The sequence below is a fragment of the Streptomyces sp. NPDC107471 genome (assembly GCF_055582845.1).
The window spans coordinates 917315-1027878 of the sequence record NZ_JBVJPC010000001.1; the positions used below are offsets into that span (position 1 = coordinate 917315).

At 71.0% G+C, this 110564-nt stretch carries 107 protein-coding genes, 3 tRNA genes and 1 riboswitch; of the genes, 38 read left to right on the plus strand and 72 right to left on the minus strand.

From position 1 onward, the window contains the following. The first annotated feature begins 12 nt into the window (after positions 1 to 12). Positions 13 to 1002 (plus strand): BtrH N-terminal domain-containing protein, encoded by a 990-nt coding sequence (locus ACZ66S_RS04060; protein WP_469899487.1) that lies wholly within the window; start codon positions 13 to 15, stop codon positions 1000 to 1002. A gap of 68 nt (positions 1003 to 1070) precedes the next feature. Here ACZ66S_RS04060 and ACZ66S_RS04065 read toward each other — a convergent pair whose 3' ends face one another. After that, the gene (locus ACZ66S_RS04065) at positions 1071 to 1679 is read right to left on the minus strand and encodes a dihydrofolate reductase family protein (protein ID WP_469899488.1); all 609 of its coding nucleotides are present in this window, start codon (positions 1677 to 1679) and stop codon (positions 1071 to 1073) included. A gap of 281 nt (positions 1680 to 1960) precedes the next feature. On the opposite strand from ACZ66S_RS04065, the gene ACZ66S_RS04070 reads away from it, so the two are divergent. Next, entirely contained in the window at positions 1961 to 2263 is a 303-nt protein-coding gene (locus tag ACZ66S_RS04070) for a zinc-ribbon domain-containing protein (RefSeq protein ID WP_469899489.1), read from the plus strand. A gap of 4 nt (positions 2264 to 2267) precedes the next feature. Here ACZ66S_RS04070 and ACZ66S_RS04075 read toward each other — a convergent pair whose 3' ends face one another. Then, positions 2268 to 3065 (minus strand): SAM-dependent methyltransferase, encoded by a 798-nt coding sequence (locus ACZ66S_RS04075; protein ID WP_469899490.1) that lies wholly within the window; start codon positions 3063 to 3065, stop codon positions 2268 to 2270. A gap of 310 nt (positions 3066 to 3375) precedes the next feature. Here ACZ66S_RS04075 and ACZ66S_RS04080 point away from each other — a divergent pair, with 310 nt between their 5' ends. Next, positions 3376 to 3792 carry an SsgA family sporulation/cell division regulator gene (locus ACZ66S_RS04080; protein WP_469899491.1) on the plus strand — a complete coding sequence of 139 codons (417 nt, stop codon included), beginning with the start codon at positions 3376 to 3378 and terminating at the stop codon, positions 3790 to 3792. A 54-nt stretch (positions 3793 to 3846) separates the two neighbouring features. Here ACZ66S_RS04080 and ACZ66S_RS04085 read toward each other — a convergent pair whose 3' ends face one another. After that, a complete protein-coding gene (locus ACZ66S_RS04085) occupies positions 3847 to 4392 on the minus strand; it encodes an HAD domain-containing protein (RefSeq protein ID WP_469899493.1) in 546 nt (181 codons plus the stop codon). A gap of 240 nt (positions 4393 to 4632) precedes the next feature. Here ACZ66S_RS04085 and ACZ66S_RS04090 point away from each other — a divergent pair, with 240 nt between their 5' ends. Then, the gene (locus ACZ66S_RS04090) at positions 4633 to 5013 is read left to right on the plus strand and encodes a hypothetical protein (RefSeq protein WP_469899494.1); all 381 of its coding nucleotides are present in this window, start codon (positions 4633 to 4635) and stop codon (positions 5011 to 5013) included. A gap of 16 nt (positions 5014 to 5029) precedes the next feature. On the opposite strand, the gene ACZ66S_RS04095 is transcribed toward ACZ66S_RS04090, so the two are convergent. Then, positions 5030 to 5464, minus strand: a complete 435-nt coding sequence (locus tag ACZ66S_RS04095; protein WP_469899495.1) for a DUF2267 domain-containing protein — start codon at positions 5462 to 5464, stop codon at positions 5030 to 5032. Between the two features lie 115 nt (positions 5465 to 5579). Further along, positions 5580 to 6005, minus strand: a complete 426-nt coding sequence (locus ACZ66S_RS04100) for an Hsp20/alpha crystallin family protein (RefSeq protein WP_469899680.1) — start codon at positions 6003 to 6005, stop codon at positions 5580 to 5582. Positions 6006 to 6182: 177 nt separating this feature from the next. Here ACZ66S_RS04100 and ACZ66S_RS04105 point away from each other — a divergent pair, with 177 nt between their 5' ends. Continuing rightward, positions 6183 to 6485 (plus strand): hypothetical protein, encoded by a 303-nt coding sequence (locus tag ACZ66S_RS04105; protein ID WP_469899496.1) that lies wholly within the window; start codon positions 6183 to 6185, stop codon positions 6483 to 6485. A 19-nt stretch (positions 6486 to 6504) separates the two neighbouring features. On the opposite strand, the gene ACZ66S_RS04110 is transcribed toward ACZ66S_RS04105, so the two are convergent. From ACZ66S_RS04110 to ACZ66S_RS04120, 3 genes are all read right to left on the minus strand, one after another. Next, positions 6505 to 6876: a VOC family protein gene (locus ACZ66S_RS04110; RefSeq protein ID WP_469899498.1), complete on the minus strand. Its 372-nt coding sequence runs from the start codon at positions 6874 to 6876 to the stop codon at positions 6505 to 6507. Between the two features lie 667 nt (positions 6877 to 7543). Beyond that, on the minus strand, positions 7544 to 9004 hold the full coding sequence (locus ACZ66S_RS04115) for an MFS transporter (protein WP_469899499.1): 1461 nt from the start codon (positions 9002 to 9004) through the stop codon (positions 7544 to 7546). 64 nt (positions 9005 to 9068) lie between these two features. Next, the gene (locus tag ACZ66S_RS04120) at positions 9069 to 10445 is read right to left on the minus strand and encodes a DUF445 domain-containing protein (RefSeq protein ID WP_469899500.1); all 1377 of its coding nucleotides are present in this window, start codon (positions 10443 to 10445) and stop codon (positions 9069 to 9071) included. Between the two features lie 196 nt (positions 10446 to 10641). On the opposite strand from ACZ66S_RS04120, the gene ACZ66S_RS04125 reads away from it, so the two are divergent. After that, a complete protein-coding gene (locus ACZ66S_RS04125) occupies positions 10642 to 11970 on the plus strand; it encodes an SGNH/GDSL hydrolase family protein (protein WP_469899501.1) in 1329 nt (442 codons plus the stop codon). Between the two features lie 157 nt (positions 11971 to 12127). Here the strand turns inward: ACZ66S_RS04125 and ACZ66S_RS04130 are convergent, their stop codons facing one another. From ACZ66S_RS04130 to ACZ66S_RS04145, 4 genes are read right to left on the minus strand one after another with little or no spacing between them, the layout of a single operon-like run. Continuing rightward, positions 12128 to 12850, minus strand: coding sequence for a DUF1707 SHOCT-like domain-containing protein (locus ACZ66S_RS04130; protein ID WP_469899502.1), 723 nt, complete (start codon positions 12848 to 12850; stop codon positions 12128 to 12130). A gap of 33 nt (positions 12851 to 12883) precedes the next feature. Then, positions 12884 to 13903: an ABC transporter ATP-binding protein gene (locus ACZ66S_RS04135; RefSeq protein WP_469899682.1), complete on the minus strand. Its 1020-nt coding sequence runs from the start codon at positions 13901 to 13903 to the stop codon at positions 12884 to 12886. Between the two features lie 14 nt (positions 13904 to 13917). After that, a complete protein-coding gene (locus tag ACZ66S_RS04140; protein WP_469899503.1) occupies positions 13918 to 14739 on the minus strand; it encodes an ABC transporter permease in 822 nt (273 codons plus the stop codon). Then, positions 14732 to 15532, minus strand: a complete 801-nt coding sequence (locus ACZ66S_RS04145) for an ABC transporter permease (protein ID WP_469899504.1) — start codon at positions 15530 to 15532, stop codon at positions 14732 to 14734. Before ACZ66S_RS04145 ends, ACZ66S_RS04140 begins: the two co-directional genes overlap by 8 nt. 203 nt (positions 15533 to 15735) lie before the next feature. On the opposite strand from ACZ66S_RS04145, the gene ACZ66S_RS04150 reads away from it, so the two are divergent. Continuing rightward, complete coding sequence (locus ACZ66S_RS04150; RefSeq protein WP_469899505.1) at positions 15736 to 18147, plus strand: transglycosylase domain-containing protein; 2412 nt, start codon at positions 15736 to 15738, stop codon at positions 18145 to 18147. 7 nt (positions 18148 to 18154) lie between these two features. Here ACZ66S_RS04150 and sugE read toward each other — a convergent pair whose 3' ends face one another. The 3 genes from sugE to ACZ66S_RS04165 form a co-directional block, all read right to left on the minus strand. Further along, positions 18155 to 18475, minus strand: a complete 321-nt coding sequence (gene sugE, locus ACZ66S_RS04155) for a quaternary ammonium compound efflux SMR transporter SugE (protein ID WP_353754266.1) — start codon at positions 18473 to 18475, stop codon at positions 18155 to 18157. 32 nt (positions 18476 to 18507) lie between these two features. Then, positions 18508 to 18568: riboswitch (guanidine-III (ykkC-III) riboswitch) on the minus strand. A gap of 56 nt (positions 18569 to 18624) precedes the next feature. Further along, a complete protein-coding gene (locus ACZ66S_RS04160) occupies positions 18625 to 18975 on the minus strand; it encodes a GroES family chaperonin (protein WP_123761009.1) in 351 nt (116 codons plus the stop codon). A gap of 44 nt (positions 18976 to 19019) precedes the next feature. Then, positions 19020 to 19349 carry a DUF3618 domain-containing protein gene (locus tag ACZ66S_RS04165; protein ID WP_053848582.1) on the minus strand — a complete coding sequence of 110 codons (330 nt, stop codon included), beginning with the start codon at positions 19347 to 19349 and terminating at the stop codon, positions 19020 to 19022. A 93-nt stretch (positions 19350 to 19442) separates the two neighbouring features. Between ACZ66S_RS04165 and bcp the strand changes: the two genes are divergently transcribed. The 4 genes from bcp to ACZ66S_RS04185 all read left to right on the plus strand — a co-directional run bounded on the left by bcp (position 19443) and on the right by ACZ66S_RS04185 (position 21450). Further along, positions 19443 to 19910 (plus strand): thioredoxin-dependent thiol peroxidase, encoded by a 468-nt coding sequence (gene bcp / locus ACZ66S_RS04170; RefSeq protein ID WP_037710615.1) that lies wholly within the window; start codon positions 19443 to 19445, stop codon positions 19908 to 19910. A 135-nt stretch (positions 19911 to 20045) separates the two neighbouring features. Continuing rightward, positions 20046 to 20696 (plus strand): HNH endonuclease, encoded by a 651-nt coding sequence (locus tag ACZ66S_RS04175; protein WP_469899508.1) that lies wholly within the window; start codon positions 20046 to 20048, stop codon positions 20694 to 20696. Next, positions 20693 to 21367: an HNH endonuclease gene (locus ACZ66S_RS04180; protein ID WP_469899509.1), complete on the plus strand. Its 675-nt coding sequence runs from the start codon at positions 20693 to 20695 to the stop codon at positions 21365 to 21367. The genes ACZ66S_RS04175 and ACZ66S_RS04180 overlap by 4 nt, the downstream gene beginning before the upstream one ends. Beyond that, positions 21367 to 21450, plus strand: a tRNA-Leu gene (locus ACZ66S_RS04185). The genes ACZ66S_RS04180 and ACZ66S_RS04185 overlap by 1 nt, the downstream gene beginning before the upstream one ends. A gap of 54 nt (positions 21451 to 21504) precedes the next feature. Here ACZ66S_RS04185 and rdgB read toward each other — a convergent pair. From rdgB to ACZ66S_RS04205, 4 genes are all read right to left on the minus strand, one after another. Further along, positions 21505 to 22107: an RdgB/HAM1 family non-canonical purine NTP pyrophosphatase gene (rdgB, locus tag ACZ66S_RS04190; protein WP_469899510.1), complete on the minus strand. Its 603-nt coding sequence runs from the start codon at positions 22105 to 22107 to the stop codon at positions 21505 to 21507. Positions 22108 to 22118: 11 nt separating this feature from the next. Further along, positions 22119 to 22523 (minus strand): hypothetical protein, encoded by a 405-nt coding sequence (locus tag ACZ66S_RS04195; protein ID WP_469899511.1) that lies wholly within the window; start codon positions 22521 to 22523, stop codon positions 22119 to 22121. Between the two features lie 147 nt (positions 22524 to 22670). Continuing rightward, on the minus strand, positions 22671 to 23408 hold the full coding sequence (rph, locus tag ACZ66S_RS04200) for a ribonuclease PH (protein ID WP_469899513.1): 738 nt from the start codon (positions 23406 to 23408) through the stop codon (positions 22671 to 22673). A gap of 47 nt (positions 23409 to 23455) precedes the next feature. Next, positions 23456 to 23689, minus strand: coding sequence for a PTS sugar transporter subunit IIB (locus ACZ66S_RS04205; RefSeq protein WP_469899514.1), 234 nt, complete (start codon positions 23687 to 23689; stop codon positions 23456 to 23458). A 126-nt stretch (positions 23690 to 23815) separates the two neighbouring features. Between ACZ66S_RS04205 and ACZ66S_RS04210 the strand changes: the two genes are divergently transcribed. Continuing rightward, positions 23816 to 25108: a PTS transporter subunit EIIC gene (locus ACZ66S_RS04210; RefSeq protein ID WP_469899516.1), complete on the plus strand. Its 1293-nt coding sequence runs from the start codon at positions 23816 to 23818 to the stop codon at positions 25106 to 25108. Positions 25109 to 25212: 104 nt separating this feature from the next. Then, the gene (locus tag ACZ66S_RS04215) at positions 25213 to 26463 is read left to right on the plus strand and encodes a PTS transporter subunit EIIC (protein ID WP_469899517.1); all 1251 of its coding nucleotides are present in this window, start codon (positions 25213 to 25215) and stop codon (positions 26461 to 26463) included. Between the two features lie 71 nt (positions 26464 to 26534). On the opposite strand, the gene ACZ66S_RS04220 is transcribed toward ACZ66S_RS04215, so the two are convergent. Further along, the gene (locus ACZ66S_RS04220; protein ID WP_469899518.1) at positions 26535 to 27287 is read right to left on the minus strand and encodes an MBL fold metallo-hydrolase; all 753 of its coding nucleotides are present in this window, start codon (positions 27285 to 27287) and stop codon (positions 26535 to 26537) included. Between the two features lie 234 nt (positions 27288 to 27521). On the opposite strand from ACZ66S_RS04220, the gene ACZ66S_RS04225 reads away from it, so the two are divergent. Beyond that, positions 27522 to 27974, plus strand: coding sequence for a type II toxin-antitoxin system PemK/MazF family toxin (locus ACZ66S_RS04225; RefSeq protein ID WP_469899519.1), 453 nt, complete (start codon positions 27522 to 27524; stop codon positions 27972 to 27974). A 98-nt stretch (positions 27975 to 28072) separates the two neighbouring features. Here ACZ66S_RS04225 and ACZ66S_RS04230 read toward each other — a convergent pair whose 3' ends face one another. The 7 genes from ACZ66S_RS04230 to clpS form a co-directional block, all read right to left on the minus strand. After that, positions 28073 to 29023, minus strand: a complete 951-nt coding sequence (locus ACZ66S_RS04230) for a PLP-dependent cysteine synthase family protein (protein WP_469899520.1) — start codon at positions 29021 to 29023, stop codon at positions 28073 to 28075. Positions 29024 to 29029: 6 nt separating this feature from the next. Further along, positions 29030 to 29308, minus strand: a complete 279-nt coding sequence (locus ACZ66S_RS04235) for a MoaD/ThiS family protein (protein ID WP_007382355.1) — start codon at positions 29306 to 29308, stop codon at positions 29030 to 29032. Between the two features lie 116 nt (positions 29309 to 29424). After that, positions 29425 to 29520: a putative leader peptide gene (locus tag ACZ66S_RS04240; protein WP_020121180.1), complete on the minus strand. Its 96-nt coding sequence runs from the start codon at positions 29518 to 29520 to the stop codon at positions 29425 to 29427. Positions 29521 to 29664: 144 nt separating this feature from the next. Next, the gene (locus ACZ66S_RS04245) at positions 29665 to 30087 is read right to left on the minus strand and encodes a M67 family metallopeptidase (protein WP_390110313.1); all 423 of its coding nucleotides are present in this window, start codon (positions 30085 to 30087) and stop codon (positions 29665 to 29667) included. 69 nt (positions 30088 to 30156) lie between these two features. Beyond that, complete coding sequence (locus ACZ66S_RS04250) at positions 30157 to 31602, minus strand: amino acid permease (protein WP_469899521.1); 1446 nt, start codon at positions 31600 to 31602, stop codon at positions 30157 to 30159. A 322-nt stretch (positions 31603 to 31924) separates the two neighbouring features. Then, positions 31925 to 32527 (minus strand): DUF2017 domain-containing protein, encoded by a 603-nt coding sequence (locus tag ACZ66S_RS04255; RefSeq protein WP_469899523.1) that lies wholly within the window; start codon positions 32525 to 32527, stop codon positions 31925 to 31927. A 41-nt stretch (positions 32528 to 32568) separates the two neighbouring features. Beyond that, entirely contained in the window at positions 32569 to 32886 is a 318-nt protein-coding gene (gene clpS / locus ACZ66S_RS04260; RefSeq protein ID WP_037710635.1) for an ATP-dependent Clp protease adapter ClpS, read from the minus strand. A 58-nt stretch (positions 32887 to 32944) separates the two neighbouring features. On the opposite strand from clpS, the gene ACZ66S_RS04265 reads away from it, so the two are divergent. Both ACZ66S_RS04265 and ACZ66S_RS04270 read left to right on the plus strand, forming a co-directional pair. Then, on the plus strand, positions 32945 to 34291 hold the full coding sequence (locus ACZ66S_RS04265; RefSeq protein WP_469899524.1) for a nicotinate phosphoribosyltransferase: 1347 nt from the start codon (positions 32945 to 32947) through the stop codon (positions 34289 to 34291). 97 nt (positions 34292 to 34388) lie between these two features. Then, complete coding sequence (locus ACZ66S_RS04270) at positions 34389 to 34976, plus strand: isochorismatase family protein (RefSeq protein ID WP_469899525.1); 588 nt, start codon at positions 34389 to 34391, stop codon at positions 34974 to 34976. Positions 34977 to 34984: 8 nt separating this feature from the next. Here the strand turns inward: ACZ66S_RS04270 and ACZ66S_RS04275 are convergent, their stop codons facing one another. Both ACZ66S_RS04275 and ACZ66S_RS04280 read right to left on the minus strand, forming a co-directional pair. Continuing rightward, positions 34985 to 35329, minus strand: a complete 345-nt coding sequence (locus ACZ66S_RS04275) for a hypothetical protein (RefSeq protein ID WP_469899526.1) — start codon at positions 35327 to 35329, stop codon at positions 34985 to 34987. A gap of 113 nt (positions 35330 to 35442) precedes the next feature. Then, a complete protein-coding gene (locus tag ACZ66S_RS04280; RefSeq protein WP_469899527.1) occupies positions 35443 to 37803 on the minus strand; it encodes an immune inhibitor A domain-containing protein in 2361 nt (786 codons plus the stop codon). Positions 37804 to 38139: 336 nt separating this feature from the next. On the opposite strand from ACZ66S_RS04280, the gene ACZ66S_RS04285 reads away from it, so the two are divergent. Further along, on the plus strand, positions 38140 to 38403 hold the full coding sequence (locus ACZ66S_RS04285; protein ID WP_469899529.1) for a hypothetical protein: 264 nt from the start codon (positions 38140 to 38142) through the stop codon (positions 38401 to 38403). Between the two features lie 729 nt (positions 38404 to 39132). On the opposite strand, the gene ACZ66S_RS04290 is transcribed toward ACZ66S_RS04285, so the two are convergent. Both ACZ66S_RS04290 and ACZ66S_RS04295 read right to left on the minus strand, forming a co-directional pair. Further along, positions 39133 to 39762, minus strand: a complete 630-nt coding sequence (locus tag ACZ66S_RS04290; RefSeq protein ID WP_469899531.1) for an RDD family protein — start codon at positions 39760 to 39762, stop codon at positions 39133 to 39135. An 89-nt stretch (positions 39763 to 39851) separates the two neighbouring features. Next, complete coding sequence (locus tag ACZ66S_RS04295) at positions 39852 to 41468, minus strand: RDD family protein (protein ID WP_469899532.1); 1617 nt, start codon at positions 41466 to 41468, stop codon at positions 39852 to 39854. A gap of 285 nt (positions 41469 to 41753) precedes the next feature. Between ACZ66S_RS04295 and ACZ66S_RS04300 the strand changes: the two genes are divergently transcribed. Beyond that, the gene (locus tag ACZ66S_RS04300; protein WP_469899533.1) at positions 41754 to 42230 is read left to right on the plus strand and encodes an SsgA family sporulation/cell division regulator; all 477 of its coding nucleotides are present in this window, start codon (positions 41754 to 41756) and stop codon (positions 42228 to 42230) included. A gap of 16 nt (positions 42231 to 42246) precedes the next feature. On the opposite strand, the gene ACZ66S_RS04305 is transcribed toward ACZ66S_RS04300, so the two are convergent. Next, positions 42247 to 43653 (minus strand): FAD-binding oxidoreductase, encoded by a 1407-nt coding sequence (locus ACZ66S_RS04305; RefSeq protein ID WP_469899534.1) that lies wholly within the window; start codon positions 43651 to 43653, stop codon positions 42247 to 42249. Between the two features lie 92 nt (positions 43654 to 43745). Here ACZ66S_RS04305 and ACZ66S_RS04310 point away from each other — a divergent pair, with 92 nt between their 5' ends. After that, positions 43746 to 45188 (plus strand): tetratricopeptide repeat protein, encoded by a 1443-nt coding sequence (locus tag ACZ66S_RS04310; RefSeq protein WP_469899535.1) that lies wholly within the window; start codon positions 43746 to 43748, stop codon positions 45186 to 45188. On the opposite strand, the gene nthA is transcribed toward ACZ66S_RS04310, so the two are convergent. From nthA to hppD, 5 genes are read right to left on the minus strand one after another with little or no spacing between them, the layout of a single operon-like run. Further along, positions 45166 to 45750, minus strand: a complete 585-nt coding sequence (gene nthA, locus ACZ66S_RS04315) for a nitrile hydratase subunit alpha (RefSeq protein ID WP_469899536.1) — start codon at positions 45748 to 45750, stop codon at positions 45166 to 45168. The genes ACZ66S_RS04310 and nthA overlap by 23 nt on opposite strands. Next, positions 45740 to 46039 carry an SH3-like domain-containing protein gene (locus tag ACZ66S_RS04320; RefSeq protein ID WP_469899537.1) on the minus strand — a complete coding sequence of 100 codons (300 nt, stop codon included), beginning with the start codon at positions 46037 to 46039 and terminating at the stop codon, positions 45740 to 45742. Before ACZ66S_RS04320 ends, nthA begins: the two co-directional genes overlap by 11 nt. Further along, on the minus strand, positions 46032 to 46313 hold the full coding sequence (locus ACZ66S_RS04325) for a hypothetical protein (protein ID WP_469899538.1): 282 nt from the start codon (positions 46311 to 46313) through the stop codon (positions 46032 to 46034). Before ACZ66S_RS04325 ends, ACZ66S_RS04320 begins: the two co-directional genes overlap by 8 nt. A gap of 9 nt (positions 46314 to 46322) precedes the next feature. Next, complete coding sequence (locus ACZ66S_RS04330; protein ID WP_469899540.1) at positions 46323 to 47186, minus strand: phage baseplate protein; 864 nt, start codon at positions 47184 to 47186, stop codon at positions 46323 to 46325. Between the two features lie 23 nt (positions 47187 to 47209). Beyond that, positions 47210 to 48355, minus strand: coding sequence for a 4-hydroxyphenylpyruvate dioxygenase (hppD, locus tag ACZ66S_RS04335; RefSeq protein ID WP_469899541.1), 1146 nt, complete (start codon positions 48353 to 48355; stop codon positions 47210 to 47212). A 126-nt stretch (positions 48356 to 48481) separates the two neighbouring features. Between hppD and ACZ66S_RS04340 the strand changes: the two genes are divergently transcribed. The 7 genes from ACZ66S_RS04340 (at position 48482) to ACZ66S_RS04370 (ending at position 53988) form a co-directional block, all read left to right on the plus strand. Continuing rightward, the gene (locus ACZ66S_RS04340) at positions 48482 to 48964 is read left to right on the plus strand and encodes an Lrp/AsnC family transcriptional regulator (RefSeq protein WP_469899542.1); all 483 of its coding nucleotides are present in this window, start codon (positions 48482 to 48484) and stop codon (positions 48962 to 48964) included. A gap of 23 nt (positions 48965 to 48987) precedes the next feature. Then, entirely contained in the window at positions 48988 to 49635 is a 648-nt protein-coding gene (locus ACZ66S_RS04345) for an ABC transporter permease (protein ID WP_469899543.1), read from the plus strand. Next, on the plus strand, positions 49628 to 50872 hold the full coding sequence (locus tag ACZ66S_RS04350; protein WP_469899545.1) for a betaine/proline/choline family ABC transporter ATP-binding protein: 1245 nt from the start codon (positions 49628 to 49630) through the stop codon (positions 50870 to 50872). Before ACZ66S_RS04345 ends, ACZ66S_RS04350 begins: the two co-directional genes overlap by 8 nt. Further along, the gene (locus ACZ66S_RS04355; RefSeq protein WP_469899546.1) at positions 50869 to 51684 is read left to right on the plus strand and encodes an ABC transporter permease; all 816 of its coding nucleotides are present in this window, start codon (positions 50869 to 50871) and stop codon (positions 51682 to 51684) included. The genes ACZ66S_RS04350 and ACZ66S_RS04355 overlap by 4 nt, the downstream gene beginning before the upstream one ends. Before the next feature lie 583 nt (positions 51685 to 52267). After that, positions 52268 to 53149 (plus strand): glycine betaine ABC transporter substrate-binding protein, encoded by an 882-nt coding sequence (locus tag ACZ66S_RS04360; protein WP_469899683.1) that lies wholly within the window; start codon positions 52268 to 52270, stop codon positions 53147 to 53149. A 72-nt stretch (positions 53150 to 53221) separates the two neighbouring features. Continuing rightward, complete coding sequence (locus tag ACZ66S_RS04365) at positions 53222 to 53794, plus strand: ArsR/SmtB family transcription factor (RefSeq protein ID WP_469899547.1); 573 nt, start codon at positions 53222 to 53224, stop codon at positions 53792 to 53794. A gap of 11 nt (positions 53795 to 53805) precedes the next feature. Next, positions 53806 to 53988 (plus strand): hypothetical protein, encoded by a 183-nt coding sequence (locus ACZ66S_RS04370; protein ID WP_469899548.1) that lies wholly within the window; start codon positions 53806 to 53808, stop codon positions 53986 to 53988. Here the strand turns inward: ACZ66S_RS04370 and ACZ66S_RS04375 are convergent. Genes ACZ66S_RS04375 through ACZ66S_RS04385 form a run of 3 tightly spaced genes read right to left on the minus strand, consistent with a single transcriptional unit; the run spans position 53985 to position 56686 of the window. Further along, positions 53985 to 54776, minus strand: coding sequence for a S16 family serine protease (locus ACZ66S_RS04375; protein WP_469899550.1), 792 nt, complete (start codon positions 54774 to 54776; stop codon positions 53985 to 53987). The two genes, ACZ66S_RS04370 and ACZ66S_RS04375, sit on opposite strands and share 4 nt — an antisense overlap. 42 nt (positions 54777 to 54818) lie before the next feature. Continuing rightward, a complete protein-coding gene (gene menC, locus ACZ66S_RS04380; RefSeq protein ID WP_469899551.1) occupies positions 54819 to 55928 on the minus strand; it encodes an o-succinylbenzoate synthase in 1110 nt (369 codons plus the stop codon). Further along, the gene (locus ACZ66S_RS04385; RefSeq protein WP_469899552.1) at positions 55925 to 56686 is read right to left on the minus strand and encodes a chorismate synthase; all 762 of its coding nucleotides are present in this window, start codon (positions 56684 to 56686) and stop codon (positions 55925 to 55927) included. The genes menC and ACZ66S_RS04385 overlap by 4 nt, the downstream gene beginning before the upstream one ends. A 100-nt stretch (positions 56687 to 56786) precedes the next feature. Between ACZ66S_RS04385 and ACZ66S_RS04390 the strand changes: the two genes are divergently transcribed. Further along, a complete protein-coding gene (locus ACZ66S_RS04390) occupies positions 56787 to 58352 on the plus strand; it encodes a PucR family transcriptional regulator (protein WP_469899553.1) in 1566 nt (521 codons plus the stop codon). A 124-nt stretch (positions 58353 to 58476) separates the two neighbouring features. Here the strand turns inward: ACZ66S_RS04390 and ACZ66S_RS04395 are convergent, their stop codons facing one another. From ACZ66S_RS04395 to ACZ66S_RS04415, 5 genes are all read right to left on the minus strand, one after another. Continuing rightward, positions 58477 to 59118 (minus strand): IclR family transcriptional regulator, encoded by a 642-nt coding sequence (locus ACZ66S_RS04395; protein ID WP_031041623.1) that lies wholly within the window; start codon positions 59116 to 59118, stop codon positions 58477 to 58479. 303 nt (positions 59119 to 59421) lie between these two features. Beyond that, complete coding sequence (locus ACZ66S_RS04400; RefSeq protein WP_469899554.1) at positions 59422 to 61212, minus strand: DEAD/DEAH box helicase; 1791 nt, start codon at positions 61210 to 61212, stop codon at positions 59422 to 59424. Positions 61213 to 61344: 132 nt separating this feature from the next. Then, entirely contained in the window at positions 61345 to 61713 is a 369-nt protein-coding gene (locus ACZ66S_RS04405) for a type II toxin-antitoxin system death-on-curing family toxin (RefSeq protein WP_469899555.1), read from the minus strand. Then, entirely contained in the window at positions 61713 to 61910 is a 198-nt protein-coding gene (locus ACZ66S_RS04410) for a hypothetical protein (protein ID WP_123761049.1), read from the minus strand. The genes ACZ66S_RS04405 and ACZ66S_RS04410 overlap by 1 nt, the downstream gene beginning before the upstream one ends. 12 nt (positions 61911 to 61922) lie before the next feature. Continuing rightward, positions 61923 to 63395, minus strand: a complete 1473-nt coding sequence (locus ACZ66S_RS04415; protein WP_469899557.1) for an MFS transporter — start codon at positions 63393 to 63395, stop codon at positions 61923 to 61925. Between the two features lie 190 nt (positions 63396 to 63585). On the opposite strand from ACZ66S_RS04415, the gene ACZ66S_RS04420 reads away from it, so the two are divergent. The 3 genes from ACZ66S_RS04420 to ACZ66S_RS04430 all read left to right on the plus strand — a co-directional run bounded on the left by ACZ66S_RS04420 (position 63586) and on the right by ACZ66S_RS04430 (position 64472). Further along, positions 63586 to 63684 (plus strand) — tRNA-OTHER (locus tag ACZ66S_RS04420). 24 nt (positions 63685 to 63708) lie between these two features. After that, positions 63709 to 63780: transfer RNA gene (locus tag ACZ66S_RS04425), tRNA-Cys, on the plus strand. Between the two features lie 104 nt (positions 63781 to 63884). Then, positions 63885 to 64472: a heme-binding beta-barrel domain-containing protein gene (locus ACZ66S_RS04430; RefSeq protein ID WP_469899558.1), complete on the plus strand. Its 588-nt coding sequence runs from the start codon at positions 63885 to 63887 to the stop codon at positions 64470 to 64472. On the opposite strand, the gene ACZ66S_RS04435 is transcribed toward ACZ66S_RS04430, so the two are convergent. The 12 genes from ACZ66S_RS04435 to ACZ66S_RS04490 all read right to left on the minus strand — a co-directional run bounded on the left by ACZ66S_RS04435 (position 64427) and on the right by ACZ66S_RS04490 (position 77262). Beyond that, positions 64427 to 65584, minus strand: a complete 1158-nt coding sequence (locus ACZ66S_RS04435; RefSeq protein WP_469899559.1) for an SUKH-4 family immunity protein — start codon at positions 65582 to 65584, stop codon at positions 64427 to 64429. The genes ACZ66S_RS04430 and ACZ66S_RS04435 overlap by 46 nt on opposite strands. Positions 65585 to 65716: 132 nt before the next feature. Then, on the minus strand, positions 65717 to 66040 hold the full coding sequence (locus ACZ66S_RS04440) for a hypothetical protein (RefSeq protein WP_469899560.1): 324 nt from the start codon (positions 66038 to 66040) through the stop codon (positions 65717 to 65719). A 31-nt stretch (positions 66041 to 66071) separates the two neighbouring features. Then, on the minus strand, positions 66072 to 66200 hold the full coding sequence (locus tag ACZ66S_RS04445; protein WP_260470535.1) for a hypothetical protein: 129 nt from the start codon (positions 66198 to 66200) through the stop codon (positions 66072 to 66074). Then, positions 66197 to 68509: a xanthine dehydrogenase family protein molybdopterin-binding subunit gene (locus tag ACZ66S_RS04450; protein ID WP_469899561.1), complete on the minus strand. Its 2313-nt coding sequence runs from the start codon at positions 68507 to 68509 to the stop codon at positions 66197 to 66199. Before ACZ66S_RS04450 ends, ACZ66S_RS04445 begins: the two co-directional genes overlap by 4 nt. Continuing rightward, the gene (locus ACZ66S_RS04455) at positions 68506 to 70323 is read right to left on the minus strand and encodes a (2Fe-2S)-binding protein (RefSeq protein WP_469899562.1); all 1818 of its coding nucleotides are present in this window, start codon (positions 70321 to 70323) and stop codon (positions 68506 to 68508) included. Before ACZ66S_RS04455 ends, ACZ66S_RS04450 begins: the two co-directional genes overlap by 4 nt. After that, complete coding sequence (locus ACZ66S_RS04460; protein ID WP_181412249.1) at positions 70320 to 71213, minus strand: FAD binding domain-containing protein; 894 nt, start codon at positions 71211 to 71213, stop codon at positions 70320 to 70322. The genes ACZ66S_RS04455 and ACZ66S_RS04460 overlap by 4 nt, the downstream gene beginning before the upstream one ends. Before the next feature lie 245 nt (positions 71214 to 71458). Beyond that, positions 71459 to 73090 carry a beta-N-acetylhexosaminidase gene (locus ACZ66S_RS04465; protein ID WP_469899563.1) on the minus strand — a complete coding sequence of 544 codons (1632 nt, stop codon included), beginning with the start codon at positions 73088 to 73090 and terminating at the stop codon, positions 71459 to 71461. Position 73091: 1 nt separating this feature from the next. Next, the gene (locus ACZ66S_RS04470) at positions 73092 to 73940 is read right to left on the minus strand and encodes a carbohydrate ABC transporter permease (RefSeq protein WP_469899564.1); all 849 of its coding nucleotides are present in this window, start codon (positions 73938 to 73940) and stop codon (positions 73092 to 73094) included. A gap of 62 nt (positions 73941 to 74002) precedes the next feature. After that, the gene (locus tag ACZ66S_RS04475; protein WP_469899565.1) at positions 74003 to 74893 is read right to left on the minus strand and encodes a carbohydrate ABC transporter permease; all 891 of its coding nucleotides are present in this window, start codon (positions 74891 to 74893) and stop codon (positions 74003 to 74005) included. Then, on the minus strand, positions 74890 to 76194 hold the full coding sequence (locus ACZ66S_RS04480) for an extracellular solute-binding protein (RefSeq protein WP_469899566.1): 1305 nt from the start codon (positions 76192 to 76194) through the stop codon (positions 74890 to 74892). The genes ACZ66S_RS04475 and ACZ66S_RS04480 overlap by 4 nt, the downstream gene beginning before the upstream one ends. Before the next feature lie 184 nt (positions 76195 to 76378). Further along, positions 76379 to 76660 (minus strand): DUF3039 domain-containing protein, encoded by a 282-nt coding sequence (locus tag ACZ66S_RS04485; RefSeq protein WP_053846429.1) that lies wholly within the window; start codon positions 76658 to 76660, stop codon positions 76379 to 76381. A gap of 29 nt (positions 76661 to 76689) precedes the next feature. Beyond that, entirely contained in the window at positions 76690 to 77262 is a 573-nt protein-coding gene (locus ACZ66S_RS04490) for a YqgE/AlgH family protein (RefSeq protein WP_020121222.1), read from the minus strand. A 254-nt stretch (positions 77263 to 77516) separates the two neighbouring features. Here ACZ66S_RS04490 and murA point away from each other — a divergent pair, with 254 nt between their 5' ends. Beyond that, on the plus strand, positions 77517 to 78863 hold the full coding sequence (murA, locus tag ACZ66S_RS04495) for a UDP-N-acetylglucosamine 1-carboxyvinyltransferase (protein ID WP_469899567.1): 1347 nt from the start codon (positions 77517 to 77519) through the stop codon (positions 78861 to 78863). Between the two features lie 286 nt (positions 78864 to 79149). Here the strand turns inward: murA and ACZ66S_RS04500 are convergent, their stop codons facing one another. From ACZ66S_RS04500 to ACZ66S_RS04525, 6 genes are all read right to left on the minus strand, one after another. Continuing rightward, positions 79150 to 79431, minus strand: coding sequence for an HU family DNA-binding protein (locus tag ACZ66S_RS04500; protein ID WP_007382399.1), 282 nt, complete (start codon positions 79429 to 79431; stop codon positions 79150 to 79152). 327 nt (positions 79432 to 79758) lie between these two features. Beyond that, positions 79759 to 81174, minus strand: a complete 1416-nt coding sequence (locus tag ACZ66S_RS04505; RefSeq protein ID WP_469899568.1) for an NAD-dependent malic enzyme — start codon at positions 81172 to 81174, stop codon at positions 79759 to 79761. 300 nt (positions 81175 to 81474) lie between these two features. Then, the gene (locus ACZ66S_RS04510; RefSeq protein ID WP_469899569.1) at positions 81475 to 83901 is read right to left on the minus strand and encodes a HelD family protein; all 2427 of its coding nucleotides are present in this window, start codon (positions 83899 to 83901) and stop codon (positions 81475 to 81477) included. Positions 83902 to 83964: 63 nt separating this feature from the next. Further along, positions 83965 to 84732 (minus strand): anti-sigma factor family protein, encoded by a 768-nt coding sequence (locus ACZ66S_RS04515; protein ID WP_469899570.1) that lies wholly within the window; start codon positions 84730 to 84732, stop codon positions 83965 to 83967. A gap of 59 nt (positions 84733 to 84791) precedes the next feature. Then, complete coding sequence (locus ACZ66S_RS04520) at positions 84792 to 85313, minus strand: sigma-70 family RNA polymerase sigma factor (RefSeq protein ID WP_010039908.1); 522 nt, start codon at positions 85311 to 85313, stop codon at positions 84792 to 84794. Positions 85314 to 85632: 319 nt separating this feature from the next. Then, the gene (locus ACZ66S_RS04525) at positions 85633 to 86217 is read right to left on the minus strand and encodes a CGNR zinc finger domain-containing protein (protein WP_469899571.1); all 585 of its coding nucleotides are present in this window, start codon (positions 86215 to 86217) and stop codon (positions 85633 to 85635) included. 210 nt (positions 86218 to 86427) lie between these two features. On the opposite strand from ACZ66S_RS04525, the gene ACZ66S_RS04530 reads away from it, so the two are divergent. Continuing rightward, complete coding sequence (locus ACZ66S_RS04530; protein ID WP_469899572.1) at positions 86428 to 86946, plus strand: anthrone oxygenase family protein; 519 nt, start codon at positions 86428 to 86430, stop codon at positions 86944 to 86946. 96 nt (positions 86947 to 87042) lie between these two features. Here the strand turns inward: ACZ66S_RS04530 and ACZ66S_RS04535 are convergent, their stop codons facing one another. The 7 genes from ACZ66S_RS04535 to ACZ66S_RS04565 all read right to left on the minus strand — a co-directional run bounded on the left by ACZ66S_RS04535 (position 87043) and on the right by ACZ66S_RS04565 (position 96192). Next, entirely contained in the window at positions 87043 to 88197 is a 1155-nt protein-coding gene (locus tag ACZ66S_RS04535) for a uroporphyrinogen-III synthase (RefSeq protein ID WP_469899573.1), read from the minus strand. Positions 88198 to 88317: 120 nt separating this feature from the next. Then, entirely contained in the window at positions 88318 to 89700 is a 1383-nt protein-coding gene (locus ACZ66S_RS04540; protein WP_469899575.1) for a nitrate/nitrite transporter, read from the minus strand. Between the two features lie 253 nt (positions 89701 to 89953). Continuing rightward, the gene (locus tag ACZ66S_RS04545; protein ID WP_469899576.1) at positions 89954 to 90415 is read right to left on the minus strand and encodes a hypothetical protein; all 462 of its coding nucleotides are present in this window, start codon (positions 90413 to 90415) and stop codon (positions 89954 to 89956) included. 22 nt (positions 90416 to 90437) lie between these two features. Next, complete coding sequence (locus ACZ66S_RS04550; RefSeq protein WP_469899577.1) at positions 90438 to 91652, minus strand: acyltransferase family protein; 1215 nt, start codon at positions 91650 to 91652, stop codon at positions 90438 to 90440. Continuing rightward, positions 91649 to 93850 carry a polysaccharide deacetylase family protein gene (locus ACZ66S_RS04555; protein ID WP_469899579.1) on the minus strand — a complete coding sequence of 734 codons (2202 nt, stop codon included), beginning with the start codon at positions 93848 to 93850 and terminating at the stop codon, positions 91649 to 91651. Before ACZ66S_RS04555 ends, ACZ66S_RS04550 begins: the two co-directional genes overlap by 4 nt. Continuing rightward, a complete protein-coding gene (locus ACZ66S_RS04560; RefSeq protein ID WP_469899580.1) occupies positions 93850 to 94842 on the minus strand; it encodes a hypothetical protein in 993 nt (330 codons plus the stop codon). Before ACZ66S_RS04560 ends, ACZ66S_RS04555 begins: the two co-directional genes overlap by 1 nt. Positions 94843 to 95196: 354 nt before the next feature. Then, entirely contained in the window at positions 95197 to 96192 is a 996-nt protein-coding gene (locus ACZ66S_RS04565; RefSeq protein ID WP_469899581.1) for a LysR family transcriptional regulator, read from the minus strand. Positions 96193 to 96275: 83 nt separating this feature from the next. On the opposite strand from ACZ66S_RS04565, the gene ACZ66S_RS04570 reads away from it, so the two are divergent. From ACZ66S_RS04570 to ACZ66S_RS04595, 6 genes are all read left to right on the plus strand, one after another. Continuing rightward, positions 96276 to 97613 carry an MFS transporter gene (locus ACZ66S_RS04570; RefSeq protein WP_469899582.1) on the plus strand — a complete coding sequence of 446 codons (1338 nt, stop codon included), beginning with the start codon at positions 96276 to 96278 and terminating at the stop codon, positions 97611 to 97613. A 736-nt stretch (positions 97614 to 98349) separates the two neighbouring features. Then, entirely contained in the window at positions 98350 to 99642 is a 1293-nt protein-coding gene (locus ACZ66S_RS04575; protein WP_469899583.1) for an ABC transporter substrate-binding protein, read from the plus strand. Then, positions 99639 to 100583, plus strand: coding sequence for a carbohydrate ABC transporter permease (locus tag ACZ66S_RS04580; RefSeq protein WP_469899584.1), 945 nt, complete (start codon positions 99639 to 99641; stop codon positions 100581 to 100583). The genes ACZ66S_RS04575 and ACZ66S_RS04580 overlap by 4 nt, the downstream gene beginning before the upstream one ends. Beyond that, positions 100580 to 101404: a carbohydrate ABC transporter permease gene (locus tag ACZ66S_RS04585; RefSeq protein WP_469899585.1), complete on the plus strand. Its 825-nt coding sequence runs from the start codon at positions 100580 to 100582 to the stop codon at positions 101402 to 101404. Before ACZ66S_RS04580 ends, ACZ66S_RS04585 begins: the two co-directional genes overlap by 4 nt. Before the next feature lie 13 nt (positions 101405 to 101417). Beyond that, on the plus strand, positions 101418 to 103667 hold the full coding sequence (gene yicI, locus ACZ66S_RS04590) for an alpha-xylosidase (protein ID WP_469899586.1): 2250 nt from the start codon (positions 101418 to 101420) through the stop codon (positions 103665 to 103667). Next, positions 103667 to 104671, plus strand: coding sequence for a LacI family DNA-binding transcriptional regulator (locus ACZ66S_RS04595; RefSeq protein WP_469899587.1), 1005 nt, complete (start codon positions 103667 to 103669; stop codon positions 104669 to 104671). The genes yicI and ACZ66S_RS04595 overlap by 1 nt, the downstream gene beginning before the upstream one ends. Positions 104672 to 104832: 161 nt before the next feature. Here ACZ66S_RS04595 and ACZ66S_RS04600 read toward each other — a convergent pair whose 3' ends face one another. Together ACZ66S_RS04600 and ACZ66S_RS04605 are read right to left on the minus strand one after the other, a co-directional pair. Beyond that, positions 104833 to 105447 carry a hypothetical protein gene (locus ACZ66S_RS04600; protein ID WP_469899588.1) on the minus strand — a complete coding sequence of 205 codons (615 nt, stop codon included), beginning with the start codon at positions 105445 to 105447 and terminating at the stop codon, positions 104833 to 104835. A gap of 6 nt (positions 105448 to 105453) precedes the next feature. Then, entirely contained in the window at positions 105454 to 110349 is a 4896-nt protein-coding gene (locus tag ACZ66S_RS04605) for a ricin-type beta-trefoil lectin domain protein (RefSeq protein ID WP_469899589.1), read from the minus strand. Positions 110350 to 110564: the final 215 nt, after the last annotated feature.

The window sequence follows — 110564 nt, forward strand, 5'->3', positions numbered from 1 at the left end:
GGAGAGCACCGCGTGACCATCCTGAACGACATCACCCCCCGAGCCCTGCACCACTGCGAGACCACCGCCCTCGGTGTGCTCCTTCGCCATCAGGGTGTCGATCTGTCCGAGCCCATGCTCTTCGGGCTGGGTCGGGGGCTGTCCTTCGTCTATTGGGACAGCAGGAACATGGGGTTTCCGTTTCTCGGGGGGCGGGTGAAGCCGTTCGAGTTGAGCCGGAATCTGGCGGATGTCCTCGGGGTCGAGCTGCGGGTGCGGGAGACCACCTCGCCGCGCAAGGCGTGGGCCGATGTCGTCGACGCCGTCGAGGGCGGGCGGCCCGTCGGGCTTCAGCTCGACAGTTACCACCTGGAGTACTTCACGGCGAAGGTGCACTTCGGGGGGCATGTCGTCGCCCTGTACGGCTATGACGACCGGGTCGCGCATCTCGTGGACACCGACCAGCAGGGCGGTGCCGTGACCACCAGCCTGGCCAGTCTGGCCGAGGCCAGGGCCGCGCGGGGACCCATGACCGCGAGGCACCGGTCGTTCACGGTCACCGTGCCGCCGGGGCTGCCCGCCGCGCACACCCGGATCGTTCCCGCCGTCACCGGCTGCGCCCGCGCCTTCCTCAATCCGCCCATCGCCAACCTGGGGCACCGCGGCATCGACAAGGCCGGGACGGCCGTACGCGGGTGGCTTCGGCGTACTGAGGACCCCGGGCGGGATCTGCGGCAGGCCGCCCTGTTGATGGAGCGGGGCGGTACGGGGGGTGCGCTGTTCCGGAATCTCTACCGTGACTTCCTCGCGGAGTGCGCCGAGTTCGTCGACAGTGATCATCTGCGCACCGGGCACCGGCTGTACGCCGAGGCCGCCACCCTGTGGACGGAAGTCGCCGCGCTGATCGACAAGGCCGGGGACTCGGGGGACGAGGAGTACCTCGCGCAGGCCGGCGCCGCTCTCCGGCAATTGGCGCGCATCGAACGGGAGGGCATGGAGGCACTCGTTCGGTTGGAGGGGTGAAGGCACGGCTGGAGGGGTGAAGTCGCGGCCGTGGGAGCCGAGTTCCCTCTCTGCCACGCCACCTCGCGTCACCTCACCACCCGGTACTTCAGATGCGTCGCCAACGGCGTCTCCACCACCCTGACCTGTTCCAGGCGCCCGCTGCCCGTCCCCTCGAACAGCCGGAGCCCGTCCCCCAACAGGGCCGGCACCACGTGCAGTTGCAGTTCGTCGATGAGGCCCTCGCGCAGGTACTGGCGTACGGTCCTGGCCCCGCCCGCGATGTCCACGTTCCTGTCCCCCGCCGCCTCCCGCGCCCGGGCGAGTGCGTTGTGGACGCCTTCGGTGACGAAGATGAAGGTCGTGCCGCCCCGCTTGACCAGGGTGGGGCGAGGGCGGTGCGTGAGGACGAAGACGGGAGTCCGGAACGGCGGATTGTCGCCCCAGAAGTCCGCCCCCGTGTCGTACATCATGCGGCCCATCACCACCGCCCCGGTCGCGTCGAACCACTCCCGCATCAGCTCGGAGTCGCGGTTCTCCGCGCCGCCGGTCATGCCCTGGCGTTCGCGCCAGCTCGCCAGGTTGTGGATCCACTCGAAGAGGGGTTCGGCGCCGTTTCCACCGGGGTTGTCGAGGGTGACGTCGGTGCCGGCGACGCAGCCGTCGAGGGAGATGGCCAGATCCGCGGTTACGGTCATGACGAGGTGCTCCTGGAATCCTTGGTGTGCCTTCTTCACTCTCACGTCGATCGGGGAACGGCTCCTTCGACATGCCGGAGAGAAGAACAGCCCGCCGTACGTCCCTGGCCGTCGGGCTGCTCCTGCGGGACTCCCCGCGACGCAGGGTCGGTACTCGGTGCCGGACCGGCCACCGGTCTGGTGTGCGCCCTTGCGACGGTGTTCTGCCCGGGCTCCGAGCGGTCGGGCGGCGGTCGCGGGGATACTGCCTCTCAAGCACCGACCCGGAAGGCGACAACACCATGTTCATCCTCTTTGGCACCAAGGGGTACCTGTACCAGCTCGCGATACTCACCCTGGTGTGCGGGCGGTGCGGGAACCCGGCCGCGCACACCCTGCGCAAGCGGGTCACGAAGTTCACGCTGTTCTTCGTGCCGCTGTTCCCGATCTCCACCAAGTACGCCACGCAGTGCACCTTCTGCGGTGCGGAGAACAAGGTGAGCGCGCAGGAGGCGGAGCAACTGCAGACGCAGGCCGCCGCCAGGGGCGGGCAGGGGGGTCAGGTGTACGGCGGTCAGGCGCCGCAGCAGCCGTACCAGAGCTGAGGTCTCAGCCGGGCTTGCGGGCCACCCCGCCGTAGAAGCCGATCTCGTGCGAGCGGGGCGGCGGGGGTGTGTCCGGGCGCCAGAACGGAACCTGGGCCACGCCCGGATCGAGCAGCTCGAAGCCGTCGAAGAAGCGCTCGATCTCGGTACGGGTGCGCAGGTTCATGGAGGCCGTGGCCTTGCTGTAGACGGCCGCCGCCCCGCTGCGGTCGGCGAAGTCGCCGGTGGCGTGGGACAGGATCAGGTGGCTGCCGGGTGCCAGGACGTCGCGGAGGGTGGCGATGATCTCCCGCGGCTTGTCGGCGTCCGTGAGGAAGTGCAGGACGGCGACCAGGAGCAGGGCCACCGGTTCGTCGAAGTCGATGACGGCTCGTACGTCGGGGTCGTCCAGGATCGCCCGCGGGTCGCGCAGATCGGCCAGGACGACGCCGGTCGTGTCGTCCTCGCCGAGCAGGGCGCCGGTGTGGGTGTGCACGAGCGGGTCGTTGTCGACGTAGGCGACACGGACGTCCGGTGCCGCCTCGCGGGCCGTCTCGTGGACGTTCGGGGAGGTGGGCAGGCCGGTGCCGATGTCCAGGAGCTGGCGGACGCCGGTGCCGACGACGTGACGGACGGCCCGGCGCAGGAAGGCCCGGTTGGCCCGTACGCCGATCCGCGCCTCCGGGGCCGACGCGACGAGCTGTTCGCCGGCCGTGCGGTCGACCTCGTAGTTGTCCTCGCCGCCGAGCAGGTAGTCGTAGATCCGTGCGGGGTGCGGGCGGCTGGTGTCGATCTCGTCGGCGCGGAAACCGTGATCTCTCACCGGGGCTCCTCTCGGACGGCCCCGAACAACTGACCGGCGGGGCTCACTTCGGCTTCGTCTGCCCCCGAGCAACTCCCTTGCGGTGCGCGGAAGTTCCTGGATCAGGGGCGGGTCCGCGGTCGTCTCCGGTATCGGTATGCCGGCAGCTCCGGGTCCGCGTCCCCCCGGGCGGGATCACTGGGCATTCCACCCGTGATTCAGATCACAGGCTCCTCTCGGGGCGTAATGAGGCGGTACTCCGGCCACTCGCAAAGCAATGGACCCGAAAGCACCGAGCCCCGCGCCGCACCCGAGACGGAGACCTCCACCCATGCACCTCACCAGCCTGCGCCAGACCGTCCGCGCCCGTCTGACCACCCCCGGTCACCCGGAACTCCCGCTGCGCCCCACGCTGCGGTACAACGCCGCCGAGCCGTTCGCCGTGCACATCGACTTCCCCGCGCACATCTCGGCCGACGGCGAGGCCGTGACCTGGATGTTCGGGCGGGAGCTGCTGGAGGAGGGGCTGGAGGCCCTCGCCGGGGAGGGGGACGTGCGCATACGGCCGTGCGGCTGGGCCCGGACCGTCATCGAGTTCCACTCACCGCTCGGTCTCGCCGTGATCCGCTTCGGCACGGCCACCCTGCGCCGCTTCCTGCTGCGCTCCTACGACGTCGTCGGACCCGGCACCGAGGACCTGGGCCCCGACCTCGACCACGGCCTCGCCGCACTGCTCGACGAGGTGTGAGGCGGCGGCCTCGGACGGCCGGGGGGCCTACCCGAGTACTGGGGCAGTCCGCTCTCACAGGCCGTCGGCGAACCTCGCGAGTTCGGTGAAGTCCGGGGATCGTAGGCCGAGTCGGGGGTCGACGTGGTGCAGCAGGGCCGGGGCGTCGTGGTGTGTGGTCACGAACTGCCGGTCGCGGTCGTCGAGTTCGTCGTCGAGCCAGGCGAAGGGGCGGCCGTGGGCGTGGGTGACGAGGTGGCGGGTCTTCCAGAAGGTGCCGTCCGGGCCGGTGCCGGGGGGCGTGGGCCAGTCGACGACCGGGAGGGCCGGGAGGCCGAGGACGGGGGCGATGCAGGTGTTCGCCTCCTCGCGCCAGGTCGTCGCCCAGACGAGGTCGTAGCGGTCGGTCAGGGCCAGCAGCGCGCGTCCGTGGGCGGGGTTGAGCCAGACCCGCAGGGGCCGTACGGCGGACGCGGGCAGGCCGGGATGCTGGGCGATCCAGCCCTCGGGCTTCATGCGGTGGGTGGTGTAGCCCTCGGGGCGGCGCTGGGCCTTGGCGGCGTAGGGGTTGAGGGGCCCGTCGACGTCGAGGTAGAGAAGGGCGCGGCCGGTGCCGCTCATGATTCCCCGCGCAGGCGTCGTTCCCGGTCGCCCCGCGTACGTTCGTCCTCCAACGTCTCTCCCCTTCGCCCGGGTTGCGTGCGTGAGGGAAGACTCGCCCGCCCACACCGTCCGCGCCACCCGTTTACCGCTTCCCGCCTGTGACAGGCCTGTTGCCGGAACTGTGGGTTCCACCACAGCCGTTCACACTCCGTGCTGCTGAACTCGACGGACCCGTAAGCGAGCGGTCAGGGGGCCGGGATGTCGTCCTTGCACCGGCGTCTGCGGGGGTGTGCCGTCCTGGCGGGACTCGCGGCGCTCGCCGTGTACGCCTGGGGGCTGCTGCACCTCGCCGGCGCGGTCCTGGAGGCGGAGGACGGTGGCACGAACTCCGCCCCGCTGCCCCCGTGCCGCGGGGACGAACGGGCCGTCCACGTCGTCGACTACTCGGTGAGCTACCTCCCCCTCTCCTTCGACTGCGAGCTGAAGGGCGGCGGCAGTTACCCGGCCGGGGCGATCCCCGGGTACGTCAATCCCGTCGCCGTGGGCTCCGCCCTCGCCGCCGTCGGCTGTGCCGTCGCCGCCGCCTACGCTGCGGAGCTGCGGCTGCGCGCCGAGGCACGCGAGGGCGGGGCCCGCTAGGTCCCGGGGACGCGGGTCAGGCCGCGGGAGCCAGTTCCGCCTTGCCGAACAGCAGGGCGTAGCCGGCGGGGAGCTGGGACAGCAGCCGGTCGACGAGCGCGTCGCCCACCAGCTTCGGCAGCACGCTCAGGACCGAGCTGACGTGCCAGCGGGCCGTCGCCGGTGTGGCGCCCTCGATGCGGGCGGCCACCGCGTCCACGAACTCCGGTGCCGTCAAGGGCCTGTTGAGCGGGATGCGGGAGGCGACAAGCCTGGCGGCCTCCTCGGGCAGGGCCCGGGCGAGGTCGACACGTTCGTCGCCGGTGACATGGTCGCCGAGGGCGGAGAGGACGACGCGGACGACCTGCTCCGTCTCCGTCGTGCTCGCGTACTGTCCGGCATCCCGCACGGCGTCGACGAGGTCGCTCCACCGTGTCGTTCTGGTCGTTCGCTCCGCGCTGAGTGCGCTCATGTACGGGTCTCCTGGGGGTCGTTGCGCCCCGCGGGCGGACCGGCCGGCCCGCGGGGGCGCGACTGCCTTGTGCGTTCTTCGTACGTCTTCGTACGTTCTTCGTCGGCCGCCGCGGTCAGCGGCTGATCTGCTTGCGGCCGCCGTCGCCGCCCGTGATCTGGATGCGGCGCGGCTTGGCCTGTTCGGCCACGGGGATGCGCAGGGTGAGGACTCCGGCGTCGTACGAGGCGTCGATACGTTCCGTGTCGAGGGTGTCGCCGAGGAAGAGCTGCCGGGTGAAGGAACCCGTGGGGCGCTCCGCGACGATCATCTCCGCGCCCTCGGGGGCGGGGAGGCGGCGCTCGGCGCGGACGTTCAGGACGTTGCGTTCGACGTCCAGGTCGATCGTCTCGGGGTCGACGCCGGGGAGGTCGAAGTGGACGACGAAGTCGTCCCCCGACCGGTACGCGTCCATCGCCATCGCGGCGGGACGGGCGTTGGAACCGAAAACCTGCTGCGTGAGGCGGTCGAACTCACGGAAGGGGTCGGTACGCATGAGCATCACGGTCCATCTCCTTTCCACAGACTCACGGGTGCGATGCCCTACGCCTTCTTATATAGCTCGGAGCCAGGAAACTTGACAAGCCCCGACTCAGGTCCGGTTGTCGGACCCGGTCCGGAGTTAGCCTCGACACCGTCGGCGGTGACGATCACGAGTGATGAGTGTCAGGAGGCAGACATGGCGAAGGTTCCCAGCGCGCTGGTCGCGGCGGGTGGACTCGTCGGCGGCTACGGCGTGGCCCGCTGGACGAAGAGGCGGCCGCTCGGCGGGGCGGTACTGGCCGTCGCCGGGGCCGCGGCGGCCCAGCAGTGGCGGGAACGGGCCGGCGGGAAGGCTGCCGGGGCACTGTCCGCCGCGTACGTGGCCGCCTTCGCCGGGTCCCACCCCCTGGCCAAGAAGGTCGGCGCGTGGCCGGCGGTGTTCGGCGTGGCGGGCGCGGTGGCCCTTGCGTCCTGGGCGGTGGCGGACCGCAACGCCTGAGAGACGGCGTCGTGCCGTCTCACCCCTCTCCCCCGGCCTGGTGGGTCAGTACGTTCACGACCCGGCCGTTGGGGTCCCGGACGAAGAAGCGCCGTACGCCCCACTCCTCGTCCCGCAGCTCCCGTACGACCTCCGCGCCCGACGCCACGACCTGGGCGTACACGGCGTCGACGTCCTCGACCTCGACGCTCAGGTCGGGGACGACGGGTGCGGTGCGCTCCTCGGTGAGGAAGCTGATCTGGGCGGTCGGGTTGGCGGGCGACGCCATCGTCACGACCCACCCCATGTCCATGACCTCCTCGAAGCCGAGCAGGCCGTAGAAGTCACGGTTGGCGGTGAGGGCCTCCCCTGACTCGACGTGGACGTCGGGCATGACCCTGCGGATACTCACGAGCGGCTCCTTCCTGCCAGTGGTGCCACGGTACGTCGTTGGGCGGGTGCGGGTCGGTGGGGGCTGGTCGCGCAGTTCCCCGCGCCCCTGAGGAGCTGCAGTCACCGGCGTCACGATGTGCCACCACCGGCCGTCTGGCGGGTGCGGGCCCGTTGTGGCTTGTCGCGCAGTTCCCCGCGCCCCTGAGTGGGTGCAGTCGCCCGTGTCATGAGGGACCGTGCGCCGCCATCGGCCGTCTGGCGAGTGCGGGCCCGTTGTGGCTTGTCGCGCAGTTCCCCGCGCCCCTGAGTGGGTGCAGTCGCCCGTGTCATTAGGGGCCGTGCGCCGCCGTCGGCCGTCTGGCGGGTGCGGGTGCGTTGTGGCTTGTCGCGCAGTTCCCCGCGCCCCTGGGTGGGGCATGTGGACGTTCGTGCAGACGCGTACGGCGCGAAGGGGACGGGGTGGGGGGTGTCCGCCCGCAGCGGCCGGCGTCCGTTACAGGGCACAGCCAAAGCAGCCGAGGCGCCGGACCGAGGACGGATACCCCCCACCCCGGCACCGACCCATCCACCGGACCCGAGGCGCTACACGAGCCCCCACCGAACAGGCGGCTGCGCCGCAGGCATCAGGGGCGCGGGGAACTGCGCAGAACGCCCGCCCCCACCCAGCCGCAGCCACACCCCACACCTCACGACGTCGAAGCAGCCGTGAGCGGCTTCGCGATGTCCTCCAGCGACCGCCCCTCCGCCCGCACCGCGAGGAACGCCGCCACAAGCCCCGCCGCACACATCAGCCCCGCCCCGATCTGGAAGGCCAGCACCGTGTCCCCCACCTTCCCCGTGCTCGTCAGGTCGGCGAACAGCAGCGGACCGCTGATGCCGCCCGCCGCCGTGCCCAGCGCGTAGAAGAAGGCGATCGACATGGCCCGCGTCTCCATCGGGAACACCTCGGACACCGTGAGGTAGGCGCTGGACGCCCCCGCCGACGCGAAGAACAGCACCGCGCACCAGCACGCCGTCAGCGTGCCCGCGCTCAGCGAACCCCGGTCGAACAGCCACGCCGTACCGAACAGCAGCAGCCCGGACAGCAGATACGTGGACGAGATCATCACCCGCCGCCCCACCGTGTCGAACAGCTTCCCCAGCAGCAGCGGCCCGAAGAAGTTGCCGATCGCGATGACGGCGAAGTAGTACCCGGTGTCGCCCGTCGGCACGTCGAAGAACGTCGTGAGGATCGCCCCGAACCCGAAGGTGATCGCGTTGTAGAGGAAGGCCTGGCCGATGAACAACGAGAACCCCAGCACGGACCGGCGCCGGTAGTCCGAGAACACCGTCCGCGCGATCTCGACGAACGTCACGCTGCGGCGCTGGTGGATCGTGAGCTCACCCTCGGCCCGCGGCAGCGCGGACCCCCGTTCCGCCTCCACCTTCTCCTCGATCGACGTGACGATCCGTTCCGCCTCCTCGTCCTGCCCGTGGATCAGCAGCCACCGCGGGCTCTCGGGCACATGTCGCCGTACGAGAAGGATCACGAAGGCCAGCACCGCGCCCAGCGCGAACGTCAGCCGCCAGCCCACGTCCTTGGCGAAGATGTCCGTGTTCAGCGCGACGATCGACAGCAGGGAACCCCCCACCGCCCCCAGCCAGAAGCTCCCGTTGATCATGAGGTCGACCCGGCCCCGGTACTGCGCCGGGATCAGCTCGTCGATCGCGGAGTTGATCGCCGCGTACTCCCCGCCGATGCCGAACCCGGTCAGGAACCGGAACAGGAAGAACCACCAGGAGTCGAAGGACACCGCTGTCAGCGCGGTGGCCGCCAGGTACACCGCCAGCGTGATCATGAACAGCTTCTTGCGGCCCCACTTGTCGGTGAGCCGCCCCCAGAACAGCGCCCCGAGGCACGCCCCGGCCACGTACAGCGCCGCCGCGACACCGGTGACCTGCCCGGAGGAGATGGACAGCCCACTGCCCGGCTCCGACAGCCGGCTCGCGATGTTGCCGACGACCGTGACCTCCAGGCCGTCGAGGATCCACACGGTGCCGAGTCCGATGACGATGGTCCAGTGCCAGCGTGACCAGGGGAGCCGGTCGAGTCTGGCGGGGATGTTGGTCGTCAGGGTGCGGCCGGAATCGGCCTGAGCTGTGGTCACGGACGGGCTCCCTCCACGTCGAGCGATCCTCGAACGACCACTCGGGTGCCCCCGGCCTGCCCGACTACGCCCCCAGCGCCCGCGACACGGTGTAGATCAACAGCCCGGCCAGCGATCCGACCACCGTGCCGTTGATCCGGATGAACTGCAGGTCGCGGCCGATGTGCGCCTCGATCTTGCGGGTGGTGTGCTCGGCGTCCCAGCCGGCCACCGTGTCCGTGATCAGCGAGGTGATCTCCCGCCGGTAGGTGGTGACCACGTACACCGCGGCCCCTTCCACCCACCCGTCGACCTTCGCCTGCACCTTGGGGTCGACGGCCATCCGTGCCCCCAGCGACAGCAGCGACGCCCGCACCCGCAGCCGCAGTTCACTGCGCTCGTCCTCGGCGGCGGAGACGATCATCGACCGTACGGCGGTCCAGGCGGACGCGATGAGGTCCTGCACCTCGCCGCGGCCCAGCACCTCGCCCTTGAGCCGCTCGACACGCGCACGCGTGTCCGTGTCGGACTGGAGGTCGGAGGCGAAGTCGGTCAGGAACCGGTCCAGCGCCCCGCGGGCCGGATGGGACGGCATGTCCCGCATCTCGGTCACGAACCGCAGCAGCTCCTTGTAGACCCGTTCGCCGACCTTCTTGTCGACGAAACGCGGGGTCCAGCCGGGCGCGCCCCCCTGCACGGCGTCCATGACCTGCTCGTCGTGGAGCACGAGCCAGTCGTGGGCGCGGGCCACCACCAGGTCGACGACCCGCCGGTGCCCGCCGTCGGCGACGACCTTGTCCAGCATCTTGCCGATGCCGGGCGCGATCTCCTGGGCGTCGGCCCGCCGGGTGATCGCCTCGCCGACCACGGCCTGCACGTCGGAGTCCCGGAGCACGGTCAGGGCGCCCCGCAGCGCCGCCGACAGCTCCGCCGTGACCCGGTCGGCGTGTTCGGGCTCGGCCAGCCAGGTGCCCAGCCGGCTGCCGATCCCCACGGCCCGCAGCCGCTGGCGTACGACGTCCTCGGAGAGGAAGTTCTCGCCGACGAACTCGCCCAGCGACACCCCCAACTGGTCCTTCTTGGTGGGGATGATCGCGGTGTGCGGGATGGGCAGGCCGAGGGGGTGCCGGAAGAGCGCGGTGACCGCGAACCAGTCGGCGAGCGCGCCGACCATGCCGGCCTCGGCGGCCGCGGCGACATAGCCGGCCCAGGGGCCCGCCCCGGAGTTGTGCGCCCACTTGGCGAGGACGTACACCACCGCCACGAGCAGCAGCAGCCCGGTCGCGGTGAGCTTCATGCGCCGCACCCCGCGCTGCTTCTCCAGGTCGGCCTCGCTGAAGGTGTTCATCGCACGGACGGGCGACGCGGGGGCGGCCCGGCCCGCGGACGTCACGGCCCCGCGCTCCGGGGCCCGCCGCTCCGCGTCCGACGGTTCCGCTTCCTCAGGTTTCGTGCGTTCCATCCGCTCCACCCGTTCGGTGATCCCTCACACATTGTCCCTTCCTGACCTACTCCCGGAGCAGAACAGGAGTTCCCGGCGCCGGTCCGGACGAGCTAACCGGAGGGAGTCTCGTCTCTTCTCCTCAGGTTCATGCCGCATCATGGGTTCATCAGATCGGAGCCCCCGGGCTCCCATCGCCCTAGGAGAACAGCACCACATGACTCGGCGTCATGGTTACGCCCTGCTCGCCTCGATCGTCGCCATGATCGTGGCCCTGTCCACCGCCGTCTACGTCTCGGTGGCGGCCGGCACCGGCACCGCGGACCGGACCTCGCTGTCCGGCTCCCGGCCCGTACGCCCGTCCGCCGCGCCCGCCTCCGCCGGAGTCTGGGTCGGCACCTGGTCCGCCGCCCCGGTCGGCGCCGAGCCCGGCACCCTCGCCGAGGGCATGACGGGCCGCTCCGTCCGCAACGTCGTCCACACCAGCGTCGGCGGTACGAGTGCCCGCGTCACGCTGTCCAATCTCTACGGCCGGACCCCGCTGACCGTCACGCACGCCTCCCTCGCCCTCGCCGCCGGTCCGAGGACCGCCGCGGCCGAGGCGGGCACCGTACGGCGGCTCACGTTCGCCGGCAGCACCACGGTCGTCGTCGCGGCGGGCGCGCAGGTGCTCAGCGACGCCGTCGCCCTGGACGTGCCCGCGGGCGCCGACGTCCTCGTCACCACCTACTCCCCCACCCTGTCCGGTCCGGTCACCTACCACCCGACGGCCCGGCAGACCTCGTACGCCGGCCCGGGCGACCTCACCGAGGACGAGACCGGCACGGGCTGGACCGAGCGGGTGGACCGCTGGCGGTACCTCACCGCGCTGGACGTGCTCAGCGACGAGGCCGACGGCACGGTGGTCGCCTTCGGCGACTCGCTGACCGACGGCAAGAACTCCACCGCCGACGCGAACGCCCGCTGGCCGGACTTCCTGAACCGGCGCCTGCGCTCCGCGCTCGCCGCCGGCCGGGACCTGCCCCGCTACGGCGTGGTCAACGCGGGGATCGGGGGCAACCGGGTCCTCGTGGACGCCCGTCCCCCGGAGAACCAGGCCGGCGTCCGCCGCTTCCGCCGCGACGTGCTCGACCGCCCCAACGTCAGGGTCGTCGTCGTCGAACTCGGCATCAACGACATCCTGCGCACGCCGGGCACCGTCGACCCCCAGCGGCTCCTCGCCGGCCTGCGCGACCTGGTCCGCCAGGCCCACGCCCGCGGCATCAAGGTCGTCGGTGCGACCCTCATGCCCTTCGGCGACCGCAGCGGGTGGACCGAGGCCCGCGAGGGCGTCCGGCAGACCGTCAACGCGGAGATCCGTGCGGGCCGGGTCTACGACGCGGTGGTCGACTTCGACCGGGCGGTGCGGGACCCGTACGACCCCCGGCTGCTCCGCTCGATCTACGACTCGGGCGACCGACTCCACCCCAACGACAGGGGGTACGAGCGCATGGCCGACGCGTTCGATCTGCGGTTCTTGAAGGGGTCGGTGGCGGCGAAACTGTGACCGCGGGCCGGTGGGGGCCGGTCGCGCAGTTCCCCGCGCCCCCAGACGCGTCGGTGCCGCGAGACGTGCTTCGACCGCACCCACCCAGGGGCGCGGGGAACTGCGCGACCGGCCACGACGGACCCGCACCCGCCCACCGGCAGGACGCGCCGCCCGCTCAGTGCTCCCCGCGGCGCAGCTCCCGGCGTTCCAGCCTCTCCTGCCGCCGCTCCTCACGGATCCGCTGCCGGTCGGCCTTCCTGAGCTTGCGCTCGACCCCGACCCCGCCCCAGAACGCGAACCCGGTCACGACCACCCGCGGGGCCCCGGCGTCACCCGGCACGCCCTCCTCGCGGTGGTCGAAGCCGCCCATGATCCCCATCCCGCGCACCACGACCTCGACCCCCGGCGGCACGATCACCTGCACGCCGCCCATGATCGCGACACAGTTGATCTCGACCTCGCCGGCGGCGAAGTTCGCATCCCGCAGGTCGATCTCCCCGCCGCCCCAGAACGCGAAGCAGGTGAAGCGCCGGGGCACGGTCCACCGCCCCTTGCGCTGGAACCCGGACATCACGGCGACGGCCCACGTCGAGGAACCCTCGCCGCCGACGACCCGGGACGCCCAACTCCCTTCGGCGTCAGGGCCCTTCACCATGTCGACCTTGGGAGCGGCGACCTGTCCGACCGGCAGGTCCCGGGTGATCGGCGCGAGCTCGCCGTACGTCCGTGCCTGGTAGGTCGCCTCCAGCCGCTCGCCGAACTCCTCCATGTCGAGCCGGCCCTCCGCGAGGGCGTCCCGCAGGACCTCGGCGACTCGCTCACGATCGGCGTCGGAGGCACGCAGCTCCGGCACGGGGAGCTCGGGGGGTGTCCCCCCGGAAGACACAGCGTCGGTCATGCACAGCAGCCTACGAGTTGGCTCGCCGCACGGCTACGACACCGCTCTCTCCGCTTCCCCGGCGTACATCTTGGCGATCACCGCCTCGATGTCCGGCTCCCGCACCGACAGGTCCACCAGCGGGTACTGCGCCGCGACCCGCGCCACCAGCGCCGCCGCCGACTCGGACGCCGGGAACGCCAGCCACTGCCGCGGACCCTCCACCTTCACCACGCGGGCGGGCGCCGCCTCGATCGGCGGCAACTCCCGCTCCAGGTCCACCACCAGGGTGCGCTCGCTCTCGCCCACCTCGTGGAGGCCGGCGAGGGGACCGTCGTACATCAGGCGGCCGTGGTCGATGACCATCACGCGGGAGCAGAGCTGCTCGATGTCCTGGAGGTCGTGGGTGGTCAGCAGGACCGTCGTGCCGCGCTCGGTGTTCAACTCCCGCAGGAACGCCCGCACCTTGGCCTTGGAGATGACATCGAGCCCGATGGTCGGCTCGTCCAGGTACAGCACCTCGGGGTCGTGCAGCAGGGCCGCCGCGATGTCGCCGCGCATCCGCTGGCCCAGGGACAGTTGGCGTACCGGTACGTCCAACAGGTCGCCCAGTTCGAGGAGTTCGACGCAGCGGTCGAGGTTCTCGCGGTACCGGGCGTCCGGGATGCGGTACATGCGGTGCATCAGCTTGTAGGAGTCGATCAGCGGCAGGTCCCACCACAGGGTCGTGCGCTGGCCGAAGACCACGCCGATGCGGTGGGCAAGGCGGGTGCGCTCGCGGGACGGGTCGATGCCGGCCACCCGCAGCCTGCCGCCGGACGGGGTCAGGATGCCCGTCAGCATCTTGATCGTCGTCGACTTGCCGGCGCCGTTCGGGCCGATGTACCCGACCATCTCGCCGCGCGCCACGGTGAAGGAGATCGAGTCGACCGCCCGCACCCGGCGCCGCTCCCGTTTCAGGAACCCGGTCTTCCTGCGCACGTCGAAGACCTTCTCGACGCGGTCGAGTCCGATGAAGGCCTCCTGCGCCACGTCCGTCTCCCTGTCCATCTCCAGGTCCATCTCCCCGTCCATCTCCGGGTCCATCGCTAACTCCCCGTACTCCGGTACGACCCGAGTCCCGCCCGCCACGCCAGCCCGGCCAGCGCGCAGCACACCACCGCCACCAGCGGCGGGGTGAAGGCCGTCCAGTGCGGCAGCTCCAGCGGGTACGGCCGGTCCAGCACGTAGGAGGCCGGCACCCAGTTGACGAAGGCGAGGGGCAGCACGAACGTCACCCCGCGCACGAAGTCCTTCCCGAACACCGCCGGCGGGTACTGGAGCAGGGTCGTCCCGCCGTACGTGAACGCGTTCTGCACCTCGGAGGCGTCCTGCGCGAAGATCTGGAAGGCCGCGCCCGCCACGAACACCGCGCAGAAGATCACCGCGCCGCTGACCACCATCAGCGGCACCAGCAGCACCCTCGCCACACTCCAGTCGACGTCGACGGAGGCCAGCGCCCACACCAGCACCACCGTGCCCTGGATGATCCGGCCCAGGCGGCGCACCGCGAACCGGTCCGCGCCGATCTGCGCGAGCACCGGCGCCGGCCGCACCAGCAGGATGTCGAAGGAGCCGTCGCGGATCCGGGCGCCCAGCACGTCCATCGAGCCGAGCACCAGGTCGGCGATCCCGAAGGCGGTCACCGAGAGGCCGTAGAGGAAGGCGATCTCGGGCAGTCCCCAACCGCCCAGCGAGTCGACCTGCGAGAACATCAGCAGGATCCCGACGAAGTCCAGGCCGGTCATCAGCAGGTTGCCGCACATCGTCACGACGAACGAGGTGCGGTAGGTCATGGCGGACCGCACCCACATGCCGGCGATCAGCCGGTAGGCGCGCACCCCCTCGGCCAGGCGGAACGTCTCAGCCACCCTGCACCACCACCCGCCGGGTCGCCGCCGACTGCAGGAGCCGGCCGGCCCCCAGCAGCACCACCGCCCATGTCGCCTGGAAGGCGTACGCGCCGAGCGGGTCGGCCTCCCCCATCAGGACGTCCGCCGGCACCTGGAGCTGTGCCGCCCACGGCAGCGCCCGTACGACGTCGCCGAGCGCCCCGGGGAAGGCGTTGAGGGGGAAGACGATGCCCGAGCAGAAGACGCCCGTGATCATCACCGCCTGCATGATCCCCATGCCGTCCATCAGCCAGAACACGCTCAGGGCCGCGAGGTAGCGGATCCCGAAGCTGACGACCATCGCGAGCAGCAGCGCCACGAACAGGGCCGCCCACGACGTGACGTCGGTGGGCAGCGCCATCGGGAAGAACAGCGCGCCGAAGACGAAGGGGATCACTCCGCGGCCCAGCAACTGAAACAACGACCGGCCCAAGTCGCTCGCCAGCCACCACAGTTGGAGGTCGGCCGGACGGTACAGGTCGACCGCGATCTCACCGGTGCGGATCCGCTCGATCACGTCCTTCTCGGCGCCGCCGCCCTGGAGGGCCAGCGTCGAGTAGAGGCACTGCCCCAGCCAGACGTAGGTGACGGCCTGCGCCTGGTCGTAGCCCCCCAGATGGGGTTTCTCGTCCCACAGCGCGAGATACGTGTAGACGAGGATCACACCGAAAACGGTGTTGGTGAACACTCCCGCGAACGTAGCCGCGCGATATGTCGCGTATCGTCGGAATCCCCCTGCCGCGACGGTCGCGTACAACCGCCAGGAACCCACATCAACAGCCCTCCTCGGCCCGCGGACACCGAAGCGCAGGAGCCTAGTGCGCAGGTGACAGGGCAGGCCACCCATTTTCCGGGCGAGACGCGCGCCATATCCGGGAACGGAACGCAGGGTGCGAGAGTCTTCAACAGGGGACGCAGAAGGCGTACGAGGTCGTACGGGAACGTACGACGCGAAATCAGGAGTCCGTGCACGAGATGAGCGACCAGCCGCAGCAGCCGACCGAGGGCTGGGCACCGACAGAGCCGCAGCCGGCTGAGGAGCCCGAGGGCAAGAAGAAGGCCAAGCGGCCCAGGCGTACCGGCTGGCGACGGCTGATCCCGACCTGGCGCATGGTGCTGGGCACCTTCGTCCTCGGACTGATCGTCCTGGCCGGGCTGTTCTTCCTCGGCTACTCGATGGTCAAGATCCCGCCGGCCAACGCGCTCGCCGTCAAGCAGTCCAACGTCTACCTCTACGCCGACGGCAGCCAGCTCGCCCGCGACGGTGAGATCAACCGCGAGAACGTCTCCCTCTCGCAGGTCTCCAAGGACGCCCAGCACGCCGTGCTGGCCGCCGAGGACCGCGACTTCTACACCGAGTCCGCGATCGACCCGAAGGCCATGCTCCGCGCCGGCTGGAACACCGCCACCGGCAAGGGCAAGCAGTCCGGCTCGACGATCACCCAGCAGTACGTGAAGAACTACTACCTGGCCCAGGAGCAGACCGTCACCCGCAAGGTGAAGGAGTTCTTCATCTCGATCAAGCTGGACCGCACCCAGTCCAAGGACCAGATCCTCGAGGGCTACCTCAACACCAGCTACTTCGGCCGCAACGCCTACGGCATCCAGGCCGCCGCCCAGGCCTACTACGGCAAGGACGCCGTCGACCTCGACCCGGCCCACGCCGCCTACCTCGCCGCGCTGGTCAACGCGCCGAGCGAGTACGACGTCGTCGCGCACCCGGAGAACAAGGCGGCCGCCGAGGCCCGTTGGAACTACGTCCTGGACGGCATGGTCAAGAAGGGCTGGCTGGCCCAGTCCGAGCGCACCGGGCTGAAGTTCCCGATGCCCAAGGAGCAGACCGTCTCCACCGGCCTGTCCGGGCAGCGCGGCTACGTCGTGCAGGCGATCAAGGACTACCTCACCACCAACAAGATCGTCACCGCCGACCAGTTGGAGGCGGGCGGCTACCGCATCACCACCACCCTGGACAAGAGCAAGCAGGACGCCTTCGTGAAGGCCGTCGACGACCAGGTGATGAAGAAGCTCGACAAGAAGAACAACAAGGTCGACAACTACGTCCGCGCGGGCGGCGCCTCCGTCGACCCGAGGACCGGCAAGGTCGTCGCCATGTACGGCGGCATCGACTACGTGAAGCAGTACACCAACGGCGCGACCCGCGGCGACTTCCAGGTCGGCTCCATCTTCAAGCCCATCGTGTTCGCCTCGGCCGTCGAGAACCACTCCGAGACGCAGGACGGCCGGCTCATCACGCCCAACACCTACTACGACGGCACCAACAAGCGCCCCGTCGTCGGCTGGAGCGGCGGCTCCTACGCCCCGGAGAACGAGGACCAGGGCTCCTACGGCGAGATCACCGTCCGCGAGGCCACCGACAAGTCCGTCAACTCGGTGTACGCGCAGATGGCCGTCGACGTCGGCTCCGACAAGGTCAAGCAGACCGCGGTCGACCTGGGCATCCCCTCCGACACCCCGGACCTGACGGCGTCCCCGTCCATCGCGCTCGGCGTGAACACCGCGAGCGTCCTCGACATGGCGGAGGCCTACGCCACCCTCGCCAACCACGGCCGGCACGGCACGTACACGATGATCGACAAGATCACCAAGGACGGCGAGGCGACCGTCGAGCTGCCGAAGCAGCGCACCGAGCAGGCCGTCAGCCGGGAAGCCGCCGACACCACCACCTCGATCCTGCAGAGCGTCGTCGAGAACGGCACCGCCACCGCCGCCCAGGGCGCGGGCCGCCCCGCCGCCGGCAAGACGGGCACCGCCGAGGACGACAAGGCGGCCTGGTTCGCCGGGTACACCCCCGAACTCGCGACGGTCGTCTCCGTCATGGGCCAGGACCCGGTGACGGCCCAGCACAAGCCGCTGTACGGCGCACTCGGCCTGCAGCGCGTCAACGGCGGCGGGCCGCCCGCCGAGATCTGGGCGCAGTACACCAAGGCCGCCCTCAAGGGGAAGCCGGTCGGCGACTTCGACCTCCAGCTCCAGTCGGGCGCCGAGGAGCAGGCCCCCAGCACCCAGGCCCCCGTCGACCCGACCACGGGCGGCCAGGACGACGGCGGCACCACGGGCGACACCACCGGCGGCGAGGACACCGAGGGTCAGACCGGCGGACAGGACGAGGGCCAGTCCCAGGGGCAGACCGAGGGCCAGGACAACGGCGGCACCACCACCGGCGGCGACAACACGGGCGGGGCCGACGGCGGCACCACCACCGACGGCGGCACCACGACGGGCGGGACCACCGGGGACACCTCCACCGGGGGCGGCACGACCGACGGCGGCACCACGGGAGAGACGACCGGAGGCACCACCGGGGACTCACCGAGCGGCGGGGCGACCGGCGGCCAGAACCTGCTGAGCACGAGCCGCCGGGAGTGACCGCGGCTCAGTGACCCGAGGTCGCCTTCAGCCCCACCACGGCGACCAGCAACAGGCACACGAAGAAGATCCGCGCGGCGGTGACCGGCTCCCCCAGCACCACCATGCCGAGCACCGCCGCCCCGGCCGCGCCGATCCCGACCCAGACGCCGTAGGCGGTACCGATGGGAAGGGACTTGGCGGCGTACGACAGCAGGACCATGCTGGCGACGATCCCGGCGCCGGTGAGCACACTGGGCACCAGCCGGGTGAAGCCCTCCGAGTACTTCATGCCGATCGACCAGCCGACCTCGAGCAGACCGGCGACGACAAGCAGAACCCAGGCCATGACGGACACCTCCGGGACAAACGACTGAACGGGGTGCGTCGTCTTTGCCTGTCCCGGTACGGCGCGTCTCGTCGGGCTCCTTCGAAGGTAGCAAGGAAACGACGAAGAGGGCCGGTGACGATGGTCACCGGCCCTCTTCGACCGTGGAACTACAGGTAGAGACCCGTCGAGTCCTCGGAGCCCTCGAACCGGTCGGCCGCGACGGCGTGCAGATCACGCTCCCGCATGAGGACGTACCCCGTCCCCCGCACCTCGACCTCGGCCCGGTCCTCCGGGTCGTACAGCACCCGGTCGCCCGGTTCCACGGTCCGTACGTTCTGCCCCACCGCGACGACCTCGGCCCAGGCCAGCCGGCGTCCGACGGCCGCGGTGGCGGGGATGAGGATGCCGCCACCCGACCGCCGCTCGCCCTCGCCGTTCTCCTGCCGCACGAGTACGCGGTCGTGCAGCATGCGGATGGGCAGCTTGTCGTGCGGGGTGTCGTTTCTCTTGGCGCTCACGCCACTGAACCTACCTGTCCTCGACGCCCGTGCAAGCGGCCGGGTCAGCCCTTGCGGCGCCGGGTGCCCAGGGCGAGCAGCCCCACGAGTCCCACGGCGACGAGGGCGACGGGCAGGACGCGCTCCAGACGGGGAGCCCCGTCCTCGTCCACGAACTGGGCCTTCACATCGGTGACGGCCTTGTTCACGGAGACGTACGCCCGTCCGAGCGTGTGGTCGATGTTGGAGACGACTTTGGCCTTGGCGTCGCCGACGATCGTCTTCGGGTGCACCCGCACCCCGATCTCGTCGAGCGTCTCTGCCAGCACCTCGCGGCGGCGCTTGATGTCCGCCTCGATCTGCGCCGGGGTTCTGATGTCCGACGTGTCCGCCACGGTAGAGCCTCCGGGGTCGCTGCTACTTGTCCTGGACAGTCTGTCAGTTCCGCCCGCGACCGCACTGTCAGGACCCCCGGTTACGCTGACCCAATGAGCGAGCGACTCCAGCCCGGGGACGTGGCCCCCGCCTTCACCCTGCCCGACGCCGACGGCTCCGAGGTCTCCCTGTCGGACCACAAGGGCCGCAAGGTCATCGTCTACTTCTACCCGGCCGCCCTGACCCCCGGCTGCACGAAGCAGGCCTGCGACTTCACCGACAACCTGGAGGTGCTGGCCGGCGCGGGCTACGACGTCATCGGCATCTCCCCGGACGCCCCGGAGAAGCTGGCGAAGTTCCGCGAGAAGGAGTCCCTGAAGGTCACCCTCCTCGCCGACCCGGAGAAGACCGTCACCGAGGCCTACGGCGCCTACGGCGAGAAGAAGAACTACGGCAAGACCTACATGGGCGTCATCCGCTCCACGATCGTCGTGGACGAGGAGGGCAAGGTCGAACGGGCCCTGTACAACGTCCGCGCGACGGGCCACGTCGCGAAGATCATCAAGGACCTGGGCATCTGAACCTCCCCCCTCCGAGCGGCCCGCACCGACCTCCCGGCGCGGGCCGCTCCACGTTCCGGGCGTGACTGTCCGACAAACGGTTCGTTACTCCGTACGAGGCCACGAACGTGTGGCCGAGGACGGAGGGGGTCTTCGGTGGGGGCCAGTGCGTACACCCGGGAGCGGCTGGAGGAGGCGGCTCGGGGGGCTCGGACGTTGTCGGAGGCGTGCCGGAGGTTGGGGGTGGATCCTCGGAGTCCGACGCGGCGGTACGTCCTCGCGCGGATGAAGAAGCTCGGGGTCGACGTCTCGCACTTCGAGCGCGAGGGGGTGAAGTGGACGCGGGAGATCCTTGAGCCCGTGGTCGCTCGGTCATCGAGCGTCTACGAGGTCCTGCGGCACCTGGGGCTCGACCCGGTCGGCGGTCACCACACGAACATCTCCGGGCGAATCAAGGCGTACGGCCTCGACACCTCGCACTTCACGCCGGTGCGCCGTACGGAGCGGCAGCGGTGCAACCAGCGCCGCCGGACGGCTGAGGAGATCCTCGTCGAGGAGAGCTCGGCGCATGCGACGCGCGTACCGAGCAGCCGTCTGAAACGGGCGATGCGCGAACTGGGCACGGAGGAGCGCTGCGCCCTGTGTGGGATCGAGTCGGTGTGGCTCGGCGAACCGCTGCCACTGGAGGTCGACCACATCGACGGCAACTGGCGGAACAACCGGATCGAGAACCTGCGGCTCCTGTGTCCCAACTGCCATTCGACGACGGATAGTTACCGAGGGCGCGGCAAACGCAGGGCGTCATGAGCAGCGGCGTGCGGTACACCCGGGAAAGGCTGGCCGAAGCCGCTGAGCGATGTTCCGACATCGACGAGGTCATCACCCTCTTCGGCACCCGGCCCTACGGCTGCCTTCGCCGCTACCTCGTAAGGCGCTTCGCTCACTTCGGTATCGACATCTCGCACTTCCGTCCCTGCGGGAGGCTGCCTCGCCCCTCAGAGCACCAACTGCGAGCAGCGGTTGCCGAATCGAGTTCCCTGGCGGAGGTGCTGCGCCGACTGGATCGCCCGGAAAACGGCAGGCAACGGAGTCAGGTGCGCCAGTGGATCGCCGAGCACGAGATCGCGACCTCGCACTTCCTGGGACAAGCCCACCGACGAGGCAAACCGTCAGCGAACGCCAAGCGCCCGGAGGAGGTACTGGTCCGGCACCTCGGCACACACCGGACAACGACCAAGCGTCTGCGCCGCGCGCTGCTGGAAGTCGGCGTGACCGAGGAGTGCGCCCATTGCGGAACCGGCCCCGAATGGCTGGGTAGGCCCATGACGCTGGAGGTCGACCACATCAACGGCGACTGGAGCGACGACCGGCGGGAGAACCTGCGACTGTTGTGCCCCAACTGTCACGCGATCACCAGTACCTGGTGCAGAGGAGGCAGAAGGCGACGAGCGACTCCCGGTACGATGGCAGCCAGCTAGCGGCGGTGGCGCAACGGCGACGCAGCAGGTTTAGGTCCTGTGGCCCTTGAACGGGCTTGAGGGTTCGAATCCCTTCCGCCGCACACGGACGGCCTGCGCGTCGAAGGACTGACGCGCAGGCCGCAGCCGTATACGCCTCAGCCCAACAGCTCCCGTACCACCGGTACCAGCGCCCGGAACGCCTTCCCCCGGTGGCTGATCGCGTTCTTCTCCTCCGCCGTCATCTCGGCGCACGTGCGGGTCTCGCCCTCGGGCTGGAGGATCGGGTCGTAGCCGAAGCCGTTCGTGCCCGCGGGGGTGTGGCGGAGGATGCCCCGGAATTGGCCCTCGACCACCCTTTCCGTGCCGTCCGGCAGGGCGAGGGCGGCGGCGCAGGCGAAGTGCGCGGCCCGGTGTTCGTCGGCGATGTCGGAGAGCTGGGCCAGGAGCAGGTCCAGGTTGGCCTTGTCGTCTCCGTGGGTGCCGGACCAGCGGGCCGAGAAGATGCCCGGGGCGCCGCCCAGGACGTCCACGCACAGGCCCGAGTCGTCGGCCACGGCGGGCAGGCCGGTGGCCTTGGCCAGGGCGTGGGCCTTCAGCAGGGCGTTCTCGGCGAAGGTGACGCCGGTCTCTTTGACGTCCGGGATCTCGGGGTACGCGTCCGCGCCGACGAGGTCGAAGGGCAGGCCTGCGTCGGCGAGGATCGCGTGGAGCTCGGTGATTTTCCCGGCGTTGCGGGTGGCGAGGATCAGGCGGGTCATGCCCACCAGTATTACGGCGTGCAGACCTTGGTCAGTTCGCCGGCCGCGTCGGTGACGGGGCTCAGGTCCGGTGTCTCGTCGCCGTTCTTGACGGCCGTACGGACGTTGGACACGGCGTCGGCGAGGTGGTCGACCGCCTGGTTGACGTCGGCGTTGTCGGTCTTGTCGCCGATCTCGTCGAGGTTCTGGTCGATGGAGGCGAGGGCCTCGTCGATCTGCGTCGGGTCGTTCGACGCGTTCTCCACGGCCTGCTGGAGGTCGGTGACGCTGTCGGCGACGGCCTCCGCGGTCTGGACGCAGTCCAGGGCCTTGCTGACGGCGTCGCAGCCGGTGGTGAGGCCGGTCGTGAGTACTGCGGCGGCCACCGCGACGGCGATGGTGATACGGCGACTACGGCGGCGTCGGCTCGCGGCCATGGATCTGTTCCCTCCCTGTGGCAGGCCTCGGGAGGCCCCCCGTCGACTGGCCGGGCGCCCGTTGTGCACAGCGGGCGCCCGTACTCCCGAAGACGCCGGGGCGGCCGGTCGGGTTGCGCTCGCCGGCCACCGTTCTTGGCGGTCCCTTTACCTTTCGAGGACCGTATCAAGCGCCTTGCTCTGGAGGGCGGCGAGTTCGGTGCAGCCGAGGACCGCGAGGTCGAGGAGGGAGTTGAGCTCGTCGCGGGCGAAGGGCTCGGCCTCGGCGGTGCCCTGGACCTCGACGAAGCGGCCGTCGCCGGTGCAGACGACGTTCATGTCGGTGTCGGCGCGGACGTCCTCCTCGTAGCAGAGGTCGAGGAGGGGGACGCCTCCGACGATGCCGACGGAGACCGCGGAGACGGTGCCGGTGAGCGGCTTGCGGCCGGCCTTGACGAGCTTCTTGGACTGCGCCCAGGCGACGGCGTCGGCGAGGGCGACGTACGCGCCGGTGATGGCGGCGGTGCGGGTGCCGCCGTCGGCCTGGAGGACGTCGCAGTCGAGGACGATCGTGTTCTCGCCGAGCGCCTTGTAGTCGATCACCGCGCGCAGGGAGCGGCCGATGAGGCGGCTGATCTCGTGCGTGCGGCCACCGATCTTGCCGCGGACGGACTCACGGTCGCCGCGGGTGTTGGTGGCCCGGGGCAGCATGGAGTACTCGGCGGTCACCCAGCCCTCGCCGCTGCCCTTGCGCCAGCGGGGGACGCCTTCGGTCACGGAGGCGGTGCAGAAGACCTTCGTGTCGCCGAAGGAGACGAGGACGGAGCCCTCGGCGTGCTTGCTCCAGCCGCGTTCGATGGTGACCGGGCGGAGTTGTTCGGGGGTGCGGCCGTCGATTCGAGACATGGCGTCGAGCCTATCGGCCTCCCGGGTGAGCGCTTGGCGCGCTCAGCTCACATCATGTCCTCGATCTCGGCGGCGATCGGGTCGGCGTCCGTGCCGATCACGACCTGGATCGCGGTGCCCATCTTGACGACGCCGTGGGCGCCGGCGGCCTTGAGGGCGGCTTCGTCGACGAGGGCGGCGTTGTGGACCTCGGTGCGCAGGCGCGTGATGCAGCCCTCGATCTCGTCAATGTTGTCGATGCCGCCGAGCCCGGCGACGATCTTCTCAGCCTTGGTGGCCATGTCGTTCTCCTCATGCACTGTTGGCCCAACTTCGCGGGCGATTGCGCTGTTCGTACCGAAAGATGACGTCACAGCAACCAATCGTCCGTGACTGGTCTACACCACCCGACAGGCGGTCGCCAACTGATGAGTTCGGAAACCGAGATCTCACCCGCACGCCGGCGGTGGCAGTCGGCGTTCCAGGGGCTCCAGAAGATGGGTCGCAGCCTTCAGCTTCCCATCGCCGTGCTGCCGGCCGCGGGCATCCTGAACCGGCTGGGCCAGCCCGACGTGTTCGGGGACGACGGGCTGGGCTGGACGAACGTGTCCAAGGTGATGGCGGGCGCGGGCGGGGCGCTGCTGGACGGCCAGTTGGGGCTGCCGCTGCTGTTCTGCGTGGGTGTGTCCATCGGGATGGCGAAGAAGGCGGACGGGTCGACGGCGCTGGCGGCGGTGGCCGGGTTCCTCGTCTACTTCACGGTGTTGCGGCAGTTCCCGGAGGACTGTCCGAGCGGGGCGAAGGCCGTGCAGGGCATCGGGTGCCAGGCGACGGTGGACCACACGGTGGTGGCGTTCACCTACCAGAACCCGGGGGTCTTCGGCGGCATCGTGATGGGGCTGCTGACGGCGTTCTTCTGGCAGCGGTACCACCGCACCAAGCTGGTGGACTGGCTCGGCTTCTTCAACGGGCGCCGTCTCGTGCCGATCATCATGGCGTTCGTCGCGATCGTGTTCGCGGCGCTGTGCCTGTGGGTGTGGCCGCCGATCGGTGACGGGCTGGAGAACTTCAGCGACTGGCTGAAGGACGCGGGGGCGTGGGGTGCGGGGCTGTTCGGTGTGGCGAACCGGGCGTTGCTGGTGATCGGGCTGCACCAGTTCCTGAACGTGCCCATCTGGTTCCAGTTCGGCACGTACACCAAGCCGGACGGCACCGAGGTGCACGGTGACATCAACATGTTCCTGGCGGGCGACCCGAACGCGGGGCAGTTCCTCTCGGGGTTCTTCCCGATCATGATGTTCGCGCTGCCGGCGGCGGCGCTGGCGATCACGCACTGTGCGAGGCCGGAGCGGCGCAAGGAGGTCGGCGGTCTGATGCTGTCGGTCGCGCTCACCTCGTTCGTGACGGGGATCACCGAGCCGATCGAGTACTCGTTCCTGTTCATCGCGCCCCTGCTGTACGCGGTGCACGCGGTGCTGACAGGTGTGTCGATGGCGGTCACGTGGGGCCTCGGGGTGCACGACGGCTTCAGCTTCTCGGCCGGTCTCATCGACTACATCATCAACTGGAACCTGGCGACGAGGCCGTGGGCCATCATTCCGATCGGCCTGTGCTTCGCGGCCGTCTACTACGTGATCTTCCGGTTCGCGATCACGCGGTTCGACCTCAAGACCCCGGGCCGGGAGCCGGAGGACGAGGTCGAGGACGTCACCAAGGTGTAGTCCTCCGGTTGCGGAATTGACGGGTTCCTTATAACGCCCCCATCGTGTACAACAGGTCTACACCACTGAGTGGTGTAGACCACCACCCGATGGAGGAAAGCGTTATGAGCACCGCCACCGAGACGGCGGCCCCCGCAAAGAAGCGGGGATCCGGTCTTATCCAGGGCCTTCAGAAGGTCGGCCGCAGCCTCCAGCTCCCGATCGCCGTGTTGCCGGCGGCGGGGCTGCTGCTCAGGTTCGGCCAGCCCGACGTGTTCGGCAAGGACGGCTTCGGCTGGGACAAGGTCGCGTCCGTGTTCGCCACCGCAGGTGGCGCGATCTTCGACAACCTGCCGATGCTGTTCTGCATCGGTGTCGCCATCGGCTTCGCCAAGAAGGCCGACGGCTCGACCGCACTGGCGGCCCTGGTCGGCTTCCTGGTGTACAGCAACGTCCTCAAGGCCTTCCCGGTCACCGAGGCGAAGGTCCAGGCCGGTGCGGACATAGCCGCGACCTACAACAACCCCGGCGTCCTCGGCGGCATCCTGATGGGGCTGCTGTCGGCCGTGCTGTGGCAGCGCTTCCACCGCACCAAGCTGGTGGACTGGCTCGGCTTCTTCAACGGCCGCCGTCTGGTGCCGATCATCATGGCCTTCGTCGGCACCCTGATGGGCGTCTTCTTCGGTCTCGTCTGGGAGCCGATCGGTGAGGTCATCTCCGACTTCGGTGAGTGGATGACCGGTCTCGGCGCCGTCGGTGCGGGGCTGTTCGGCCTGATCAACCGCGCGCTGATCCCCATCGGCATGCACCAGTTCGTGAACACGGTCTCCTGGTTCCAGCTCGGTGACTTCAAGGACGCCACGGGCGCGGTCGTGCACGGCGACCTGAACCGCTTCTTCGCCGGTGACCCGACCGCCGGCCAGTTCATGTCGGGCTTCTTCCCGATCATGATGTTCGGTCTGCCGGCCGCCGCGATCGCGATCGCCCACTCCGCCCGCCCCGAGCGCCGCAAGGCCGTGATGGGCATGATGGTCTCGCTCGCGCTGACCTCCTTCGTGACGGGCGTGACCGAGCCGATCGAGTTCTCGTTCATGTTCATCGCGCCGGTGCTCTACGCGATCCACGCGGTCCTGACCGCCCTCTCCATGGCGGTGACCTGGGCGCTGGGCGTCCACGCGGGCTTCACCTTCTCCGCGGGCGTCATCGACTACGGGCTGAACTGGAACCTGGCCACCAAGCCCTGGCTGATCATCCCGATCGGCCTGGTCTTCGGCGCGATCTACTACGCCGTCTTCCGCTTCGCCATCGTCAAGTTCAACCTCCCCACCCCGGGCCGTGAGCCCGAGGAGGAGGTCGAGGACCTCACGAAGGCGTGAGGCTCGGTCGACACTGACGAAGGCCCCCGGAGACCTGAACCTCTCCGGGGGCCTTCGTCATGTCGTAGGGGCTAGATCTCGTACGACTGCCTCGGCGTCGCCAGGGACACCGGGCCGTCGAAGACCGCGCTGGCGTCGGCGAGGTTGACCTGGGGGTCGGTCCACGGGGGGATGTGGGTGAGGACCAGGCGGCGGGCGCCTGCCCGGGTCGCGGTCTCACCCGCCTCGCGGCCGTTGAGGTGCAGGTCGGGGATGTTCTCCTTGCCGTGCGTGAAGGCGGCCTCGCACAGGAACAGGTCGGTGTCGCGGGCGAGTTCGGTCAGGGCGGGGCTCAGACCCGTGTCGCCGGAGTAGGTCAGCGACCTGCCGCCGTGCTCGATCCGGATGCCGTACGCCTCGACCGGGTGCGCCACGCGTTCGGTGTGCACGGTGAACGGGCCGAGGTCGAAGGTGGACGGCTTGACCGTGTGGAAGTCGAAGACCTCGCTCATGGAGGAGGCGGTGGGGGTGTCGGCGTAGGCCGTGGTCAGACGGTGTTCGGTGCCCTCGGGGCCGTAGACCGGGATGGGGTCGCAGCGGCCGCCGTCGTGGCGGTAGTAGCGCGCGACGAAGTACGCGCACATGTCGATGCAGTGGTCGGCGTGCAGGTGGCTGAGGAAGATCGCGTCGAGGTCGTAGAGACCGCAGTGGCGCTGCAGCTCGCCAAGGGCACCGTTGCCCATGTCGAGAAGCAGCCGGAAGCCGTCGGCCTCGACGAGGTAGCTCGAGCAGGCCGATTCCGCGGACGGGAACGACCCCGAGCAGCCGACGACGGTGAGCTTCATAAAGCAGAAACCTCCGCGGGCGGGACTTTTCTGGGAAAGAGAACGGGGGTCGTGCGGTCCGTCGAGCGTAAGGCGCAAAACCCCCGGTCGCTCCTCCGCCAAGGGCTGTTGTGGGCGAACTCACCTGTGCTGTCACCGGTTCGGCTGGACCAGGGGCGTGTGGGGAGTGAGAGAGGGATCACGGGTTCAGCAGAGGGCGCGCGGGGCAGATCGCGCGCCGGTAACGTCGTCCTCATGGACACGTCCTGGTGGCTCGCGCTCGCGGCCGTGGTGCTGCTGGCGCTCGTCGCCACGCTCGTGGACGGGTGGGGTCGGGGGCACCGGCCCCGCGGGCGCTCGGACCGTACGACTGGGCCGTCCGGGCGTACGACGGCGGTGCGGCCGCGGCCCGCCGAGATCTGGTGGGCGCAGGTGCCGTACGAGGACGGGCCGGGGGCCAAGGACCGGCCGTGTCTGGTGCTGGCGGTGCACGGTCGGCGGGTCACCGTCGCGAAGATCACCAGCAAGTACCACGACGAGCGGGCCGGGGTGATCCCGTTGCCGCCGGGCTCGGTGGGCGACGCCCAGGGCCGGGCGAGCTTCCTGGAGACGGACGAGCTGCGGGACGTGCCGGTGGGTGACTTCCGGCGCAAGGCGGGGGTGGTGGACCCGGTCCTGTGGGACCAGGTCCGTCACCTGGCGACCTAGGGCCTGTCTTTCGGATCAGTTCGGCGTCGCGGGGTCGACCGGGCCAGGACGAGCCGTTCCTCCAAGCCGACCTGATCCGGAAGACAGGCCCTGGCGCGTCACGCCCAGAGCTGTCCGTGCAGGGTCTCGATGGCCTCTTCGGTCGTGGCGGCGGTGTAGACGCCGGTCGAGAGGTACTTCCAGCCGCCGTCGGCCACGACGAACACGATGTCGGCGGACTCCCCCGCCTTCAGCGCCTTGTTGCCGACGCCGATGGCCGCGTGCAGGGCCGCGCCGGTGGAGACGCCCGCGAAGATGCCCTCCTGCTGGAGGAGCTCACGGGTGCGGGTGACCGCCTCGGCGGAGCCGACGGAGAAGCGGGTGGTGAGCACCGACGCGTCGTACAGCTCGGGTACGAAGCCCTCGTCCAGGTTCCTGAGCCCGTAGACGAGGTCGTCGTAGCGCGGTTCGGCGGCGACGATCCTCACGTCCGGCTTGTGCTCGCGCAGGTAGCGGCCGACGCCCATCAGGGTGCCGGTGGTGCCGAGGCCCGCGACGAAGTGGGTGACGGAGGGGAGGTCGGTGAGGATCTCCGGGCCGGTGGTCGCGTAGTGGGCGCCGGCGTTGTCGGGGTTGCCGTACTGGTAGAGCATCACCCAGTCGGGGTGCTCGGCGGACAGCTCCTTGGCGACCCGTACGGCGGTGTTGGAGCCGCCCGCGGCCGGCGAGGAGATGATCTCGGCGCCCCACATGGCGAGCAGGTCCCGGCGCTCCTGCGAGGTGTTCTCCGGCATCACGCACACGATCCGGTAGCCCTTGAGCTTCGCCGCCATCGCCAGCGAGATGCCGGTGTTGCCGGAGGTGGGTTCGAGGATCGTGCAGCCCGGGGTCAGCCGGCCGTCCTTCTCCGCCTGCTCGATCATGTGCAGGGCGGGGCGGTCCTTGACGGAGCCGGTGGGGTTGCGGTCCTCCAGCTTGGCCCAGATGCGGACGTCGGCGGACGGCGAGAGCCGCGGCAGGCACACCAGAGGGGTGTTGCCCACCGCGGCCAGCGGGGAGTCGTAACGCATCGACGATCAGGCCATGCCGCCGGCCACGGCCGGCAGGATCGTGACGTTGTCGCCGTCGGTGAGCTTGGTGTTGATGCCGTCGAGGAAGCGGACGTCCTCGTCGTTCAGGTAGACGTTGACGAAGCGGCGCAGCTCACCGCCGTCCACGATGCGGGCCTGGACGCCCGCATGCCGGGTCTCCAGGTCGGCGAAGAGCTCGGCGAGGGTGTTCCCGTTGCCCTCCACCGCCTTCTGGCCGTCGGTGTAGGTGCGGAGGATGGTCGGGATGCGGACCTCGATGGCCATGGCTCAGGGCTCCTGTCGGATGGTGTCTGGTCGGTGGCGCGCGGCAGCGCTGGAACAGCAGGTCGTGCGTGTGTGAGGCGCCGCGGCTCCACGGCCGTACGGCGGCAGGGGCAGCGTCAACAGATGGCGCTGGCGAGCCTGCACAGGTCGACGTGCAGCCGCGCCACGAGCAGGGTGCCCGGCGTCTTCTCGCTCACGTCGTAAGAAACCATGGGGTCATCGTATCGATTCCCGGTCCCGGATCCGGAGTGTGATCCCACCATCCGGACGGAATCCGACCGCTGGCTGAGATACGGCAGCTCAGGCGCGCGGGCCCGAGCCTCCCGGCTCGCCCTGATCACCCGGGACCCGCGAACCTAGTACGCCGCGACGATCTTCACGTCCTCCTCGGTGACCTCGCCGTCGACGATCCGGTAGGAGCGGAACTGGAAGTCGCCGAGGCCGTCGGTGTCCGCGGTGGAGACGAGGACGTAGTGGGCGCCGGGCTCGTTGGCGTAGGAGATGTCGGTGCGGGACGGGTAGGCCTCGGTCGCGGTGTGGGAGTGGTAGACGACCACCGGCTCCTCGTCGCGGTCGTCCATCTCGCGGTACAGCTTGAGCAGGTCGCCGGAGTCGAACTCGTAGAAGGTCGGGGACATCGCCGCGTTGAGCATGGGGATGAAGCGCTCCGGGCGGTCCGATCCGGCCGGGCCCGCGACGACTCCGCACGCCTCGTCGGGGTGGTCCTTGCGCGCGTGCGCGACGATCTGGTCCACGAGGGCCTGGGTGATGGTCAGCATGCCGAAAGGATAAGCAGAGGGCCGCCCCGTACCGAGGAGCGGTACGAAGCGGCCCACATGCCGGACTGTCTAGCCCGCGACCTTCTCGAACTCCGGCTTCCGCCGGTCCGTGATCTCGGGGTTGCGGGTCTTCAGGACGAGCCAGCCGATCCCGAGCGCCACGGCCCATCCGGCCATCACGTACAGACAGACCCGGGAGTCGGAGTCGTAGGCGATCAGGCAGGTCACGAAGAGCAGGAACACGATCGCGATCCAGCTTCCGACCGAGCCGCCCGGTGCCGGGAAGGAGGAGGCGGGCAGCCGGCCGGCCACGACCTCGCGGCGGTAGCGCACGTGGCTGATGAGGATCATCAGCCACGTCCAGATGCCGGCGGCGGTCGCCACCGAGACGACGTACCCGAAGGCTTTCTCCGGGACGACGTAGTTCAGCACCACGCCGATGCCCATGAAGAGCACGGAGACCGTGATGGCCAGCGCCGGTGTGCGGGTGACGGAGAGCTTGTTGAAGGCCTGCGGGGCCTCACCGCTGTCGGCGAGCGTGCGCAGCATGCGGCCCGTGGAGTACATGCCGGAGTTGCAGGAGGACAGGGCCGCGGTGAGGACGACGAAGTTCACGATGCCGGCGCCGGCCGGGATGCCGATCACGGCGAAGGCCTTCACGAAGGGGCTGACGCCGGCCGCGAACTCGGTCCACTTGACCACGCACAGGATGATGGTGAGGGCGCCGACGTAGAAGAGACCGATGCGCCAGGGCAGGGTGTTGATCGCCTTGGGGAGGGTCTTCTCGGGGTTCTCGGACTCACCGGCGGTGACGCCGACCAGTTCGACGGCGAGGTAGGCGAACATGACGCCCTGAAGGGTCATCAGGGACGAGCCGACGCCCTTGGGGAAGAAGCCGTCGAAGGCCCAGAGGTTGGAGACCGCGGCGGTGTCGCCGGCCGCGCTGAAGCCGAAGGTCAGCACGCCGAGGCCGATCACGATCATGCCGATCAGGGCGGTGACCTTGATCATCGAGAACCAGAACTCGATCTCGCCGAAGAGCTTCACCGAGATCAGGTTCGCCACGAACAGGACGACCAGGAAGACCAGGGCCGTCACCCACTGCGGGACGGCGGGGAACCAGTAGTTCACGTAGATCGCGGCGGCGGTGAGTTCCGCCATGCCGGTGACGACCCACAGCAGCCAGTACGTCCAGCCGGTGAAGTAGCCGAAGAACGGGCCGAGGAACTCGCGGGAGTACTCCGCGAAGGAGCCCGAGACCGGGCGGTAGAGCAGCAGTTCGCCGAGGGCCCGCATGATGAAGAAGATGATCACGCCGGCGAGGGCGTACATCAGGATGAGGCTCGGACCCGCCTTGGCGATGTTCGCCCCGGCGTTGAGGAAGAGGCCGACGCCGATGGCGCCGCCGATCGCGATCATCTGGACCTGACGGCTGCCGAGTCCGCGCTCGTACCCCTCTTCGGAGGTCTTCTCCGAGCCGGAGCCCGTGCCTTTGTCGACCTGAGCGGAGGTCATGTCTGTCGTGCGCCTTTCTCCATACCCGACCCCGGCCTTCGTCGGCCGCGGATCGGATCTCGATCCCCCCGGATTGATGGAGTCGTGCCTGGCCGGCGGTTGCCGGCTCGGTGGCGCACCCGGACGAACATGCGGGTGGTGTTCGCCGGGCGGTCGTGAAGATTTATCACGACCGCCATAGTGATCACCGCAGCGAGATGTGGCACGCGCCACAGGGAGAAGCGGACAAAGAGCACCCATGACGGTCATAGGCGGCCATCACGGTGACGTGATCGTTATCCGGATTTGAGCGTCCTCTGAGCGAACACAGAACCGTCACATCTCAGGGCATAAGGGTGTTCACGAGGGTCTCCTGGAGACCACCCAGCCACAGGTACGCCATCACCATCGGCTTGCGGGGGTCCTCGTCGGGGAGCCGGTAGAGGAGGTCGGTGTCCTCCTCGTCGGTGATGTCGAGGCGGGAGCCGATCGCGAGCCGCAGGTCGTTGAGGGCGCCGAGCCACCGCCGGGACTCGTCGGTCGACAGCTTCAGGACCGCCCCGCCGTCGCCCGCGGAGCGCAGCGCGTCGAGGGAGCGGACCACCGTGAGGGCGTTCTCACGCTTGCCGGCCCGCAGGTCGTTCTCGGTGTAGCGGCGGAACTCCGAGGAGTACGCCCGCTGTTCCTCGGCCTCCTGCGCCTGCGGGGTGCCCTCGGGGTCGCTGTAGGCGTCCGGGAAGAGCCGCTTGAGCACCGGGTCGGAGGGCGGTTCGCTCGGCCCTTCCGCGAAGAGCTCGGCGAGCGGGTCGTCGGGGGCGTCCTCGGCGGGTCCGGGACCGATGAGTTCCAGGAGCTGGACGGCCAGCGACCGGATGATGGAGATCTCGACGTCGTCGAGGGCGACGGCCGCGCCGCCGCCGGGGAGCGGTTCGAAGGTTCCTGGCATCAGGGATTGTCGCTACTTCCGGTCCTGCGGGCGGGGTCGGGTCATTTCCGGTCCTGCTGGAGGGTGGCCCACAGACCGTAGCCGTGCATGGCCTGCACGTCGCGCTCCATCTCCTCGCGGCTGCCGCTGGAGACGACCGCCCGGCCCTTGTGGTGGACGTCGAGCATCAGCTTGGTGGCCTTGTCCTTCGAATAGCCGAAGTACGACTGGAAGACGTAGGTCACGTAGCTCATGAGGTTGACCGGGTCGTTGTGGACGATCGTGACCCAGGGGACGTCCGGCTCGGGGACGGCGAAGACCTCTTCCGCCGACTCGGTGCGTTCGATCTCTACGGGAGCGGGTGACGTCACACGGCCCATGCTGCCACGCACCCCATAAATCGTCACACTGACGCGAAGTGGGGTAGCATCCGTTGTTATGAACACAGCGGACCTTGGGCTGCCGGTGGACGTTCCCTCGACGGCGCTCTTCACGGACCAGTACGAGCTGACCATGCTGCAGGCCGCTCTCAAGGCGGGTACCGCCGAACGGCGCAGCGTGTTCGAGGTCTTCACCCGGCGGCTGCCGGACGGGCGCCGCTACGGCGTCGTCGCGGGCACCGGACGGGTCCTGGACGCGGTGGAGAACTTCCGCTTCGACGGGGACGTCCTGAACTTCCTGCGCGAGCGCTCCATCGTCGACGAGGAGACCCTGGACTGGCTCGCCTCCTACCGGTTCGGCGGCGACATCTGGGGCTACCCGGAGGGCGAGGTGTACTTCCCGGGCTCGCCGATCATGCGGGTGGAGGGCTCCTTCGCCGAGTGCGTGCTGCTGGAGACCGTGATCCTGTCGATCCTCAACCACGACTCCGCGATCGCCGCGGCCGCCTCCCGGATGTCCTCGGCCGCCGGCGACCGGCCGCTGATCGAGATGGGCGCCCGCCGCACCCACGAGCTGTCCGCGGTGGCCGCCGCCCGCGCCGCCTACGTCGGCGGCTTCACCACCACCTCCGACCTCGCGGCCGGCTTCCGCTACGGCATCCCCACGGTGGGCACGTCCGCGCACGCCTTCACCCTGCTGCACGACCAGGAGCGGGACGCCTTCCAGGCCCAGGTGGACTCGCTGGGCCGGGGCACCACCCTGCTGGTGGACACCTACGACGTCACCGAGGCCGTCCGTACGGCCGTCGAGGTGGCCGGGCCCGAGCTGGGGGCCGTGCGCATCGACTCCGGCGACCTGCTGCTGGTCGCCCACCGGGTGCGCCAGCAGCTCGACGAGCTGGGCGCGAAGGGGACGCGGATCATCGTCACCTCCGACCTGGACGAGTACGCCATCGCCTCGCTGGCCGCGGCCCCGGTGGACGCGTACGGCGTCGGCACCCAGCTCGTGACCGGGTCCGGGCACCCGACCGCCTCGATGGTCTACAAGCTGGTCGCGCGGGCCGAGTCGGACGACCCGAAGGCGCCGCTGACCCCGGTCGCGAAGAAGTCGTCCGGCGGCAAGACCTCGGTCGGCGGCCGCAAGTGGGCGGCCCGGCGACTGGACGCGGACGGGATCGCGGAGGCCGAGGTGGTGGGCACCGGGCCGGTGCCCGCGGAGCTCACGGACCGGCAGCTCCTGGTGGAGCTGGTCAAGGGCGGCGAGGTCGTCGCACGCGAGCCGCTGGACGTCGTACGGGACCGGCACGCGGCCGCCCGGGCGAACCTGCCGCTGTCGGCGACCCAGCTCTCGCGCGGGGAGCCGGTCATTCCGACGGAGTACGTCAACGGGCGCACGGGTAACTAGCCGCTGTCGTACCGAACGCGCCCGCCCCCGCCCCCTCCCGCCCGCTCGCCGAAGTCTCTAGGCTCGTAAGTTCACTCTTAGTCGAAGGACACCCACCATGCGCCGCGCCTTGATCGTCGTCGACGTGCAGAACGACTTCTGCGAGGGAGGCAGCCTCGCGGTGGCCGGGGGCGCCGACGTGGCCGCCGCCGTCACCGAGCTGATCGGGCAGGCGGCGGGCTCCGGCTACCAGCACGTGGTGGCCACCCGCGACCACCACATCGCGCCCGGCGGCCACTTCGCCGACAACCCCGACTTCGTGCACTCCTGGCCCGCGCACTGCGTCGCCGGGACCGAGGGGGTGGGGTTCCACCCGAACTTCGCGCCGGCCGTTGCCTCCGGGGCGATCGACGCGGTCTTCGACAAGGGGGCGTACGCGGCGGCGTACAGCGGGTTCGAGGGCGCCGACGAGAACGGCGTGGCGCTGGCCGACTGGCTGCGGGCGCGGGAGGTGACCGAGGTGGACGTGGTCGGGATCGCCACGGACCACTGCGTACGGGCCACCGCGCTGGACGCGGCCCGGGAGGGCTTTCGCACGCAGGTCCTCCTCGACCTCACCGCCGGGGTCGCCGAGGCGACGACCGAGCGGGCGATCGAGGAGCTGCGCGAGGCGGGCGTGGAGCTGTCCGGGAAGCCCGTCGTCTAGGGCGGCGCTCAGGCCGGTGCTGCGGGCCTCCTCAGCAGTGACCTGATGGGATGCCACAGCTCCTGGACCAGCTCGGGCCCGCCCGCGACAGCGTTGTCAGGGGCGGTACGCCATATCAGCCCGTCCGGGTGGTGCAGTACGGCCGTGATCTCGTCCGGGGTCGGGGGCGCGCCGTTGCCGCGCAGGTACACCGCCCGCAGACCCAGGTTGCGCAGCCTGGTCAGGGCGCGCGCCCGGTTCTGGGCGTGGACGAGCACCCGCACGCTGCCGTAGCCGTCGGCGGGCGGGCGGGGCAGGTTCAGCGCCACCACCACCCTGCCGTTCGGCAGCTTGCAGAAACCTCCTGCGGCCATGCGGTCACACCCCCGTGTGCGTCGGTGTCAATAAGGGAGCCACAGGACGCACCTAAACACGATCGGCGGCAACCCGCCAGGGGTTGCCGCCGATACGCTTTTGACCTGCGGTTTTACCTCTTCTTGGCCGAAGGTCCGACCTGGAGCGTGATCGTCGAGCCGTCCAGGGGCTCCTTGACGATCTTGATCCGGGTGTCGGTGTCAGTGATGTTGACACCGGCGAGCGGGTTCGACGCGTCGTAGTAGCTCGACGTGCCGTCGTCGAAGACCGGGACGCCCGGCTTGGACTTGATCTTGGTCGGGACGTCGGCGTTGTGCAGCGTGACCGAGTCCGTCGGGTACCAACTGAAGGTGGAGTCGTAGGCCTGGATGCGGTTGCGCATCAGCGTGCCGTCGGACCACTTCAGGGCGGTCGGGTGCGAGTCGACCGGGAGGATCAGGCCCTCACCCGGGTGCTGGCTGGTGTTGTCGTCGGCCTGGGAGGTGTCCCACTTCCAGATCAACAGGCCGTTCTGGTAGGCGTAGTGCTCCACCCAGTCCGGACGGGTCTTCGAGAAGCCGTAGTTGTACGGACCGACCTTCAACACCTTGTCGTACGACACGTATTGGCGGTTCTCGGCGATGTAGTACTGCGCGTAGTCGTCCGTGATCGAGGCGCCGATGCGCGAGAAGCCGGTCGCGGTCCAGGCGGCGTCCGCCGTCTCGGCGTTGTCGGAGAACAGGGTCGCGCCGTCGGCGGTCACCGTGATCTCGTCTGCCGCGAAGCCCTTCAGGGCGACCCCGCCGTCCGTCTGGTAGCGGAAGCGGAGCTGGACCTTCTGGCCCGCGTAGGCGTTCAGGGGGAACGTCAGCTTCTGGTAGGCCTCGACCGAGCCGGTGAGGGCGGGCTTGCCGCTGCCGTCACGCGGGATGGCGGTGCCGTCGGCCAGGGTGCCGTCGATCGGCGTCCAGTTGGCGCCGCCGTCGGTGGAGACCTCGACGTAGGCGTAGTCGTAGTCCTGCTCGGTGTCCCACCAGGCGTCGAGGGTCAGCGCCGCCGCCGACTTGCCGGTCAGGTCGACCGGGCGGGTCAGGGTGTTGCGCAGGTCGTTGCCGCTGCCGCTCCACCACTGCGTCGCGCCCTGCGCCGGGGCGACCACCTCGGTGCTGACCGTCTTCTGCGGCAACTGCACCACGAGCGCCTGCGGGTTCTTGGTGTTGTACTCCGCGACGCCCAGCTTGTGGGCGGAGCGCTTGCCAGCCGTGGCCACGTCGTAGTCGAGCCAGCCCAGTTGCAGCTTGTCCCAGGCGTTCATGTCGCCGGGCAGGTCACCGATGGAGTCCTTGCCGGTGCCGAGCCAGGAACCGGAGGACATCAGCGTCCAGAAGCCGGTGGAGTTCTCGCCGCCGCCGGAGGTGTCGTACTCGTCGGGCAGGCCGAGGTCGTGGCCGTACTCGTGCGCGAAGACGCCGAGGCCGCCGTTCTCCGGCTGGATGGTGTAGTCGCCGACCCAGACGCCGGTGTCGCCGATCTGGGTGCCGCCGAGCCTGTTGCCCGAGGGGCCGGTGGAGCCGGCGTCGGTGCCGAAGGCGTACCAGCGGTGCGCCCAGATGGCGTCCTCGCCCTGGGCGCCGCCGCCCGCGGACTCGTCCTCGCCGGCGTGCACGATCTGGAAGTGGTCGATGTAGCCGTCGGGCTCGTTGAAGTCGCCGTCGCCGTCGAAGTCGTAGCGGTCCCACTGGTCGAACTCGGCCAGTTCCGCGGCGATCTCGGCGGCGGTGTCCCCGGCGGCCTCGCGCTCGGCGACCCAGGCGTTGACGCCGTCCTGGACCGCGTACCAGGCGCAGTTGTCGGGGTCGCACTTGTTGGAGCCGTAACGGGCCTCGTTGTAGGGGACCTTGACCCAGTCGGTGACCTCGCCGTCGACCGAGTAGCGGCCCGAGGACTGCTTCTCGTAGTACTTCTTCAGGGACTCGGTCTTCTTGCCGGTCCCGAAGTACAGGTCCTGGAAGTGCGCCTGGTTGTAGTCCGCCTGCCAGGCCGTGCTGTTGTTCTGGCTGCGGTCGGGCTGGGCGATCCGGTTGTGCAGCGGGCCGGCCGTGCCGCCGTAGCGGGGGTCGACCTTGTCACCGAACTCGACCAGGATGGTGAAGATCTTGTCGGTCTTCTCGCGGCCGAGTTCGACGTACTTGCTGTCGCCCTTGCGGCTCTTGAGCTCGACCACCTTGGAGCCGTCGCGGTTGCGCACGGCGGCGTCGCCGGATATGACCTGGTCGAGCGCCTCCTTGCGCTGCGCCTCCTGGGTCTTGGTCAGCGGGCCGTCGAAGTCGTGCTCCTTGGCCTTCGCGGGCTGCGGGTCCTGCCGGTCGACCGCGGAGGTCCCGGCGGAGTTGTCCGCGGCCTGTGCCACGGCGAACGTGGAGAACGTGGCCGAGGCCGCGGCCAATGCCACGACTGTCGCCGCCGTCCTGAACGTCCAGGATCTGTCAGTCACTTGTACCTCTCCCCTATCAGGCAAGTGACCGGTATTTGACTAAAGGTTGAGGAGAAAAGACAGACCTTGACTTGGACCCGACAAGTGCATTATTGGGAGCCGGTGTTCGCATTGCGGACATGTGACGAACTCGCGACAGGCGCGTGCGAACGTCCACTTGGTGGACGTCATGACTCCGTGCGCCCCCTGTGCACCGGCACTGTTGGTTAGGTCACGCTTACTGTTCGTTCCACTCGGGCACACAGGCGATTAGAGTCGATTGGCGGAACGCCCGGACGTCGGCGGAATGCCAGGCCGACGCCCCCCGTGGACCCCAAAATCCGAGGACCGATTGCCATGCCTCGTCCGACCGCCGCACAGATCGCCTACGGTTCGATCACCGTCATCTTCTCGACGCTCGCCATGCTGCTGCTGTCACAGACGAGTTCGGTTGTCGGGACCGCGGTCATCGCGGTCTCGGCGCTCGCCCTCGGTCTGCTGGTCGCCATGACGGTCCCCCAGCCCAAGTCCCGCGTGGTGGCCATGAGCAGGCCCGCCGACCGCCCGACGGAAGAGCAGCCCGTCCCGGCGGTGGCCTCCCGCTCGAAGACGGCTGCCTGACACCTGCGTCGGCCGAGGCAGGTGCGCAACCCGTACCTGCCTTCACCGATCAGCCCCGACCACCGCAACACCCTGGCCGTACGGGACACCGGGCACGTCCGAACGCCTCCCACTCCGCACGGCCCTGCGCGCCTTCGCCGGCCGGCAGCACGGCACTTGAGCCGGCCCGGGACGCCGGAGCGCCCTCCAAGCCAGGCAGGCCACTAACCGCGTTGGCCCCCTCCGACGGCCGTCACGATCCGCCGAGCGCACTACCGCGACACGGCCATCACCCCGCCGGACACTCGGGGCCGCGCCCCGGCTCCCCTCACCTGCACCCCAGGCAGGTCGCGCCGGGGCACCTCCCGGGGGCGGCCGGGACCCTGGTTGCCCTCGCCCCCACTTGCCGACAACTCCGCGCCCCGAACCCCCGCCTGCACTCGGGCCGGGTGCCCCGAGTCGTCGAAGCCGGCTGGAGCCCAGGTCGCGTTGCCTCAGCCCCCATCTGCCGACAACTCCACGCCCCAAACCCCGCCTTCACCCGGACCGGGGGTCCCGAGGCGCCCCCCGAGCCCGAGGCCCGGGTCGCGTTTCGCTCGCCCCCACTTGGCGACGGCTCCGCGTATGCGGCGCCGGAGCAACCGTGCCCGGACCGGGCCCGGCAGGCCGCTCTCCGTTCACCGAGACGCACCGGAGGACGGCCACGGGTGCCCGCGCAACTACCCGTGGGCTACCGCCACCCGGCCGCCCTCAGTCCGTGCTGACCACCACCGTCTTCGCTGCCTTGTCGTGCAGGCCCTGTTTGTAGGGCTTGTCGAAGTAGCTCCAGCCGCCTGAGATGGCGGTCCAGATGCAGGCGCAGCAGAAGGCGAACGGGATCCACAGGACCGCCGAGCGGATCAGCGTGGTCTGGACGGAGGGCGTGGAGCCGTTGTCGAGGTTGGCCACCCGCATGCCGAGCCACTTCTTGCCGAGCGTCTGCCCGGTCCGGGTGATCAGGACGGTGTCGTAGGCGATGTAGAGCACCGCGGCGAGGAGGGACTGGGCGAGCGACTTGCCGTACTGGACGTTGTCGCCGTTCACGTCGTACTCGCTCACCCCGAAGCCCCAGGTGAGCAGCCAGACGACGATGCCCACCATGATCATGTCGATGATGCGGGCCAGCGTGCGCCTGCCGCTGGACGCGAGGGCCGGCATGCCGGCCAGCGGATCGGTGGGGTAGGAGCCGCCGCCGTACGGGTCGCCGCCGGGCGCGCCCCCGTACGGCGGGGGCGGTGTGCTGTACGGCGATCCCGAGCCCTCGGCAGGCGGGGGCTGCTTCCTGAACGGGTCGTCATCCGGCGGCTGCTGGCCGGAGCCGGGGGGCGGTTCACTGCTCATGGCCCGAGTCGACCGCGAACCCCCCGACTCCGCATCCGGCGAGCGGCCGTCCGGAGTACCGAATCACCTACGCCGTTCGGACGACCCGCTCAGCCCGCCACGAACGTATGCGCTGCCTTGTCGTGCCAGCACTGGCGCCACGGCCGGTCGAACAGGCACCAGAGGACGCCCACGAGGCCGATGCCGAGCAGGCCCGGGACGCTGTACACCAGCCAGCGGCGCAGGGCCCCGCCGAACGACGGCGGCTCGTGCGCCTCGATGTCCCGCACCTCCAGGCCCAGCAGCTTCTTGCCCAGGGTGCGGCCCCACTTGGCGGTGGGCAGCGCCTCGTACAGGACGCCCGCGACGAGGAGCACCGCGACCACGATGCCGAGGTACACCGACGTGGTGCCGTCCAGCAGCCAGACCGTCACGGTCTCGCCGGAGAGCTTGGCCGCGTCGATCTTCTCGTCGACGTGGTCGGCCGCCTTGGTGCCGAGGGGGACGGCGGCCACGGCGGTCACCGCGCCGACGACGAGGGTGTCGAGCAGACGGGCGGCGAGGCGCTTGCCGAGCCCCGCGGGCCTGGCCGCGGCCTGGCGGCGGGCGGCCGCCTGGAAGATGTCCTCGACCGGCGGCTTCCAGGGGGCGGGCTGCTCCTCGTCGGACCCCGCGAGCCGGTGCACCTGCTGCGCCCAGGACGGCTGCCCGCCCCCGGGACCCGCGCTCATGGGGGTGGCGGCGATCTGGGCCCCGGCCGGCGGGGCACCGGCTCCCTGCTGCGGCACGCCCGGAGGGGCCGTCTGCGGGCCGGGGACGGGGCCGGGCTGCTGGGGGCCGGAGGGAGCGGCGGCAGCGGCGGAGGCGGGTCCCTGGGGGCCGGCACCGGAGACCGCGGCCCGCTCGGCGGCGGCCTTGCCGGCACCGAAGCCGGGGCCCTGCGGACCGGCCGGGGCCGCGGCACCCGCGCCGGGGCCGCCGGGCATGCTTCCGCTCTGCGCCCCGGGACCCGCGCCCTGCTGCGCCGTGCGCGGGGAGAGCGCGCGGAACTTCATGGTGCCGTCGTCCGACTGCCCGCCCGTCCCCGCTCCCCCGGACCCGGCCGTGGGCCGGCGGAAGACGCGTGTGCCGCCGTCCTCGTCGGGCTCGGCGGGCGGGATCGTCGCCGTGCCGTCCGTATGGACCGCGTGCCCCTCCGGCCGGCCCGGGGCGGAGCCGTCGGCGGGCCGCCCGGGACCGGGGACCCTGGGGTCGGCGCCCTGCGGGGGCCGAGGCGTTCCGTGCCGAGCTCCCTGCGGCCCCTGCTGAGCTCCCTGCTGCGGGATCCCCTGGGGTGCCTCCTGCTGAGCCTGTGCTGTCTGCTGCGGGGACCCCCACGACACCCGGCGGTCCTGGTCCCCGCCGAAGCCCGCCTGGTGGGACCGGTCGGCGGCCCACGCGGACGCGGGTTCGGGACGGCTGCCGTGCTGGGTGTCGGGGTGCGGCGGTTCCCCGGCCGGGTCCTCGTCGAAGAAGTGCGGGCCCGTCTCCTCCACCGCGGACGGGGCCGAGCCGGAGCCCGGGCCGGCCGGCGGCGCGAGCGGTTCGCCGTCCGCCGGGGCGGGACGGCTGGTGCCCGGCACCCAGGAGGCACCGTTCCAGTAACGGACATATCCAGGAATGGACGGGTCCGGGTAGTAGCCCTCGCGGGGCCTGTCGTCACCGGGTGCCGGGGTTGGGGCGCTCATGTCCGTCGTCCCGTATCTGCTCGGGGGTCAATAGAGGGGGCTCCACATCTATCAGACCGGCGCAACACCCACCGCCAGTCCCACCGGACCCACCCCTTTTGAGCACGACCGTGATACCGGCCGTGACATCGCCCGTCGCGCACGAGCGGGACGACCGCCGGTGGGGACGAACGACCGCCGGAAAAAAGTTCGCCGAACCCGCGTAATGATCCCGCCCCCTCCCCCTCTCCCCTCGTACGGGCCCACCGCGGGCCGCGGACGAGAGCCGAGAGAGGAACGAACGACATGCATCACACGGTGGTGGAGCGCGAACTGGAGCTCAAACTCATCCTGTCGCCCGAGCGCAGCATCCCGGTCCCGGCCAGGCTGAGCTACCGCAGCGACGACCCCTTCGCCGTCCACGTCACCTTCCACATCGGCTCGGACCACCCCGTCCACTGGACCTTCGCCCGCGAACTCCTCGTGGAGGGCGTGTTCCGGCCGTGCGGGCACGGGGACGTGCGGGTGTGGCCGACGAAGGTCGCGGGGCACGGTGTCGTGCTGATGGCGCTGAGCTCCCCCGACGGCGACGCCCTCCTGGAGGCCCCGGCCGCGCAGGTCTCGGCCTGGCTGGAGCGCACGCTGAGGGCGGTCCCGCCGGGCTCCGAGGCGGAGCAGCTCGGCATCGACGACGGTCTCGCCGAGCTGCTGGCCCCCACTCCGGCCGACGACCTGTGGCTGTGCGACCCGTGGCCGAGCGACGAGTCGGCCGACGGGGAGTGAGCCCTGCGGCGAGGTCTCAGAACAGCTTGCCCGGGTTGAGGATCCCCAGCGGGTCGAAGACCCCCTTCACCGCCCGCTGCATCTCCATCCCGACGGGACCGATCTCGCGGGCCAGCCACTCCTTCTTCAGTACGCCCACCCCGTGCTCCCCGGTGATGGTGCCGCCGAGCTCCAGGCCGAGCGCCATGATCTCGTCGAAGGACTCGCGGGCCCGCCGGGACTCGTCGGGGTCGGCGGCGTCGAAGCAGACCGTGGGGTGGGTGTTGCCGTCACCCGCGTGGGCGACGACACCGATGGTGAGCCCGTGCTTCTCGGCGATCCGCTCGGTCCCCTCCAGCAGTTCGCCGAGCCGGGAGCGGGGCACGCACACGTCGTCGATCATGGTGGTGCCCTTGACGGCCTCCAGCGCGGGGAGGGAGAGCCTGCGGGCCTGGAGCAGCAGTTCCGACTCGGCCGCGTCCTCCGCCGGGACGACCTGGGTGGCGCCGGCCGCCTCGCACAGCGCGCCGAGGGCGGTGAGGGCGGCCGCCGGGTCGGTGGTGTCGAAGGCCGCGAGGAGCAGGGCCTCGGTGGTCTCCGGGAGTCCCATGTGCGCCAGTGCGTTGACGGCCTTGACGGTCGTACGGTCCATCAGTTCGAGGAGGGACGGCACATGGCCGCCCTCCATGATCCGGCAGACGGCGTCGCAGGCGGCGGCCCCGGAGGAGAACTCGGCGACCAGCACGAGCTGCTCGGGCGGCTTCGGCCGCAGGCCCAGGACGGCCCGGACGACGATGCCGAGCGAGCCCTCGGAGCCGACGAACAGCCGGGTCAGGTCGTAGCCGGCGACCCCCTTGGCGGTACGGCGGCCGGTGGACATCAGCCGCCCGTCGGCGAGGACGACGTCCAGTCCGAGGACGTACTCCGCGGTCACCCCGTACTTCACGCAGCACAGTCCGCCGGACGCGGTGCCGATGTTGCCGCCGATCGTGCACATCTCCCAACTGGAGGGATCCGGCGGGTAGTAGAGGCCGAGTTCGTCGACCGCGCGGGACAGGGTCGCGTTGACGACGCCGGGTTCCACGACGGCGACGCGGTCGACCGGGTTGATCTCCAGGATCCGGTCCATCCTGGTCAGGGACAGCACGATGCAGCCGTCGGAGGCGTTGGCCGCGCCGGACAGGCCCGTGCGGGCGCCCTGGGGGACGACCGGGACGCGCAGTTCGGTGGCGACGCGCATGACGTGCTGGACCTGTTCGACCGTGCGGGGCAGGACGACCACGGCGGGGGTGCCGGCCGGGCAGAAGCTCGCCATGTCGTTGGCGTAGGAGACCGTGACGTCCGGGTCGGTGAGCACGGCTTCGGTGGGCAGACCGGTGAGCAGTCGGTCCACCAGGTTGCCGGTGACCTCGTCGCGGGGGGCTTCGATACGGCTCATGATCACAGCGTCGCACCGGGGGCCATCGGTGTGAACCCCGCCAGCGCCAACCGCAGCAAGCCGGGGGGTGGTCGTCGTACTGCCGCACAGTGAGCGCCATGGAGAACCAAGCCACGGAGAACCGGCCGGAGGGGCGGCGGACGCGGGTGCGCGGCCGTCCGGTGGCCGCCGCGGTCGCGGGCTGCGCGGTGCTCGGCACGGTGCTGATGCTGCTGCCCGCGGAGCGGACGGTGACCCGCGCTCCCGCGCCCGCCCCGGGGGCCCAGGCGCTGACGGCGGTCGCCGCCGGGGTGCCCGCCTCGCTGCCCGACCTGGCGGCGCTGATCGGTGAGCGGGAGAGCCATCTGCGCCGGCACCCCGGGGACGCCGAGTCGTGGGCGGTGCTCGGGACGGCGTATGTCGAGCAGGGGCGGCGGACGGCCGACACGACGTTCTACGCGAAGGCGGAGGACAGCCTGCGCAGGTCACTGAAGGTGCGCGGCGGCGCCCAGGCCCTCGGTGGTCTGGCCGCCCTGGCGAACGCGCGCCGGGACTTCCGGACCGCGCGGACCTGGGGCGAGGCCGCGCGGCAACTGGAGCCGGGGCGGTGGACGACGTACCCGGCGCTCATCGACGCGTACACCGGGCTCGGCGACCACAAGGCGGCCGGCGCGGCGTTGGAGAGGCTGACAAAGCTGCGGTCGGGGCCGGCGGTGCGGGCCCGGGCGGCGGCCGTGTACCGGGACCGGGGCTGGCGCGAGGACGCGGCGGCCCAGCTCGCCGACGCGGCGGCGGGGGCGCGCGCGCCGGCCGAGCGGGCCGCTTACCTGGAGCAGGCCGGGCAGCTCGCCTTTGAGCGCGGGGACCGCGAGGACGCGCTGCGGCACTTCCAGGCGGCGGTCCGGATCGACCCCGACCAGCGGGCCGCGCAGGCCGGTCAGGGGCGGGCCCTCGCGGCACTGGGCCGCACGACGGAGGCCCTGAACGCCTACCGGACGGCCCTCGCGAAGCAGCCGCTGCCGCAGTACGCCCTGGAGCTGGGCGAGTTGTACGAGTCGCTCGGGCTGGGGCAGGCCGCCCGGGTGCAGTACGACCTGCTGCGGACGACGGTCGAGCGCGCCGCCGCGGGCGGGGTGGACGGGGAGCTGGTGCTCGGGCAGTTCGAGGCGGACCACGGCGACCCGGAGTCCGCGGTGCGGCGGCTGCGGGCCGAGTGGCGGCGGCAGCCGGGGATCGCGGTGGCCGACGCGCTGGGGTGGGCGCTGCACCGGGCGGGCCTCGGCCAGGAGGGCCTGCGGTACGCCCGGATCGCGACGGACAAGGTGCACGGGGGCGGGGTCCGCAGCGCGCTGTACGCCTACCACCTGGGCATGATCGAGAGCGGGTTGGGCCGGTCCGCCTCCGCGCGCCGGCATCTGGGGGAGGCGCTGCGGATCAACCCCTGGTTCTCGCCCTCGCGGGTGCGGGCGGCGCGTCAGGCGCTGGCGGTGCTGGGGGACGTGCCGGACGAGGACCTGCCGGTGATGGACGCGAAGGCGGTCACAGCGCGGCCGTCCCGATGAGGGCGTTCCTCGTCACCAGCGCCGCCAGTTCCTCCTCGCCGAGCCCCGCCGTGCCCTCGGGCCTGCGGGGCAGCACCATGTAGCGGGTCTCCGCGCTGGAGTCCCACACCGTGATCTCGGTGGCGGCGGGCAGTTCCAGGCCGAACTCCCGCAGCACCGACCGGGGTTCGCGGACCGCGCGGGAGCGGTAGGCCTCGGACTTGTACCAGCTCGGGGACGGGCCCAGCAGGCGCAGCGGGTAGCAGGAGCAGAGGGTGCAGACGACGACGTTGTGCAGGGACGCGGTGTTCTCCACGACCCGCAGGCGCTGGTACGAGCCGTCCATGTACCCGAGTTCCTGGACGGCGGCCGTGCCGTCCGCGAGCAGCCGGGCCCGGTAGGCGTCGTCGGTCCAGGCGCGGGCCACGACCCGGGCCCCGTTCGCCGGCGAGGACTCCGCGAGGAACGCGTCGATCGCCTCGTCCAGCCGCTCCCCGGTGATCAGCCCCTTCTCCTCCAGGAGGGTCTCCAGACGGCGTACCCGGCGCGCGATCACCGCGTCGGTGTGGTGGTCACCGCTCATCGTCGCGGTCCTCCTCCAGGTAGCTCTCCCACAGGTCCAGTACGACGTGGTGGTCGCCCTCGCCCCACAGGTCCCGGGCCGCGAAGCGGACCGCGTAGATCTGCTCGACGGGTGCGTCCCCGCGTCCCCGCGCGCTGACGTCGGCCAGTTCGTCCGGGCCCTCCGGCTCGACGACCACGCCCCGCTGGCCGCGCGCGTAGCGGGGCAGGCGGGTGTGGTGCGGCGGGTCGTGCCGGTAGGTGCGGACCCGGGTGCCGGGCGGGAAGCGGTCGGGGGGCGTGTCAGTCATCGAGCTCACCGGCCTCCAGCACGCCCTTGCGCTCCAGCAGTGCGCAGATGGCGGTGAACCAGCGCTCGTAGTACGAGGCCGCCAGGTACTCCGCCGGTGGCATCGACTCGATCGCGTCGCGGAACTCGTTGGTGTTGAAGATCCCTTGGGCGCGCAGGGTGTTGAAGAGGCCGACGACCCGTGCCTCCCAGTCCGCGTGGAAGGGCTCGGTGTCGTCGGTGGTGTCGATCGCGCCGAACCCCTGCGTGCCGCCCACGTCGTTGATCCTGGCCATGCGGTCAGCCTACGAGGGTTGGCCGGACAGTGGCTTGTAGTAGACGGAGAAACGCCGTGCGCCCGCCGCGCCCGAGGCGAGGCCCATGCACAGCCGGGGGGTGCCGCCGTGGCGTACGGCGACTCCCTCGGGTTCGCGGTGGTCGAGGGAGTGGCCGGCCTCGGTGCGCTGCCGCTGGACCAGTTCGCCGGTGCGGATGTCGAGGCAGGACAGGTAGGCGTTGCCGTGCTCGGCGGGCGGGTTGGTGGCGGGGTCGTAGGCGGTGCCGGCGAGTTGGTAGAGGTGGTCGCCGTGGAGGGCGTAGCCCTGGAAGGGGATCGCGGGGTCGGGGTGCAGGCCGGTCTGGGCGAGGTCGGCGACCGGGTCGGCGTAGTCGCGGGCGACGAAGGCGTCGAGGTCCCAGATCCGGTAGCGGGGCTCGTTGTCGAGGCGGTAGCGGATCGCGAGGCGCCGTGACGTCATGCACACCGAGGGCTGGTTGTTGGTGGTGCCGGGCATCGGCTTGCGGATCGCCACGTCCTCGCCGGTGCGGGTGGCGCCGTCGAAGAAGCGGAAGCGGGTGACGCCCTGGCCGTAGCCGTTCTCCGCGGCGGCCTCCGTCCAGATCCACACGTCGTCGGCCGCGTTCTGCACGCCCATGCTGACGCCGTGCCCGAAGCCCTGGAGGTGCATGCGGCCGAGCAATGTGCCGTCGTAGTCGAGCCTGTTGAGGCACAGGTCGCCCGACTCGGCTCCGCCCGCGGCGAGTTGCAGGGCGTAGAGGTGCTGGTTCTGCTCGTCGAAGGCGAAGGACTGGAGGACCGTGCCCTCGTGCAGCGTCTTCTGCCACAGCCAGCGGACGGCCGGCACGGACAGGTCGAAGCGCTCGGTCACGGTCCCCCCTCGGTCATCGGGGGCTAGAGGTTACCCCGCTTCTCCTGCTCCCTCTCGATGGCCTCGAACAGTGCCTTGAAGTTGCCCTTGCCGAAGCCCATCGAGCCGTGCCGCTCGATGAGTTCGAAGAACACGGTCGGCTTGTCCTGGACCGGCTTGGTGAAGATCTGGAGCAGGTAGCCGTCCTCGTCGCGGTCGGCGAGGATCTTCAGCTCGCGGAGGGTGTCGACCGGGACTCGGGTGTCGCCGACCCACTCGCCGAGGGTGTCGTAGTAGGAGTCGGGGGTGTCGAGAAACTGGACCCCGGCCGCGCGCATGGTCCGCACGGTCTGCACGATGTCGTTGGTGTTCAGCGCGATGTGCTGGACGCCCGCGCCGCCGTAGAACTCCAGGTACTCGTCGATCTGGGACTTCTTCTTGGCGACGGCGGGTTCGTTGATCGGGAACTTCACCTTGAGGGTGCCGTCGGCGACGACCTTCGACATCAGCGCGCTGTACTCGGTGGCGATGTCGTCGCCCACGAACTCCTTCATGTTCGTGAAGCCCATGACCTTGTTGTAGAAGCCGACCCACTCGTTCATCCGGCCGAGCTCGACGTTGCCGACGCAGTGGTCGACGGCCTGGAAGGTGCGGTGGGCGGGGGGCTCGACGATCGGGGCGGCCGCGGCGTAGCCGGGCAGGTAGGGGCCGTCGTAGCCGGTGCGCTCGACCAGGGTGTGGCGGGTCTCGCCGTAGGTGGCGATCGCGGCGAGGACGACCGTGCCGTGCTCGTCCTTCAGCTCGTACGGCTCGGCGACCGAGCGGGCGCCGTGCTCCAGGGCGTAGGCGTAGGCCCGGCGGGCGTCCGGGACCTCGATGGCGAGGTCGATCACGCCGTCGCCGTGCTCGGCCACGTGCTGGGCGAGGAAGTGGCCCCAGGGGGTGGCGGCCTTGATGACCGAGGTGAACACGAACCGGGCGGAGCCGTTCTCCAGCACGTAGCTCGCGGTCTCGCGGCTGCCGTTCTCCGGTCCGGAGTAGGCCACGAGCCGCATGCCGAAGGCGGTCGAGTAGTAGTGCGCCGCCTGCTTGGCGTTGCCGACGGCGAAGACGACCGCGTCCATTCCCTTGACCGGGAAGGGATCGGCCTGCCGGGCGGTGTCGGGAGTGTGGTGTGTGGTCTGCGTCATGTGCGAAGCCTGGCTCCGCTCTGCAAGGTGCGCAATAGTTTGCGTATCCACTGGACAACATGTTCAGCGGTGCGGCCGTATCGACGGACTTTCTGTGCAGGATGACCATCTCTCGGGGAGGCTGCCGTGGGGATCGACGAGCTGGACGGGCGGATCATCGTGCTCCTCGCGCGCGAGCCGCGGATCGGGGTCCTCGAGATGTCCCGGCGGCTGGGGGTGGCCCGGGGGACCGCGCAGGCGCGGCTGGACCGGCTTCAGTCGAACGGAGTCATCCGGGGGTTCGGTCCGCAGGTCGATCCGGCGGCGCTCGGCTACCCGGTGACCGCGTTCGCCACCCTGGAGATCCGGCAGGGGCAAGGGGCCGACGTGCGGGCGCACTTGGCGACCGTGCCGGAGGTGCTCGAGCTGCACACCACGACCGGCAGCGGGGACATGCTGTGCCGCCTGGTGGCCCGCTCCAACGCCGATCTCCAACGTGTGATCGACCGGGTTGTCGGATTCGATGGGATCGTCCGGGCCGCCACCGCGATCGTCATGGAGAACCCCGTTCCGCTGCGGATCATCCCGCTGGTGGAGCAGGCGGCGGAGGATCCGGCTATTCGGGAGTGACCGAGCCAGCGGGGTGAGCGGGTGTGAACTTCTGGGAGTACCTCGGCAGCCGCCACCAGCAACTGCTCGTCGACGCGTACCAGCACGCGAGCGCCGTCTTCCAGTGCATGGTCGTGGCGACCGTGATCGGGGTGTTGATCGGCGTCGTGACCTACCGCAGCGAGTGGGCGGGAAACCTCGCCACGACGGCCACCTCGACGATCCTGACCGTGCCCTCGCTCGCCATGATCGGCCTGCTCGTCCCCATCGTGGGCCTCGGGGTGCCGCCCACGGTGATCGCCCTGACGCTGTACGGACTGCTGCCGATCGTCCGCAACGCCATCGTGGGGCTGCGCGGGGTCGATCCCTCGCTGGTGGACGCGGCCAAGGGGATCGGGATGACCCGGGTGACGCGTCTCGCGCGGGTCGAGCTGCCGCTCGCCTGGCCGCCGATCCTGACCGGGATCCGGATCTCGACGCAGATGCTGATGGGCATCGCCGCGATCGCCGCCTACGCCTCCGGGCCCGGCCTCGGCAACGAGATCTTCCGGGGCATCGCCTCCCTGGGCAGCAAGAACGCGCTCAACCAGGTGCTCGCCGGCACCCTCGGGATCATCGTGCTCGCCCTGCTCTTCGACGCCGCGTACGTCCTGATCGGGCGGCTGACGATTCCGAGGGGGATCCGTGGCTGAGACGTCCGGTGCCTCGGGTGCGTCCATCGGGCTGGAGCACCTGACCAAGCGGTACCCCGGCAGTCCGCAGCCCGCCGTCGACAACGTCTCCATGGAGATCAAGGCGGGCGAGACCGTCGTCTTCGTGGGGCCGTCCGGCTGCGGCAAGTCGACCACGCTCAAGATGATCAACAGGTTGATCGAGCCGACCGGGGGACGCATCCGGATCAACGGCGAGGACGTCACCGACATCGACCCGGTGAAACTGCGCCGCAAGGTGGGCTACGCGATCCAGTCGGCCGGGCTCTTCCCGCACATGACGGTCGCGCAGAACGTCGCGCTCGTGCCGCGGATGATCGGCTGGGGCAAGGCCCGGACCAGGGACCGGGTGGAGGAACTGCTCGACCTCGTGGGGCTCGACCCCGGCGAGTTCCACGACCGCTATCCGCGCCAGCTCTCCGGGGGCCAGCAGCAGCGGGTGGGCGTGGCGCGGGCGCTCGCGGCCGATCCGCCCGTCCTGCTGATGGACGAGCCGTTCGGGGCGGTCGACCCGATCACCCGGGACCATCTCCAGGACGAGCTGATCCGCCTCCAGCGGGAGCTGCACAAGACGATCGTCTTCGTCACCCACGACTTCGACGAGGCGATCAAGCTGGGCGACCGGATCGCCGTCCTGCGCGAACGCTCCCACATCGCCCAGTTCGACACCCCCGAGGCGATCCTGACCAACCCGGCCGACGACTTCGTGTCCGGGTTCGTCGGCGCCGGGGCCGCGCTGAAGCGGCTGAACCTCACCCGGGTGCGGGACGTGGAGATCACCGACTATCCGACGGTGACCGTCGACGACCCCCTCCAGGAGATCTTCAACAGGCTCCGGGTCAGCGGGACGAACGAGATCCTGCTGCTCGACAGGCGTGGACGGCCCTACAAGTGGCTCCGGCGCGGCGACATGATGCGGGCGAAGGGGTCGCTGGCCCGGGCCGGGACGCTGGTGAGCGACACGGTGACCCGGGACGCGACCCTGCGGGACGCCCTGGAGGCCGTGCTGACCGACAACGCGGGGCGGGTCGCGGTGACCGGGCGGCGCGGCGAGTACACGGGGGTCGTCGACATGGAGACGCTCATGAACTCCGTGCACGAGCTCCTGGAGGCGGACCGGCTGGAGGCCATGGAGCACCAGCACGAACTGGAGGCGATCCGGGCCGACCGGACGCACGCCGAGCAGGAGGGCGCCGACGGAGAGGGGCGGAAGGCGTGACGACGTCGGCGACCTCCGTGCCGGAGGACGAGCGGGAGGAGGGCGCGCCCCCTCCCCCGACGGGTCCGCCGAGGCGGCGGGTCACCTGGCGGAAACTGACCTTCCTGCCCGCGTTCCTCCTCGCCGTCCTGCTGGCGACCTGGCTGTGGTTCGCGCAGGCCGACCTGGACCCGCTCTCCCGGAACGCGCTGTCGAACGGGCAGGTGTCCAAGGCGCTGTGGCAGCACGTGCAACTCACGGTCATCTCGACGTTCTTCGTGCTGATCATCGCCATCCCGCTGGGGATCCTGCTGACCCGCGGGGCCTTCCGGAAGGCGAGCCCGGTGGTGATGGCGGTCGCCAACACGGGCCAGGCGACCCCGGCGATCGGTCTGCTGGCCCTGCTGGTGATCTGGCTGGGCACCGGCACGAAGGCGGCCCTGATCGGCATCATCGCCTACGCCGTCCTGCCGGTCCTGTCGAACACCGTCGCGGGCCTGAAGGCGAACGACCCGACCCTGCTGGAGGCGGCCCGCGGCATCGGCATGTCCCCGCTGGGAGTACTGACCCGCGTCGAACTCCCGCTGGCCGTCCCCTTGATCCTCGCGGGCGTCCGCACGGCCCTGGTCCTCAACGTCGGCACGGCGACCCTGGCGACCTTCGGCGGGGGCGGCGGCCTCGGTGTCCTCATCACGACCGGCATCACCAACCAGCGCATGCCGGTCCTGGTGCTCGGCTCCGTTCTCACGGTCACCCTGGCCCTCCTGGTCGACTGGCTGGCCTCCCTCGCGGAACTGCTCCTCAGACCACGGGGGTTGGAGACGGGGACATGAACGGCGCACACCTGGCACCGACCCTGCTGAATCCGGGCCCCCGCCTCCCCGGGCCCCTGGTACCGGCCCCGGCGAGCCTCCGACCGCCCCTGGGGCTAGGCTCCCGCCTCCCTCACCGAACTGCCGCACACGACGAGAGGGCGGTTGGAGGCGGACACATGAGCCGCGGGCGCCTGGCACCAGCCCCGGCGGGCGTTCGTGCGACCCCTGGTCTCGACGTCGATACGGCGGTCCCGGCGCGCTACGGACGGGGCGGTGGACTGGGCCCCGCAGCTCGGCCGACGGGGTTTCCGCACCGAGCGGCCCCGCAGCGAGCCCGCTCGACCCGGCCCCATATCGACGCGGCGGCGTCCCTCGGCAGCCTCCGGTGTTCCCGGCCCTCTGCTGGACGACTGGTTGGCCGCACCGATCCTGACGGCAGACGGGTCGGCGGTCACGCCATGACGTTTCCGTGGCCGTCCGCCGACAGGCGTTTGTACCGCTCGTCGCGTCCGTGGGAGGTGACCGCGTGAAGCCGGCCCTCCTCGTGGTGAGCGGGTGTCTGGTGCTGGTCGCCGGCTGTGGGCTGACCAGTGGCTCTCCCATGGCCGACGACGTCCGGCCGGGGTCGATCGGGCGGGGTGAGCCGCTCAAGGGCGCGGATCTGACGGTCACGTCGAAGGAGTTCACCGAGCAGCTCATCCTGGGCGCGATCATGGGCATCGCCTTCGAGGCGGCGGGGGCGGAGGTCCTCGACCGCACCGGGATCCAGGGCTCGGTCGGGGCCAGGGAGGCGGTCAAGTCCGGGGACGCGGACGGGATGTACGAGTACACCGGCACGGCGTGGATCACCTACCAGGGCAACAGCGAGCCGATCGCCGACCCGCAGGAGCAGTGGACGGCCGTACGCAGGGCCGACCTGCGGAACGGGCTGACCTGGCTGCCGAAGGCACCCCTGAACAACACCTACGCCCTCGCCATGAACCAGGCCGCCTTCCGGAAGTACGGCACGAGGACCCTCTCCGACGTGGCCGCGCTGGCGAAGAAGGACCCCGGCGCGGTGACCCTGTGCGTGGAGAACGAGTTCGCCAACCGCGCCGACGGACTGCCGGGCATGGAGAAGGCGTACGGGATGAGCGTCCCGGCGAAGTACATCACCCAGATGGACACCGGGATCATCTACACCCAGGTGGCGAAGGGCAGTTGCCGGTACGGGGAGGTCTTCACGACCGACGGCCGCATCAGGTCCATGAACCTCGCGGTGATGCGGGACGACCGCAGGTTCTTCCCCAACTACAACGCGGCGCCCGAGATCAACTCCAAGTCCCTGAAGAAGTGGCCGGCCATCGCGGAGGTGCTCGCGCCGGTCACCAGGAAGCTGGACAACACGGTCGCGCGGGAGCTCAACGCCAGGGTCGACGTCGCCGGGGAGGACCCGCACCAGGTGGCACTGGACTGGATGAAGGCGGAGGGGTTCGTGAAGTAGGGGCGGCCACCGCCGGACAGAGTTACAAAGAACCCGTTGCAAAGGACTCTTTGCATAGCTATCTTTGTACGCATGCCGGAAGAGCCGAAGGTACGGAAACTTGACGCCCGTTCACTGCGCGGGCTGGCCCACCCCCTGCGGATGCAACTGCTGGACGCCCTGCGCTTCGGCGGTCCCGCCACGGCGTCCCAACTCGCCGAGCGACTGGGCGAGTCGAGTGGCGCCACCAGCTACCACCTGCGCCAACTGGCCGCACACGGCTTCGTGGAGGACGCCCCGGAGCGCGGCAAGGGGCGGGAGCGCTGGTGGAAGGCGGTCCACAAGGGGCTGACCTTCGACGACGCCCTGCTCACGGACAACGATCCGGCCGTGCGCGGAGCCGCCGACATGTACCTCCACGAGGTCGCCACCGCCCAGATCCAGAACCTCTCCAACTGGCTGGGCGACCGCGCGACCTGGCCCGAGGAGTGGAACCGCGTCTGGGACATGAGCAGCGCGACGCTACGGCTGACTCCCGAGCTGACCAAGGAACTCATCGAGAAGATGCACGCGCTGGTCGACACCTACCGCGACCGGGACGCCACCGGGGACCACGCGGCGCAGGTACGCATCCACACCCACACCTTCCCCGTCTCGACGGACTGAGAGGCCCCGCCATGCACCCCGAGACCCACCTCGCCCTGCACCACCTCCGCGCCGCCGACCTCCGCGCCGAGGCCGACGCGCACCGGCTCGCCGTAGAGGCCAGGCAGCCGTACGCGATCCGCACCCGCCTCGGCTGGACCCTCGTGGAGGTCGGGCTCCGGCTCGCCTCCCCGCGGCCGGTCCTCGCGCACTAGCAGGCGGGGACCGACCCCTTGCCCGACTCCAGGGCGGTCAGCGCGCCCACCGCCCCCTTCAGGGACGTCACCGGGATCAGCCGCAGCCCCTTCGGCAGCTCCGCCTTCGCGTCGGCGCACTCGTCCTTCGGCACCAGGAACACCGTCGCCCCGTCCCGCCGCGCGGCCTGCGTCTTCAGCGCCACGCCGCCCACCGCGCCGACCGTGCCGTCCGCGTCGATCGTGCCCGTCCCGGCGACGGTGCGGCCGCCCGTGAGGTCGCCCCCGGAGCCGTCGCCGTGCAGTTTGTCGACGATCCCCAGCGCGAACAGCAACCCCGCGCTCGGCCCCCCGACGTCCGCGAGCTTCAGCGTGACCTTGACCTTGTCGTCGCTGAGCTTGAGGTAGCCGAGGGCCGCCTGGGTCGCCGCGTCCTGGGACTCCTTCATCTGCGCGGTGTTGTGCTTCTCGATCTCCTCGACGTTCTGCCCGCTCGGGTAGACCGCGTCGTGGGGCATGACCGCCCGGTCGGTGCGGAACCAGTTGCCGACGATGTCGCCGAGGGAGATGCGCGTGTCCGGCCCGGTCGCCTCGATGGTCGTCATCCGCAACTGCCCGCTCGTCGTACGGGTCGCGGCCCCGGAGACCGTGATCACCGCCGCGCCCTCGTTGTCGCCGAGGACGTTCGCCGTCATCCCGGGCTGCGCCAGCGAGAACGGCAGCGGCGCGAGGAGGGCCGTGGCGACCAGCGCCACGACGGGCAGGGCACAGACGGCGACGGCCTGGGGGCGCGTGAGGCGAGAGAGCACGGGATCAATCTAACGCGGCGGTCACTTCCGGCCACGAGCCGGTCAGCCCCGGTACAGTTCCCGTCGCGCGCGGGTGAAGCGGCGCAGGACGTCGGGCAGCGGTTCGACCCCGATGCCCGGCCCCCGCGGCACCGGCAGGTGGCCGTCCGCCAGGACGAACGGCTCGGTGAGGTCCTCGGCGAAGTAGCGGGAGGAGGCGGAGGTGTCGCCGGGGAGCGTGAAGCCGGGCAGGGCGGCCAGGGCGAGGTTCGGGGCGCGGCCGATCCCCGTCTCCAGCATGCCGCCGCACCACACCGGCACCCCGTGCGCGCGGGCCACGTCGTGGACGCGCCGGGCCTCCAGGTAGCCGCCCACCCGCGCGGGCTTGACGTTGACGACCCGGCACGCGTCCATGGCGATCGCGGCGGCGGTGTCCCGGGCGTTGTGCAGGGACTCGTCGAGACAGACGGGGGTGGTGAGACGGCTCTGGAGGCGCGCGTGGCCGTACAGGTTGTTCTCGTCCAGCGGCTCCTCGATCAGCAGCAGCCCGAACTCGTCGAGCCGCCGCAGGTGTTCCGCGTCGGCGAGCGTGTACGCCGTGTTGGCGTCGACCTGGAGGGGCAGCGCCTCCCCGAAGCGCTCGCGCACGGCCCGTACGGGCTCGATGTCCCAGCCCGGTTCGATCTTCAGCTTGATCCGGACGTACCCCTCGGCGAGATACCCCTCGACGTCGTCCAGCAGCTCCGGCACGGACTCCTTGATCCCCACCGACACCCCGGCGGGGACCCGGTCGCGGACCGCGCCGAGGTACACCGCCAGCGGCATGCCGTACGACCGCAGCTCCGCGTCCAGGACGGCCGTCTCCAGGGCCGCCTTCGCCAGCTCGTGCCCCTTGATGCCGCTGACGGCGGGCCCGACCTGAGCCGCCGTGAGCGCGGGCAGGGCCGCCGCCCTCGGCACCAGGAAGTCCCGCAGCACCAGCTCCGCACCCGCCACGAACTCCGAGCAGTACCGCGGCTGCGGGTCGGCGGCGAACTCCGACCAGCCCTCGGCGGTGTCCGTGACGACGTGCAGCAGAAAGGTGTCCTTCGTGGTCATCGTGCCGAACGAGGTGCGGAAGGGCGTGACCAGCGGGATCGCCACATGGACGACTTCGACGCGCTCCAGCCTCATGCGACGGCCTCCTTGGTGAGGGTGTACCAGCCGTCCCGGGACATTCCGGTCGCCCGGAAGCCTTGCCCGAACGCCTCCGTGAACACGTCCCGCACGGCCCGCCGCCAGCGCAGCGCGAGGGCCGGGTCGGCGGCCCGCAGTCCGACGACGTCCTCCGGGACCCGGCACCAGAGGTGCCGGCCGGCGAGGTCGCCGCGGGCGAGTTCTCCGCCGTCGGGGGCCCGGCGGGTGACCGGCGCGTCTTCCCGCTCCCCCGGCTCGTACGACGGTCCGGGCGCGGTCAGGTCCCAGGTCACCGTCAGCCGGTCGCTCTCGTCGCCGCTGTTCACGCCGTCCCGCATGGGGCCGTAGAAGTCGACGAGGTACTCGGTGCCGACCGCGCCGAGCTTGGCCAGGTTGAAGCGGGCGTTGCGGGCGACCAGTGGGTCGAAGGTCCAGCGCATGGTGCGGGCGCCGAGGCCGAGCGCCCAGGCCCGCTGCGCCTGCTTCACCGGCTGCCCGAGCCCGGGTTCGGCGGCGGCGACCAGGGAGTACGACTCCCCCGAGCCGGGCGGCCCGAACACGGCGACGCAGGCCCCGGCGAGGCGCCGCCCGTCGTGGGCCGCGTGCACCGCGCCGCCCGCGTGGACCAGGCTGTTCAGCACCTCGGCCGGGTAGGGCGGGGCCGTGGGCGCGGTCCGCCAGACCTCGCCGAAGTACGCGCTGACGGCACCGAGGCCGGCGACGTCGTGGACGGTACGGATGCTCACCGCTGACATGTGCCCAGTCTCGGCTCCGGGCGGGCGCCCCGGGTTGTGCGGCCGTACAACGTCCGCGTACGTTCCTTTGCGGAACGGCCAAAGAGACCGGGAGGTGCCCGTGGACGCCTGCACCCTCGGGGATCTCCTCGACATCGTCGGCGGCACCTCGGTACGGCTGCACACCGCCCCCGCCGGGCTCGGCGCCCCGGTCACCGAGGTCGTCCTCCACGACGCCCACGCCCCGCTCCCCCGGGTGCCGGGTGCGCTGCTGCTGGCCGTCGGGGTGCGGGCGGCCGCGGCCGGGCCGCTGGCCAGGGCCGCGGCGGAGGCCGGGATGACCGGTCTGGTGGTCCGGGGCCCTGACGGGCCGGTGGGGGAAGCGGAGGCGCACGGGGTGGCGCTGCTGTCCGTCGCCGAGGACACCCCCTGGCACCGGGCGCACCTGCTGCTGGCCTCGGCGATCGGCGCCCGGCCGGTGCCGTCCACGGCCGGCCACGGCGACCTCTTCGCCCTCGCCGACGCCATCGCGACGGCGACCGGCGGGGCCACCGCGGTGGAGGACCCGCGCCGGCGGATCCTCGCCTACTCCACCGTCCCCGGCCAGCCGGTCGACGAGGACCGCCGCCAGGGCATCCTGGGGCTCCAGGTACCGGCGGACGTGGAGAACTCCGACCAGTACCGGGAGCTGTTCGCGGCCGCCGGACCGGTACGGCTGCCCGCGCTGCGGGACGGCGTCCTGCCGCGCCTCGCGGTCGCTGTCCGGGCCGGCGGGGAGACCCTCGGCTCGGTGTGGGTCGTCGACGACGGCACGCTCGCGGCGGACGCGGAGGAGACGCTCGTCCAGGGCGCGTCGACGGCGGCCGTGCTGCTCCTGCGGGCGCGGGCGGCCCAGGAGCTGGCCCGGCACCAGAGCGGTGACCTGCTGCGGCGGCTGCTGGACGGCACGGCGGACGCGGCGACGTCCGCCGTACGGCTGGGGGTCGAGGGCCCGGTGCGGGTCGCGGCCTTCGTGCCGGACGCGGCCGCCCTCCCGGACGCCGGACAGACCGGGCTGCGGCTGCTGGACGTCGTACGGCTGCAGTGCGAGGCGCGGTACGGGCGGCACGCGTGCGTGCTGCTCGACGGGGTGGTGTACGCGCTGCTGCCGGCGCCCGGGGCCCGCCACCGGCGGCTGGCGGAGGACATCGTGGCGCGGGCCGGGCAGGCGCTCCGGGTGCCGGTGCGGGCCGGGCTGGGCGAGGTGGTGGCGGGGCTCGGGGAGGTGGCCGGGTCGCGGGCCGACGCCGATCTGGTGCTGCGGGTGCTCGGACCGACACTGCCGGTGGCGACGATCGACGAGGTACGGCCGCGGGTCACGCTGCTGCGACTGGCCGAAGTGCTCGGTGCGCGGCGGGAGTTGGCGGAGGGCTCCTGGCGGCGGGTGCTGGCCTACGACGAGGAGCACGGGACCGACCACGCCCGCACACTGGTGTGCTGGTTCGACGCGGGGTGCGACATGACGGGAGCGGCGAAGCTGCTCGACGTCCACCCGAACACCTGCCGCTACCGCCTGAAGCAGGTGCGCCACCAGCTCGGAATCGACCTGGACGACCCCGACGAACGCCTGGTGCTGTGGCTCCAGTTGAGGGTACTGGCGGGCCCCGGGACTGAGGACGCCCGCAGTCGGCCGACGGCGGCGGGTTGACACGGGGGGCGTGTCGGCGGACGGCGACCACACCCACCCAGGGGCGCGGGGAACTGCGCGACCAGCCCCCACCGGACCCGCGGTCGACACGGACCCGCACCACACCGCACCCCCACCGCTCAGCTCAGCGCAGCGCCTCCGCGACCTCCCGCGCCGCGTCCACCACCCGCGGCCCCACCCGCTCCGGCACCGCGTCCGCCAGCATCACGACCCCGACACTGCCCTCGACCCCGGTGACCCCGAGCAGCGGAGCGGCCGCCCCGCTCGCCCCGGCCTCCAGCTCGCCGTGCGTCAGCATGTACCCCGGCTCACCGAACCCCTGCTGCCGGGCCGCGAGAATGGCCCGCCCGGCGGCGCCCCGGTCCAGCGGATGCCGGAAACCCGCCCGGTAAGCCACGTGATAGTCGGTCCAGGTGGGCTCCACGACGGCCACGGCCAGCGCCTCGGCACCGTCCACCAGCGTGAGGTGAGCCGTCGCCCCGATGTCCTCCGCGAGCGACCGCAGCGCGGGCAGCGCCGCCTCCCGCACCAGCGGATGCACCTGCCGTCCGAGTCGCAGCACCCCCAGCCCCACCCGGGCGCGCCCGCCGAGATCACGCCGTACGAGGGCGTGCTGCTCCAGCGTGGCCAGCAACCGGTACACCACGGTCCGGTTGACGCCCAGTTTGTTGGAAAGCTCGGTGACGGTGAGCCCGTGGTCCGTGTCGGCCAGGAGCTTGAGGACCCGCAGTCCCCGGTCAAGCGTCTGAGAGGTCTCCGCGGTCACGACGCCCACTCCTCCAAGTGGTGAGGTCGGCAGCCCCCTCGCGACGGATGCGTCACCGAGTCCCGTCAGTGACGCGCTTCAGAGGCCGCCGATCGGCCGGCGGCCCGGTCTCTTTCCGGGCCGCGTCGCTTCACGGCTGCGCTCCGCGGCGGCGCTGCCACGGGGCGTGTGCGTAGCGGGACAGTAGCGAAGCGGGTTCGCTCAGCGGAAGCCTCCGTCCAGAATCCGGGCAACGGCCGGTACGGACCACTCCGTTTGTCCTGATACGTACGGTCCGGTGCCGCGCCCGGCAGGCGTCCCGCGTCACCGCATCCGGGTGGCCCACTCCTGCACCTTGGCGATCCGCTGGCGGAGCTGCCCGGCCGTGGCCTCGGCGCTCGGGGGGCCGCCGCACACCCGGCGCAGCTCGGTGTGGATCACGCCGTGCGGCTTGCCGCTCTGGTGGACATAGGCGCTGACCATCGTGTTGAGCTGCTTGCGCAGCTCCATCATCTCCTTGTGCGAGACGACGGGCCGCCGCTCGGCGGGCAGTTCGAGGAGATCCGCCTCGCCGTCCGGCTTCTTGCGGCTGTGCGCGATCTGCCGGGCCTGCCGCTTCTGGAGCAGGAGCTGCACCTGGTCCGGTTCGAGGAGGCCCGGAATGCCGAGGTAGTCCTGCTCCTCCTCGCTCCCCGGGTGCGCCTGCATGCCGAACTCGGCGCCGTCGTAGAGGACGCGGTCGAAGACGGCCTCGGACTCCAGCGCCTCGAAGGCGAACTGCTCCTGCTCGCCGGTGTCCTCGTCCTGCTCCTTGTTCGCCTCCTCCATCTCCTTCTCGGACTCGGCGTACGGGTCCTCCTCGCCCTCCTTCCTCGGCTTGTCGAGGGCGTGGTCCCGCTCCACCTCCATCTCGTTGGCGAAGGTGAGCAGGTCGGGCACGGTCGGCAGGAACACGGAGGCGGTCTCGCCGCGCCTGCGGGACCGTACGAAACGGCCGACGGCCTGGGCGAAGAAGAGGGGCGTGGAGATGGTGGTGGCGTACACGCCCACCGCGAGGCGCGGGACGTCGACGCCCTCGGACACCATTCGCACGGCGACCATCCACCGGTCGTTGCTCTCGCTGAAGTCGTCGATCCGCTTCGAGGCGCCGGCGTCGTCGGACAGGACGAGGGTCGCCTTGGTGCCGGTGATCTCGCGGATCAGCTTGGCGTAGGCGCGCGCGGAGTCCTGGTCGGAGGCGATGACGAGGGCGCCGGCGTCCGGGATGGCCTTCCTGACCTCGGTGAGCCGCTGGTCGGCGGCGCGCAGCACGCTCGGCATCCACTCGCCGCGCGGATCGAGCGCGGTGCGCCAGGCCTGGCTGATCGCGTCCTTGGTCATGGGCTCGCCGAGCCGGGCGGCGATCTCGTCCCCGGCCTTGGTCCGCCACCGCATCTGCCCGCTGTAGGACAGGAAGATGACGGGCCGCACGACATGGTCGGCGAGCGCATTCCCGTACCCGTAGGTGTAGTCGGCGGCCGACCTGCGGATCCCGTCGTTGCCCTCCTCGTACGTCACGAAGGGGATGGGGTTGGTGTCGGACCGGAACGGCGTACCGGTGAGGGCGAGCCGGCGGGTGGCCGGCTCGAACGCCTCCAGGCACGCCTCGCCCCAGGACTTGGAGTCACCGGCGTGGTGGATCTCGTCGAGGATGACGAGGGTCTTGCGCTGCTCGACCCGGTTGCGGTGCAGCATGGGGCGCACGCCCACACCCGCGTAGGTGACGGCGACACCGTGGTAGTCCCTGCCGAGCGGCCCGGCGCTGTACTCGGGATCCAGCTTGATCCCTATCCGCGCGGCCGCCTCGGCCCACTGCTTCTTCAGGTGCTCGGTCGGCGCGACGACCGTCACCTGCTGCACGACGTGGTGGTGCAGCAGCCACGAGGCCAGGGTGAGGGCGAAGGTCGTCTTGCCCGCGCCCGGGGTCGCGACGGCCAGGAAGTCACGCGGCTGCTCCTGGACGTACTTCTCCATCGCCCCTTGCTGCCACGCGCGCAGCTTGCTGGCGGTGCCCCAGGGGGCCCTGCCGGGGAAGGCGGGGGAAAGGTGGTGGGAGGAGGCGGCGGTGGTAGTCACGGTCTCCGTCGGGGTCGAGCGGCTGGGCTGTCTCTTCGGCCGTGTATGACGACCGGGTCACCTTACCGGCGGGCCGATGGCGTCAACGCTCGGACGGGGCCGGGGCGGCCAGGGGTGGGACCGACGTCACAGTCATCGGGCGAAGCGCGGCAGATGGGCAGCGTTCTTGGGCACGTCCAGACGCCCCTGGCAGACGTCCCGCACGAACTGCTCGGCCTCGTCGACGTCGAAGTCCGCGTCCAGCGGATGGCCATTCATGTGCAGAAAGACCCAGGTCGCGTACCAGGCGATGCGCTTGTTCCCATCGACGAGGGCACGGTTGCGGGCCAGGGATTCCATCAGGGCCGCGGCCTTCTGCCACACGTCCGGATAGGCGTCCTGTCCGAACACACTCGACTGGGGCCGTGCCAGCGCTGAGTCCAGCAGCCCGTAGTCGCGCACTTCGTCTGCCCCGAGTCGCCGCGTGAGGTTCAGCAGCTCGGGAAGCGTGAGGTAGTGCATCAGGCGAGCCTGCGGTTCAGCTCGGCGCTCGCCTTCAGCACGTGGTCGGCGGCCTCGTTGAACAGCCGTGAATGTTCGTTTATGGCCGCGATCACCGCGTCGTGCGCGAAGGCCTGCATGCTCCGCCCTTCCGCAGCGGCGCGCTCACGCAGGGCGTCGAGCTCTTCGTCCGTGAAACGCAGGTTCAGTCCGGCCATGGCTCGACGGTACTAGGTGGTACCACTCAGTGCCACTCCGGTTCTGACATGCAGCCGCGTAGTCACCCACACCCCCACGAACGCCACCCCCGCCATCGGCAGGAACACCGCGGCGAACGCGGCCGGGTGGGAGCCGGCGGCCTGGGTCGCCGTGTGGCTCACCGTGCCGCCGCCCAGCGCCGCGAAGGCCGCGCCGCCCGCCGCCAGCAGGACGGCGTTGGAGAGGCCGTCGGAGATCTGGAGGGCGGCGGAGTTGCTGCCGGCCTCCTCCGGGGCGGACAGATGCAGCAGGAGCACGCTGGTGGAGGAGATCACGAGCCCCATCCCGAAACAGCCGAAGCCCCAGGCGACGGCGACCGTCCAGACCGGCACGGAGTCGATCAGCACACTCGGCGCGGCGGCGATCGCGGCCGCGACCAGCACCATCCCCGCGGTCATCAGCCGCTCCCGGTACGGCTCCACCCGCGCCCGTGACTGCACCCACGACCCCAGCGCCCACGTGGCCCCGCCCGCCGCGAGCGAGAACCCGGCCAGCGTCGGCGACAGCCCGCGCTGGGTCACCAGCATCAACGGCACGAAGGACTCCGCCGCGACGAAGGACCCCGCCGCGACCCCGCGCAGCAGCACGACGGACGGCAGCCCGCGCGCCGCCCGGTACGTCCCGCGCGGGAGCAGTCCGAGCACGGCCGGCACCAGCAGGGCCACGCCCGCGAGACCGGGGAGCAGGGAGAGCGGGCGCAGGTCCTGGGCGGCGTACTGGAGGAGTCCGGCGCCCAGGGAGATCCCGAGGGCGAGCCGGATGCGGCGCCGGTCGGTGCCGCCGGGAGCACGGCCGTCCACCGGGCCCGCGGCCCGCCGCCGTATCTGGGGAAGCGCGAGGGCCAGCGGGAAGACCACCAGTGCCGGGATCCCGACGAACACCCATCGCCACCCGAGGTGCTCGGTCACCGCCCCGGCCGCGAGCGGTCCCACGATCGACGGCACCACCCAGCCCGCCGCGAACGCCGCCATGATCGCGGGCCGCAGCCGCTCGGGATAGGCCCGGCCGACGACGACGTACAGCGCGACGATGACCAGACCGCCCCCGAAGCCCTGCACGGCCCGCCCGAGGATGAACAGCCACATCGAACCGGCGGTCCCCGAGAGCAGCAGTCCGGCCCCGAAGCAGGCGATCCCCGCGGTCAGCGCCCCGAGCGGCCCCCGCCGGTCCGCCCACTGCCCGGCCAGCACCATCCCGAACAGGCTGGTGGTGAAGTACCCGGAGAAGGCGAACGCGTAGAGCGCGACCCCGTCCAACTCCCGCGCGGCGACCGGCATCGCGGTCCCCACGGCGGTCGCCTCGAACGCGATCAGCAGCACGACGGACACGATGCCGATGCTCAGCGCCCGGTACGAACGCCCGAGCACCCCCTCCTCCCCCTCGTCGACGGACGGGACCTCAGGGTCGCCGGTGACACCGGCGTCACGTGGTTCGAGCACTGCCATGCCCGCCAGAGTAAGGGCCACAGCCCAGGTTGACCCCTGTCGAAAGCCTGCCCGGGGCTGAGACCTTGGTCGTACGACCCCCTCCTGCCACGGCCCGTTCATGAACGGCGCATGGCAGTCCCGTTGCAGCCCCCACGACTCCCTTGAACCACCCCCCACGCCCCCCTACGGTCAAGTCACCGGTTCACCCCGGCCGTGTGCCCGATTGGTTCAGGGACTCGCCTGCGCTGCATCCATCAGCGAGCTCCGCTCGCGGGGAGTTACGCGGGTTCGATCCCCGCCACGGCAGGACGACACGACGGAACCCGGTGACGGCCGTGTGCCCGAGTGGTTCAGGGACTCGCCTGCAAAGCGAGTTACGCGGGTTCGATTCCCGCCACGGCCTCTGGTGTGGGGAAGGGGCGGCATCTCGTGCGAGGTGCCGCCCCTTCCCCGTGGGGCGTCCTACGCTTGCGGCGGTCGTAGTCGTGAACGAGGAGGCGTGCGGGCGTGGTCGACGGTGTGGTGGAGCCTCCCTTTCCCGAGTCCCTGTGGGCGGATCAGGCGCCTGATCCGCATGCGCTGCTCGGGCCCGTGCTCGGGTTTCTCGGGGTGTGGCGCGGTCGGGGGCGGGGTGGGTATCCGACGCTCGACGGTGACTTCGTGTACGCGCAGGAGGTCCGGTTCAGTCATGACGGGCGGCCCTTCCTCCGGTACGAGGCACTGGCCTGGCTGCTCGACGGTGACGGGGCGCCCCTGCGGCCCGCGGCCCGGGAGAGCGGGTGGTGGCGGTTGCAGCCGGACGGCCGGGTGGAGGCGCTGGTCAGCCAGCCCACCGGCATCACCGAGATCCTGACCGGGCACGCCGGCAAGGGCGCGGTCGATCTCGCCACGCACTCCGTGGCACTCACCCCCACCGCCAAGGACGTGACCGCCACCCGCCGCCGCTACACCCTCGTCGACGGCGACACCCTCGACTTCGTCCACGATCTCGCGGCCGTCGGGCAGCCCCTCCAGCACCACCTTTCGGCGACGCTGCGGCGTGCGGCCGGTCAGAGCACCCCGCCCACCTCGTCCTGGAACAGCTCCGTCCAGTAGTGCCAGTCCGCGTCGGTCGTCGTGCCCGTGGGGTCGATCGTGGAGAGTGCGCGGATCATCGTCTTGGCGACCTGGACGTACAGCGTGTTCGTCAGTTCGTGGGCGAGCGCCTCGTCCATCCGGCGCTCCCGGTGCAGGAGCCAGAGGGTGAAGGCGAGGGTGGAGATGTCGGTGTTGAGGGGGTGGAGCGTCCCCTCGCGCTCGCTCCAGTTCAGGACCGCGCCCGTCTCGCCGTCGACGACCAGGGTGTTGTCCTCGATCAGGTGCCCGAGGACGATCAGGTGGCCGGCGCGCGGCGGAAGGGCGACCAGGTGCTCGGCGCGGTGCTCCGCGAGGGTCGGCAGCGGGGCGTCCGGGTCGGTGTGGAAGAGGACGCCGTCCTCGGGCAGGCCCGTCTGCGCGAGGAAGCGGCGGGTCGGGGCGTGCGTGAGCGTGGACGGGAAGTCGATGTCCTCGAAGCGGGCGACCCTGTTCCGGCCGAACTCGTGGTCCAGCAGGCGCGGCGGCAGGTCCAGGGCCAGACCGGAGTCCGTGCCCGGCCCCGCCACCAGGGCCAGGGGGCGGATCAGTGCCGCGATCTTCCAGAACGTCGGTACGTCGCCGCCCGTGCCCTCCTCGAACACCGTCATCAGTTGGCGGGTCGCGTCCTCCACGGCCGTAGGACCGAAGCGGCCGGCGTAGGCGGCGAACTGGCCGCGCACCTCCGTCAGTTCGTCCGTCGCCGTCGCGAAGCGGACCAGGGTGGGGAGCGACGGGGCCAGGGGGGTGCGGTCCATCAGGTCGGGGCGGGCGTGGAAGAACGCCGTCGTGGAGACCTCGCCGGTGACTCCGTCGAGCAGGACCGACTCGGTCTCCCGGCCGTGCAGGTCCGTGAGTCCGCCGATCACCAACTGGTCGCGCAACTCCTCGCTGAGCCGTCCGGCCGGGTCGGAGGTCGAGTCCGCGACGGTGCGCAGGCCCTCCCTGCGCAGCTCCTCGAAGCTGAACAGGTTGCTGTCGGCGGGCAGTCCGGGGCCGCTGAGCCAGCGACGGGTCGACGCGTGCGAAATGTAGGGCTGCAGTTCGTCCTCGGTCAGTCTGATCGCCGCTACGGCGGCTTCGGTCGCGCTCATGGCTCCCCCGTGTGCTTCGTACGCAGTCCCCTGGCCGGGCACGGCACGGCGAACCCGTCGGGCCTGCGCTCGTCCCCCACTGCTCGAAACACTACGCGCCACCACTGACAACGCCCCCGTACCAAGGAGACGTCAGAGCACCCTGGCGCGTTCCCGTCCCGCGAGAATCGCCTCCACCGTCTGCGCGGGCGTCTGCCCGGAGGTGTCCAGCCACAGCCCGACCGGCGGGGTCGACTCCCGCAGCGCCGCGTCCAGCGCGGTAACCGTCCAGGCGGGCCCGTAGCCGGTCTTCGTCCGGGCCGCCTCCGTCTCCGCGCCGGGCGCGAGGACGACGTCCTGCACGACGGCCGTGAACCCGAACTCGGCGTACGCGTCCACCATCGTCGCCGCCGACAGCCGGTACCGCAGCCGGAGTTGGCCGAGCACACCGGTGACCAGCAGGACGCCCCGGACCACCTGAACTCGCCTACGGCCGACGGGACTTCGCTCACGCGAAGTAGACGCCGCCGACCACGACGACGATCGCCGCCACCACGAACAGCAGGATCCACAGCGCCAACTTGCCCAGGCCGGGCGGCGGTTCGTACTCGCGGGGCTCCTGCCCCGGCGTGCTCATCGGTCCGTCACCACCGCGGCCTGCGGGCGGATCGGCAGCCGGTTGACGGGACGGCCGGTCGCGGCCCGTACGGCGGAGGCGACCGCCGCCGGTGACGTGACCACCGGCACCGCGCTGGCCGCCTTCGCGCCGAACGGGGCGACCACGTCCCGCTCCTCGACGAGCTTGACGATCCGGATCTCCGGCGCGTCCAGGGCCGTCGGCAGGGCGTACCCCGTGAGGTCCGGGTGCCGGATCAGCCCGCGCGCGCTGCGCAGGTTCTCCGTCAGCGCTATCCCGACGCCCTGCGTGACGCCCGCCTCGATACGGGCCTCGAGCTGGGCGGGGTTGAGGATGCGGCCCACGTCCTGGGCGAGCGCCAGCTCGACCACGCGGACCGAGCCGAGTTCGATGTCGACGTCGACGACCGCGCGGATCGCGCAGAACGCCATCCCGACGAAGGCGTCGCCCTGGCCCGTCTCGTCGAGGGGTTCCGTCGGGTGCGGACGGCACTGGGCGGTGGCCCACAGTTCCTTGCCGTCCATGGCCTCGGTGACGGTCGTCGACAGGACGCCGTCGTACGAGGTGATCTTGCCGTCGGTGATCTGGAGCAGTTCGGTGGACATGCCGAACTTGTGCGCCAGGGGCTGCAGGAGCTGGGTGCGGACCATCTTGGCCGCGCGTTCCACCGCGCCGCCCGAGACCCAGGTGTGGCGGCCGCGCGCGCCCGGTCCCGCCGGGGGCTGGTCGGTGTCGACGGGGGCCACGTGGACCTCGTCGATGCCGAGCGTCTCCTGGACGATCTGACGGGCCAGCGTGGTGAATCCCTGGCCGGTCTCGACGGCCGCGCAGAGCACCGTGGCGACGCCGTCCTGGACCCGGACGGTCGCCGTGGAGACCTCGTCCGCGCCCTCGGCGCCCAGCATGTGCACCATGCCGAGGCCGTAGCCGACGCCCCGGCGGATCGCGCCCGGTTCACCCGCGCCCTCGGGACCGCCGGGCAGCAGCCACTCGTCCTCGGGGGTGTCCTTGGGCAGCGCCGGCAGCGGGAAGTCCCGCACGGCCTGCAGCAGTTCGGCGACCGGGGCCGGGCAGGTGACCGTCTGGCCGGTCGGGAGCACGTCCCCCGTCGCCAGTACGTTGCGCAGACGCAGTTCCGCCGGGTCGACGCCCAGCTTCTTGGCCAGCTTGTCCATCTGCGCCTCGTAGGCGGCGCAGACCTGCATGGCGCCCTCGCCGCGGACATGGCCCGAGGGCGGGTTGTTGGTGCGCACGGCCCAGCCCTCGATGAAGGCGTTCGGGACGACGTACGGCCCGCAGGCGAAGCCGACGGCGGCGGCCAGGGCCTCCGCGGAGGTGTCGGCGTAGGCGCCCGAGTCGAGCAGGATCTGCGCCTCGACCTTGACCAGCTTGCCCTCGGCGTCGGCGTGGTGGCGGTATCGCAGCAGCGTCGGGTGGCGGTGCACGTGGCCGAGGAAGGACTCCTCGCGCGTGGCCGTCAGCTTCACCGGGCAGCCGGTCTTCAGTGCCAGGAGGCCGAGCGGGAGTTGGAAGCCCTGGTCCTCGCGGTCGGCGGTGGCGCCGGGGACCCCGGTGACGACGACCTTGACGCGCTCGGGGTCCAGGCCGTAGCAGGCGGCGGCCGTGTCGCGGTCGGTGTGCGGGTCGGTGGAGGCGAGGTAGAGCTCCACGCCGCCGTCGGGACGGGGCACGGCGAGACCGGCCTCGGCGCCGATGGGGGCGGGGTCCTGGCGGCCGATGCGGTACTGGCCCTCGACGACGATCTCGCCGGTCACGGAGGGGTCGCCGTGCTGGAGCGGGATGTGCCGGACCAGGTTGCCGTCGGGGTGCAGCGGCTCGGCCTCGAAGGCCTGTTCCGGGTCGGTGACCGGGTCGAGCACCTCGTACTCGACGATGACGGCGGCCGCGGCCATGCGCGCGGTGTCGGGGTGGTCGGCGGCCACGGCCGCGATCGGCTCGCCGTGATGGCGTACGACCTCGGAGGCGAACACCGGGCGGTCGGCCCTGCCGCGGCCGTGCACCGGTCTGCCGGGCACGTCCTCGTGGGTGACGACCGCGCGGACTCCGGGCATCTCACGCGCGTGGGTGGTGTCGATGGACACGATGCGCGCGTGCGCGTGCGGGGAGCGCAGGACGGCCGCCCACAGCAGGCCCTCGGCCCACAGGTCGGCCGCGTAGGGGAAGGTGCCCTCGGTCTTCGCACGCGCGTCGGCGGCCGGCAGGGAGACGCCGATGCCGTGCGGAATCGGCTCGGGGGCAGGTGCTGCTGCCTCCGCGGCGGTGGTCGCGGTGGCGGCTTCGTTGCTCACGCCTGGCCTCCGTCCTGTCCCTGTCCGTACGCCTGCTCATGCGGCCCGGAGGCGTTCGGGAACCCCGGGGAGTCGAACGCCGACGGGTTGACGCCGCCGGCGCCTGGGCCCGCCTGGTGCGGAATACGTGCCTCGTCGCCGTCCGTCTCAGCGTCGGCCGTCGCGTGGGCCTCGCGCTCGGCGACGACCTCCTTGACGGCGTCGACGACGCCCCGGTAGCCGGAGCAGCGGCAGAGGTTGCCGCACAGCGCCTGGCGGGTCTCCAGCTCGGTGGGGGCGGGGTTGCCCTCCAGCAGGTCGTGCACGGTCATCGCCATGCCCGGCACGCAGAAGCCGCACTGAACGGCCCCGCACCGGGCGAGGGCGCGCTGCACGTCGGAGGGCCGGCCGTCCTCGGCGAGGCCCTCGACGGTACGGACCTCGCTGCCGGCGGCGGTCACGGCGGGCACCAGGCAGGACGCGACGAGCCGTCCGTCGACCTGGACGTTGCACGCCCCGCACTCGCCCTGCGAGCAGCCGTCCTTGGCGCCGGCGAGTCCGAGCCGCTCGCGCAGCACGTAGAGCAGCGACTCGCCGATCCAGGCGTCGGTGACGGGGCGGTCGACGCCGTTGACACGCAGGACGTAGGAGGCGAGGGGGTGTTCCTCGCCGGGCGCCGCGGTCTGGTCGTCGGGGCTCTCGTCGGGGTCGGCGGCGTGCTCCTCGGCGGCGTCCGGCGCCTGTTCGCCGTCGCCCGCCGCGGGGGCGTGCTCGGCGCCCGGTTCGGCGGGGCCGTCAGCGGCTTCCACGGCCTCTTCGGCGCCCTCGGGGGCCCCGGGGGCCACCGGTGCCTCGGCGGGGCCCTGTGAGGGCCGTGGGGCGGCTGCGGAGGGGCCGTCGCCGTAGGGCTCGGCGGGGTCGTGGTGCAGGGGCGTGCCGCGACCGTCGGTGTGCGGGTGCGCGGAGTCCTCTGCCGCCTCGTCGGCCTCGGCGTGCCGGCGGGCGTCGGCGACCGCGTGGCCCGCGGCGGACGACATGGGCGCGTCCCCGTCCGGGCCGCCGTCGCGCGGGTCGTCGGGCTCGCCGCCCGGCGCCTCGCCGGCGGGCACGTGCGCATGGCCGTCGCCGGCCGGACCGGCGTGCCCGTCGTCGAACCCGCCGTCACGGCCCTCGTCGAAGCCGCCGCCGCGGCCGTCGTCGAACCCGTTCCCGGGCCCGTCGTCGTACGGCGCGTGCGGGTGCCGTTCTCCGGCCGGTGCGCCGTGCTCGGGTCCCGCGCCGGGGCCGCCCTGGGGCTGGTCCCCCCACGGCTGGGCCGGCTGGGTCGCCCAGGGCGCGGCCGCGCCGCCCGGCAGGGTCGCCGGCGGGGTGCCGCCCCACTGCTCGACCAGGGACGACGTGGTGAACTCGCCCGACTCGTCCGGGAGTTCGCCGCCGGCGACGGGGATCGACCACTGGCCGGTGACGTCGTGGCCCGGCGCGGGCGCGGCCGCGGTGTCCTCGACCTGCCACTGCTGGGTGGTCGCCGGGTTGTACGTGAACTGCCCGGTCTGGCCCTGGGGCAGGGTGCTCGGGTCGGGCCACTGCGCGCCCTCGGCCGGTGCGGCCCAGGCTCCCGGGTCGGTCCCGTCGCCCTGCGCGGCCGTTATCTGCGGCGGCACATAGCCGTGACCGGGCGCTGCGAGCGGGCTGTCGGCGGAGGCCAGGAGGGCGTCGATGCCCCCCTCGGGGAGCTTCACGAAGGCGGTCGCGCCGTCGTCGTAGTCGCCCTGGGGCAGCGGGTCCCAGCGGCCGGCGGCCCGGGGCGTGCCCTCTCCGTGCTGGTCGTCGGTCACGACAGTGCCCTCCCCAGTGCTCGTCGGGCCAGCGCGGCGACGGTGCGCCGCAGGTGCAGTACCGCGGGCGGATGCTGCGGCACGGAGCCGTCCGGGGCCGGTGCCGGGTCCGGGATGCAGGCCGCGGCGACGTACTCGCCGAAGGCCTCCAGGGCCTCCGGGACGATCGCGCGGTTGTTGTCCCAGTCGATGAGCCGGGCGACCCACTGCTCGGCGTCCAGGGGTCGCAGCGGCATCGGCGCTATGGCACCGACGGCGCACCTGACCCCGCGCCGGGCCGGGTCGAGGACCAGCGCGACGGAGGCCATCGCGCGCCCGGGTCCGGTACGCCCGGTGACCTTGAGGAAGACCTGCGGGGCGTGCAGCAGCGGCACGCGCACGAAGCCGATGAGCTCGCCCGCGCGCAGCATCTCCATGCCGGCCAGCAGGTGCGAGACCGGCATCTCCCGGCGGGCTCCGTCGGGGCCCGCGATGATCAGCGTGGCCTCCAGGGCGGCGAGGACGGGCAGGGCGTCGCCCGTGGGGGCCGCCGAGGCGATGTTGCCGCCCAGGGTGCCCGCGTTGCGGATCTGCGGCGGGCCGGCGGCGCGGGCGGCCGCGGCCAGCGCGGGGATGAGGGCGGCGAAGTCGGGGCGGCCCATACGCGCGTGCGTGAGTCCGGCGCCGAGCAGGGCGTGCCCGTCCTGGTACTGCCAGCCGCGGATCTCGCTGATCCGGCCGAGGCCCACGAGGGCGGCGGGCCTGAGCTGACCGGAGTTGACGGCGGCCATCAGGTCGGTGCCGCCGGCGACGGGCACGGCGGCGGGCATCGCGGTGAGGGCCGCCACGGCCTCGTCCAGCGTCGTGGGCAGCGTGACGGCCTGCGCCGCCTGCGGTGCGTGCGTGGTCAAACCGGCTGCCCCTTCCCGCTGCCCCACCTGGTCCTGCTGGTCCTGCCTGCTTGCTGCCGTACGGTACGTGCTGACAGGGCGGACGTGGCAACTCTGGCACATCTTCGCAACACCCGAAGACAGGGGTCCGTCAGGAGGTGTTCGGCGGCATTCGCCCACCCCACCAGGGAGATGGTCCGTTTTCGTCCGGGATCACCCGCGCAGGACGATTGACACTCTTCGGTGACACTTGAGGTCTTTTTCCCCTACCTGTTCGGGGGCGCCCCTTCCAGCGGCCGACCGAGGACTCCGGGCCGCTTCTGCCACGGCAGCGGTCCCGTGGGCGGCCGGTAGCCGACCCCCAGGGCGTCGAGCAGTGCGTAGTGCGCGGTCATCCGGCGCTCGAAGTCGGCGAAGTCCCGTTCCGCGGGGGCGGGCAGAGCGCTCCAGGCCACCTCGGCGAAGGCCACCAGCCGTGGGAACGCCTGGTAGTCCACACGCGCGTGATCCTCCATCACCTCGGTCCACAGGTTGGCCTGCGTGCCCAGCACGTGCGTGGCCTCCTCCGCGGTGAGCTGCGGTGGAACGGGCTCGAAGCGGTACACGTCCTCCAGGGTGCGGACGTACGCGATCGGCACCGGCTCGTCCGCGCCGGGGTCCTGGCGGTAGTCCAGGTACACGTGCTGCTCGGGGCACATGACGACGTCGTGGCCGGATCGCGCGGCGGCGATGCCGCCCTGATAGCCGCGCCAGGAGGAGACGGCGGCCCCCTCGGCGAGGCCGCCCTCCAGGATCTCGTCCCAGCCGATGAGCCGGCGCCCGCGCGCGGTCAGCCACCGGTCGAAGTGACCGATGAACCACGACTGGAGCCCGTCCTCGTCGGCGAGCCCGAGTTCCTCGATGCGGGCCTGTGCGGTGGGCGACTGCCGCCACTGGTCCTTGAGGCATTCGTCACCCCCGACGTGAATGAACTCCGAGGGGAACAGCTCCAGGAGTTCCTCGAACACCCCCTCGTAGAAGCGCAGGGTGTTGTCAGTGGGGGCGAGTACGTTTGCGGAGATGCCCCAGGTGTCCCAGACCGACAGGGAGGACGTGTCGATGACATCGGTGTTGCCGAGTTCCGGGTACGCCGCGATCGCGGCCTGCGAGTGTCCGGGCACGTCGATTTCGGGGACGACGGTGATATGCCGTTCGGCCGCGTAGGCGACGATCTCCCGGATGTCGTCCTGGGTGTAGAAACCGCCGTGCGGCTTCTCCTCCCACAGCGGTGAGGCCCGGTGGCCGAATTTGGTGCGCGCCCGCCAGGAACCCACCTCGGTGAGCCGCGGGTACCTCTTGATCTCGATCCGCCAGCCCTGGTCGTCCGTCAAGTGGAAGTGGAAGACGTTGAGTTTGTGCGCGGCCATCAGATCGAGGTAGCGCAGGACCCCGTCCTTGGGCATGAAGTGCCGGGCCACGTCGAGCATGAGGCCGCGCCAGCGGAATCGCGGGGCGTCCTCGACGGTCTGGTGCTGGACGCCGTACTGGAGGTCGGGGGCCACGGGCGCGCGCCGGAAGGCGTCGGGGCCGAGGAGCTGACGGAGCGACTGGGCGCCGTAGAAGACTCCGGCCGGGCCGCCGCCCGTGATCTCGACGCCCCACCCGGCGGTGACCCTCAGCCGGTAGCCCTCCGGCTCCAGGGTGTCGTCGAGGCGCAGCGTGAGCGTGTTCTCGGCGCCCTCCTGCCCCGGCGGCAGCGGCAGGCCGAGGGCCGCGCCCAGGGTGGAGCGCAGCCAGCGCTGCGTGCTCGCGGTGCCGGGCGCGCCCCACAGGGCGGTCTCCGGCCCGAACACGAAGCCGCAGGCCGTGGGCCCCTCGACGGCGCGGGGCGCGGGAATCAGTTCTGTCAGCGACGTCATGTCAGTCCTTGACCGCTCCGCCCAGCCCCGAGACCAGGCGTCGCTGTACGAGTACGAAGAACACCAGCACCGGAATCGTCATCACCGTGGACGCGGCCATGACCCCGCCCCAGTCGGGTTCGTCCGGCTTGTAGAAGACCAGCAGGGCCATCGGCAGCGTCGACTGCGAAGTGTCGCTGATGATGAACGACTTGGCGAAGAGGAAATCGTTCCAGGCCGAGATGAAGGAGAACACGCTCGTGGCCACCAGGCCGGGCAGGACGAGCGGGAAGAGAATCCGCCACAGGAATCGCGCGCGGCTCGCCCCGTCGATGTAGGCGGCCTCCTCCAAAGCCTCCGGTACGGCCTTCACGAACCCCCTGAGCATCCAGATCGCGAAGGGCAGCGAGAAGGCGATGTGGGGCAGCACCAGCGAGCCCAGCGTGTTCAGCAGACCGAAGTCCCGCATCTGGAAGAACAAGGGGATGGTGAGGGCCTCCACGGGCACCATCTGGGCCACCAGGAACATGATCAGCAGAGTGGTCCGGAAGCGGAAGCGGAATCGTGTCACGGCGGTCGCCGCGAGAAACGCGATCAACGCCGAGACGATCACGACGGTGCAGGCGACGACAAGGCTGTTGACGAAATACCGACCGAAATCCTGCTGTCCGAACACCCGCCGGAAGGAATCCAGCGAGGGCGCGAGCGTCCAGGGCCGGGGCTCGGTCGACTCGATCTCCGAGGCCGGTTTGAAGGCGCCGAGCACCATCCAGTAGAGGGGGAAGGCGACGACGACCGCGATGAGCAACGCCGACGCCTCGGCGGCCGTGCGCCAGGGCCGCCGCAGAAGATCCAGCCGCGGAGACCCCATGCGCGCAGACCCCAGGCGCCGAGGACCCGGGCGCGGACGATCCGGTTTCAGCAGTGGAAGATTCACAGGTCCTCCCCCTGGCGGTGCAGCAGCCGCAGGTACACCAGCGTGACGGCGAGCAGGATCAGCAGCATCACGACCCCGATCGCCGAGCCGAGGCTGTACCGCGAGGAGGCGAACGCCTGCTGGTAGGCGTAGACGTTCAGGACGAGGTTCTGGCCCGCGATGCCGCCGCCGTTCGTCATGACGTAGATCTGCGTGAAGACCTTGAAGTCCCAGATGACCGACTGGATGGTGACCACGGTCAGGATCGGGCGCAGCATCGGCGCGAGCACGGACCGCCAGATCCGCCACTGCGAGGCCCCGTCCAGCGCGGCGGCCTCCAGCACCTCGGCAGGGACGGCCCGGATCCCGGCGTAGACGGTGACCATCACGAACGGGAAGGAGCACCAGACGACTTCGAGCAGGACGAGGAGGAAGGCGCTGAGCCGCCCGTACGTCCAGGAGTGGTCGCCGAGCCCCAGCAGCCGGTTCACCGGGCCGAAGTCGGGGTCGAAGAGGAACAGCCAGACCGTCGACCCGGTCACCGCCGGGGTCGCCCACGCCCCGAGCGCGGCCAGCATCAGCGCCAGCCGAGGCAGGGCACGCACCCGCGTGAGGAGCACCGCCAGCGCGCATCCGACGGCGAGCGTCGAGACGACGCAGGCCGCCGCGAACAGCACGGTGGCCAGCAGCACCTGCCAGAACTCCGGGTCGGACAAGAGCGCCGAGTAGTTCCCGAATCCCTGGAAGGTGGTCGGGGCCCCGCCGCTGACCTGGGCCTGGGTGTACTCGAAGAAGGAGATCAGGCCGAGCTGGTAGACGGGGTAGACGAGCAGGCCGCCGAGGACGGCGAGGGCGGGGGCGAGATAGAGCCACGGGGTCCAGGTGGCGCGGGTGTTCACCGAGGTCACCCGGCGGTGCCGAACGCGTCGTTCATCTTCGCCGCCGCTTCCTCGGAGGCCGCCGCCACGCTCTTCTTGCCGCTGATGACCGACTGGAACATCGTCGGCAGCACCAGCGAGGAGTCGATCTGCGACCACGCGGGGGACGCGGGCACGAACTTCGTGCCGGCCGCGAGGGTCTGCGCGAACGGCTGCACGTACGGCCGCTCGGCCGCCGCCTGCTGCCGGACGTCCGCGAAGGTCGGCAGGAACCCCATCGCGTCGAACATCGCGGCCTGCGTCTTCTTCGACGTGAGCTGCTCCATGAGCCGGACGGCGAGCGTGCGGTGCGAAGTGCTCTTCAGCACCCCGATGTTGTTGCCGCCGGCGAAGGCGGGTGCGATCGACCCGGCGGAGACGCCGGGCAGCGGCACCACGGCGTACTTGCCCTTGACCTTGCCGGCCTCCACCGCCGCATGGCTGAAGTCGCCTCCGATCGCCATGCCCGCCTTGCCGGCCGCGAACGCGGTGACCGTGTCGTTGCCGCCCATGCCGGCGCACTTGGCGGCGGGGCAGTTGTCGTCGGTGAAGAGCGAGGTGTACTCCTTGATGCCCTTCTGCGCGGCCGCGCCGTCGATCGCCGAGGTGTACGAGCCGCCCTTGCCGGTGGCGAGTTCGCCGCCGTTGGCCCAGAGGAAGGGCATCGCGCCGTACGTGTAGGCGCCGCCGACGACGAGGCCGTACAACGCGGGCTTCGCGGCCCGGATCCTGCGGGCCGTGGCAGCCAACTCGGCCATGGTCTTCGGGACTTCCAGGCCGAGTTCGTCGAAGAGGTCGGTCCGGTAGTACAGCGCGCGGACGCCGACGTAGAACGGCGAGCCGTACACCTTCCCGTCCACGGTGACCGAGGTCTTCGCCGTGGGGTCGGTGTCCTTGGCCTCGCTCCAGTCGCCGAACTCCCGGGTGACGTCGAGGAGTCCGCCGTCCTTGACGTAGCCGGCGGTGTCGGTGTTGCCGTACTCCATCACGTCGGGTGCGGAGGAGGGGTCGTTGAAGGCGGCCTTGACGCGCTGGGCGCGGGTCTCGACCGGGATGTACTCGACGTCGACCTGTGTGCCCTCGTGGGCCTTCTCGAAGGCGCTGACGACCGAGTCGACGACCTTCTCCTTCGGCTTGTTGCCGACCTCCTGGAAGAGCCAGACACGCAGGGTGCCGCTCTTGTCGTCCTTGTCGGAGGCGGAGTTGGAGGAGGTCTGCGGTGTGCAGGCGGTGACGACGAGGGCGGACAGAAGCACGGTCGCGACGGCGCTGCGGCGCGGGGAGAGCTTCATGGAGTGATCCTCCGGGCGTGCGTTGCAACATATGCAATGACGGTTTCGCTCAACGCAACGGAGGTTATGGCTTGCATGAACACGCCCACAAGAGGTCTCCACCACTTCGTGACACGCGAAAGGCCTCCGAGGCGTGCGGAACACACGCCTCGGAGGCCTCGTGAAGCTCAGTCGGGCCGGACGGCTACTTGTCGCCGCCCTTGCCCTCGTCGTCCCCGGAGCCCATCGACTCGTAGATCTCCTTGCACATGGGACACACGGGGTACTTCTTGGGATCGCGGCCGGGTACCCACACCTTGCCGCACAGCGCCACGACGGGGGTCCCGTCGAGGGCGCTCGCCATGATCTTGTCCTTCTGGACGTAGTGGGCGAAGCGCTCGTGGTCGCCGTCGCCGTGGGAAGTCTGCGGCGTGGGCTCGACGAGGGTCCCCGTACCAGTCCCGCGCTCGGGCTCGAGAGTGCTCATAAGCCCAAGAGTACTGAAGCTCACATGGATCAGTTGAGCGAAGGGTCGTCCGGGTACGTGGCCACCATCGCCAGCTCGTTGCGCTGGCGGCGCAGCACCTCGCGCCACAGTCTCTCCGGGGCCGGGGAGGAGACGTCACCGGGCTCCGACTCGACGACGTACCAGGCACCCTCCACCAGCTCGTCCTCCAACTGGCCCGGGCCCCAGCCGGCGTACCCGGCGAAGATGCGCAGGCTGCCGAGGGCCGAGGCGAGCAGCTCAGGCGGGGCCTCCAGGTCGACCAGCCCGATCGCGCCGTGCACCCGGCGCCAGCCCAGCGGCGCCCCGTCGACGGCTCCGCCGCCGGGGATGACGGCGACCCCCAGGGCCGAGTCCAGGGAGACCGGACCGCCCTGGAAGACGACTCCGGGTTCGCCCGTGAGGTCGGCCCAGCCCTCCAGGATGTCGCCGACGTCCACCGGGGTGGGCCGGTTGAGGACGACGCCGAGGGAGCCCTCCTCGTCGTGGTCGAGGAGCAGCACCACCGCGCGGTCGAAGTTCGGGTCCGCCAGGGCGGGCGTTGCCACGAGCAACCGCCCTGTGAGCGAGGACACCTCGGTCATGCCAGACATGATCCCGCATCTTCCCTCCGCGTGGGGAGGCAATGCCCCGACGACGGTGGATGCAGCTCAGAGCGCACCGGTGCGCCGCGAGCGCACGCCGGGCGCCGGTGACCCCTTGTGCCCGGCGACTAGCAGGCCGTGTTGTGACAGAGCTATGACGTGACTGAGCGGCACTTGGGCTTACAGAAGGGGGGTAGGCGGCGATTACCCTTGTCCCTTCTGGCCCCTGCCCGACTCATCGGAACGCGAGATACATGACCGTCAACGGCTCTGACGACGTACTGCTTGTCCACGGCGGAACCCCGCTGGAGGGCGAGATCCGTGTCCGCGGTGCGAAGAACCTCGTACCGAAGGCCATGGTCGCCGCCCTGCTGGGCAGCGAGCCGAGTCGACTGCGCAACGTTCCGGACATCCGTGACGTGCGTGTCGTACGCGGGCTGCTGCAACTGCACGGTGTGACGGTCCATCCGGGTGAGGAACCGGGCGAGCTGGTGATGGACCCGACGCACGTCGAGAGCGCCAACGTCGCTGACATCGATGCCCACGCGGGTTCCTCGCGGATCCCGATCCTCCTGTGCGGTCCGCTGCTGCACCGCCTGGGGCACGCCTTCATCCCCGGTCTCGGCGGCTGCGACATCGGCGGCCGGCCCATCGACTTCCACTTCGAGGTGCTGCGGCAGTTCGGCGCGACGATCGAGAAGCGCGCGGACGGGCAGTTCCTGGAGGCGCCGCGGCGGCTGCGCGGCACGAAGATCCGGCTGCCCTACCCGTCCGTCGGCGCGACCGAGCAGGTGCTGCTGACGGCGGTCCTCGCCGAGGGCGTCACCGAGCTCTCCAACGCCGCGGTGGAGCCGGAGATCGAGGACCTCATCTGCGTTCTGCAGAAGATGGGCGCCATCATCGCGATGGACACCGACCGGACCATCCGCGTCACGGGCGTGGACCGGCTCGGCGGCTACAACCACCGCGCCCTGCCGGACCGCCTGGAGGCCGCCTCCTGGGCGTCCGCCGCGCTGGCGACCGAGGGCGACATCTACGTCCGCGGCGCCCAGCAGCGCTCGATGATGACGTTCCTGAACACCTACCGGAAGGTGGGCGGTGCCTTCGAGATCGACGACGAGGGCATCCGGTTCTGGCACCCCGGCGGCCAGTTGAAGTCCATCGCACTCGAGACGGACGTGCACCCGGGCTTCCAGACGGACTGGCAGCAGCCGCTGGTGGTCGCCCTCACCCAGGCCACGGGCCTGTCGATCATCCACGAGACGGTCTACGAGTCCCGCCTCGGCTTCACCTCCGCGCTCAACCAGATGGGCGCACACATCCAGCTCTACCGCGAGTGCCTGGGCGGCTCCGACTGCCGCTTCGGCCAGCGCAACTTCCTGCACTCGGCGGTCGTCTCGGGTCCCACCAAGCTCCAGGGCGCCGACCTGGTCATCCCCGACCTGCGCGGCGGCTTCTCGTACCTGATCGCGGCCCTCGCGGCCCAGGGCACGTCCCGGGTCCACGGCATCGACCTCATCAACCGAGGCTACGAGAACTTCATGGACAAACTCGTGGAACTCGGCGCGAAGGTGGAACTGCCGGGCAAGGCGCTCGGCTGACCCACCCCCTGAACACCCCGACGGGGCGGCCACCACACCAGGTGACCGCCCCGTCCGCATGGCCTGAAGCTCCTGGAGCTCAGCGCGAAGGTGGAACTCCCCGGCAAGGCGCTCGGGTAGTACCTGTCGTACGTACGCCGATGGGGCGGTCCCCCGGACTCGGGTGACCGCCCCATCGGCGTTGTGCTGAGCGCCCCGAGGGGGCGCGGGGAACTGCGCGACCAGCCACGGCGGTCCCGTCAGCCGAAGGACGGCCCGCAGTTACCCGGCGCTCGAAGCGGAGCGCTTACTTGCCCTTGGCGGCTTCCTTGAGCTTGGAGCCCGCCGAAACCTTGACGCTGTAGCCGGCCGGGATCTGGATCGGGTCACCGGTCTGCGGGTTGCGCGCGGTGCGAGCGGCACGGTGGGTGCGCTCGAAGGTCAGGAAGCCGGGGATGGTGACCTTCTCGTCGCCCTTGGCGACGATCTCGCCGACGGTCTCGGCGAACGCGGCCAGAACGGCGTCGGCGTCCTTGCGGGTCACCTCGGCGCGGTCGGCCAGCGCGGCCACCAGCTCACTGCGGTTCATGTTGTTACTCCCGTGTTCTTCTTGCCGTTGGGGTGTGCCACGCGGCGGGGCCGCACACGAGGCACAGCGAAGCCGATGCGCTCGCGCCCAGAGACGCATCCTGCCCCTACCTGCTGCGGGAAAGCCAATCCGGCACCCGTAGGACTCGCATGAACACCCTAGGGGGTCACACGAACAGAGGCCTGGGCGTGGCGCCACCCTAGAGGGTGGCGTGAAGCGCCCGGTTTCGCGACGCGCCGGGCCGGAGGACCGCCGTGGCAATCCTCACAGCCGAACAAACATACGACGACCACTGTAGACGCGGGTCCTCAGCCCCGCTCGCGGGCCCTACGCCGTCGCGCCCGCGGCCTTCGCCGCGTCCCGCACCGCACCGGCCACCGCGCCCGCGACCTTGTCGTTGAAGACGCTCGGGATGATGTAGTTCGGGTTCAGCTCGTCCGGGGTGACGACGTCCGCGAGAGCCTTCGCGGCCGCGAGCATCATCTCCGTGTTGACCGTGCGGGACTGGGCGTCCAGCAGGCCGCGGAAGACACCCGGGAAGACCAGCACGTTGTTGATCTGGTTCGGGAAGTCGGAGCGGCCGGTGGCCACGACGGCCGCCGTCTGGCGGGCGATCGCCGGGTCGACCTCGGGGTCGGGATTCGCGAGCGCGAACACGATCGCGCCCTCCGCCATGGCGGCCACGTCGGTGCCGTCGAGGACGTTGGGGGCCGAGACGCCGATGAAGACGTCGGCGCCGCGAACGGCCTCCTTCAGCGTCCCGGTCAGGTTCTCGGGGTTGGTGTTGTCGGCGATCCAGCGCAGCGCGGAGCCCGGAGCGGCCTCGACGAGGTCCTCGCGGCCGGCGTGCACGACACCGTGGATGTCGGCGACTACGGCGTTCTTGACGCCCGCGGCGATCAGCAGCTTGAGGATGGCCGTACCGGCCGCACCGGCGCCGGACATGACGACCCGGATGTTCTCGATCGCCTTGCCGGTGACGCGCAGGGCGTTGGTCAGGGCGGCGAGGACGACGATCGCGGTGCCGTGCTGGTCGTCGTGGAAGACGGGGATGTCGAGGGCCTCGCGCAGCCGGGCCTCGATCTCGAAGCAGCGGGGCGCGGAGATGTCCTCGAGGTTGATGCCGGCGAACCCGGGGGCGATCGCCTTGACGATCTCGACGATCGCGTCGGTGTCCTGGGTGTCCAGGCACAGCGGCCAGGCGTCGATCCCGGCGAACCGCTTGAAGAGGGCCGCCTTGCCCTCCATGACCGGGAGGGCGGCCTTGGGGCCGATGTTGCCCAGGCCCAGCACGGCCGAGCCGTCCGTCACGACCGCAACGGAGTTGCGCTTGATGGTGAGGCGGCGCGCGTCCTCGGGGTTCTCGGCGATCGCCATGCACACGCGGGCCACGCCCGGGGTGTAGATCATCGAGAGGTCGTCGCGGTTGCGGATGGGGTGCTTCGACGCCATCTCGATCTTGCCGCCGAGGTGCATCAGGAACGTACGGTCGGACACCTTGCCGAGCGTGACGCCCTCGATGCCGCGCAGCTCCTCGACGATCTCGTCGGCGTGCTTGGTGGAGCTGGCCGCGATGGTGACGTCGATGCGGAGCTTCTCGTGGCCGGACGCGGTGACGTCGAGGCCGGTCACCGAGCCTCCGGAGGACTCCACGGCGGTGGTGAGCTGCGAGACGGCGGTTCCGCTCGCGGGCACCTCCAGCCGGACCGTCATCGAGTAGGAGACGCTGGGCGCCGTTGCCATGGCCGACTTCCTCTGCTTTCACGGGTGACGCTGATGCCGTCCGATCGTCGCACCTACTGATGAGTAGGCGTTAGCCGCCCCGGATTGCGGACGTTTTGTTCACAGGGACATTCATGCGAAAGAGGCCCACGTCACATGGACGTGGGCCTCTCACCAGGTCAGTGACACCGACCCGCCATGCTCGCCTCGCGGCAAGTGGTCGCTCGTAGCGACGAAGGTTGGGCCCGGGGGCTTGGATCGGGCCGGTGTCACATCCAGGCTAACAAACAGATCCCGAAAGACCATTCCCGTACGGAGAGTTCAATCTCTCAACAGGTCCGGCACGCCCTCCCCGTCCGGCTGGTCGCGCTCCGCCGAGACGACCGTGAGCTGCTGGGTGGCCCGGGTGAGGGCGACGTAGAGCACCCGCAGTCCGGCGGGCGACTCGTCGGCGATCTCGGCCGGGGAGACGACCACGGTGGCGTCGTACTCCAGGCCCTTGGCCTCCAGGCTGCCGAGCGCCACGACCCTGTCGCCGAGTCCGGTGAGCCAGCGGGCCGCCTCCTCCCGGCGGTTCATGGCGACCACGACACCGACGGTGCCGTCGACCAGACCGAGGAGCCGGGCGGCCTCCTCGCGGACGGTCTCGCCCAGCGACTTGCGCACCACGGTGAAGCGGGGCTCGACGCCGGTGGACCGGACGGCCCGCGGGGACTCCGCGCCCGGCATGGCCAGCGCCAGCACCTTGGCCGCGAGGTCGGCGATCTCCGAGGGGTTGCGGTAGTTGACGGTGAGCTGGAAGCGGCGGCGCGGCCGGGTCCCGAGAGCCTCGTCGCGGGCCTCGGCGGCCTCGTCGGGGTCGGACCAGGAGGACTGGGCGGGGTCGCCGACGACCGTCCAGGTGGCGTGCCGGCCACGGCGGCCGACCATGCGCCACTGCATGGGCGTGAGGTCCTGGGCCTCGTCGACGATGACGTGGGCGTACTCGACCCGCTCCTGGGCGAGCCGCTCGGCCCGCTCGCGCTGCGACTCCTCGCGGACCGGCATCAGCTCCTCCAGACCGGTGAGCTGGTCGAGCGGGTCCAGCTCGCGCCGCTTCCTGGGCCGGGCCGGGGTGCCGAGCACCGCCTGGAGCTCGTCGAGCATGGCGATGTCGTGCACGCTCAGGCCGTCGCGCCGGAGCGAGCGGGCGACCCGGCGGATCTCGCCGGGGTTGAGGATGCGCCGGGCCCAGCGGCCGAGGCGCCGCTCGTCGGCCATGGCGGCGAGGACGGCCTTCGGGGTGAGCTCGGGCCACCAGGCGTCGAGGAACTCGACGAAGCCGTCCTCGGAGGTGATGTCCTCGTCGAAGGACGACCGCAGCTCGGCGGCCAGCTCCGGGTCGGTGTGCCGGCCGCCCGCCCCGGAGCGCGACCACAGCGCGTCCAGCAGCAGCTTGCGGGCGCGGGGCCGCAGCAGGTTGACGGGCGCGGTGCCGCCGAGGGCGTTGCGGCGGATACGTTCCAGCTCGTCCGCCTCCAGCTCCAGCCGCCGGCCGAAGGCGACGACCCGCAGGCGGGTCGGGGGTCCGGCCGGGGGCTGCGGGGATACGGCGCCGGCGGCGCCGTTCCCGTCCCCGGTGCCGGCGTCGAGGTCACCGAAGTCGCCGAAGGAGAGCTGGCCGGAGCCGGACCGGCCGGAAGGCCGGCCCGCACCGCCGGTGCCCAGCTCCAGCACGCCCCGCGCCGCCTTCCGCAGCACCTTCAGCATCCGGTACGAGCCCTTGGCGCGGGCCACCGCCGGGGAGTCGTACAAGGTGGCCTCGACGCCGTCGACCAGGGAGCCGATCGCGCGGATGGCGACCTGGCCCTCCTCGCCGAGGGAGGGCAGGACGCCCTCGGTGTACGCGACCAGCAGGGGGGTGGGCGAGACGATGAGGATGCCGCCCGAGTACCGGCGGCGGTCCTGGTAGAGCAGGTAGGCCGCGCGGTGCAGGGCCACGGCGGTCTTGCCGGTGCCGGGGCCGCCCTCGACGTACGTCACGGACGCGGCGGGCGCGCGGATCACCAGGTCCTGCTCGGCCTGGATGGAGGCGACGATGTCCCGCATGGTGTGGCTGCGGGCCTGGCCGAGCGCGGCCATGAGGGCGCCGTCGCCGATGACGGGCAGCTCGTGGCCGTCGAGGAAGGCCGTGAGCTCGGGGCGCATGAGGTCGTCCTCGACGCCGAGGACCCTGCGGCCCTTGGAGCGGATGACCCGGCGTCTGACGACACGCCCGGGATCCACCGGAGTGGACCTGTAGAAGGGCGCGGCGGCCGGCGCCCGCCAGTCGATGACGAGTGGCGCGTAGTCGGAGTCCAGGACCCCGATCCGGCCGATGTGCAGGGTCTCGGCGATGTCGGCGGTGTTGTCCTCGCGGACCGCGCCCTCGGCGGGTTCGACGGCGGTGTAGGCCCCGTCGGGACCCTTCTTGCCGTCCTTGCCGGGGAGCAGGTCGATCCGGCCGAACAGGAAGTCCTCGAACTCGTTGTTGAGCCGGTTGAGGTGGACGCCGGCCCGGAAGACCTGGGCGTCCCGCTCGGCGAGCGCGCCGGGCGTGCCGACCTGGCCACGCTTGGCCGCGTCGTTCATCAGGAACTCCGCCTCGTGGATCTTCTCCTCCAGGCGCCGGTAGACCCGGTCCAGATGTTCCTGTTCGACGCTGATCTCACGGTCCCGAACCGAGTCCTGAACCGAGCCGACCGCAGATGGTTGAGCCTGAGCGGCCACCGGGCCCCCTTCTGACGTGCTGGGCAGCCGTCAACCGTACGCGAAGGGGGCCCCGGCGGGAAGTTACGCGTCGACCTGGACGAGCTTGTTGCCGTCGGAGTCGACGACCTCGAAGTGATCGATGTCGTTCTGGGCCGGAGCGACCGCGCCGCCGATGTAGAGCGGCTGCTTGGACTCCGGGGTCTTGCCGTCCGGGATGCCGTAGCCCCACTTGCCGACGGACCAGGTGGACGCCGTCCAGCGCTCACCGTTGGTGCCGACCGCGATCAGCGAGCACTTGAGCGGTCCCTTGACGCCCTTGAGCTCCAGGCCGAGCGAGGTGCCCCAGTTCTTCTCCTGCATGGCGACGGTCGCGCTGACGCCGGTCGTGGAGTCGGTGGCGGACACCTTGTCGCTCATGGACTCGAAGAGTTCCTTCGGGGTGGCCGCCAGGACCTGTCCCTGCTTGGCCCCGCCGTCCGAGTCGCCGCCGCTCGCCGCCATGGCGACGAACGGACCGCCGATGATCAGCGCGGCCGCGGCCGCGACCATGTAGAAGCTGCGGCGCCGCTTCTGCGCCCGGCGCTCGGCGACCTCGTCCACGAGCTTGTTCACGATCCGCGGACTGGGCTTGGCGGATAGCGACTCCCCGATCGCGGGGGTGCCGGAGCCCGGCAGGTCCGCGAGGGCGGCGAGCATCGGCTCCATGCCGGCGAGCTCGTCGAGCTGTTGCGCGCACCACTCGCAGGTCGCGAGATGGGCCTCGAAGGCGGTCGCCTCGGCGTCGTCGAGGATTCCGAGGGCGTAGGCGCCGACGGTCTCGTGCTCGTTCGGCACCGGAGATCCCATCATGGAGCCAGACATACCCGAACCACCTGTGCCGAATCCCTGGTTACCCCCGTAAACACCCATCACGCTGTCACCCCCCGCTCCTCCAGTGCGAGCTTCATCGACCGCAGGGCGTAGAAGACCCGCGAGCGGACGGTTCCGCTGGGGATGCCCAGTGTCTCGGCCGCCTCGTTGACGGTACGCCCCTTGAAGTACGTCTCGACGAGCACCTCCCGGTGGGCGGGGGTCAGGTCGTCGAGCGCGTCCGACAGCGTCATCAGCCACAGCGCCTTGTCGATCTCGTCCTCCGCGGGGATGACCTCCAGCGGCGACGGATCGACCTCCTGCGGCCGGGCCTGCCGGCTGCGGTGGCCGTCGATGACGATGCGCCGGGCGACCGTCACCAGCCAGGGGCGTACCGATCCGGTCGCTCGATTGAGCTGTCCGGCGTTCTTCCAGGCACGGATGAGTGTTTCCTGCACCACGTCCTCGGCTCTCTGGCGGTCACCCGCGACCAGACGAAGGACGTACGCAAGGAGAGGTCCGGCGTGCTCCCGGTACAGGGCACGCATCAGCTCCTCATCAGGTTCCGAGGGCTGGGACATGCGATGTCGGGCCCTCGATCCACGTTCATTGGCCACGACGGAATCCTTGCGCACGCCCACCTCCGATGTCCGGGGGTTCCCCCAGTCGGTCGCTCGACTACGGGTACGGACGTGACGAGTTGGATGTTCAAAGGGTGGCGACAGTTTTCTTCTGAGTGACGTGACGAGACAGGACATGCGCGCACATTCCCGCCGCGTGATCTTTACATTTCCGCCACACGGGCAAGATCACGACTACGGCCCGTGAGGTTGAGCGAGTAAACAACATGTAATCGAAATCACTTCGACAGCCGCCTCACAGAAGGGACATAACGACCAGTCAGCTCCGGGAGAGGGCCGCGCGCCGTCGGTGCCGGGCCACCCTTTCGCGGTTCCCGCAGACCTCACTGGAGCACCAGCGCCTCCTGCGCCCCCGTGAGGTGTCGAGGTAGACGATGGGGCAATTGTCCCCTTCGCACTCCCTGATCGCCGCCCTGGCGACGGGGTCCGTGAGCAGTTCCACGGCGTCCCTGGCGATGGCCCCGAGCAGTGCCGCGCAGTCGGGCGGACCGCCCAGCTCGCGCACCAGCGAACCGTCCTCGTCCGGCACCGCGCGCGGGGCGGGCGGCGCGGCCCGGGCGGCCTCGTTGACGTGGGCGAGCGCGAGGTCGTAACCGTGTCCGGGGACGCCCCGCACCAACTGTCCGACGCGTCCGCGCAGTTCGCGGAAGCCGGCGAGCCAGGACGGGTCCGCGTGCGTCAGGTCCGTCCCCCGCGGCACCAGCCCCGAGCCGACGATCCAGGCGCCGAGCACCTCGGTCGAGTCGAGGCGTTCCTCGGGGTGGGTGGTCGCGAGGAGGTCGAGACAGATCCGTCCGGCGTCGAACCGCAGCTCGTACGCGACCGTGGCCGTACCCAGTGCCATGTGCCTGTCACCGCCTAGGGGTGCCCCGGTCGTGAGGGGTCGGTGAAGTGCTTCGAGGCTGTGCGTGGCTGTTCCGGGGCTCCCTCCCACAGTGCCTTCCCGCCCCCGCCGCCGGAACCCCCCGTACCGGGAGCGGTGCCTGGACGCGCACGTATGCGGGGGCGCGTCTCGGCCATGTCGGCGCGCCGGGCGGGGCCCTTGACTGGTCGCATGACACAGAGCAGCAGGAGCAGCGGCCTCGTCCTGGGCGCGGCCACGGTCGCCACCGGCCTGATCGCCGGGGCCTTCTACGTCTTCGCGTGCGCCGTGATGCCGGCCCTGGCCCGCAGCGACGACACCGTCTACGTCACGGTGATGCGGGACATCAACGAGGTCATCCAGAACCCGGTGTTCTTCCTGAGCTTCCTGGGCGCCCCGCTGCTCACGGCGGTGGCCGCGTGGCAGGCGCGGGGCAGCGGCCACCGGAGGTGGGTGCGGGCGGCCCTGGTGCTCTCCGCCCTGGCCTTCCTGGTCACCGTCGCCGGCAACGTCCCCCTCAACGACGCCCTCGCCCGCGACGGCGACCCCGCCACCCTGCGCGCGGAGTTCGAGGACCCGTGGCTGGCGTGGAACGCGGTGCGGACGGTGCTGCTGACGGCCACACTGGGCTGCCTGACCAGGGCACTGGCCCTGTACGGCCGCCGCACCTGGCAACACACCCCGGGCGAAGTCAGCCCCTCCGGCGCTTGAGGAGCGGGGGTCCGGGGGCAGAGCCCCCTGGCGGCGGTGTCCGAGGCGCGCCGGCCGCTGGAAGAATGGCCGGACAGGGGCGGCAGGGTGTGGAACCTACGCGTCCGCGTACTTCGCGTCCGCCGCCGGGTCCAGGGCGAGGCGGTAGCCCCGCTTCACCACCGTCTGGATCAGCTTCGGGGCGCCGAGGGCCGTGCGGAGGCGGGCCATCGCCGTCTCCACCGCGTGTTCGTCACGGCCCGTCCCCGGCAGCGCCCGCAGAAGCTCCGCCCGGGACACCACCCACCCGGGCCGCCGGGACAGCGCCCGCAGCAACGACATCCCCGCGGGCGGCACCGGCCGCAGCTCCCCGTCGACCAGCACCGCGTGCCCCCGGATCTCCACCCGGTGACCGGCGACGGGCAGCGACCGGGCCCGGGCGGGCAGTTCCTGGCACAGCAACTGCACGAGCGGTCCGAGCCGGAAGCGCTCCGGCGAGACCGTCTCCACGCCCCGCGCCTGCAACGGCAACGCCGTCACCGGCCCGACGCACGCCGGCAGCACGTCGTGGGCGAGGGCGGCGAGCAGCTCCGGCAGCAGGCCGCGGTCCTCGGCCCGGGACAGCAGCGAGGCCGCGGCCGGCGCGCTCGTGAAGGTCAGCGCGTCCAGGCCCCGCGAGACCGCCGCGTCCAGGAGCCGGTCCACGGGACCGATGTCCTCCGGCGGCATCCAGCGGTACACCGGCACCCCCACGACCTCCGCTCCCCCGGCCCGCAACGCCTCCACGAACCCGGGCAGCGGCTCGCCGTGGAGCTGGATGGCTACCCGGCGCCCCTCGACGCCCTCCTCCAGCAACCGGTCCAGCACCTCGGCCATGGACTCGGACGACGGCGACCAGTCCTCCGTCAGCCCGGCGGCCCGCACCGCGCCCTTGACCTTCGGGCCGCGCGCGAGCAGCTCCACCTCGCGCAGCCGGGCCAGGAGCGGCTCCCCGAGCCCCCATCCGTCGGCGGCCTCGACCCAGCCCCGGAAGCCGATGGCGGTGGTGGCCACCACGACGTCCGGCGCCTGGTCGATGAGGTCCTTCGTCGCCGCCAGCAGTTCGCTGTCGTCGGAGAGGGGCACGATCCGCAGGGCCGGCGCGTGCAGGACCGCGGCGCCGCGGCGCTGGAGCAGCGCACCGAGTTCGTCCGCCCGGCGCGCGGCCGTGACTCCCACGGTGAACCCCGCGAGGGGGCCGTGTCGCTCTGCTGCCTGCTGTTCCTCGTACATGGCTCTCGTCCCGCACTCGAGTCGTCGTACACAGTCGTACGTGGGTCGTCCCTACATGCCGACCGAGCCTGTCAACGGCTCGTGACAGGCTCGGTTCCGGTTCATGTCGCCGGTGTTACGTCACACCTCGGCATAGCTGAGCTGCGGCTTCGTCTCGGCGGCGGCCGTGGTCGTCCCCTTGGCGGCCGTACGGCGAAGGTATACGGCCCAGGTCACCCCGAAGCAGAGGGCGTAGTAGACGAGGAAGGTGACGAAGGCGCCGGTGCCGGAGCCGTTGGTGAGGAAGGACTGGCGGAAGGCCAGGTTGATGCCCACGCCGCCGAGCGCGCCCACCGCGCCGATGAGGCCCATGGAGGCACCGGAGAGGCGTCGGCCGTACGCGGCGGCCGCCTCGCCCTCCAGTCCCTCGGCGAACGCCTTGGCCTGGAAGATGCCCGGGATCATCTTGAAGGTCGACCCGTTGCCGAGGCCGCTGAGGACGAACAGCACCACGAAGACGGAGACGAACAGCGGCAGCGACCTCGCCATGCTGGCGCCGATCAGGACACCGGTGGCGGCGGCCATGGCCACGTAGTTGTAGAGGGTGATCTTCGCGCCGCCGTACTTGTCGGCGAGCCAGCCGCCCAGGGGACGGATGAGGGAGCCGAGCAGCGGGCCGATGAAGGTGAGGTACGCGGCCTGCAGCGGCGTACGCCCGAACTGCACCTGAAGGACCTGGCCGAAGGCGAAGGCGTACCCGATGAACGACCCGAACGTCCCGATGTAGAGGAAGGACATGATCCAGGTATGGGCGTCACGGGCGGCGTCCTTGGCGGCGCCGGTGTCGTTCCGCACGGACGAGAGGTTGTCCATGTACAGCGCGGCGAGACAGGCGGCGACGAGGATGAGCGGGATGTAGATCCCGAGAAGGACCCTCGGTCCGCCGCTGGCCCCGATGACGGCGAGGGCGATGAGCTGGATGACGGGCACGCCGATGTTGCCGCCGCCGGCGTTCAGGCCGAGGGCCCACCCCTTCTTCCTGAGCGGGAAGAAGGCGTTGATGTTGGTCATGGAGGAGGCGAAGTTGCCGCCGCCGATGCCGGCCAGCAGGCCGACCAGGAGGAAGGTGGAGAAGGAGGTGCCCGGCTTCATGACGGCGAAGGCGGCGACGGTCGGGACGAGCAGCAGACTGGCCGAGATGATCGTCCAGTTCCGCCCGCCGAAGATGGCGACGGCGAAGGTGTAGGGGACGCGGACGACGGCCCCGACGAGCGTCACCATCGACGTGAGCAGGAACTTGTCGGCTGGGGTCAGCCCGTACTCCGGTCCCATGAAGAGCACCAGCACGGACCACATGGTCCAGATCGAGAACCCGATGTGCTCGGAGAGCACGGAGAAGAGCAGGTTCCGCCGGGCGACCTTCTCACCAGTCTCCTGCCAGAAGGTCTCGTCCTCCGGATCCCACTGCTCGATCCAGCGACCGCCCCTGCTCGGGGGTGCGGGGGCTGTACTAGGGGCTGTCATGACGCCTCCACGGTGCGACGGGCTCAGGTCCTGCTACGAGTGGCTGATCCCGAACGTAGGGAGGGCGCGTTTCCTGCCTGTGTTTCCCCGAGTGACCGTGAAGGAACTTTGCTCTCACCCCGGGGACGGGCGGGATGAGAGGTCGTGGGACCGTCGCCGAGCCGGACGACACCTTCGAGCCGGTCACGCAGGTCGGACAGGTCGAACCCGTTGGAGCCCGCGCACCCTCCTGGCTGCCGCGTCCTGGAGTCCCTCATCCCTCATGGACGTGCACCACGCAGAGCCCGTGCCGCGCGGCCGACGCGAAGAGGACGCTCAACTCGTCGACCAGCTCGGTGAGATCATCCGCGTAACCGTACGGGACGTCTCCTCGCACGATCGTGGCCAGCACGTCGGCCATCCGGGCCGTCACACCCGCGGTGCCGACCGCGGCGAGGAATCCGTGGACCCGCACCACCTCGTCGACCGACAGCAGCGTGCATGCCGTACCGACACGGTCGTCCCCGAGGACGGACCCGCCGAAGGCGGCGAGACCCGCGAGCTCGCCCGCGCCCGCACGCAGCAGCAACTCCTCGACGACTCCCGCTTCCTCCCCCAGGTCGCAGGAGCCGAAGGGGGAGGCGTCGCCCGTCTCCGGTGCACGGAACCGGGCGACGACATGGTCGAACCCGGCGACGGTCTCCGTCGTCGGCAGGGACAGGAGCGTGACGTTCATCCGAGGTCGCGTCCGTGAGCCGTCAGGCCCCGTGGCCCGCGCGCGCCGGCGCCTTCGCCCGTCCCCGCTTCACTCCGTTCGGCCACAGCCGTGGCCTCCTCTTCGCCGCCAGGTCCTCGATCCAGCCGAAGGCCAGGATCGCGAGGGCGATCAGGGGCCACACCAGGAAGAACATCCACAGGGTGTCCGTGGAGTCGAGGGCGGCCACCGCGCGCTCGCCCTGCATGAAGGGGAGGCGGTAGGCCAGGTCGATGATCGGGACCGTGGCCATGATGAGCAGGTTGTGCCAGAGGTAGATCGTGACGGCACGGTTGTTGGAGAGGGTGACCAGCTTGTCCCAGCGGGCCAGGCGGCCCGGGAGCTCCTGCCAGGACGGGGAGTACTGGAGGAGGATCACGACGAAGCCGAAGGACCAGGCCGCCTGGGCCAGCGGGATGTCGTTGAGGTCCCAGCCCTCGGGGCCGAGGTGGCCCGAGGCCCACCACAGGCCGAACGCCATCACCAGGACCGCGGCGGAGACGGCGAGATAGCGCGGGACCTTCGCCAGCACCCCCTCGTGGTGCGCGAAGCCGAGGACCCAGCAACTGCCGTAGACCGCGAAGTCGGTGACCGCGTTGCCCAGTTCGCCGGGGATCGTGACGACTCCCGTGCCGACCACGGCCGTCAGCGCCAGCGGGGCCAGCAGCGTCGCCCACGGCACCCTGCGGAACGCCCACAGCAGCAGCGGGGACGCCAGCACGAACCACAGGTACGCGCGGAGGTACCACAGCGGGCCCACCGCCTGGTCGGCCCAGGTGCTCTCCAGCAGGTCGTTCGGGAAGCCGACCTCCCAGGGGTACGGCGGCGCCCCGATCGGCACGACGTAGTTGACCAGCTCCAGCAGGCCCCAGGTGCCGCTGTGGTCCGGATCCTCCGACAGCTTCCAGCCGCCCACGAACATCAGCGGCAGCACCACCGCGCTGAACGCCCACAGCGGGGGCAGGAGCCGGCGTACGCGGCCCCTGATCACGCTCAGGGCGGGCCGGTTCAGCGACCTCGCCATCAGCGAGCCCGCCAGCGCGAACATCACGCCCATCGACGGGAACAGCACGCTCAGCCAGGCCCAGCCGAACAGGTGGTAGAGGACCACGCGCACCAGGGCGAGGGAGCGGAGAAGGTCCAGATAGCGGTCCCGGCCCGGCGCCTTGGGGGCGGCGGCGACCGCCGTCGGCTGCTCCGCCGTGTACTCCTGCGTCATCCGACCGGCCTCCGCTCGTCGCTCTCACTGCGCGTCCGCTGTCTCGGCACCGGTCCGCCCGGTGCCTCGACGACTCCCGTGCGGCGCAGCTTCTGCCAGCGCAGGCGGCCCCCGGTGAGGGCCGTGATCCAGGACTGGAGCAGTACGACGTACATGAGCTGGCGGTACAGGATCTGCTGCAACGGCAGCGAGATCAGATGGGTCATGCGTTCCCGGTCGAGACGGAACGCGTAGGCGGCGCAGACCACTTGGATCGCGAGGACGCCCAGCCAGGCCAGGATCGTCTTCCCGGTCGGGCCGAACACGACGCCGTAGAGCAGGAACACGTCGATCAGGGGGGCCAGCAGGGGGGCCACGACCATGAACAGCGAGACCAGCGGGAGGCCCACGCGGCCGAAACGGCCCGAGGGGCCCCGCTCCACCAGCGCGCGCCGGTGCTTCCAGATCGCCTGCATGGTGCCGTACGACCACCGGTAGCGCTGGGACCAGAGCTGCTGGACGGACTCCGGTGCCTCCGTCCAGGCGCGCGCCTTCTCGGCGTAGACCACGCGCCAGCCGTCCCGGTGCATGGCCATCGTGATGTCGGTGTCCTCGGCGAGGGTGTCGTCGCTCATGCCACCGACGCGTTCCAGGGCGGAGCGGCGGAAGGCTCCCACCGCGCCCGGGATCGTCGGCATGCAGCGCAGGACGTCGTACATCCGGCGGTCGAGGTTGAAGCCCATCACGTACTCGATGTGCTGCCAGGCGCCGATCAGCGAGTCGCGGTTGCCGACCTTGGCGTTGCCGGCGACGGCTCCCACGCGCGGGTCGCCGAAGGGCTGCACCAGCTCCCGTACGGTCGACGGCTCGAAGACCGTGTCGCCGTCCATCATCACGATGATGTCGTAACGGGCGTTCGCCAGGCCGCGGTTGAGGGCGGCCGGCTTGCCCGCGTTGAGCTGGCGCACGACCCGGACGTTCGGCAGGCCCATCGCCTCCACGATCCGGGCGGTGCCGTCACTGGAGCCGTCGTCGATGACGAGCACCTCGATGGGGTGCTCGCTCGCCATCAGGGAACGGACGGTGTTCTCGATGCACTTGGCCTCGTTGTACGCCGGGACCAGCACCGACACCGGCTCGGTGACCGGCACGCCCCAGCGGAAGTCCTTGCGGCGCACCCGGCGGGCGTGGATGCCCGAGAGCAGCAGCATCAGGACGAAGCGGCCGATGACCAGGGAGCCGATGATCGACAGTCCGACGACGAGGAAGCCGGTGATGTTCTCGGAGGCCTGGACCAGGAAGATCCACGCCTTGCCCTTCCACAGCTCGGGACCGGTGACCGCGGTGTGCGCGGTGGGCGCGTCGAGGGCCTCGGTGAGGTTGTCGAACTCGTAGCCCTTGTCCTTCATGTCGGGCAGGAACCGGTCGAGCGCCTGGACGGTCTGGTGGCGGTCGCCGCCGGAGTCGTGCATCAGCACGATCGCGCCCTTGCCGTTCTTCGGCGTGGCGTTGCGGATGATCTGGCGGACGCCGGGCTTCTGCCAGTCCTCGCTGTCGGTGTTGTTGACGACCGTGATGTACCCGCGGGTGCCGATGTACTCGGTGACGGGCCAGGACTTGTTGTCCATGGCGTCGGCGAAGGAGGAGTACGGCGGCCGGAAGAGCGAGGTGCGGATACCGGCCGCGCCGGCGAGCGCGAGCTGGTTCTGGGAGAGCTCCCAGTCGATGCGCTTCTTCGACTGGAAGGACAGGTCGGGGTGGTTGAAGGTGTGCAGCCCGACCTCGTGGCCCTCGTCGACCATGCGCTGGACCAGGTCCGGGTAGCGGGAGGCCATGGTGCCGGTGACGAAGAAGACCGCGTGCGCGTGGTGCTTCTTCAGGACGTCCAGGACCTTGGGGGTCCAGGTCGGGTCGGGGCCGTCGTCGAAGGTGAGGACGAGCCGGTGGTCGGGCATCCTCAGGCTGGTGGCGCGGCCACTGCGGGTGTCGATCACCGGCCCGCCGTCGATGATCTTCTCCGGCACCTTGTCGGAGGAGGCCTCGGGCTGGATGCGGTGGTCGGCGAGGATCTCGCTGTGGACGTAGCCGCGCAGCATCAGCATCGCCATGAGCGCGACGAGGACGAGCACGGGCAGCAGCAGGCGCATGGGCAGGCGACGGCGCCTGGAGCCGTCGGGGGCTCCTGGTGCGGCCCCCGGGCGGCGGGTGCGGGATGCCATCAGAGGATGTACTCCGGGGACGGGGAGGAGAGCGGGGCGTCGGAGGGCGCCGGGGCTGAGGTGCCGGGTGCCGAGGTCTGGGACGTCTCCGACGCGATGGGCGAGGGGGCCGCCGGGCCGTGGGCGACGGTGCCGGGTCCGGCGCTGTCACCGCCCGTGGTCTGGGTCGGGGCGACCGAGGGGTCGGGGCTGGTGGTGGCGGGCGGGGTGACCGAGGGGCTGGGCGGCGGGGTGACCGACTGCGTCGGCTGCGTCGACGGGTCGGCGCTCGACGACGGCTTGCCGCCCGGCTGGGTGGCGGTGGCCGGCGCGTCGGCGGACGCGCCCGGACCGCCGGGACTCACGGTGGCCCCCGGCGCGGTGCCGCTGACTCCGGGAGCCGGTGTCACCCCGCCGCTGACGGTCGGGGTGGTCCCCGGGAGCACTCCCGCGCCGGCGGAGGGCGCGGTGGACTCGGCCGGCAGCGGGCTGGTGTCGACCTGGCCGGCCGGGGCATCGTCCTTCGGCCCGTTCATGGGGATCCAGGGCGCGTTGGAGTTGCCGGACATCAGGGTGACGACGATGACGACGGCGTAGACCGCGCAGGCCAGGCCGACGGCGATGCCGATGCGGCGGAAGCGCCGGCTGCGCCTGCCCGACTCGTCGACGAAGACCGGGCCGTCGGAGCCCTCGGAGCCGCCCTCGGAGCCGGGGCGGCCCTCGATGCGGTCCTGGCCGCTCAGGCTGATCGCGTCGAGCTGGACGGTCACCTCGTGCGGGTCGTGGGTACCGCCGACACCGATGCCGGACTCGTCCCAGGGGTCGCGTACGACGGCTCTGCGGCCCGCGGGTTCCGGGTCGTCCCCGGCGCGGTTCGCTCTCGGGGCTCCGGGGAAGTCCCGGTCGCCGCCCGGTCCCGCCGAGCCCGCCGGTGTCCCGGAGCGGTCGGCGGTCGGCTCTGGGCCCTCCGTACCGGCCGAGCCGAAGAAGCCGGCGTCCGGCCTTCCGGCCACACCCGCTGATCCGGTCGAGCCGGTCGAGCCGGTAGATGCGGTCGAGCCGGTAGACGCAGCCGAACCCGCCGATCCGGTCGAGCCAAGTCCTCCGGTTTCCGGGAACGTCTGTGTGGCGCCCCCCGTCGTCGGAATGTCCTGGGTGCCTGATGCGACCTCGGGCCATTCCGGTTGGGCGTCTTCTCGCCAGTTTTTCACGCGCACGCACATCCCCCACGGGCTGATCTGGGCGCGCTGTCGACCTTGAGCACACGTCGGCTGAACCAGGCCCCCACCCGGTCCGAGCGCCCCCCTTACCACACCGTGCTCAGGCCACGAATGTAGCGCACACGGAGCATCTGTGTTTGCCGCGTGTCATTTGTGGATGTTCATATCGGCCTCATCGATGGCTGGAATCCATCCGTCCGATGGTCGGCGGAGCCACCCGTGTTCGAGGGACAGTTCGATCGCGGCACGGCGGAGGGCGTCGAAGGCGGGGTGCACCAGACCCTTGCGCCACACCAACGACACGGGCGACAGCGGCACCGGATCGACCAGCGGTCGCCGCACCGTGGCGGGCATGACCGGAAAATCCAGGACGACCAGAATCGGGTTTCGGATCTTGGCCATGATCCGCTGGAACTCCTCGTCGCCGACCGCGAGCGGCATCGGCGGGGCGATCCGGATGCCTCTTCCTTCGAACAGCCGACGAGCGAGATCGGTCCATTCCGGAGTACGCGGATTTCCGGCCCCCGCGTACACGGTCTCGCCCTCCAAGGCGGCGAGCGGCACCCGCTCCAGAGAGGCCAGCGGGTGGTCCTCGGGCAGGACGAGGGCCATGGGTTCGTAGCGCACGGGCTGGTGGTCCAGGCCCGCCCGCAGCGCCGGGTCCAGACCGGCGAACCGGCCGAAGGAGGCGTCGAGGCGACCGGCGAGCAGCTCCCCGGCCGCGCCCGTCAGCCCGCTCTCGTAGCGGGCCATCAGCTCCTGGTCGGGGGCGAGTTCCCGGGCCCGCAGCAGGACGGCGCGGGCGGTGGCCTGGTCGGGGAAGTTCAGGTCCACGAGCAGGGGGCGGGCCTGCGCGAAGGCGGCGAGCAGTTCGTCCTGGGCGTCCAGGGCCCGGCGGGCGTACGGCACCAGCCGCTCGCCGTCGGCGGTCAGCGTCACCTGCCGGGTGGTGCGCACGAACAGCTCGGCGCCCAACTCCCGCTCCAGCCGCCGCACATCACGGCTGAGCCCCTGCTGGGCGACGTAGAGCCGAGCCGCCGCGCGCGTGAAGTGGAGCTCGTCGGCGACGGCGAGGAAGGCGCGCAGGAGCCGGGGGTCCAGGTGCGGGGAGCGGGGGCCGGGGCGTGGGCTGGGCACGGACATCGGGCGAACTTACAACACGGGTGCGTGAATCGGTACGGAGAAGGTGTTGGACCCCTTGATCGTCCCCGCGCGACGGTGGGCGCATGCCGCAACCGAACCGACCGCTCTTCACCATGACCGCGGACACGCTCGTCATCGCCGACTTCGGCCCGCGGGCCCCGCGTCGCCGCCGCGCCCCCGGCCCCTACCGCCGCCTTCTCGCCACCCCCGGAGCCCGCGCCTTCACCATCGGAAACCTTCTCGCCCGGCTCCCCATGGGCATGTTCGGCGTCAGCGCGGTCGTGATGATCGCGGGGACGCGGGGGTCGTACGCCCTCGCCGGCGCCGTCACCGCGACCGGTCTCGGGGCCACGGCGGTCGTCGCCCCGTGGACCGCGCGGCTCGTCGACCGACACGGACAGGCCAAGATCGCCGTGCCGGCCACGGTCCTCGCCGCCCTGGGTTCGCTGGCGCTGCTGCTGTGCGTCCGCCTCGGGGCGCCCGCCTGGACGCTCTTCGTGGCGTACGCCGCCACCGCCACGACCCCCAATCTCGGCGGCATGTCCCGTGCCCGGTGGGCCCATCTCCTCGACGGCGACGAGAGCTCGCTGCATGTCGCGAACTCCTTCGAGCAGGCCGTGGACGAGGCGTGCTTCATGCTGGGGCCGGTGCTCGCGGCCTTCCTGTGCACGACGTTCTTCCCGGAGGCGGGGACGCTGGCCGGGGTGGTGCTGCTGGTGTCGGGTGTGCTGGTGTTCACGGCACAGCGGTCTACGGAGCCGCCGGTGCGGGGGCCCGTGCGGGGGCCCGTGCGGGGGCCCGTGCGGGTGCCCGTGCGGGGGCTGGGGCGGGGGCTGGGGCGGGGGTCCTCGGAGACGCCCCTCCGGGCGCCCGGCGTCCCTCCTCTCCTCGCCGTCTGTCTCGCCATGGGTGCCGTCTTCGGCTCCATGGAGGTCGTCACCATCGCCTTCGCCGACGCACAGGGACACCGCTCGGCGGCCGGGATCGTGCTCGCGCTCCAGGCGGCCGGGTCGTGTGCGGCGGGGCTGGTCTACGGGGTGCGGCGGCAGCCCGGCACGGGGTCCGTGGAGGACCGTTACGTGTGGTGCATAGCCGCGATGACGACCCTGCTGACCCTCCCCCTGCTGGCCGCCTCCCTCACCGGTTCCCTGCCCGTCCTGGCCGCCGCGCTGCTGATCGCCGGGATGGCGACCGCACCGACGATGGTCACCGGCATGACCCTCGTCCAGCGACGCACCCCACCCGGCCACCTCAACGAGGGCATGACCCTCGCCGTGACCGGCCTCCTCGCCGGAATCGCCTGCGGCAGCGCGGCGGGTGGCTGGACGGTGGACCACGTCTCGCCGCTGGCGGGCTACGGCATCCCGGTCACGGCGGGCGCGGTGGCACTGATGACGGCGCTGGGGTGGGCTCGGCGGTGAGGTGGGGGGGCGGGGGGTGGGTGCGGCTCGGTGGGGGCTGGTCGCGCAGTTCCCCGCGCCCCTGGTGGCTGCGGTGAGCGGCCACGCGCGGGCCCGCGGGGCGGTCGGGTCCGCGTCGAGGGCGGGTGCGGCTCGGTGGGGCTCGTCGCGCAGTTCCCCGCGCCCCTAAAGCCTCCTGCGGTGAGCAGCCACGCGCAGGCCGCGGGGCGGTCGGGTCCGCACGCGCCCATGACGCCGGGGGCGGGTGCGACCCGGTGGGGGCTGATCGCGCAGTTCCCCGCGCCCCTAAAGCCTCCTGCGGCGAGCGGCCACGCGCGGGCCACGGGGCGGTCGGGTCCGCACGCGCCCATGACGCCGGGGGCGGGTGCGGCTCCGTGGGGGCTGGTCGCGCCGTTCCCCGCGCCCCTGACGCCTGCGGCGAGTGGGCTCGCGGGCGTCGCCGCTCTCGGGTTCGGCACGTCGGCCGGGCACGTTCGGGCGGGCGTCACCGTCCCGGACCCGCGCGCGCCACCCCTCGATCAGTGGAACCCCTCCCGGCGGTGAGCCGGACGAAACGAACCGGCCCCATCGTCGAATCGCTTCACCAGATCCTGTGCAACCCATTGACGACCTTCGAGGGCCCCACATACGTTCCTTCGTCGAAGCGCTTCGACAGGGGTTGTCGAACGGCGTCGAATCGATGACTCCTGCCCGGCGCCCCGCCCGAAGCGACCATCCGACTCCCCGGAGGTACGGGATGTTGACGGCACGAAGGCGTGTGGGGGTGACCGCGGTGGTCCTGGCCGGGGCACTGCTGATGACGGCCTGTGGGGACTCGGACAGCGGGTCGTCCGACGGCAAGACGCTGCGGCTGTGGCACTACGAGGGCCCGAGCAGTGCGATGGGCATCGCCTGGAAGGAGGCGATCAAGGAGTTCGAGGCCACGCATCCCGGCGTGAAGGTGGAGTTCGAGGAGAAGAGCTTCGACCAGATCCAGAAGACCGCCCCGATGGTCCTCAACTCCTCGGACGCGCCCGACCTCATGGAGTACAACAAGGGCAACGCGACCGCCGGCCTGCTGTCCAAGCAGGGCCTGCTGACCGACCTCACGGACGAGGCGGCCAAGCGTGGCTGGGACAAGGCGCTCAGCCCCAGCGTCCGCACCACCAGCCTCTACGACACCAACGGCGTGATGGGCTCCGGCAAGTGGTTCGGCGTCCCGAACTACGCCGAGTACACGCTGGTCTACTACAACAAGGACCTCTTCAAGAAGTACGGCATAGCCGAGCCGAAGACGTTCGCCGAACTGACCGCCGCGATGGACACGTTCGTCCGCAACAAGGTCACCCCGCTCGCCAACGGCGGCGCCGCCTACCCCGCCCAGCAGTACCTCTACCAGCTCGCGCTCTCGAAGGCCGACCGCGCCTGGGTCGACTCGTACCAGCTCTACAAGGGGAAGACCGACTTCCACGACGCGGCCTGGACGTACGGCGCCGAGACCTTCGCCGACTGGGTCGAGAAGGGCTACTTCAGCAAGAGTTCCAGCGGCCAGAACGAGGAGGCCGCCGGTGTCTCCTTCACCTCCGGCAGGGCCCCGATCCTGTTCTCCGGCAGTTGGTGGTACGGCCGCTTCAAGACGGACAACAAGTTCGACTGGGGCACCTTCCGCTGGCCCGACTCGAAGCTCACCCTCGGCTCCGGCGGCAACCTCTGGGTCGTACCGAAGGGGTCGAAGAACAAGGACCTCGCCTACGACTTCATCGACATCACCATGTCGAAGAAGATCCAGAACCTGCTCGGCAACTCCGGCGGTGTCCCGGTCGCGGCCGACGCCTCCGCCATCACCGACCCGCAGTCGAAGACCCTGATCGACGACTTCAACACCCTCTCCGAGACCGACGGCCTGGCCTTCTACCCGGACTGGCCGGTCCCCGGCTTCTACGACGTCCTCGTCTCCGCGACGCAGAAGCTGATCACGGGCAGCGAGAAGCCCGAGGACTACCTCAGTGACCTCCAGGAGGCCTACGACAAGGGCGCGCCGAAGCAATGACGGCGACCGTCGAACGCACCGCGCGGGCGGTCGGCAAGGGCAACGCCCCCCGGCCCCCGCGCCGCCCCCGCGACTCCTACACCCTGTTCCTGCTCCCGGGCGCCCTCGCCTTCCTCGCGATCATCGTCCTGCCGTTCGTGATGAACACGTACGTGAGCTTCACGGACTGGCAGGGCGTGGGCTCCCCCGAGTGGTCCGGGCTCGCCAACTACCGCGAGCTGATGGACGACTCCGAGTTCTGGGCGTCCTTCCGGCACAGCCTGTTCATGGTCGTGGCGATGGCGGCGATCCCGACCGCCCTCGGACTGGTCCTCGCCGCCGCCCTGTTCGACTACGTCGGCAAGCACTTCGGCACCCGCGTCGCCGCCGTCCTGCGCGCCTGCTTCTACCTCCCCCAGGTCCTGCCGATCGCCGTCGCCGGCATCGTCTGGAGCTGGATCCTCGCCCCCGACGACGGCTCCCTCAACGCCCTCCTCAAGGCGATCGGCCTCGGCGGTTGGCAGCAGGACTGGCTCGGCGACCCCGACCTCGCCCTCTACAGCGTCATGGGCGTCATGGTCTGGGTCCAACTGGGCTTCCCGCTGGTCGTCCTCATGGCCGGCCTGCAACGCGCCGACCCCCAACTGGCCGAGGCCGCCGAGCTGGACGGCGCCGGCTGGTGGCGCCGCTTCTGGCACATCACGCTGCCGCAGATCCGTCCCGAGATCTACGTCGTGCTGACCTGGTGCTCGATCGCCGCGCTCAAGGTGTTCGGCGCGGTGTACGTCCTGACCAAGGGCGGCCCCGGCGGCGCCACGAACGTGCCGTCCTACTTCTCCTTCACCACGTTCTTCGAGAAGACGCAGGTCGGCTACGGCGCCGCGATCTCCACCGTGCTCACCGTCATCATCCTCGCGCTCTCCCTGATCGGGCTGAAGCTCCAGGAGAGGAGCGACTCATGACCACCGCACTGCGCCGCTACCCGGTGCTGGTCGCCCTGTGTCTCGCGGCCCTGTTCATGGTCGTGCCGTTCCTGATCGTCACGGTCAACGCCTTCAAGTCCCCGGCGGAGTACGCCCAGAACGGCCCCCTCAGCCTCCCCGACGGTCTCTACACGCAGGGCATCGAGGACTTCTGGGAGCGCGTCGACTTCGGCCGGAAGCTCGTCAACTCGGTTCTGATCAGCGGCTCGGTGGCGGTGCTCGCCGTGGTCCTGTCGGTCCTCAACGCCTATGCGATCGGCATCGGCCGCATCAGGGGCCGCACCTGGGTCCTGGCCTTCTTCGTGCTGGCGAACATGCTCCCGCAGGAGGCTCTGGTCTACCCGGTCTACTACCTGAGCAAGGAAGTCGGCCTCTACGACACCAGGTTGAGCGTGGTCATCGTGTTCACGGTGATCCAGGCGGCCTTCGGCACGTACCTGCTCTCCGCGGTCCTCGGCCAGTTCCCCCGCGAGATCCTGGAGGCGGCCCGGATCGACGGCGCGAACAAGTGGCAGGTGCTGTGGCGGATCGTCGTCCCCGTCAGCCGTCCCACCCTCGGTGTGCTGCTGGTCTTCTTCTTCATCTGGACCTGGAACGAATTCCTGCTCCCCCTGGTCATGCTGATCTCCAACGACAACCAGACGGTGTCGGTGGCCCTCGGCGTCCTCCAGGGCCAGCGCCTGATGGACGCCACGATGACCAACGCGGCCGCCCTGCTCGGTGTGCTCCCCGCGATCGTGTTCTTCCTCGTCTTCCAGCGAACCCTCACCCGCGGTATCGCCGTGGGTGCCGTGAAGTAAGGACCCCCCACAGATGAAGTTCACCGACGGCTACTGGCTGCTGCGCGAGGGCGTCACCGCCGACCACCCGGCCGTGGTCCACGAGGTCGTCGCGTCGGACGGCGGGCTCGACATCCACGCGCCGTCCCAGCCCATCCGCCACCGCGGCGACCTGCTGAAGGGACCGGTCGTGACGATCAGCGCCCACGCCCCGATGCCCGACGTCATCGGCATCACCTTCACCCACTTCGAGGGCGACCAGCCGGACGGTCCCGAATTCACGCTCGCCCGGCAGGAGTTCACCGCCCACACCGGGTCCGACGAGGACTTCGCGACCCTCACCTCCGGCGCCCTGTCGGTCCGCTTCGCCCGCACCGGCCCCTGGCAGGTCGACTTCCTCGCCGACGGCCGGGTCCTGACCAGCAGCGGCACCAAGAACATGGGCATCCTGCGGGACGCGACCGGCGCCCACTACCTGCGCGAGCAGCTCAACCTGACCGTCGGTACCTCGGTGTACGGCCTCGGCGAGCGCTTCGGCCCGCTGGTCAAGAACGGCCAGGTCGTCGACATATGGAACGCCGACGGCGGCACGGCCACCGAACAGGCCTACAAGAACGTGCCGTTCTACCTCACGAACGCGGGCTACGGCGTCTTCGTCGACCACCCGGGCAAGGTCTCCTTCGAGGTCGGCTCGGAGGCGGTCTCCCGGGTCCAGTTCAGCGCCGAGACGCAGGAGCTGACGTACTACGTCATCCACGGCCCGAGCCCGAAGGAGATCATCCGCAAGTACACGGCCCTCACCGGCCGTCCGGCGCTCCCGCCCGCCTGGTCCTTCGGGCTGTGGCTGTCGACGTCCTTCACGACCTCGTACGACGAGGAGACCGTGACCTCCTTCATCGACGGCATGAAGGACCGCGAACTGCCCCTGTCCGTCTTCCACTTCGACTGCTTCTGGATGCGCGAGTTCAACTGGTGCGACTTCCAGTGGGACCCGCGGGTCTTCCCCGACCCGGAGGGCATGCTCGCCCGGCTGCACGCGCGGGGCCTGAGGGTCTCCGTGTGGATCAACCCGTACATCGCCCAGCGGTCCCCGCTGTTCGCGGAGGGCAAGGCGCTCGGCCACCTCCTGAAGCGCCCCGACGGCAGCGTCTGGCAGTGGGACCTGTGGCAGCCCGGCATGGCCCTGGTCGACTTCACCAGCCCGGCCGCCCGCGACTGGTACGCGTCGAAGCTGGAGGCGCTCCTCGCGCAGGGCGTGGACTGCTTCAAGACCGACTTCGGCGAACGGGTCCCACTGGACGTGGAGTGGTCCGACGGCTCCGACCCGGAGCGGATGCACAACTACTACACCTACCTCTACAACCGGACCGTCTTCGACGTGCTGCGCAAGCACCGCGGCGAACAGGAGGCGGTGGTCTTCGCCCGCTCGGCGACCGCGGGCAGCCAGCAGTTCCCGGTGCACTGGGGCGGCGACTGCGAGGCGACGTACGAGTCGATGGCGGAGTCCCTGCGCGGCGGTCTCTCCCTCGGCCTGTCCGGCTTCGGCTTCTGGAGCCACGACATCGGCGGCTTCGAGGGCACCCCGAGCCCCGCGCTCTTCAAACGCTGGCTGGCCTTCGGCCTGCTGTCCTCCCACAGCCGGCTGCACGGCAGCTCGTCGTACCGCGTCCCGTGGCTCTTCGACGAGGAGTCCGTGGACGTCCTGCGCCACTTCACCCGCCTCAAGCTGAGCCTCATGCCCTACCTGTACGAGGCCGCGCGCACCGCCCACACCGAGGGCGTGCCGGTGATGCGGGCGATGGTCCTGGAGTTCCCGGACGACCCCGGCTGCGCGCACCTGGAACGGCAGTACATGCTCGGCCCGGACCTCCTGGTGGCACCCGTGTTCAACGACTCCGGCGAGGTCTCCTACTACGTCCCCGAGGGCACCTGGACCCACTTCGTGACCGGCGAGACGGTGACCGGCCCGCGCTGGGTGCGCGAGCGGCACGACTTCCTGAGCGTGCCGCTGCTGGTGCGCCCCGGCGCGGTCGTCCCGGTCGGCGCGGTGACCGACCGCCCGGACTACGACCACGCCGACGGGGTGACCCTGCGGGCGTACGGCCTGGCCCGGGGCGAGCAGGTCACGGTACGGGTCGGCGAGGTCGCCTACACCGTCGTACGGGAAGGGGACACGCTGCGGGCGTCCTGCGGCGACCCGTCGGCGCCCTGGGGCCTGGCGGCCGGGGACAGGTCGGCGCGGGCGCAGGCCGGCACCGGATTCCTCTCCCTGGAGCTGGGCTGATGGTGAAGATCACGGATGTGGCGCGGCGGGCCGGTGTCTCCCCCAGCACCGTCTCCTACGCCCTCAGCGGCAAGCGCCCGATCTCCGAGGAGACCCGGCAGCGGGTCGAGGACGCCATCCGCGAACTGGGCTACCGCCCGCACGCGGGCGCCCGCGCCCTGGCCGGCCGGCGCTCCAACGTGCTGGCGCTGGTGGTGCCCTTACGGGCCGGCATCCACGTCCCGACCGTGATGCGGTTCGCGGTGTCGGTGGTGACCACGGCCCGGCGGTACGACCACGACGTGCTGCTGCTGACACAGGAGGAGGGCGAGGAGGGGCTGCACCGGGTCGCGGACACGGCCCTGGTCGACGGCCTGGTCATGATGGACGTCCAACTGGACGACCCCCGGCTGTCGTTGCTGCGCACGCTGGACCTGCCGTCGGTCCTGATCGGCCTCCCCGCTTCCTGCGCGGGCCTGACCTGCGTCGACCTCGACTTCCGGGCGGCGGGCGAGGCGTGCGTGGAGCACCTGGCCCGGCTGGGCCACCGCTCGGTCGCCCTGGTCGGCTCCCCGCCGGAGGTCTACGTCCGCCAAACCGCCTTCGCCCAGCGGGTGGTCCAGGGCTTCACGGCCGCCGCCGACCGCGCCGGGCTGTCCTCGACGGTCCTGCCCTGCGAACCGGACGCGGCCCGCGCGACCGCCGAGCGACTCCTGCGGGAACAGCCCGCGCTGACTGGGGTCGTCGTCCACAACGAGGCCCTGCTGGGCCCCCTGATCGACGCCTTCGCCCACCTGGGCCTGCACGTCCCCGCCGACCTCTCCATCACCGCGATCTGCCCCGACGAGGTGGCCGAGTCCCCCCACGTCCCGATCACCTCGGTCACCCTCCCGACGGCGGAGCTGGGCACCCGCTCGGTAGAACTCCTGATCAAAAAACTGAACGGGACGGAGGTACCGGAGTCGACCCTGCTACCCCCGAGAATGACGGAACGCGCGAGCACGGGTAGACGGACGGTGTCCTGATACGCAGGGCCCGTACCCCTGCTTCGCCTGCCGGCGCAAGTTGTGACGGGACGGGGCGGGTGGACCGGTCGGCATCGGCACCGTCCCACAGGAACGGGCCACACGTGACGAGGTCCCTGCCGTCCACGGGCTGCGGACGGCAGGGACCTCAGGCTGTGCCACTAGTCGTCGGCGATCAGGAACTCGACGTTCTGGACCACGAACTCGCCGTAGTACAGGGCCGATCCGAGACCTTCCAGCCTCTTGTACTGGTCCACGGACAGCACGGCGCCGGAGGTGTACTCGATCACCCTGAGCAGTACCCGCAGTGCCAGGTCCGGGGTGCACTCACGCGCGCAGCCCACGAGAGCCCGGCGCACCTCGGCGGTCAGGAACCCCATCCCTTCGATCTCGGCGACGACCGCGTCCAGGTGGGCGAGGCCGTCCTCCGTGTCGGCTCCGGTGAGCGGCCGCGGTGGCTGCTCCTGCGCGGACAGCCAGGTGTCACACACGTCGACGACGGTCTGCGTCCACCCGGCTCCCGTGGTCTGCCGGAAGTCCAGGCCGTACTGCGTTCCGGCGTTCCACAGAACCTCCAGCGTCCGCGACGGCAGACCGTCGAGGAGTACCAGGGCATCACGGCGCACCGCCAGTGCGTCGTGACCGGGCCCGTCCGGCAGGCGCCGCGCGACGAGCTCGGCGAGGCTGTCCGCCTCGTAGATCCAGTCCTGATGGAAGAAAGCCATCACCCACGGGACCCCGAAGTCGAACTCGGTGAAGCGCTCCACAGCGGTCACCCCTCCTTACTTCGGATAGCAGGTCTGCACGTAGTAGCCCAGCGGGTGCTTCGCCTGGCCCTCCACCCGAGGTGCTCGCACGAGCTTGATGAAGAACCCGTTGCCGGTGGCCTTGGGAGCGGCTCGACCGTTGTCGTAGTAGACCGTACCGAGGGAGTTGTTCCGCCCGAACGTGCCCGACCAGGTCAGTTCGTTCGTCCTGTTCTCCGCCATCCACTTGCGGATCTTGTTCGCGTTGTTGGCCAAGGCGTAGTCGACGACCTGCTGCGCGGTCTGCTGGTCGATGAACACGCTGTTGGGCGTGTCACGGCCGCTCTCGACCGTCTTGCGGTGCGCGATGGCCTCGGCTTCCGCCTGGTTGGGCCGCACATGGTCCTTCAGGGTGTGGGCCTGCCCCGGGAAGCTCGCCTCGTCCAGGACGAGGTCGCTGCAGTTGTGGACCAGGACCGGCGTGCCGCCCGCCACCGCGTAGAACGTGTGCAGGCCGGACACGGTCAGGTCGTACACGGTCCGCGGCGCTGAGGCGTAACGGCCGAGCACCGCGATCACCGTGCGCAGGCTGCCGCCGGGGGTGCGCAGGCTGTCGCCGGGACGCAGGTCGGACGCGAGGGTCCAGCCGCGGCCGCTGACGAAGAACCGGTGTCCCGAAGTGCTCGTCAGGCTTCCGCCGCCGGCCAGGGTGATGTCCACCAAGTCGTCGGAGGAGTGCGAGAAGGTGCGGGTGACCGGCTCGCCCCGGGTGTCTCCGGTGTCGGGGTCGGTGGCCAGGAGCCGGTCGCCGAACCGCACGTCACGGATGGCCTTGCGGCCCCCGTCGGCGAGGACGACCTGGGTGCTGCCGGGGAAGCTGTTGCGGATGCAGGCGGTGCGCGCCTCCTCGTACGTCCGTGCGCTGCGCTCGATGGCGGACAGTGCCCGGGCGTCCACGTCCAGGGCCCGCAGCGCCTTCAAGGCGTCGGAGACCCCGACGCCGGTGCGCATCGCGGCGTCCACCGCGCGGATCGCCTCGGTGATCTTCGCGATCGGGCCGCCCAGCGGCAGCCAGGTCGCCGCCCAAGCGCAGTCGCCGTAACTGCCGCCGTCCTGGGCGCTGGTGATCTTGTGATAGCAGCCGGTGAAGTCGCCGATGATCGACTCGAAGATCCCCTTCCACAGGTCCTTGGTCGCCTGCCACGAGGAGATCTTGACCTTCTTGCTCAGGTCGGTGAACGTCTTCGTCTTCAGGAACTGCGTGTCCCCGGCGGGGCAGCCGGACTCGGTGGCCGGCACCTCCGGGTTCAGACACAGGTAATAGCTGACCGTCGCGTCGAAGTGCACCTCGAACACCAGGTCGCAGGGGAGACGCGAGCAGTCGTCCGGCAGCCGCTGCGGATCTCCCCGCTGCTTGATGTCGTCGATGACCGAGAACACCCCGCCGATCCCGGTGCCGGCGCCCGCCTGCACCTGGCTGTTGGCGTCGTTGCGCGCGGCCTGGTCGGCCGCCTCCTGCGCCGACTCCGCGTACTTCTGCGCGTCCTTCGCCGCCTGTTCCGCCGCCGTCGCCTCCGCATCCGCCCGGTCCGCCGCCGCTCGGGCGTCCTTCGCGGACTGCTCCGCCTCCGCGGCGGCCGTGCGGGCGGCCTCCGCGTCCTGGGCTGCCTGGTCGGCGGAGGAGCGGGCGTCGACGGCGTAGGTCTCGGCCTGGTCGGCGGCCTGGTCGGCCGCTGCCGCGTCCACCGTGGCCTGGCGGTCGTACTCCTTCGCACGGGCCAGGGACGCCTGTGCGTCGGCCGCGTACTGGGCCGCCTCCGCGGCGTAACCCAGCGCCTCCTTCGCCGACTTGCGGGCGTCGGCCGCGAACCCCGCGGCCTCCGCCGCCAGCGTGTACGCCGCCTTCGCGTCACCGGTCGCCGCGGCGGCGAGGCTCGCCGCCTGGGCCGCGTTCTTCTGCGCGTTGGCCGCGTGCGCCTCGGCGACCGCCTGCTGCTGCTCGGCGATCGTCTTCGACGACTGACCCGACAGGACGGCGAGGCCCGCCGCCGAGTCGGTGGTGACGTACGGCGCGCCCAACTGGATCGCGTCGTTCGCCGGAGCCGCCACCTGCTGGGCAGCGTTGCCGGCGTCCTCCGCCGCCTGGGCGGTGGTGTAGGCGTGGCCGGCCGCGTCGGCCGCACCGGCGACCGCCTTGGCGGCCTCGGCCCTCGACGCGTCGGCCTGCTTCATGGCGTCTGCGGCGTGCTTCTCGGCCTCGTCGGCCAGCTCGACCGCGGTACGGGCGGCGGACGCCGAGGCCTCGGACGCCTTGATCGCGTCGGCGGCGGCGCTGGTCGCCGTACGGACGGCGGCGTCCGCCCGGAGCTTCGCGGCCTGGGCCGCGTCCGCGTCGGAACGGGCCCGCTTCGCGGCCGCCTCCGCACGGGTGGCGGCGGCGTCCGCGTCGGCCGCGGCCTGGGTCGCCGCGTCCGCCTCGGAGCGGGCCGAGCGCGCGGCCGACTCCGCGTCGTCGGCGGCCGCGTCCGCCTGGTCGGCGGCGGCCCGGGACTCCTTGGCGTCCGACTCGGAGTCGTGGGCCTCGGCGTACGCGTCCTTGGCGTCGGCCTTGGCGCGGGCCGCGTTCGCCTGGCTCTCGGCGTCCCACGCGTCGTCCCGCTTGCCCTTGGCCCGGTCGCGCGCGGCCTCGGCGTCCTGCCGCTTGGCACGGGCCGTGGACTCGGCGCTCTCCGCCCGGCCCTTGGCCTCCTGGGCGGTCTGCGCGTAGCCCTGCGCGTTCTGCTTGTGCTGGGCGGCCTCGGCCTGCTTGGCGGCGGCGGTCTCCTTCGCCGTCGCCGCCTCGGCCTCCGCCGCGAGCCGCTTGGCGTGGGCGTCGGCCGCCGCCGCCTTCGCGTCGGCCTCGGCCCTCTGCGTCTCGGCGAGCTTGGCCTTCGCGAGGTCGCGGGCGGCCTTGGCGGTCTGCGCCTGTACGGCGGCCGCGTCGGCGGCGGCCTTCGCCTGGGCCCGGGCCTCGTTGGCGGCCGCGGTACGGAAGGCGGCCTTCGACTGCGCGGCCTGCGTCAACGCGCGGGCGGCGATGGTGGCGCTGTCCCCGGCGGCGGCCCGGGTGGCCGCGTAGGCGGTGTCACCGGCCTTGGCGAGCGCGTCCAGCGCGGCCGCCGACGCCTTGGTGACCTGCGCCTTCTGCTGCCCGACGAGCAGACCGCGGCCGCGCGGGGCACCCGCCATGTCGGCGATGCCGTACGCCGCCGTCAGCGCGGTGTCCGACGCGGTGGCCGCCGTCTTCGCCGCCGTGGCCTGCGACTTGAGCAGGTCGACCTGCTTCTTCGCCTCGGTCTGCGCGGCCGTGACGCCCTGCTTCGCCTTGTCGAACTGGGCCTTGGTGGGGTATTCGAGGTCGTCGGTGCCGTTGTGACCGGAGGGGGCGATGTCGAACTTCTGCGGGTCGGTGCCCTTGCAGTCCCACATCCGCGCGTCGCGGCCCTTGTCGTAGGCAGCGAGATCAAGGCAGTTGGCAGTGACCGGGTTGTACAGGCGCGTGGTGCCGTGGGTGTCGTACTGCCACTGCTGCGCGGAGCTGCCGTTGCACGTCCAGATCCGCAATCCCGTGCCGTTCGCGGTGTCGGCTCGGGGGACGTCCAGGCACTTGCCGGAGTTTTCGTGCACCAGGGCGTTGCCGCTGATCCGCCACTTCTGCCCGGCACTGCCGTTGCAGGTGTAGATCTGAACCGGCGTGCCGTTGTCCGTCTTGTTGTTTCCGACTTCCAGGCACATGTTGGTGGCGCCGTGCGCGTGGATGACCATGGGGCTGCTGCCGATCCAACCCGGGCCGCCGGCCGACCAGTAGTCCTGCCAGCGGACCAGGTGGTCGGCCCGCCAGGACAGCCCCAGGAGTTCACTCAACGCCTTGGAACCGGCGGCGAGGGCCTTGGTGGCGTTCTTGTTCGCCGTCAGGATCTGGTTGCGCGGCCCGGCCTGCGCGGTGATCTCCTGCTGCCACTCGGCGGACGCGGCGGCGACTTCCTTGCCGAGCACCTTGTTCGGGTCGACCGGGGTGCGCCAGGCACAGGAGGCGAACCGGGTCTTCAGGTCCTCGACGGCGATGCGGTACTCGACGCTGCCGGGCTCGGGCGCGGTGCGCGGAAAGCCGCCGTACGAGAGGAAGAGCCGGGCGTTGTCCGCGGCCGTCGGCTCCATGGACCAGTTCACCAGGTGGTTGTAGGCCTGGCGCTCCTCGTACCGCTGATTCCAGTTGGGCAGTGTCGGGTCGAGTTCGCCGCCGTACAGCGGGTCACCGAGGTTCTTGACCGCATTGACGGTGACCTCGTCGGCGGCCGGGGTCAGGTCGCGGTAGAGGTCGCTCTCCCGCTTCCAGAACTGATCCCAGATCCACGTGGAAATGCCGGTCTGCTGGAAGAAGTCCGGCCGCGGATCGCCGCTTGTCCCGGGCGGCCACTCGAAATCGGCCTTCGACTGAAAGCCGCTGGGCGTGGGCAGCCCGGAGATCTGGAAGTCCCGGAGGTGGTCGTACAGATCAGAGCCCTCTTTGTTGGCGGCATCCCGGTCCTGCTTGAACGCCGTCGACAACGGAGTCGCATTCCAGTACTCCCGGTTCGCCGCCGTGTGCAGCATGTCCGGCGTCTGGTTCAGCCCGTCCTGGGCCACGCCGAACATCGCCGGCCCGCCCATCCGCAAGGTCTCACCCAGCAGGCACTGGTCCTGGCGGAGCTGTTCCGCGGCCTTGGCGTCGAAACCGTCGTAGCTGTCGCCGGTGTCGGCCACGGTGGCCATGTCGTCGGCGGCGTACCGGCTGATCAGGTCCGGCTGTACGGCCACCGAACCGATCAGGGCCACGGCGACGGCGGACGTCAGCAGCGGCGGCAGGAGCCCGGAGCGCTTCCGGGCATGCGTGAAGAGCCGATATCTCGGCATGGTGGTCTGTCCTCCCCGTGGCGACGGTGTTCCCCCGGTCGCCGGTGTGCGCGCTCTGTGGCGGAGTGGTCGGCTCCGTCCGGCGCGGCGCTCACCTTAGACATACATGACGGGTGCAGGACAAGAGTTTTCCGGGTTACATGTGGGAAACATGTGAAGCCCGGGACATGACGAAGGCCCCGCTGCCGTGAAGCAGCGGGGCCTTCGCCCACATG

Excerpts from the sequence above, each read along its gene's own strand:
- rdgB (WP_469899510.1), bottom strand. The coding sequence starts at position 22,107 with ATGACCCGCCTGATCCTCGCCACCCGCAACGCCGGGAAAATCACCGAG.
- ACZ66S_RS04265 (WP_469899524.1), top strand. The coding sequence starts at position 32,945 with ATGAACACAGCGGACCTTGGGCTGCCGGTGGACGTTCCCTCGACGGCG.
- ACZ66S_RS04325 (WP_469899538.1), bottom strand. The coding sequence starts at position 46,313 with ATGGCCAGGATCAACGACGTGGGCGGCACGCAGGGGTTCGGCGCGATC.
- ACZ66S_RS04195 (WP_469899511.1), bottom strand. The coding sequence starts at position 22,523 with ATGGCCGCGAGCCGACGCCGCCGTAGTCGCCGTATCACCATCGCCGTC.
- ACZ66S_RS04595 (WP_469899587.1), top strand. The coding sequence starts at position 103,667 with ATGGTGAAGATCACGGATGTGGCGCGGCGGGCCGGTGTCTCCCCCAGC.
- ACZ66S_RS04215 (WP_469899517.1), top strand. The coding sequence starts at position 25,213 with ATGAGCACCGCCACCGAGACGGCGGCCCCCGCAAAGAAGCGGGGATCC.
- ACZ66S_RS04485 (WP_053846429.1), bottom strand. The coding sequence starts at position 76,660 with ATGAGCACTCTCGAGCCCGAGCGCGGGACTGGTACGGGGACCCTCGTC.
- ACZ66S_RS04370 (WP_469899548.1), top strand. The coding sequence starts at position 53,806 with ATGCACCCCGAGACCCACCTCGCCCTGCACCACCTCCGCGCCGCCGAC.
- ACZ66S_RS04360 (WP_469899683.1), top strand. The coding sequence starts at position 52,268 with ATGGCCGACGACGTCCGGCCGGGGTCGATCGGGCGGGGTGAGCCGCTC.
- ACZ66S_RS04250 (WP_469899521.1), bottom strand. The coding sequence starts at position 31,602 with ATGACCTCCGCTCAGGTCGACAAAGGCACGGGCTCCGGCTCGGAGAAG.
- ACZ66S_RS04515 (WP_469899570.1), bottom strand. The coding sequence starts at position 84,732 with ATGATGGGATCTCCGGTGCCGAACGAGCACGAGACCGTCGGCGCCTAC.
- nthA (WP_469899536.1), bottom strand. The coding sequence starts at position 45,750 with ATGAGCGGTGACCACCACACCGACGCGGTGATCGCGCGCCGGGTACGC.
- ACZ66S_RS04240 (WP_020121180.1), bottom strand. The coding sequence starts at position 29,520 with ATGGTTTCTTACGACGTGAGCGAGAAGACGCCGGGCACCCTGCTCGTG.
- ACZ66S_RS04310 (WP_469899535.1), top strand. The coding sequence starts at position 43,746 with ATGGAGAACCAAGCCACGGAGAACCGGCCGGAGGGGCGGCGGACGCGG.
- ACZ66S_RS04205 (WP_469899514.1), bottom strand. The coding sequence starts at position 23,689 with ATGGCCACCAAGGCTGAGAAGATCGTCGCCGGGCTCGGCGGCATCGAC.
- ACZ66S_RS04505 (WP_469899568.1), bottom strand. The coding sequence starts at position 81,174 with ATGGCAACGGCGCCCAGCGTCTCCTACTCGATGACGGTCCGGCTGGAG.
- hppD (WP_469899541.1), bottom strand. The coding sequence starts at position 48,355 with ATGACGCAGACCACACACCACACTCCCGACACCGCCCGGCAGGCCGAT.
- ACZ66S_RS04220 (WP_469899518.1), bottom strand. The coding sequence starts at position 27,287 with ATGAAGCTCACCGTCGTCGGCTGCTCGGGGTCGTTCCCGTCCGCGGAA.
- ACZ66S_RS04550 (WP_469899577.1), bottom strand. The coding sequence starts at position 91,652 with ATGACGCAGGAGTACACGGCGGAGCAGCCGACGGCGGTCGCCGCCGCC.
- ACZ66S_RS04230 (WP_469899520.1), bottom strand. The coding sequence starts at position 29,023 with ATGCGTTACGACTCCCCGCTGGCCGCGGTGGGCAACACCCCTCTGGTG.
- ACZ66S_RS04500 (WP_007382399.1), bottom strand. The coding sequence starts at position 79,431 with ATGAACCGCAGTGAGCTGGTGGCCGCGCTGGCCGACCGCGCCGAGGTG.
- ACZ66S_RS04080 (WP_469899491.1), top strand. The coding sequence starts at position 3,376 with ATGCACCTCACCAGCCTGCGCCAGACCGTCCGCGCCCGTCTGACCACC.
- rph (WP_469899513.1), bottom strand. The coding sequence starts at position 23,408 with ATGTCTCGAATCGACGGCCGCACCCCCGAACAACTCCGCCCGGTCACC.
- ACZ66S_RS04585 (WP_469899585.1), top strand. The coding sequence starts at position 100,580 with ATGACCACCGCACTGCGCCGCTACCCGGTGCTGGTCGCCCTGTGTCTC.
- ACZ66S_RS04105 (WP_469899496.1), top strand. The coding sequence starts at position 6,183 with ATGGCGAAGGTTCCCAGCGCGCTGGTCGCGGCGGGTGGACTCGTCGGC.
- ACZ66S_RS04210 (WP_469899516.1), top strand. The coding sequence starts at position 23,816 with ATGAGTTCGGAAACCGAGATCTCACCCGCACGCCGGCGGTGGCAGTCG.
- ACZ66S_RS04535 (WP_469899573.1), bottom strand. The coding sequence starts at position 88,197 with ATGTACGAGGAACAGCAGGCAGCAGAGCGACACGGCCCCCTCGCGGGG.
- ACZ66S_RS04565 (WP_469899581.1), bottom strand. The coding sequence starts at position 96,192 with ATGTCCGTGCCCAGCCCACGCCCCGGCCCCCGCTCCCCGCACCTGGAC.
- ACZ66S_RS04465 (WP_469899563.1), bottom strand. The coding sequence starts at position 73,090 with ATGACGTCGCTGACAGAACTGATTCCCGCGCCCCGCGCCGTCGAGGGG.
- ACZ66S_RS04125 (WP_469899501.1), top strand. The coding sequence starts at position 10,642 with ATGACTCGGCGTCATGGTTACGCCCTGCTCGCCTCGATCGTCGCCATG.
- ACZ66S_RS04555 (WP_469899579.1), bottom strand. The coding sequence starts at position 93,850 with ATGGCATCCCGCACCCGCCGCCCGGGGGCCGCACCAGGAGCCCCCGAC.
- ACZ66S_RS04320 (WP_469899537.1), bottom strand. The coding sequence starts at position 46,039 with ATGACTGACACGCCCCCCGACCGCTTCCCGCCCGGCACCCGGGTCCGC.
- ACZ66S_RS04120 (WP_469899500.1), bottom strand. The coding sequence starts at position 10,445 with ATGGAACGCACGAAACCTGAGGAAGCGGAACCGTCGGACGCGGAGCGG.
- ACZ66S_RS04290 (WP_469899531.1), bottom strand. The coding sequence starts at position 39,762 with ATGAGCAGTGAACCGCCCCCCGGCTCCGGCCAGCAGCCGCCGGATGAC.
- ACZ66S_RS04090 (WP_469899494.1), top strand. The coding sequence starts at position 4,633 with ATGTCGTCCTTGCACCGGCGTCTGCGGGGGTGTGCCGTCCTGGCGGGA.
- ACZ66S_RS04480 (WP_469899566.1), bottom strand. The coding sequence starts at position 76,194 with ATGAAGCTCTCCCCGCGCCGCAGCGCCGTCGCGACCGTGCTTCTGTCC.
- ACZ66S_RS04540 (WP_469899575.1), bottom strand. The coding sequence starts at position 89,700 with ATGACAGCCCCTAGTACAGCCCCCGCACCCCCGAGCAGGGGCGGTCGC.
- ACZ66S_RS04525 (WP_469899571.1), bottom strand. The coding sequence starts at position 86,217 with ATGGCACTGGGTACGGCCACGGTCGCGTACGAGCTGCGGTTCGACGCC.
- ACZ66S_RS04570 (WP_469899582.1), top strand. The coding sequence starts at position 96,276 with ATGCCGCAACCGAACCGACCGCTCTTCACCATGACCGCGGACACGCTC.
- menC (WP_469899551.1), bottom strand. The coding sequence starts at position 55,928 with ATGAGGCTGGAGCGCGTCGAAGTCGTCCATGTGGCGATCCCGCTGGTC.
- ACZ66S_RS04385 (WP_469899552.1), bottom strand. The coding sequence starts at position 56,686 with ATGTCAGCGGTGAGCATCCGTACCGTCCACGACGTCGCCGGCCTCGGT.
- ACZ66S_RS04085 (WP_469899493.1), bottom strand. The coding sequence starts at position 4,392 with ATGAGCGGCACCGGCCGCGCCCTTCTCTACCTCGACGTCGACGGGCCC.
- ACZ66S_RS04520 (WP_010039908.1), bottom strand. The coding sequence starts at position 85,313 with ATGTCCCAGCCCTCGGAACCTGATGAGGAGCTGATGCGTGCCCTGTAC.
- ACZ66S_RS04150 (WP_469899505.1), top strand. The coding sequence starts at position 15,736 with ATGAGCGACCAGCCGCAGCAGCCGACCGAGGGCTGGGCACCGACAGAG.
- ACZ66S_RS04410 (WP_123761049.1), bottom strand. The coding sequence starts at position 61,910 with ATGGCCGGACTGAACCTGCGTTTCACGGACGAAGAGCTCGACGCCCTG.
- ACZ66S_RS04530 (WP_469899572.1), top strand. The coding sequence starts at position 86,428 with ATGACACAGAGCAGCAGGAGCAGCGGCCTCGTCCTGGGCGCGGCCACG.
- ACZ66S_RS04255 (WP_469899523.1), bottom strand. The coding sequence starts at position 32,527 with ATGCCAGGAACCTTCGAACCGCTCCCCGGCGGCGGCGCGGCCGTCGCC.
- ACZ66S_RS04470 (WP_469899564.1), bottom strand. The coding sequence starts at position 73,940 with ATGGGGTCTCCGCGGCTGGATCTTCTGCGGCGGCCCTGGCGCACGGCC.
- ACZ66S_RS04070 (WP_469899489.1), top strand. The coding sequence starts at position 1,961 with ATGTTCATCCTCTTTGGCACCAAGGGGTACCTGTACCAGCTCGCGATA.
- ACZ66S_RS04065 (WP_469899488.1), bottom strand. The coding sequence starts at position 1,679 with ATGACCGTAACCGCGGATCTGGCCATCTCCCTCGACGGCTGCGTCGCC.
- ACZ66S_RS04095 (WP_469899495.1), bottom strand. The coding sequence starts at position 5,464 with ATGAGCGCACTCAGCGCGGAGCGAACGACCAGAACGACACGGTGGAGC.
- ACZ66S_RS04235 (WP_007382355.1), bottom strand. The coding sequence starts at position 29,308 with ATGGCCATCGAGGTCCGCATCCCGACCATCCTCCGCACCTACACCGAC.
- ACZ66S_RS04225 (WP_469899519.1), top strand. The coding sequence starts at position 27,522 with ATGGACACGTCCTGGTGGCTCGCGCTCGCGGCCGTGGTGCTGCTGGCG.
- ACZ66S_RS04130 (WP_469899502.1), bottom strand. The coding sequence starts at position 12,850 with ATGACCGACGCTGTGTCTTCCGGGGGGACACCCCCCGAGCTCCCCGTG.
- ACZ66S_RS04285 (WP_469899529.1), top strand. The coding sequence starts at position 38,140 with ATGCCTCGTCCGACCGCCGCACAGATCGCCTACGGTTCGATCACCGTC.
- bcp (WP_037710615.1), top strand. The coding sequence starts at position 19,443 with ATGAGCGAGCGACTCCAGCCCGGGGACGTGGCCCCCGCCTTCACCCTG.
- ACZ66S_RS04580 (WP_469899584.1), top strand. The coding sequence starts at position 99,639 with ATGACGGCGACCGTCGAACGCACCGCGCGGGCGGTCGGCAAGGGCAAC.
- ACZ66S_RS04365 (WP_469899547.1), top strand. The coding sequence starts at position 53,222 with ATGCCGGAAGAGCCGAAGGTACGGAAACTTGACGCCCGTTCACTGCGC.
- ACZ66S_RS04490 (WP_020121222.1), bottom strand. The coding sequence starts at position 77,262 with ATGACCGAGGTGTCCTCGCTCACAGGGCGGTTGCTCGTGGCAACGCCC.
- ACZ66S_RS04180 (WP_469899509.1), top strand. The coding sequence starts at position 20,693 with ATGAGCAGCGGCGTGCGGTACACCCGGGAAAGGCTGGCCGAAGCCGCT.
- clpS (WP_037710635.1), bottom strand. The coding sequence starts at position 32,886 with ATGGGCCGTGTGACGTCACCCGCTCCCGTAGAGATCGAACGCACCGAG.
- ACZ66S_RS04300 (WP_469899533.1), top strand. The coding sequence starts at position 41,754 with ATGCATCACACGGTGGTGGAGCGCGAACTGGAGCTCAAACTCATCCTG.
- ACZ66S_RS04435 (WP_469899559.1), bottom strand. The coding sequence starts at position 65,584 with ATGAGCGCGACCGAAGCCGCCGTAGCGGCGATCAGACTGACCGAGGAC.
- ACZ66S_RS04135 (WP_469899682.1), bottom strand. The coding sequence starts at position 13,903 with ATGGACGGGGAGATGGACCTGGAGATGGACAGGGAGACGGACGTGGCG.
- ACZ66S_RS04415 (WP_469899557.1), bottom strand. The coding sequence starts at position 63,395 with ATGGCAGTGCTCGAACCACGTGACGCCGGTGTCACCGGCGACCCTGAG.
- ACZ66S_RS04100 (WP_469899680.1), bottom strand. The coding sequence starts at position 6,005 with ATGCTCATGCGTACCGACCCCTTCCGTGAGTTCGACCGCCTCACGCAG.
- sugE (WP_353754266.1), bottom strand. The coding sequence starts at position 18,475 with ATGGCCTGGGTTCTGCTTGTCGTCGCCGGTCTGCTCGAGGTCGGCTGG.
- ACZ66S_RS04575 (WP_469899583.1), top strand. The coding sequence starts at position 98,350 with ATGTTGACGGCACGAAGGCGTGTGGGGGTGACCGCGGTGGTCCTGGCC.
- ACZ66S_RS04295 (WP_469899532.1), bottom strand. The coding sequence starts at position 41,468 with ATGAGCGCCCCAACCCCGGCACCCGGTGACGACAGGCCCCGCGAGGGC.
- ACZ66S_RS04605 (WP_469899589.1), bottom strand. The coding sequence starts at position 110,349 with ATGCCGAGATATCGGCTCTTCACGCATGCCCGGAAGCGCTCCGGGCTC.
- ACZ66S_RS04545 (WP_469899576.1), bottom strand. The coding sequence starts at position 90,415 with ATGAACGTCACGCTCCTGTCCCTGCCGACGACGGAGACCGTCGCCGGG.
- yicI (WP_469899586.1), top strand. The coding sequence starts at position 101,418 with ATGAAGTTCACCGACGGCTACTGGCTGCTGCGCGAGGGCGTCACCGCC.
- ACZ66S_RS04270 (WP_469899525.1), top strand. The coding sequence starts at position 34,389 with ATGCGCCGCGCCTTGATCGTCGTCGACGTGCAGAACGACTTCTGCGAG.
- ACZ66S_RS04445 (WP_260470535.1), bottom strand. The coding sequence starts at position 66,200 with ATGAGCACGCCGGGGCAGGAGCCCCGCGAGTACGAACCGCCGCCCGGC.
- ACZ66S_RS04275 (WP_469899526.1), bottom strand. The coding sequence starts at position 35,329 with ATGGCCGCAGGAGGTTTCTGCAAGCTGCCGAACGGCAGGGTGGTGGTG.
- ACZ66S_RS04405 (WP_469899555.1), bottom strand. The coding sequence starts at position 61,713 with ATGCACTACCTCACGCTTCCCGAGCTGCTGAACCTCACGCGGCGACTC.
- murA (WP_469899567.1), top strand. The coding sequence starts at position 77,517 with ATGACCGTCAACGGCTCTGACGACGTACTGCTTGTCCACGGCGGAACC.
- ACZ66S_RS04245 (WP_390110313.1), bottom strand. The coding sequence starts at position 30,087 with ATGCTGACCATCACCCAGGCCCTCGTGGACCAGATCGTCGCGCACGCG.